The following is a 114,262-nucleotide window of genomic DNA, read 5'->3' on the forward strand; positions in this document are numbered from 1 at the left end:
AGCCCGGCACCCGCACCGGCATGCCGGCGGGGCGGGGCCATTGCCGTTACAGGAACTGGCTGATCAGGCTTTTCAGAGTGCCGATGTCGAACGGCTTGTCGCAGATGGCGGACACGCCGGCTTCTTCGACTGCGGCCAACCTTTGCTCGTCCTGTTCGCCGGACACCATCAGGATCGGCACCGAAACCAGCTGGCTGCTGGTGCGGATATGCTCGATCAGCTCGCGGCCATCCATCTCCGGCATGTTGTAGTCGGTGATGATCAGGTCGAAGTAATTGCCGGCCGCCAGCAGACCGACCGCACTGCGGCCGTTGTCGGCCTCGGTGATCTCGCAAAAACCGAAGCGTTCCAGCACGCTGCGCATGAAGCTGCGCGATACGGTGCTGTCGTCGACCAGCAGGATCTTCTTCGCGTACAGGTCCAGCGACTCCAGTTCGTTGCGGGTGTCTTCGACATTGAGGTAATCGAGCGAGCTGCTGATCGCCTTGTCCAGCTGCGCCGGGGTAAACGGCTTGGGCAGAATCGCCATCGCGCCGGCCTGGCGGATCGCATCCAGCTGTTGCGGCCGCGTTTCGCTGGAAACCAGCACGAACGGCATCTCGCGCACCCGCTCGTCGCCGCGCATCGCCATCACCAGCTCGGCACCGGTCATGTCCGGCAAGTACATCGCGCCGATTACGATGTCCGGCAATGGCGGCAGATGGATGCGCGCCAGCGCCTCGGCGCCACTTTCGACGCGATCGACCCGCTCGATGCCCAGTTCCTGCAGATGATGCTGGATGATCTGTCCTTGCGCCCGTGAAGGCTCCACCAGACAGACCGTCAGGTGACACATGTCGAAAAGCATAGTCGGTACCCGTTACACAGTGTGCCCCAGCATAGACGACCGCCGCCGGTGGCTGTCAATTGGTAATCCGCACATTATTGATGCATGACAGCCTGCTGCTCCAGCCACTGGCAGAAGGCATTGATGGCGGTATCGTCGATCGCGGCACGCGGTGCAATCCAGCAGTAATCCCGCACCGGCACAATCGGCAGCGACAGCGGTGCCACCAGCCGGCCGGCGTCGATTTCGCGCTGCGCCATCGGCAGCGGCCCCAGCACCACACCCAGCCCGTCCAGCGCCGCCTGCAGCGCCAGGGAAAAACGGTCGAAATGCAGCCGGCTGGCCGGTTTCAGCTCGGGCACCGCCGCCAGGGTCAGCCAGCGCTGCCAAGCCGTTGGCCGCGTGTCGGCGTACAGCAAGGTGTGCTGCGCCAGGTCGGCCGGGCTGGTGAGCGGTATCTTTTTCAATAGTGCGGGATGGCACAGCGGCAGCTCCCACTCTTCCAGGAACGGCTTGGCGAGGTGGCCGGGCCAGTCGCCGGGGCCGCGGCGGATGGCGATGTCGAACGGCGTGTCCAACCGGCTGATGTCGCGATCGGAAGTAACGATATGCAGGTCGATGTCCGGATGGCGGTCACGGAAATCGGCCAGTCGCGGCAGCAGCCAGTACATGGCAAAGGTCGGCGTCGAGTTGATCGACAGGCGGCGCTGGCGGTCCGGCTGCAACAGCTGCGAAGTGGCGTTGGCGATCAGGTCCAAGCCGTCCTGCACCTGCACCAGATAGCGCCAGCCGGTGTCGGTCAGCTTGACGCGGCCGCCGGTGCGCTCGAACAGCTGTACCCCCAGCCAGTCTTCCAGCTGCTTGATCTGCTTGCTCACAGCGCCATGGGTGACATGCAGTTCGTTGGCTGCGGCAGAAAAGCTTTCCAGCCTTGCTGCCGTCTCGAAAATACGCAATCCGTTAAGGGGAGGGTAGGCATTCATGGTGTGATTATATCTCACAGGCAATGTTGCGATTACTCGTTTGTGCTCACCCGAGGAACGGCGTAATCTTTCACCATCCCGACCGGCTGTCATTGTCACGATGCGGCCGGGTGGTTGCCGGCAGACATTCACCCGCTGTCGACAGACTAACTTGCACATAACCCCAGCAAAAAGGTCCCAAGCCATGCTAGAAGCTTACCGCCAACATGTCGCAGAACGCGCCGCACTGGGCATTCCACCACTGCCGCTGACCGCCAAACAAGTCGAAGAACTGGTTGAACTGCTGAAGAACCCGCCAGCAGGCGAAGAAGAGACACTGGTCGAGCTGATCACTCACCGCGTGCCGCCTGGTGTCGACGACGCCGCCAAGGTTAAAGCTTCGTTCCTGGCCGCCGTCGCCGAAGGCAGCGTGAAGTCGCCGCTGGTTTCGCGCGAAACCGCGACCAAACTGCTGGGCACCATGCTGGGCGGTTACAACGTCAAGCCGATGATCGACCTGCTGGGCGACGCTCAGGTTGGCGCCATCGCCGCCGAAGGCCTGAAAAAGACCCTGCTGGTATTCGACTTCTTCCACGACGTGCAAGTCCTGGCCGAAGGCGGCAACGCCAATGCCAAGGCCGTGCTGCAAAGCTGGGCCGATGCCGAATGGTTCACCAGCCGTCCGGAAGTGGCACAGAAAATCACCGTGACCGTGTTCAAGGTGCCAGGTGAAACCAACACCGACGACCTGTCGCCGGCACCGGATGCTTGGTCCCGCCCTGATATCCCGATGCACTACCTGGCAATGCTGAAGAATACCCGTCCGGATGCGGCGTTCACGCCGGAAGAAGACGGCAAGCGCGGCCCGATGCAGTTCATCGAAGACCTGAAGAAAAAAGGCAACCTGGTGGCCTACGTCGGCGACGTGGTCGGCACCGGTTCCTCGCGCAAATCCGCCACCAACTCGGTGGTGTGGGCCACCGGCCAAGACATCCCGTTCGTACCGAACAAGCGTTTCGGCGGCGTGACCCTCGGCGGCAAGATCGCACCGATCTTCTTCAACACCCAGGAAGACTCCGGCTCGTTGCCGATCGAAGTGGACGTGTCCAAGCTGGAAATGGGTGACGTGATCGACATCTACCCGTATGAAGGCAAGATCGAGAAAGACGGCCAGCTGGTCGAAAAATTCAGCCTGAAATCCGACGTACTGCTGGACGAAGTGCGCGCCGGCGGCCGTATCAACCTGATCATCGGTCGTGGCCTGACTGCCAAGGCGCGTGAAGCGCTGGGCCTGCCAGCCTCCACCGAATTCCGCCTGCCAAAAGACCCGGCCAATTCCGGCAAGGGCTTCTCGCTGGCACAGAAAATGGTTGGCCGCGCCTGTGGCCTGCCGGAAGGCCAGGGCGTGCGCCCGGGCACTTACTGCGAACCGAAGATGACCACCGTCGGCTCGCAGGACACCACCGGCCCGATGACCCGTGACGAGCTGAAAGACCTGGCTTGCCTCGGCTTCTCCGCTGACCTCGTGATGCAGTCGTTCTGCCATACCGCCGCCTATCCGAAGCCGGTGGACGTGAAGATGCACAAGGAGCTGCCAGCCTTTATCTCCACCCGTGGCGGCGTGGCGCTGCGTCCGGGCGACGGCGTGATCCACAGCTGGCTGAACCGCCTGCTGCTGCCGGATACCGTCGGCACCGGTGGCGACTCGCACACCCGCTTCCCGATCGGCATTTCCTTCCCGGCCGGTTCCGGTCTGGTTGCCTTTGCCGCCGCCACCGGCGTGATGCCGCTGGACATGCCGGAATCGGTGCTGGTGCGCTTCAAGGGCGAACTGCAACCGGGCGTGACCCTGCGTGACCTGGTCAACGCCATTCCGCTGTACGCAATCAAGCAGGGCCTGTTGACCGTGGCCAAGGCCGGCAAGAAGAACATCTTCTCCGGCAAGGTACTGGAGATCGAAGGCCTGCCGGATCTGAAAGTGGAACAGGCTTTCGAGCTGTCCGACGCTTCCGCCGAGCGCTCTGCCGCCGGCTGCACCGTGCACCTGAACAAGGCGCCGATCGTCGAGTACATGCAGTCCAACATCACCCTGATGAAGTACATGATCGCCGAAGGCTATCAGGACGCCCACACCCTGGAGCGCCGCATCAAGAAGATGGAAGAGTGGATCGCCAACGGCGAACTGCTGAAGGGTGATGCCGACGCCGAATACGCCGCCGTGATCGAAATCGATCTGGCCGACGTAAAAGAGCCGATCGTGGCCTGCCCGAACGATCCGGACGACGTGAAGTTCATGTCCGAAGTCGCCGGCACCCAGATCGATGAAGTGTTCATCGGCTCCTGCATGACCAACATTGGCCACTTCCGCGCCGCTTCCAAGCTGCTGGAAGGCAAGCGCGACCTGCCGGTCAAGCTGTGGGTTGCTCCGCCGACCAAGATGGATGCGCAACAGCTGACCAAGGAAGGTCACTACGGTGTGTTCGGTATGGCCGGTGCCCGCACCGAAATGCCGGGCTGCTCGCTGTGCATGGGCAACCAGGCGCAGGTGCGTGAAGGCGCGACCGTGATGTCGACCTCGACCCGTAACTTCCCGAACCGTCTGGGCAAGAACACCAACGTGTATCTCGGCTCGGCCGAACTGGCCGCGATCTGCTCCAAGCTGGGCAAGATCCCGACCGTCGAGGAGTACAAGGCCAACATCGGCATCATCAACGAGAGCGGCGCCGAGGTGTACCAGTACCTCAACTTCAACCAGATCCAGGATTACCAGGATGTGGCTGACACCGTAAAAGCCTAAGGCAGCAGCGGCCTCCGCCGCTTTGCCCGCAGCAAAAAGCCCCGCAATCGCGGGGCTTTTTTGTGGCCGGTAATTTGTGACCGGCGACTGGCGACAACTGGCAAAGGTTGGCCGCAACGGTGCCGGCTCAGAGTCGGCGCCTGTGGCCGTTCACCAGTACAGCTCAGCCGGGCCGGCGTGCAGCACTGCTCTGTGCCTGCCACACGCGAAGATACCTCTCCACCAGCGCATCCATCACCCGGTCGTCGCTGAATTTTTTCATCGCCCGCGACAGGCGTTCCGCCAGTTGCTCGTTATTGCAGGCGGAGGCCAGCGCCACGGTCAGGTACAGCTTTTCGCGACTGACCGGCACCGTGGACGCGCGCAGACCCTTGATGTTGAGGCTGGCAGCATAGGCGAGACCCGGCGCATCCTCATAGATCAGATAGTCGGCGCGCCCCAGGCTCAGCATCTGCAACGCGTTCTTGACGCTGCCGACCTGCTGCAGCTTGAGGCTGATCGCGGCAAACTGGTCGAAAGCCTGGCCGAAGCTGTTGTTGACCACGGTGATGCCCTCCTGGCCCAGCAGGTCTTCCCAGCGCTGGTATTGCAGCGGGTGCTGCTGTCGCGTCCAGATCAGGGTCTGCGTATCGCGGATCGCCGGTTGCAGGTAGCGCAGGTAGGTCAGTCGCGGCTGCGTCAGGAAGGCGCCGGCGATCAGGTCGATGCGGCCGTTGCGCGCACTCTCCTGCACCCGGCCCCACGGCCCGGCATAGCGCACCTCGATCGGAATGCCGATCTCGCGCGCCACCAGTTGCATCAGCTCGGCATTGGCGCCGATCAGCTTGCTGTCGTTTTTCGGGTCTTGCCACAGAAAGGGCGGGTACTCGGGATTGCCGGAGGCCACCAGCCGCGTACACGCCGCATTGGCAAGCGATGGCAGGCCCAGCAGCACCCCCAGCAGCAGGGCCGGCCAGCGCCGCGACTGGCATGACGAAAGGAAACCGTGCAACATGGATAGCTTTCCCTTCAGGAATATGACGTTTCCGCAAGTCTAGAGGCAGGCGCCGACGACTGGCAATAGGCTGCGATTGCAAATCGTACCGGCCAATACTGGCGCCAGCTTATAACATGAAACCATGGCCGTCGCGAAGCCGCGCCGTCCGCAATCCGTACCCGGAGTCCCCGATATGAACGACGAAGCCCTGCAACGCCTGCAAAAACTGGTTGACGGCCCGCGCGACGGCGCGCTGCTGCGCTTCGGCCTGGCCAATGAATACGCCCGTCTGGAGCAGTGGCCGCAGGCGATACGCGAGGCGAGGGCGGCGCTGGCCTTCCAGCACGACTATTCTGCGGCGTGGAAACTGCTGGGCAAGGTCTTGTTGGCCGGCGGCGAGCCGCAACAGGCGCTGCAGGCCTACCGTGACGGCATCGCGGTGGCCGAGCAGCGCGGCGACAAGCAGGCCGCAAAGGAAATGACGGTGTTTGCGCGGCGTATCGAGAAAACGTTGGCCGCAAGCGACGGTGCTAGCTGACGCTGTGGCGTAGCTGGCGCATCGCGCTGTCGATGCCTTCCACCGTCAGCGGATACATGCGCTCCTGCAACAGCTGCCGGATCAGGCCGATGGACTGGGTGTAGCCCCAGTGCGCCTGCGGCATCGGATTCAGCCACACCGCGTGCTTGAACTGCGCCAGCAGGCGGCGCAGCCACACCTCGCCGGACTCCTCGTTCATGTGCTCGACACTGCCGCCGGGGTAGACGATCTCGTACGGGCTCATGCTGGCATCGCCGACGAAGATCAGCTTGTAGTCGCTGCCAAAGGTGTGGATCAGGTCCCAGGTCGACAGCTTCTGTCCGTGGCGGCGGGCATTGTCTTGCCACACCCCTTCGTAGACGCAGTTGTGGAAGTAGTAATACTCCAGATGCTTGAACTCGCTGCGCACCGCCGAGAACAGCTCCTCGCAGGCGCGGATGTGGTCGTCCATCGAGCCGCCGACATCGAACAGCACCAGCAGCTTCACCGTATTATGCAGCTCCGGCACCATTTGCAGGTCAAGGAAACCGGCGTTGCGCGCGGTCGCGGCGATGGTGGCATCCAGATCCAGCACCTCGGCGGCGCCTTCGCGCGCGAACTGGCGCAGGCGGCGCAAGGCCACCTTGATGTTGCGCGTACCCAGCTCGACCTGGTCGTCAAAATTGCGGAACTCGCGCTGATCCCACACCTTGACCGCGCGCCGGTGGCGCGACGCCTGCTGCCCGATGCGGACACCTTCCGGGTGATAACCATAAGCACCGAACGGACTGGTACCGCCGGTGCCGATCCACTTGTTGCCGCCCTGATGCCGCTCCTTCTGCTCGGCAAGGCGCTCGCGCAGCGTCTGCATCAGCTTGTCCCAGCCCAGCGCCTCTAGCTGCCGCTTTTCCTCGTCGGAGAGGAATTTCTCCACCTGCTTGCGCAGCCAGTCTTCCGGGATCGCGGTCCGCAGGTCTTCCAGCTCCAGCGCCAGGCCATTGAAGCAGTGGCCGAACACCTGATCGAAGCGGTCGTAATACTTTTCGTCCTTGATCAGGATGGTGCGCGCCAGATAGTAGAACTCGTCGACACTGCCAAACGCCAGCTGTCGCGACAGCGCCTCCAGCAGGGTGAGGTGCTCTTTTAGCGACACCGGCAGCCCGGCCGCACGAAGGGCATTGAAGAAGGGAAGCAACATGACAATTCGCTCGTGACAAATGGAACACAACCGCATAGAGTATCAACTCTAAACAATCGTTTGACGGCAACCAGAATGGAGCTTATCACATGCAGCTTGCCGCACACACCGCCGTCACCCTTACCAATCACCTGAGCCAGTTGCGCGATGCGGCCAACCTTGTGCCGTACCCGTCGCTGGCACAGCGCCGCCAGTGGCTGGATGGCCTGGCCCGCCTGTTGCAGCAGCACCAGCACGAGCTGGCGGCCGCCATCAGCGCCGATTTCGGCCATCGCAGCGTGGTGGAAACCCGGCTGGCGGAGGTATTCCCGACGCTGGCCGGCATCCGCCACGCGCGGCGGCAGCTGGCCGCATGGCTGCGCCCGCAGCGGCGGCCGGTAGCACTGTGGTTCCAGCCCGCGCGGGCCCAGTTGCTGCCGCAGCCACTGGGCGTGGTCGGCATCATGGTGCCGTGGAATTACCCGCTGTTCCTGGCGCTGGGACCGCTGGTGGCGGCGCTGGCGGCCGGCAATCGGGCGCTGCTGAAGATGTCGGAGCTGACGCCACGCACCGGCGCGCTGCTGGCCACGCTGCTGAGCCGTTATCTCGGCGACGACGTGGTCCGTGTCGTGACTGGCGACGCCGGCGTGGCACGTGCCTTTGCCAGCCTGCCGTTCGACCATCTGCTGTTCACCGGCTCGACCAGGGTTGGCCGCGAGGTGATGCAGGCCGCGGCGGCCAACCTGGTGCCGGTGACGCTGGAGCTGGGCGGCAAGTCACCGGTGCTGATCGCTCCCGGCGCCGACCTGCAGCACGCCGCACGCCGCATCGTGGCCGGCAAACTACTGAACGCGGGGCAGACCTGCGTCGCGCCGGACTATGTGCTGGTGCCCTGCCAGCAACAGACTGCACTGATCACTGCGTTACGCGACGCGGCGACGCGCGTCTACCCGACCCTGGCCGACAACGCCGACTACAGCGCCATCATCAGCGCGCCGCACTATCAGCGCCTGCAAGCGCTGGCGGCACAGGCACAGGCGGGCGGGGCGGTGCTCACCACCATCAATCCCGCCAACGAAACGCCAGCCGTACTCGCCGCCGCCCGCAAGCTGCCGCTGACGCTGATCGAGCAGGTGCCGCCGGACAGCAGGGTGCTACAGGAGGAAATCTTCGGCCCGCTGCTACCCGTCATCGGCTACGACTCGCTGGAGCAGGCCGTCTCGCTGCTGCGGCAGCAGCCACGCCCCTTGGCGATGTATTTGTTCGATCACGACAAGGCGCGCGTCGAGCGGCTGTTGCGCGACACCATTGCCGGTGGCGTCACCGTCAACGACACCTTGTTGCACGTAGCCCAGGAGGCGCTACCGTTTGGCGGCGTCGGCGCCTCCGGCATGGGCCACTACCATGGCCACGAAGGCTTCCTGACCTTCTCCAAGCTGAAACCGGTGCTGTACCAGTCACGCCTGAGCGGCACCTGGCTGACCGCGCCGCCGTATGGCAATACCGTCAAGCTGCTGTTGCGCTGGATGATCGGCCGATGAAGCTCAGTCGACGCCAGTTACTCGGCTGCGGCCTCGCCGGCAGCGTGCTGTTAAGCGCCGGTGGCTACTGGCTGCGTCCCGCCGCGGCGCCGGGTTTCGTCGCCAGCGAGCAGGACCGGCAATGGCTGCAGCAGCTGGCCCCGGCGCTGCTGGGCGAGCGCGTCACCTGCGAGCCGGCCACCGTTGCGGCCAACGTGTTGCTGGCCATTGCCAGCCTGCCGCTACCGCTGCAGCAAGAGGTGCGCGAACTGTTCGATCTGTTGCAACAGCCGCTGGTACGGCGCTGGCTGGCCGGCATCCCCGCAGCCTGGCCGGACGCCAGCCCGCAACAGATCCGCGCGTTCCTGCAGCGCTGGCGGCACAGCCGTTTCGCCTTGCAGCGCAGCGCCTACCAGGCGCTGCACAATCTGGTGTATGCCGCCCATTACGGCGCCACCAGCCAGCAGCAGGCCATCGGCTACCGGCTGCCACCCGCCATTCAAGGATTTCTGCGATGAACAACACCTTGCCCGACCCGTGGCAGGAAGGGCTGGCCAGCGGCTGGCGGGTGCTCGATGCCAGTACGCTCGACCGCGATCTGGCGCTGGAATGCGACGTGGTCATCGTCGGCAGTGGTGCCGGTGGCGGCATCAGCGCGGAGGTGCTGAGCCAGGCCGGGCTGGACGTGGTGATCGTGGAAGAGGGCGCGCTGAAAAGCAGCCGCGATTTCCGTCTGCGCGAAAGCGATGCCTACCCGCAGCTGTACCAGGAGGCGGCCAACCGCCAGACCGCCGACAAGGGCATCACCATCCTGCAGGGGCGCACGGTCGGTGGCAGCACCACCGTCAACTGGACCAGTTCCTTCCGCACCCCGCCCGACACCCTGCGCTGGTGGCGCGAGCAGCACGGACTGCAGCCGCTGCAGGACGAGGCGCTGCATCCGTGGTTCGAACGCGCGGAACAGCGTCTCGGCATCCGTGACTGGGAAGTCTCCCCCAATGCCAACAACTCGGTACTGGCACAGGGCTGCGACAAGCTCGGCATCAAGGTTGGCCGCATCCGCCGCAATGTCAGCGGCTGCTGGAATCTGGGCTATTGCGGCACCGGCTGTCCGACCAATGCCAAGCAGTCGATGCTGGTCAGCACCCTGCCAGCCGCCCTACAGCGTGGTGCACGGCTGCTGACGCGGGTCGCGGTGACACGGGTACTGGCTGATCGGAATGGCAAGCGCGCACTGGGCATCAGCGGTGCGGCACTGGATGGCCCCGGCATTCGCCACACCGGCCGACAGGTGACCGTTCGTGCCCGCCACGTGGTACTCAGCGCCGGCGCCATCGGCACCCCGGCCATCCTGCTGCGCAGCCAGCTGCCGGATCCATACGGACTGGTCGGCAGGCGCACCGTCCTGCACCCGGTACTACTGTCCGGCGCCATCATGCCGCAGCGTATCGACGGCTATCACGGCGCGCCGCAAAGCGTGTACAGCGACCATTTTCTGCACACCCAGCCACTGGATGGGCCGCTTGGCTTCAAGCTGGAAGTGCCGCCGATTCATCCGCTGATCTTTGCCGCCACGCTGCCGGGGCTGGGAGATGAGCACGCGCGACTGATGCGGCAGTTGCCCTACCTGAATGTCACCCTGGCGCTGCTGCGCGACGGCTTCCACGCCGACAGCCAGGGCGGGCAGGTGCGGCTGCGCCGCGACGGCTCGCCGCAGCTGGACTATGTGCTGGGCGACGTGGAGTGGCAGGCCGCACGGAGGGCACTGCTGCAGATGGCGGAAATCCAGTTTGCCGCCGGCGCCCGCGCGGTGCTGCCGGTCCACGAGAACGCCGGACTGGCTCGCAGTTGGCCGCAGGCACAGCAGATGATCGCAGCGCTGCCGATGCAGCTGCTGCGCACCCGCGTGGTCAGCGCCCACGTGATGGGTGGCGCCGCGATGGCCGGCGACGAACGCCAGGGTGTGATCGACCACTTGGGGCAGCACTGGCAGGTTGCCGGGCTGAGCGTGATCGACGGCGCGATGTTCCCGACCAGCATCGGCGCCAACCCGCAACTGTCGATCTACGCACTGGCCCTGCGCGCCGCCACGACACTGGCCGCGCAGTTAGCCCGTTAGTGTTAAGCGGCGATACGCCAGCCAGGCCGGGCCTCTGCGCCACCGCCGGCAGCCCCGAGCGGCCGCCGGTGTGTGCCGGAAAAATCTTGGCAAAACGCATCGGCATCAATATAATCGCGGCCTGTTGTTGCCCTGCGCAACACAAAGGAAGCGTGGCCGAGTGGTTTAAGGCAGCGGTCTTGAAAACCGCCGAAGGTGTGAGCCTTCCGTGAGTTCGAATCTCACCGCTTCCGCCATGATTCAAAGATAAAGCCCTGAATTTTCAGGGCTTTTTTCTTTTTACTGGCCACCTGGTAGCCAAATCTGGTAGCCATTTTGTTTTGTGCGTTTTTGGTCCCAGACCCACGCTAAGTGAATCCTTGGGGCTGATCTCACTGTCCTGATTGCCGATTCAGTAGGGAAGTGCAGAGCAACCCGGCAACAGAAGTCTTCCGCGGAACTTAGCCCGGGCTAGAGGTCTTGCGGTGTTGCCATCAAGATTTTCCCCGCATAATGCTTCCCCGCTTGGTCTGGCCTCATTACCCAACACATTGGCCACGATATTTTATGCCGTTTACATGTCTCCCCTAGGGCGTGTCATCAATTCCCACCGAGTCTTGAAGAACAGGCCAAGCGTCTATAAATGATTGCCCATGAAAAGACGATACGCGCTGAGAGATGACCAATGGGAACGCATCAAGGACTTGTTGCCTGGACGGGTTGGCCACGTCGGTGTCACCGCACGTGATAACAGTCTGTTCGTGGACGCGGTGCTTTACTGCTACCGCGCCGGTATCCCCTGGCGTGATCTCCCTGCACGCTTCGGAGACTTTCGGGTCGTACATCTGCGCCACTCGCGCGGAGCAAGCGTGGCGTGTGGACCCGCCTATTTCTGGTGCTGGCGCAGGATGCAGACAACGAATACGCGATGATCGATGTCACCATCGTGCGTGCCCATCAGCGCAGTGCCGGTGCAAAAGGGGGGCTTGCGCCCAAGCCATCGGACGCCGCCGCGGCGGACTGAGCACCAAGATCCATGCCACGGTGGATGCGCTGAGCAACCCCACCGGCTTTTACCTCACGCCCGGGCAAGTCTCCGACCTGGAAGGTGCCGATGTCCTGCTCCGTGACACATCTGCCGATCTGGTGATTGCCGACAAGGCTTACGACGCGGCAGCTCGGGTGGTAGTCCCCCTCATTCGGGCCGGCAAGACGGTGGTCATTCCCTGTCTGCGGACTCGTGCCGTACAGCGTGACTATGACCGACATTTGTACAAGGCCTGCCATCTGATTGAGAACTACTTTGCCCGACTGAAGCAATACCGTGCCATCGCCACACGTTATGACAAGACAGCCATCAACTTCCTTGGGGCCATCCATCTGGCTGCCACCCTTATTTGGCTCAATTGATGACAGCCCTAGGGGAAGGGCGTTCACTGCCCTAGCAGGCTGTTAAAATACCAACAACAGGGTGCACGCCTACGCCTGCGATTCATGATCACCACCTGAAGCCTAGCCATTTTGCCGGCGTTCTGCGCCCAATCTGGCTGGACAAAAAAGAAACCGCCTCACGTGTTAAACAGCGCTGCCACGCGGTGATGGGGTCGGCATGGGCGCATGACTTTGTTTCCGGCAACCCACTAGATGTCGTGACCAAGCTACTTCCAGTTCAAAAACAAACCGTGCAACACCAACCTGCCATGCCCTGGATGACGTACTCGGCGCCACCCTGGTTGTCCGGCGCGTGCTAGTCTGCGGTTCGATCCGGCCACACCAGACACTTGGGAGGAGGTGGCTAATTCTTCTTCAACGGATCTGTAGTAGGTTTCTGTTTCAGTGCATTTGTTGCGGTTTTTCTTGGGGTGTTCAAACCGTTGCTGTCCTATGTTATTTTTGAATTTGTCGATGGTTTCCTTGGTGTTTTTTGTTGTAATCTATATTTCTTCTATTGCTGCGATTATTTTGTTGAATTCTTTTAAGTGTGTTTCTTTTTTGAATTCACTTTTTATTATTATTTCTAGAATTTGAGTTTCGCTAAGAAGATATTTGTTTGATAGTAATTTGAGTTTTTCCTTTGTTTCTTTTTTTATGGAAAGGCCCAGTTGGCTGATCTTTCCTGTCTCTCGTCTAATTTGTTGGCCCCATGATTTTTTTGCTGCAGCTAGAACTGCTTCGCAGAATCCAATTTGATTTCTGTTATCTACTATTAATAATTTTGCCCAATTGTCTTCTCTTGTTACGTGGGGTTGAACGAAATCTAGAAGCTTTTTTATTGCATTTTCTGCATGGTGAATTCTGTTTGGCTCTTGAGATGATGTCTCGGTTAACCAGTCCATGAGTTTTTTGATGTTTAAATAATCTTTAGTTATCCTCTCTTTGGTGGTTTTTGGAGAGGTTTTAGTTTGGAATGTATAGATATCAAGGATGCAATCTATTTTTTCTTTCATGCTTAACCCATTGGTATTTTGTATAAGGCTAGCAATTTTATAATTTGAACCGCTGCGTTCGCTTCTCCACCTGTTTTTCGGATTGTTACTGCCATAAAGTACATCGGCAATCAATTCGTAATACCATTCTTCGTTAATTGTCCAAGTGGTATCTTGGATGGTGGATGTCTGCAGGTCCAATAAAATTTGGTGGATGTTGTCTCCAGGTTTGTCGTGTTCCAGTAAATATATTGTTTTGTCTAAGGATAAACCGTCATTAAAGGCAAAAATGCCATCTACTTTATCCATGACAAATAAATCTCCTCCTTTTTGTAGCTGATCCCATGTATCCCAAATACAGAAAGCAATTCTCAGTCGTTTTTGTTTCCTTACCGTCTTAATGACAAGAAGATGCTGTGGGTGACGCTCAGGAATTCCATCGTAAAACTCGGCTGACATTGTAATTACCTCTAGAAGCAATATTGATGCTTTGTGGAAAAATTAGTGGTGTTTGAAGGCGTTTTTATGAAGCAATATGGCAGTTATATGTAATTTTTAGTGTAGTACTTTCGATGTAAAAAACACATAGATTTTCAATGGAAGTGTCGTATTTTTTAGCGGTAAGTGCCTTCATCACAACAAATTCATAGTGCGAAAGGGTTACTTTCATCAAAGTGGTCGAGGATGCGGTGTATCTGTTCACGACTTTGTAAGGTGCACGTCTGTCGTTGATCACTTTGGTGGGGACGTGATGGTGATGGGCTGGCGGAACATATGCTGAAGTTGTCTTGTTCGGTTAGTGGTATGCCTTGTGCCCACTAACTCGTTATGTCTTGGAAAAATTGACGTGGTTGCCCCATGCTTTGGATCAACAGCGCAGGGGCGCAATCATGAAAGTCATTCGTCTCAAGGCAGTAATGGAAACCACCGGTTTGGCACGCTCTACAATCTACAAATACATTTCGCTGGATTTGTTTCCAAAGCCTATTTCTCTAGGCGGTCGTAGCGTGGGTTGGCTGGATGCAGAAGTGCAGGCTTGGATCGTGAGCAAAGTGTACGTACGTGATGGCGTGAGTGAATAATGTAGCGAAACCATGGCTGATTCTGGCCATGGTTTTTTATCAGAGTACGGGTTTGCAATATTTACAGGGCTTGTGTCTAGATTTTTCGTTTATGCCCAGCGGAAATTTAATTGTTGGAGTTTCGGTATATAGTAGTATTAAGGTTTTGTTGGTTGTGGTTAGTTTTTAACAATAAAACAGTAACACTAAGAAATAACAGAAAGAGAGAAGAGAGATAAGCACAGCACCATAAGAGCGCTGGGCAGATTATCTCTAGTAGATCAGAGAGGGCCGAAGAGCCCTCTCAGGAATCGCCATCTAGGATAGACATGGCAGGGGTTTATCCCCATGCCAATGTTCAATAGCAGATGGGAAAAATTACATCACTGATTGACTTTATGTGTCTCACTAAGAGGTCAATCATGAAACGCCATCCACTTAACTCAAGCCTGCATCTCTATGAAGGGCGATTCTACAACGAAAAACCTATCCTGCATGATAAAGGGCCGTTCGTTGAAGAATATCTGGATTCTCTTGAATGGGTAATCGAAGCGGCTCTCAGTGACAATCCACGCGTCTTTGGTTTGCGCTTCGAGCTTCGTTTTCCAAATCGCATAGACTTAGATAGCAAAGTGTACACGAGTAAAGCTATCACTCGATTTATCGAGTCACTGAAAGCCAAGCTTGCTCATAACCGGCAGCAAGCGATGCGCACACGTCGCTACGTGCATGACACAGCGGTGCGTTACGTGTGGGCCTGTGAGCAGAACGACTCAGTAAACCCACACTGGCATGTGGCGATCTTGCTCAACTGGGATGCCTACAGGTCATTGGGGCGCTTTGAGCTTGGGCGCGACAACATGTACAACCGCCTAGTATCAGCCTGGGCTAGTGCACTGAAGATGACGGAGCATGAAGCGGTAGGGTTGGTTCACATACCGAACAACCCTGTATACGAGCTGCATCGTGATGATCAGGCTTCTATCGATGCTTTCTTCAAGCGTGTCAGTTATCTATGTAAGGCGGATACGAAGCAGTATGGCAATGGTAGGCATGGTTTCGGGAGTAGTCGTCGCTAGTGCTTGGTTGTGTCTATGGGCCACGGCTACGGTCGTGGTCTTTTTTACATGGTTGCTCCATCCGATGAGACATGATTTTTCATCGTCGGACATCATGGACGTAGGCGCTACTACCATAGGGTTGGAATTGCTGAGCGCGGCGGCACAGGCGGCGCTCACTTTCATGCGTGTTCTGTGTCAGCGGCATCCGCGCTTGCAGGTCATTGGACTGGATCATTTTCTGCCGGAGTGGGCTACGGCGCCTTCTACGCGTAGCTACATGACGTAGTTGCGTTGTTGCGTTTACAGGTGCGTCGCCAGGCTAGGGCATTTACAGCATGCCTAGGTATGGCCTGGATTGTTCGGTAACAAGTGCACCACCTTGTCGTCAGTCAGTATTGCATATGACTTTTCGTATGGAGACAACTGATGACAACAAAGATTTGTATGTGTTGCGGCCACGTCTTCGAGTCCCGCCCCCAAGTGCCCAACCAGTCTTACTGCTCTTCCCCTATTTGTCAGCGTGCACGGCGACAGCGCTGGCAACGAGACAGAATGCAGACCGATCCAGACTACCGGGACAATCAGTAATTCAGCCAGTGTGCATGGCTTAAACGCCCCCCCGGAATACTGGAGCTACTATCGCGACATCAATCCGAAGTGTAAAACAGCGTGCAAAAGTGGTCAGGGGTAGGGGTGATGACTTTGTCTCTCACTTTTCACTCCAATCTATTTTTTGGTATGGAGTACCTTGACAAAGGTTTGTTGTGATCCTATTGTTCAGCCCATGGCAACGGAGAACATCATGCGACTCACTCAACACGCACACCAGCGGATGACCCAGCGAGGCATCACCCGCTTGATGATCGACTTGGTTTTGGAATACGGCGAGGTCGAGCAGGACAAGGCCGTTCTGGACAAAAAGCATGCACAACAGCTGATCCAGGAACTGCAGGAAAAGCTGCGCACGGCCATGAAAATTCTGGACAAAGGCGGTTGCGTCGTCGTTGAGACGAACAACGCCGTCTTGACTACGTACAACCATCAGTCCAAGCACTGAAGGGGCCAGTCATGTACGAAAAACTGATTCACCAACTGGCCCAACTGTTGCGCGGAAACATGGTGCTGGATGAGTTCTACCCAGTCGCCTTTCAGCTCTTGGCTTGGGTGCGAGTGTCAAAGCTCGGACGTCTCACGAGGGAACTGGCCTTCAACCCCGCCGAGCCGCCTCGGGATGCCAAGCATCTGGTTTCCATCTTCACGCATATTGGTGACTCAGGGGTGTTAGGAAATGACAGTAGCGCGTTCGTCTACGTCAGCCCCGCCCTACAGCATCTGTCGCCCGCACAAGTACTGCAAGCGCTTGAAATACTGGCATCGTCAAATTTAGATCAGCCATGGGACTCGCAAAGCCTGACGGCCACGATGAGTAGTGGATTCGGTAAATGGTTTGCGGGTCTTCCCTCTGAAGTGACCAGCCTGATCACGGCACTCGCCCGAGTGGAACCATCCATGACGGTCTACATCCCCTTTGAGCAAGGCTTCCAGCTGACGGCCTCGATTCAGGAAAAAGGTGCGATGACATTTTCAGAAACGAAGATGGCATGGCCGCTTCCTTGGTTGATAAACCTTCTCTCCGATACCTCGGCCAACATTTGCGTGGGCGATAGTCTTGAGCGGCCGGGCTTCTTGGAGGATGGCCGCCTGACGCAATTTGATGTCAGCCTGGGGTTCCCCCCATTCGGAGTGAAGTACGACTCCCAGCTTACGGAACGTGATCTGTTTGGGCGTTTTCCCGAGCAGACTGGCTCGATCGCCGTTTTGGCTGTGCGTCACATTCTGGTGCGCACCAAAGAACGAGCGGTGATCGCTGTACCAAATGGGTTGTTGTTTAGCCCTGGCGCAGAGCGATCCCTCCGCGAAGATTTGCTGATTAAACGCCAGATTGAGGCGGTTATTGGCCTACCTGCGGCACTGCTACCCAACACCGCCCTTTCCTTCTCGTTGCTTGTATTGAACCGAAAAACGACCTGCGACCGAATCATGTTTGTGGACGGCACTCAGGAGACCTTGTTCAAAAAAGATGGGAAAGGGCGTGCGGTCCTGTCGGGTTGGGAACATATCGCAGCACCGGTACTGTCTGGCCACGAAGAATCCTTCGCGCGGATCGTGACTGTTGACGATGTGATCAAGAACGATGCGCAACTTCAAGTGACTCGGTACTGCAAGCGGCCCGAAGATGAAGCCATAGAAGCATTGTTGGCGAAGTATCCCAATCGGATACTCGCCGAACTTATCACGGTTCTACGTCCGCTTCCTACCTCTGGTGACGAAGGCACAGTTCCGGTGATGGAGGTGGGTCCCGCCGATTTTCCGGAGTTCGGGTACGCGCACATCCCTGGTAGAGAAATTCGGATCACAGAGGCCGCATTTGCAAAGGGTCAGAGACAGTTTCTGCGTCCTTTAGATATTGCTATCACGATCAAGGGAAGCGTGGGAAAGGTAGCAATCTTCCCCCCTGAAATCGATGTGGGTGAGAGCGCGGGATGGGTCGCAGGACAGTCCTGCCTAGTGCTTCGTGTAGATGACAAAGGTATCATCGATCCGCGTGTCCTTTTCAGTTTCCTGAAGTCGGAAATCGGCCAAGCTCAGCTGAGACAAATTGTCTCCGGCGCTTCGGTTCCGCTGATTCAGCTCAGGGAACTGGAAAAGATCAGGATTCCCGTTCCAGACCAACTTGAGCAAGAAAAGACGATCCAGGCCTTTGAAAAGATCGTTGAAATCGAGCGGCTGGTTGCGAACTTTCGTGACGAGCAACGCAAACTCAGCAATGCAATCTGGACAATTTAAAGAAGAAAAATATGGATCACTCAGTACACAATAAGATCGTCAGCTTCATCTGGTCAATCGCTGACGACTGCCTCAGGGATGTTTTTGTGCGCGGTAAGTACCGCGATGTCATCCTGCCGATGTTTGTCCTGCGCCGTCTGGATTGCTTGCTGGAGCCCAGCAAGGAAGCAGTGCTCGAAGAGGTGCGCTTCCAGCGCGAAGATGCGGAAATGGCCGACCTCGATCCGCATGGCCTGCGCGAGGCTTCTGGGTACGTGTTCTACAACACCTCCCGCTTCACACTGAAGTCCCTGCTGGGCAATCCGTCGCAGCTGGAAGCCAACCTGAAGAACTACCTCGATGGCTTCTCGGACAACGTGAAGGAAATCGTCGAGAAGTTCGATCTGCGCAACCAGATTCGCAAGATGGCGCAGTCCGACGTGCTTCACGACGTGATCGAGAAGTTCGTTTCCGAAGAGATCAACCTCAGCCCCAACGACCGCAAAGGCCCGGATGGGCGCACCCAACCGGGGCTGTCCAACCTGGGCATGGGCTACGTCTTCGAGGAACTGATCCGCAAGTTCAACGAAGAAAACAACGAAGAGGCCGGTGAGCATTTCACGCCCCGCGAAGTGATCAAGCTCATGACCAATCTGGTTTTCATCCCGGTCAAGGGTCAGCTCCCCAACCCGCTGACCATCTACGACCCGGCCTGCGGCAGCGGCGGCATGCTCACCGAGTCGCAGGACTTCATCACCGACCCCGAAGGCGAGATCAAGGCCAAGGTGGGCGTGTTCCTCTACGGCAAGGAAGTGAACCCGGAGACCTACGCCATCTGTAAATCCGACATGATGATCAAGGGCAACGACCCGGAAAACATCAAGTTCGGTTCCACGCTGGCGACCGACGATTTCTCGGGTACGCGCTTCGACTTCATGCTCACGAACCCGCCCTACGGCAAGAGCTGGAAGAGCGACCAGAAGAGCATCGTCGATGGCAAGGACGTGATCGACCATCGCTTCCAGGTCAATCTGTCCGACTACACCGAAGAAGACTTCGACTTCTACCCAGCTATCCCACGCTCCTCTGACGGTCAACTCCTGTTCATGATGGAGATGGTGGGAAAAATGAAGCGACGCAGCGACAGCCCGCTGGGCTCGCGTATCGCTTCTGTTCACAACGGCTCGGCCCTGTTCACCGGGGATGCAGGCAGCGGCGAGAGCAACATCCGTCGCCACATCATCGAGAACGACTACCTAGAAGCAATCATCCAGTTGCCGAACAACCTGTTCTACAACACCGGCATCACCACCTACGTTTGGGTTCTTTCCAACAATAAGGCAGAGAATCGCAAGGGCAAGGTGCAGCTGATCGACGCCAGCAACCTTTACCAGAAGCTGCGCAAAAACCTCGGAGAGAAGAACTGCGAATTCACCGACGAGCACATCCACCAGATCACCCAGCTGTACTTGGAAATACCGAGTGAAGGCATTTCCAAGGTCTTTAACAACCGCGATCTCGGCTACTACAAGGTCACGGTGGAACGCCCGCTGCGACTGGCTGCGCAATTCAGCACCGAGCGCATCGCCACCCTGCGCTTCACGTCGGGCATGCAGGACATCATGGAGTGGGTGTACGGCAAGTACGGCGACGAGGTTTACACCGACCTGAAGGCGCATGCCGAAGCCATCGAAGCACACCTTGAACGCGAAGAGATTGCCCTTTCACCCAAGAACCGCAAGGAACTGCGGTCCGAGGCGACATGGCGTGCGCAGTACGAAATCATGGTGGCTGCGCAGCAACTAGCCGAGAAGATCGGGCCTGAAGAATTTCTTGATTTCAACCGCTTTGAAGGCATCGTCGATGACTTCCTCAAAGCGCTGGGCCTGAAGCTGGCTGCACCTGCCCGCAAGCAAATCCTGAACGCGGTTAGCTGGCGCGACGAGCGGGCAGAGAAGGTCATCAAGAAAGTCCACAGGCTCAACGCCGCCAAGCTGAATGAGCTGTTGACCGAGCGGGGCACGACCCGCGACAAGCTGAGCGACTATGGCTACATGGCGACGCCAGTCGGCGAGTACATCGAGTATGAGCCGGACAGCGAACTGCGCGATACCGAGAACGTACCGCTAGCGCTGGATACCAGCCTGTCCGCATCCAGCGTGATTCACGACTATTTCATCCGCGAAGTGCGCCCACATGTGGACGAAGCTTGGATCGCCATTGACAAGACCGTGATCGGCTACGAGATCAGCTTCAACAAGTATTTTTACCAGCACAAGCCGCTACGCAGCCTGGAGGAAGTCACGGCGGAAATCCTGGCGCTGGAGGCGGAAACTGATGGCCAGCTGAAAGCATTGGTGAGCTTTGTGGGGAGTGCGAAGTAATGCTGTGCTACGAGAGCTACAAGCCGAGCGGTTTGGACTGGCTTGGAGATATTCCTTCCCATTGGGGGCTTAAAAAAAGCAAATTTCTCTGGCGAGAAAAGGAGGATAGATCACTGCTGGGAACCGAGGAATTACTTTCTGTTTCTCAGTATTCTGGGGTCGTTCCACGAGCTGAGGACTCCCGCAGCGAGTCCCTTGAAGATTACAAGCGGTGCAAACCGAATGACTTGGTGATCAACATCATGCTCGCGTGGATGAGTGGGCTCGGTGTAAGCAAATACTCGGGTATTGTCAGTCCGGCCTACTGCGTTTATCGCCAGCTGGAAGATCACAATCCGTGGTACTTCGATTACCTGTACCGCACTCCCCTGTATCTGGCGGAATTCGCTCGTCGATCAAAAGGTATCGTTCCGTCACGGTGGCGAATGTATACCGAAGATTTCGGGCAAATTTTGAGTTTGTTGCCTCCTCGTGAGGAGCAAGACCGTATCGTTGCTTTCCTCGACCAGAAAACCGACGAGATAGATGCCGCGATTGCGAAGAAAGAGCGGCTGATCGAACTTCTCCAAGAGCAGAAAAACATCCGGATTCATAAGGCTGTGTTGCGCGGACTCAATCCCAAAGTACCTCTGCGTGATAGCGGTGTTACATGGATTGGCGCAGTCCCGGCACATTGGAAAGTCATCCCGAATCGATTCATCTTTCGCGAGCAGAACGCACGGTCATTACGCGGTGAAGAGATACATCTGTCGATGAGCCAGCGGTATGGGTTGGTCCCAGCGAAAGAGTTGGATGTTCAAACTCTTCAGTCTGAGTCATACGACGGTGCCAAGCTTTGCCAGAAGGGTGATCTTGTTCAGAACCGTCTGAAGGCACATCTGGCAGTCTTTGCCGTTGCTCCATGCGATGGGCTGGTGAGCCCAGATTACTCGGTGTTCAGGTTACAGAAATCGGAAAGTCAGCCTGTTTACTTTGAGCGGCTTTTCAAAACGCCGAACTACCTCGGCGAGTTCAACCGTCGTGTTCGGGGCATCGTGGTTGGCTTTCTGCGACTGTACTCAGAGGACTTCAACGCAATTCCGGCGCTGGTGCCTTCATGCGACGAGCAGGCAGAGATCGTCAGATTTATCGAAACAACCAACAAAGACTTTGAAAAAATCCGGGCAAAGATTGATGCAGAAATCGTCATGTTGCGAGAGCTAAAGGCGATCACTGTGGCCTCCGCCGTCACAGGCAAAATAAAGGTCTAAGGGAGAAACATGGTCAGCCAAACCAACGAAGCAGCACTCGAAACGCACATCGAAAACGCCCTCGCCAAGGACGGTTACTACATTGGCAACTCGGCTGACTTCGACAGAGAGTTTGCCATCGACGGCAAACTCTTCTGGCAGTTTCTCGAAGTTACCCAGCCGAAGGAGCTAGCGAAACTAAAGGATCACCCGAACTGGCAGCGCCTGCTGCTGGAGCGTTTGAACAAGAAGATCAAGAGGGACAGCGTACTGGCTGTCCTGAAGAAGGGGCTGGACATCGACGATGCTCACTTCGATCTGCTCTATCGGCTGCCCTACAACGATCTGAACCCGGACGTCGTTGCCAACTTTGCAGCCAACATTTTCAGCGTCACCCGGCAGGTGCATTACAGTGAATCCGATACCTTCAAGTCGGTGGACATGGTGCTCTTCGTCAATGGCTTGGCGATTGCCACGCTGGAGCTAAAAAACCCCTGGACCGGCCAGAACGTCCACAACGCCATCAAGCAGTACCGTACTGACCGCGATCCGCGAGAGCCGCTGTTCGAATTTGGCCGCTCTCTGGTCCACTTTGCTGTGGATCCAGACGAGGCCTACATGTGTACCCAGCTGGTCGGAAATGACAGCAATTTCTTGCCCTTCAACAAGGGATTTAACTTCGGCAAGGGCAACCCGGTCAACCCGAAAGGCCACAAAACGGCCTACCTCTGGGAGGACATCCTGCCGCACCGCAGTCTGACCAACATCATCGAGCAGTTCGCTAAGTTCACGGTCGAAAAGGATAAAAAGACGGGCAAGGAGCGCAAGGCGCTGTTCTTCCCCCGCTATCACCAGCTGGATGTGGTGCGCGGCGTCCTGGCTGATTCCAAACAGAATGGCATCGGCCAGACCTACCTGATCCAGCATTCGGCAGGCTCAGGTAAGTCCAACTCGATCACATGGTTGGCCTACCAGCTGGTGGAGTTGTACGACACGGCGGGCACCGCCAACGTGTTCGATTCCGTGGTGGTCGTGACTGATCGCAGGGTGCTGGACACCCAGCTCAAGGACAACATCAAGCTCTTCTCTGAGACCAAGAATATCGTCGCCCACGCCGAGAGTGCCGCCGAACTGAAGGCGCATCTGGAGTTGGGCAAGAAGATCATCATCACCACGGTGCAAAAATTTCCGTTCATCGTGGATGGCATCGACGATCTGACAGACCGTAACTTCGCCGTCATCATCGACGAAGCCCATTCGTCGCAATCCGGCAGCGCATCCGACAAGCTGAACATGACGCTGGGGGCTGAAGACGAGGAAGTGCCGGAAGACCTCCAGGACAAGATTCTTGCGGCCATGAAGGGCCGCAAGATGAGCCATAACGCCAGCTACTTCGCCTTCACCGCCACCCCGAAACCGGCCACGCTGGAGAAATTCGGGCGGCAAGGCCCGGACGGGAAGTTCTACCCCTTCCATCTGTACTCCATGAAACAAGCCATCGAGGAGAAATTCATCCTCGACGTGCTGGAGAAGTACACGACCTACAAGAGCTACTACGAGGTCCAGAAATCAGTCGAAGAGAACCCGCTTTTCGACACCGCGAAGGCACAGAAGAAGCTCAAAGCTTTCGTCGAAGCCAGTCCCCGCACTATCGAGGTGAAGGCCAAGATCATGGTCGATCACTTCATGAGCAACGTCTGGCAGGCCAAGAAGCTCAAGGGCAAGGCGAAAGCGATGGTGGTCACGCGCAACATCGAATGCGCGATCCGCTACTTCTTCGCCATCCGCGCCGCCCTGCAGGAGGCCAACGCGCCATTCAAGGCGCTGGTGGCCTTCTCGGGCGAGAAAACCGTCGATGGCATCAAGTACACCGAGGACGGGATCAACGGTATTCCTGCCCGCGACTTGCCCGAAGAATTCGAGAAGGACGATTTCAAGATTCTGGTCGTTGCCAACAAGTACCTCACCGGCTTCGACGAGCCCATGCTGCACACCATGTACGTGGACAAGAAGCTGCAAGGGGTACTCGCGGTGCAGGCGCTGTCACGCCTGAACCGCTGCAACTGGAAGCTGGGCAAGACCGACACCTTCGTGCTCGACTTCTACAACACGGTGGACGACATCAAGGCCGCATTCGATCCGTTCTACACAGCGACGACCCTGAGCGAATCCACCGACGTTAACGTGCTGCACGACCTCAAGGATGTACTGGATAACTTCGGCATTTACGACTGGTCGGAGGCGACGACCTTCAACGAGAAGTTTTTCGCCAGTGCCGAGGCTGAGGAACTCCACCCGATCATCGATGCAGTAGTGGCTCGCTTCGATGCCGATCTTGACGACGAGCAACGGATCGACTTCAAGATCAAGGCCAAGCAGTTCGTGAAGATTTACGCTCAGGTGGCGGCCATCATCCCGTTCAACAACGTGAATTGGGAAATGCTGCACTGGTTCCTGAAGTTCCTGATCCCCAAGCTGAAGGTGAAAGACCCCGATCAGGACAAGCTGGACGAACTGCTGAACAGCGTTGACCTTTCCACCTACGGGTTGGAAAGGTCACGCCTTGAGACGAAGATTGGCCTGGATGCTTCGGAAACCGAACTTGAACCCCAGAACCCGAACGTCCGGGGCGGGCATTTCGGCGATGGCGACAAAGACCCGCTCGACGAGATCGTGCGTGCATTCAATGAGCGCCACTTCGCAGGCTGGGAAGCTACGCCTGAGGAGCAGCGGGTGAAGTTCATCAACATCGCCAAGCATGTGATGAACCACGCCGACTACAAGGCTCAGGTCGAAGACAACCCAGACAGCCAGAACCGACAACTGGCGCTGGAGCGCCTGATCCAACAAGCGATCAGCGTCGAGCGGCGGCGGGAACTGGATCTCTACAAGAGGTATGCGTCTGACCCGGATTTCAAGCGGGCGTTTGATGCGAGTATTTTCAGGATGCTTTCGTCGAAAGACATTGGCTCTCAACTCGGAAGGGGGGCCATGTGATGCCTGCCCATATTCTTAACGATTTGCGATGGTGAACCTATGGCCTTTCTCGACATACTGAACGACTCACTCACCAAGGAGCGAGGTGGAAGGCATGGCGGCAAGGGCCATGAATTTCAACGCTACTGGGCCCTTTGCCATCTCCTGCAAGTCGATCTCGAAAAGGACGACTACCTACTGCTGCTGGAGTTTATCGAGGATGTGGCAGTCCTGAATAGCGAATTCTCGCCCGGTCAAATGGAGCTATACCAATTAAAAAAGAAAGAGGGAAGCTCCACAAAATGGACAAAAACCACTCTGGCGAAACCGCCGAAGGAAGGAAAGTCCATACTGGCGAAGCTACATGACTCGAAATCTATCGCAAAAGATGAGACGGCAGCCATTGCTTTCGTAAGCAATGTGCCCGTCGATCTCACACTCAGCAGTGGCGACGATCCAACCGGACTGTCTGAGTTTTCTGCCAGTCAAATTGAATCAACGCTACTTGCCGATCTCAAATCATCGGTAGCAACGGAGTTAGGGTGCAACCTCGATGACATTGATTTTGACAACTTGAAATTCATCCGAAGCCCATTAGCAATGGATGACCTTGAAAGTCACGCAACAGGTAAGGTGGCAACTTTTCTTGCAAACAAGTTTCCTGATCAATCTCCTCGTGCAGATGTGTTGTGCAAGGCCATTTATAGCGAACTCAAAGTCAAAGCCACTTCTACGGAAGATGCCGCCACCTTCGTAGACCTGAAAAGAATTCGTGGAATCTCGAAGCAACAGTTTTCTGCGATGGTTGCGCTCACGTTATCGCGCAAATCCGACAGCGATGTAATTGATGGTTTTTTGTTTGGCCTCGCGCAGGAGAATGTTCCTTACATTCAACGTGAATCGATAAAGCGTGCAGCACGCCAGTTTGTGGTGGAAAAAGCAGGCAGGGGCAGCAGCCTGCTGTCACTGCTGCAAAAGCAGGTTGAGAAATCACTCCTGGGAATTCCCAATAATTTGGTCACATCTTGGGAGGTTGCCAATTGGATTGTTGAACAAGTACTCGCTCAGGCGGGAGGCACTGATTTCTCAATCCTCGACCGTGATTACATGATTGCCGCGACGCTCTACTGGATGAACCAATGAAACATCTGGCAAACACGATCCAACTCGTAAGAAATTTGAGGAAGGGCAAACATGACTCGTTTGCGATTCAAAAAACTCTGGCTCGTATCCGAAACAGCGCGAGCAGCACGGAACATCGAGTTTCATCAGAACAGGACGCTGCTAGTAGGCAGGAACCACACGGGGAAATCCACGGTGGTCAAGCATCTCTTCCGAACCTTGGGATGCCAGACAAGGGGGGCTAGCGATCGATGGGATAGCCTGGCCATCTCTGTTCTTGAGTTTGAGCTGGACGGTAAGCCGTACACGGCATACCGGAAAGCCAACGTTTACGCTTTGCGCGACGATGAGAGTTCGCGTGTTCGTGTGACGACTAGTTACCCTGAGTGGGCCGAAATCATGGCAGGACTATTTGATTTCCGCCTGATGCTTCCTACCCATCAGGAAACTCTGGCGCAAGCAACTCCACCTTATCTGTTTCTCCCGTACTACATGGATCAGGATGGGAGCTGGCTTCACCAATGGAATTCGTTTGACAAGCTGACACAGTTTGCGAGTTGGAAAAAGCCGCTTGCCGCTTACGTTACAGGGCAACGCCCTAATGGTTACTACCTTGCAAAATTCGAGGAATCGAAGGCCAAGGCGTCGCTGACTCAACTCAACCAAGAATTGGGTGTTGTTCAGTCAGCACTTTCGAGAGTTCGAAAAACCCTGCCACGTCCAGCCGTTCAGCTTGATACAGCAGCGTTCAAGCAGGAAATTAACGACCTGCTTCGCACTTCCACGCTTCTAAAAACTGAGCAGGAATCGTTGCGAAAGAAGGCCTTTGACTGCGCAGCCCAAAGAGAGTCCCTATCTAGCCAAATTTCGATGGCGCGTGACGCTCTTCGTGATCTTGAAGGAGATCTGAAGTACCTCACGGAATCCAAGACTGAGCTGGCAATCACTTGTCCAACCTGCGGGACAAATCACGAAAGTGGCTTCCCCGTTCGCTTGGAGCTGATTGATGACGCAGTCACACTACGGAAAGTCATAGCTGAGCTTGAAGTTGAGCATCGCAAATGTGAAGAAAAATTGGCCGATATTTATGGGAAGATAAATCGGATTAAGCGGAAAACGCTGGATATCGAGAAGACATTACAAACCAAAAAAGGGATGCTTCGCCTTCAAGACGTCGTGGACAGCCAAAGTTCTGAAGTAATCCGAGGTGCTTTTGCCAAGGACATTGACACCTTAAAGCGCCAGTTGTCTGATAAGGAAAAGATAGCTGCTGATGCCAAATTCAAGGTTGGTCAGTTTGATCTTCCTGAAAGAACAAAAGCCATCAACGACTTTTACTCAGAGCGCATGGAACTGTTCGCAAGTGAGCTTGGGGTGCATGATTTGCGGGAGGACGTAAAGAAGCGTCCTGACGCTGGCATCTCAGCCAGCGGCAGTGCGCTGCCAAGGTCACTTCTCGCTTACCAGTTTGCTGTACTCCACACAGCAAAGGAGAAGGGCGACGCAAAGCACTTTCCCGTCGTCATAGACTCCCCAAATCAGCAAGGGCAGGATGCTGATCACCTGCGCCAGATGCTCAGCTTCATCGTAAAGCGAACTCCGAATGATCAACAGCTGATATTGGCCGTCGAAGATAAGCCCAGCAACTTTAGTTTTGATGGTGGGTTGGTTGAATTAACTACGCCTTTTAGTCTGCTCGACCCCGGACAGTACGATCTTGCGTGCGATGAACTACGAGACATGGTTGTCGCTGTAGAAGCGGGGCTTGAACAACGTCTAGCAAGCAGTCGGGTTGGGGCGTTTGAGGACGACAACGAGCTTGTCTAGCGACAGTGGCGACATGGCGACACAAACGAAAAAGCCAACCCCGAACGAGGTTGGCTTTTTCAATTTTGGTGGCCCCCCGGGAGTCGAACCCGGCACCAACGGATTATGAGTCCTAGGTTCTAAAAAATTTGAGCCACATATCACCTCCTTGATACACGCCGAAGTCTGTCATGACGCACGGCAATCTTGATCTGCCCCGGCCCTTGGCCGGGGCTTTTTCATGGAGAAGGTGATATGTCACATCTGGTGGAATCGATGGCTTTTGTGGGCACTACGCCCTGGCACGGGCTGGGCAATCAACTGACCGAGCGGCAGCCGGTAGATGTGTGGCTGCATGAGGCGGGGATGAACTGGACGCTGGAATCATCCGAGGTGCTGTTCAATGTATCGAAAGATGGCATGCACATCCGCCTGCACCGTGATGCCAAGGTGCTGTTCCGTTCCGATACCTTGGCGCCGTTATCGGTGGTGTCGCCGCGTTACAAGGTAGTGCAGCCGCATGAGGTACTGCACTTCTACAACGACCTGGTGCATGCCGGGGGCTTCGAGCTGGAAACGGCGGGAGTGTTGAAGGGTGGCCGTAAGTTGTGGGCATTGGCGCGTACCGGCCAAGACACGCTGCTCAAGGGTGGCGACCGGGTCAAAGCCTACCTGTTGTTGGCCACCAGCTGCGACGGCACCTTGTGTACCACTGCACAGTTCACTTCGGTGCGCGTGGTGTGCAACAACACGCTGCAGATGGCGGTGGGCGAAACACGCGGTGCAGTGAAGGTGCCGCACTCGACGGTGTTTGATCCCCAGGCAGTGAAAGAGTCGCTGGGCATCGGCTTGTCGTCGTGGGATCACTTCATCGGCGACATCAAGGCGCTCAGCCGCCGGCCGGTGTCACCGGAGGAGGCCCGACAGTACTTTGCCGAGCTGCTTGATGAGCCGGCACAGGAAGAAAACGACGACACGGTGACCTCCCGCGCCATGCAGCAGCTGTCGCTACTGTACGGCGGTGGCGGTCTGGGTTCGCTGCTGTCCAGTAGTCGCAATACCGCCTGGGGGCTGGTCAATGCGGTGACCGAGTATGTCGATCATCGTCGCCGTGCCCGTAGTCAGGACTATCGTCTCGACTCGGCCTGGTTCGGCCAGGGCGCGCAGCTGAAAGACAAGGCGCTGCAACGCGCGCTGACCCTGCTGGACTGAGCGATGACCCGCGAACTGGACATTGCGCTGACCGCCGCCGGGCTGGTGATGGGACTGCGTGACTTCTGCGACAGCAAGCTGGCCTACGACGGCCAGGATGAACCCATTACCTTATTGTCGCACTGGGGTCGGGGCGCGTGGGAGCTGCCCGCCGAGCTGGCGCAGTACGCGCCGCTGCTGTTCCAGCTGCATACCGAACTGTCAGCGGTGCTGGAGAAGGATTTTCCGGGGATGTGGCACTACGAGGTGGTGGAGCAGCTGGGCTGGGCCATCGCCGACTGGATCGTTCAGCATGATGGTGAGGCACCAAGCCGGGCGTGGGTGGTGACGACGCTGGTGCAATTGGCCGGCCAGTTCTTCTCTCGCGCACCACCGGCGGACTGGTCCGCGTTACACGCGGTGTTGCTGCGCTACACCGCTGATCTCCCCACCGTGCTGCTGTCGGCCTGAGTCCCGTTGGCCGCGCGCGGGTGGGGCTTGCTACCGATCATTTCCTTGATCCTATCCGCCGTTGTTTCCCGTCCTGGTTGTTCATCTTCCTGCTGGTCGTTTGCCTGCTACGCGTTGTTTCTGATTTCCCCTTTCCTTTACTTGCACGCCCGGTCGGGGTTTCCCCGCCGGGCGTTATGCCGTTATGGAGGTTCATCATGCGTGAACGTTATGGCCAGGCACTGCGCCTGGCATCCACTTTGGAGCTCTCCCGCCAGCAATGGCTGGCATTACGTGGTCTGGGTATCGGCTCCTCCGATGCTGCGTCAGCAGTGGGCTTGTCACCGTACAAGAGCGCGCTGAGCTTGTGGCTGGAGAAGACCGGCCGCCGTGAGCCGGAAGACCTGTCCGAGAAACAGGCGGTGCTATGGGGCACGGTACTGGAACCGGTATTGGCCAACGTCTATGCCACACAGACCGGGCGCAAGGTGCGCCGTGTCAACGCGGTGCTGCAGCATGCCGAACACCGCCACATGTTAGCCAACCTGGACCGCGAGGTGCGTTGTCCGAAACTGGGGCAGGGCATTCTGGAGATCAAGACCGCCAGCTACCACAGTGCGCCGCAGTGGGAGGAGGGCATCCCGATTGCCTATCAGTGCCAGGTACTGCACCAGCTGGCGGTGACGGGTTTGCAATGGGCCGACGTGGCGGTGCTGATCGGTGGTCAGGATTTCCGTATCTACCGCGTCACGCGCGACGACGACAAGGTCAGCGACCTGATCGAACGGGAGCAGGATTTCTGGGCACTGGTGCGCTTCGATCAACCGCCACCACCGGATGGCTCCGACGATGCCGGCCAGGCACTGAACTGGCTGTTCCCGCGCGACAACGGCACCACCCTCGACCTGTCCGACTCCACCGACGGCAATGCGCTGTTCCACACCCTGCTGGCGTTGCGGGAACGCCGGGAAGCACTGGAACAGCAGGAGGCGCAAGCCAAGCAACAACTGCAGACGGTACTGGGCGATGCCACCGGCGCGCTGTTTGCCGAAGGGCGCATTAGCTGGAAGAAACCCAAGGACCGCGAGCAGACGGATCTGGAACGACTGACGGCCGACCATCCCGACTTGCTGCAGCAGTACCGCAAGCCGGTCAGCAGCAGTCGCCGCTTTGTCATTCACACCGAAAGGAACGCAACATGATCAAGGGACTCGCCATTACCCCGCCCGTCATCGGGCGTATCAGCATTGGCAAGCTGGTGCAGAAGGACAACAAGTGGCTGCCGGAGAAGGACGACAGCTTTACCCTCACTACCCAGGTACAGAACCGCGACGGCTGGCTGTTGCATCCGCTGCACCAAGCGCTGGTTGACCAGGCCAGCAACGGCAAGATCCGCGCCATTCCCGTGCGCCTGCTGTTCAATAGCAGCGAACTGAACCTGCGCGCCGAATACAGCGCCTTCGACCGCAGTAACGGTCGTCCGCTGTGTGTCGGCAACGGCGAAACCGCGCGTCGTAGCAGCAAAGAAGGAGTGGATGAGGTGAGCTGCGCCGAGCCGGATCGTTGCCCGTTTGGCCAGAGTGCCGGCTGCAAGCTGTACGGCCGTCTCAACGTACAGGTGGACGGGCAGCAGGATGCGCTCGGCACCTTCATCTTCCGCACCACCGGCTATAACTCGGTGCGTACCCTGGCCGCCCGGCTCAAGTACTTCGAAGCGCTCAGCGGCGGCCTGACCCACTACCTGCCGCTGCTGTTACGCCTGCGTGCCAAGACCACCACCCAGTCCTACCGTACCCCGGTGTACTTCGTCGACCTGACGTTGCGCGATGGTGACGATCTCGCCAAGGTGGTGGCGCAGGCCAAAGTGGAAGCGGAGCAGGCGCTGGAGGCGGGCATCGATAGCGTGCAACTGGAAGCCGTGGCCAAACAGCTGCTGCAGAACGGTCAATTTGAAGACACCGAGGAGGAGGTGCCGCAACTGCTGGAAGAGTTCTATCCGGACACCGAGGTCGAAGGCGAGGGCAGCAAGCCGGCCACGCCAACACGAACGACCCGACTGACACGGCAGCTGGGGAAAGCCAATCAAGCGTAGAAAACAGAACGGCGTGTTCAGCGGAATCCGTTTGAAGAAACCCGCTGTCGTTACTAAGTTGAAGGTATGTCCGGTTTCTCCTCGCTCTCCTGACGCTAGCTGCTGGTTTCATACTGGCTGGCCCTCGCTGTCCCCTACGGCGAGGGCTTTGTTTTGTCCACGATTTACGGCTGCGCCAGGCGTGTCGTCAGCTTCTCCACCACCTCGATCACCAGGGTGCGGTCGTGTTCACTGAGGTTCGCCAACAGTCGGCTCAGGTGCTGCGCCTGATCGCTGATGCGGGGACTGACTTCCGCCAGTAGCTCGGCGACGTCGCAATCCAGCAGGTTGGCCAGTTCAACCAGGCGGCCCACGGTTGGCATCACCACGCCGCGTTCCAGCCGCGACACGGCTTCAGAACCAATCTCCAGCTGCTCCGCCAGTTCCTCTTGTGTCATCTGCTTAGCCAGGCGCAGGCGGGCTATCGCCTTGCCGATCACCTTGGCCAGTGCTTTTTCATCTACATGCGGCATCGTTATCTCCATGTCCACTCAAATAGTGGATGGTCAACCGATTGACATGAAGGACTTATAGGGTTGAAACTCACCCTAAATGGTTGTTATTGATTTATTGCGTATGAGGGCCGCCAGTCTGGGCTGATGGGCCGTCAATGTTGAGATGAGGTGTTCCGCAGCGAGTGGCTGACGGGATCCTTCACGATAAGGGAGTGTGTTATGAAAAAAGTATGTGTCGTGGCCGCCTTGGGCCTGTTCGTTGCCGCTAGCGCCCATGCCGGTAGCGGGGTAGGCGCCTGCCTGTCGCCGAAGAGCAAGGTGGCAAGCGATGGCAGACTGCAGTTCCAAAAACCGGTCTACCTCTATGCCGCACCGGATCGCCAGGCGAACAAGCAACTGCTGACGTTGTTCTCGTCGCTCACCGTCACCGCGGTGGCAAAAGGAGGCTGGGTGCGTTTGGCGACGGTGCCCGACTACAGCCAGGCAGATCCGAGTGCCACGGCGGGCAAGGTCGTTGGCTGGGCGCTGGTGAGCGACTTCTCCGCCCAGGCACCGCGCAACTGCGCCTGATGCGTCAGCCGCGTGCGATGACGGTCCCTCTGCGGATTCATGTCCTGATGTGCCACGCATGAGTCGCGTATCCGCTTTCCTTCCGCACGGCCTGTCAAACCGGTGGGGCTTTGCCGCCCCGCCTTTCATCGTCTGAGGTCTTCCCATGCAAGAACGTACCCTCAAGCAGTTACTGATTTGCTTCGCCATCTTCCTGCTGCTCACCGTGATGGCGGTGTTCTCGTCATCGATCTACCTCGGCTTCTTTGGCTATGTCGCCATGCTGATCGTCGGTACCGCGACCACCAGCATTGGCGTGGTGATTGGCGATGCCATTCGCCGTGTTGCTAAACCCGATCTGGTGTTTGCTGCCGATGGGTTTGATCTGCTGCGCAAGAAAGTGTTCTGGCTGCTTGGCCCGCAGGCTATTGGCTGGTTCGTTGGCTACATCGCCTTCAAGGGCGTGATGGGCAAGTTGGGCTTTTATCTCTAGGCCGCAGGATAACCAGTAGAAAGCAATGCCATGAACAAGACCATGCTGCTGGGGCTAGCAGTGATCCTGACTGCGTGCTCTGGCGCTGAGTACAGCGATGAGACCAAGAACGGCTTCCTGCGCAGTTGTACCGCCAGTGGTCGCAGTACCCCGTTGTTCTGTAGCTGTGCGTTGGATGAACTGCAGAAGGAATACAACGAGCAGGAATTCCTTGCGATGGATAACGAAATGAAAGCGACGCAACGGTTGCCGGCGCGATTGCTGCAAAGCATGGTGCCCATCAACCAGAAGTGCAAAAAGTCGTAACGCCCACTCATTCCCGACCCCCACGCCACCTGTACGCAGGTGGCGTTTTTTATGCCGGCTTGCCGGTGGAAGGAAACCCTATGCACCAACCCAACCATGCCGTCCTGCCGGCGCAGCTACCCGATGAACTGATCCAGCTGTTGCAAGGCGCCGGTATTCGTCTGACGCTGGACGAACTGCAGCAGCTGCGTGATCGCCTCCACGCGGTGGTCAACTACCAGGCTACCATCGGTGTGATGGGCAAGACCGGTGCCGGCAAGTCCAGCCTGTGTAATGCGCTGTTTGGCCGTGAAGTGGCCGAAGTCAGCGCGGTAGAAGCCTGCACCCGCAGTCCGCAGGAAATCGATTGGTCGATCCGGAATGGCAAAGGTCTGTCGTTGATCGACATGCCCGGTGTCGGCGAAAGCGGCACCCGCCATCAGGAATACACCGCCCTGTACCGTCGCCTGCTGCCCGAGATGGATCTGGTGCTGTGGGTGATCAAGGGAGATGACCGGGCCTTGAGTATCGACGAGCAGTTCTACCAACAGGTGCTGCTGCCGGTGCTGTGGGACAGTGCCATCCCGGTGGTGATGGTGGTCAGCCAGGTGGACAAGATCGAGCCCTGTCGCGAATGGGACTGGGTGAAAAACCTGCCTGGACCATTTCAGCACCGGAACATCGATGCCAAGGTAGAGCAGGTCTGCCGCGTGTTCAAACTGCCACGCAGCCAGGTCTGTGCCATCGCCGCAGAGGAGGGTTATGGTCTGGTCGAGCTGGTAGAGAAGATCGTCACCGTTCTGCCCAACGAAAAAAAGTGGAGCTTTACCCGCGAGGCCCGGCAGGAAACGGTGTCGGAGTGTGCCTGGCGCTCGTCCAGCCAGGGCCTATGGGAAACCTTGACCTCGGCCGTGAAGGTGATTGTCAAGGAAGGCTGGGACTACCTCAGCAGCAAGCTGTCCACCCTGGCGGGCAAGCTGTTTAGCTGGTGGTAGGGCATAAAATCACCCCGGGTGGTCGGGGTGATTTTTTTTTGAATAAATGGTTGAGGTGAAGCCAAAGTAATCTTGCCGTCACCATCAGGATTGCCTGCAAGAACCTGGGAAGAGCAATGTGAGTTGCTTGGGGTATGTGTGTCTGCTCAGTTAGCGGGGGCGGTACGAGTTTTTTCTGCAAAAATCTAGAAAACAGTTCTGCTTGAGAGTTGATGCCCAGGATGACTTTTACCCACTACCGCAAGCATTGCTTTTTCGATGGACACCGGCCTCTGGCCCCTGAAAGGGGTTGATGCCGGCATTGTCGCCCCGCTGGCTGTCAACGCTCTTCCAGGCTCCCGCCGGCGCCGGCAAGGTCTACGCTTTAAGCAGTCGGCACGCGCCGCAGCCCCCCGGGAGAACCATGATGCTCAGCAAGAATACGATCTGCCTGTGGTACGACGGCGACGCCTTGGACGCCGCCAGTTTCTATGCCCGCACCGTCCCCGACAGCGCCATCGGCGCCGTGCACCATGCGCCGGGCGACTACCCCGCCGGCAAGCAGGGCGACGTGCTGATGGTGGAGTTCACCGTGGCCGGCATCCCCTGCCTAGGCCTGAATGGCGGCCCAGGCATGCAGCACAGCGAGGCATTCTCGTTCCAGATTGCTACCGACGACCAGGCCGAAACCGACCGCCTGTGGCACGCGATCATCGACAACGGCGGCCAGGAAAGCGCCTGCGGTTGGTGCCGCGACCGCTGGGGCCTGTCCTGGCAGATCACCCCGCGCGCGCTGATCGCGGCGGTGACCGACCCAGACCCGGCAGCTGCCAAGCGCGCCTTCGAGGCGATGATGGACATGACGCGGATCGACATCGCCGCGATAGAGGCGGCGCGGCTGGGCCGCTAGCCGACAATGTTGGCCGCAAGGTCGGCGCCAGCATGCAAATCACCCGGCCACTCGGCGAGGTGATTTGCATGCTCATCACTGCCTTGCCTTGAAGTCCCGAACCATCTCCTTCGTCACATCGCTGGCATAGCAAAGCGGGGATTCTCCACCGGGTCGGCTGTAAGCGCTCCTTCTGCCACATGAACGGCCATTGCTTGTCGTGTTGTATGGACAGGGGCAATTGCCATAGTAGCTGTCGATCGACTCCTGAATGATGGCCTGCTTGATCTGCTCATCTGACATCGCTTTCTTCGCATGAACCGGCGGCGGCGCCATCAGCATGACCAGCAGCACAATCCATAACTTGATACTTCTCATAACTCGTCCTGAGCCTTCGTTTTTGCTGTATGTGACATGGTAATATAATTCCATTGTCAATGTATTGAGGGGGCGTCATGAGCTTCGTCCTCGCTACCACTGAAAACATCGTGCGCTGGTATCAATGCAATCACGACACCTTCATCGTCCATGAGGGCCGGTGTCACTGGTGCGGGGCTATCCAGCGTGCGAGGTATGTGGGGAGGCCCTCCGCCAGGAAGATCAGGATAACGGAGGGCTAAGCAGCTATCACCACTACCAATTTGAGAAGGTAATGCGTGGATAACGTGACTAAATCAACTCAACGACAAAACCAAGACTACTCAACCGGCCCAGATAGACCAGTCATCGTGCAGGTAGAAATTGAGGACACACTGAACAATTAGGAGCGGTTCATCTGATGCCCCAAACCTCGTCAACATTCAGGCAAATGCCTGCCGGCATCTGGATACTCGGCTTCGTTAGCATGCTGATGGATGTCTCCTCTGAAATGATCCATAGCCTGCTGCCCCTATTCATGGTGGGAACATTGGGCGTCAGTGTCTTCATGGTGGGACTGATAGAAGGTCTGGCCGAATCCACTGCGCTGATCATCAAGTTTTTCTCTGGCGCACTTAGTGACTATCTGGGCAAGCGTAAAGCACTCGCCGTATGTGGTTACACCCTGGGCGCTCTGACCAAGCCACTCTTTGCGATCGCTTCAGCAACCGAAATCATACTCACAGCTCGATTGCTGGACCGAGTTGGCAAGGGCATACGTGGAGCGCCACGGGATGCGTTGGTGGCGGATATTGCACCACCATCGATGAGGGGGGCAGCGTTTGGGCTTCGCCAGTCGCTGGATACGGTCGGGGCCTTCCTCGGTCCGCTGCTGGCGGTTGGGCTGATGCTGCTATGGGCTAATGATTTCCGTGCCGTATTCTGGGTCGCCGTCATTCCCGGACTACTTGCGGTGGCACTATTGCTGTTCGGAGTGCACGAACCAAAGCCGCACCTCGGCAAGAAACGTACTGTCCCGGTTCGTAAAGAGAGCCTAAGTCGTTTGAATGGCGATTACTGGTGGGTAGTCGGAATCGGTGCTGTGTTTACGCTGGCAAGATTTAGCGAAGCATTTCTAGTGCTACGAGCGCAACAGGGGGGCATCCCGGTTGCCCTGATACCACTGGTGATGGTAGCGATGAATCTGGTGTACGCGGTTTCCGCGTATCCGTTTGGCCGGCTGTCGGATAGCATGAGCCACTCGATGCTCTTGTCGCTAGGGTTGGTCGTGCTGATTGCGGCCGATTTGGTATTGGCCATCAACGATCATTGGTTGAACGTCGTCCTTGGTGTCGCCTTGTGGGGCATCCACATGGGGATGACTCAAGGCTTGCTTGCCACCATGGTGGCTAATACAGCGCCTTCAGATCTCCGCGGCACCGCCTACGGCTTCTTCAATTTCATTGCTGGCCTCGCCATGCTGGCGGCCAGTGTGGTCGCCGGTCTCCTATGGGACAACTTGGGAGCCTCATTCACTTTCTATACAGGAGCTGGCTTTTCTGTACTGGCATTGGGCGGTCTCGTACTGAAAGCCCGGCGGTCAACCCAGGCTCGAATGACGTCCTGAACCACTCTAGGTTAGTTGGAACATCGTGGCAGTTCCAGGAGCACCGGAAGACCTAAGGTTTTATGAGGGTGCCTGCCACCCGCGCCCTGGCGGGTTGAGATATCTTGCCCATTGATTGAGCTGTGGCACCAGCAGGTTGGCCGCCAGTACCGCAAAGCACAGTCCATCAGCGTAAAGACCAAACTCGCGGACTAGCTCAGTGATCATCCCGATCAGGACACCAAAGAAGATACGGCCCAGCCGGCAATCCGGGCTGGTAACCGGATCCGTGGCGATAAAGAAGGCGGCAAACAGGTAACCGCCAAGGGTCAGGCTGTGCAGGCTTTCCGGGAGCGTATGGCCTGCCAGCATGCAAAGCAGTACCGAACTGCCCATCATGGCCAACGGGATTTCCAGTCGGCTGACACGCAACAGCCCCAGAATCACTCCGCCTGCCAAATAACCTGCCCAAGAGAGGTAGGGAGCAGGTGCGTCGAGTAATTCCGTGGCCAGGGGCGTCGCACTGCTAAGTGCATCCAACTGCAGCGGCGGTACGATCTGCAGTTGTTGCTGCAACACCGCCGAGAAATCAAGATAGGCACTCCACGGGCTATGAAAATTCGGTGCCGGATACAGAAACTGGAAGAAGCAGATCGCAACAACGCCCAGCCCCGCCATCACCGGATTCAGGCGATTCTTTCCCAGTCCGCCGCTGCCATGCTTGACCAGTCCGAGCGCAACCACGGTTGCCAGCAACATCAGCCATGCTGGCACCAGCAAGGGGAGCGCGCGTGACATCAAGCAGCCACAGAGCAACCAGCTCATGTCGCCTAGCCCGTGAGAAAGCGATTGTCCACGCACGCGTAGGCAGATGGCCTCCACAAGCAATGCAAACAGGACGCACCAAGCAGTCTGCAACCAGACTACCGGGCCAAATTGCCAGGCATGCAACAACGTGCCAGGAATCAGCGCGATCACCACGGCAAGCATGATGCCCGGTACGGTCTTCGGCTGCAGTTTCATGCCCGTACCCCTAACCAAATAGTGCGCTTGGCGTGGCGAAAACTGTCACGTAACGGCAGGCTGCTTGGACATACTTGGCTGCAGGCACCACATTCGATACAAGCTGTCAGTTTTTCCTGCTGCAGCAACGCACGGTTTTCTTGTTCGTAGGCGCTTAGCAACTGTAGTGGCCGTAGCGCCATCGGGCAGACGTCAACACAGCGGTTACAACGGATGCAGGGACGTGTCGCGGCACGGGGAGGAAATAGGGACTCGGAGCGGGCCAGCAGACCGCTCGTGGTTTTGCTGACCACCGCGGCAGAATTGGCCAGCACTCGCCCCATCATCGGACCGCCAACCTGAATGTCACCGGTGCCATGGGGCTGTGCTGCAGCCAACAGGGTAGAAATTGGAAGCCCGATGGGCACTTCAATATTGCCCGGGCTTGTTACCGCGCCACTCAGGGTAACGATGCGGCTGACTAGCGGCTCGCCGTGCAGTAGTGCACGCCCCAATGCATACACCGTCGCGACATTGAGAACGAGGACGCCGACCTCTGCCGGTAACCGGCCAGGGGCCAGTGTGCGGCCAGTTAGGCTTTTTACCAGCAAGGGTTGGCCGCCGGCCGGGTATCGTAGTGGCAGGGCATGGACTTCGATACGACGATCGGTGCTGACTAAAGCTTGCTGCAAGGCGGTCATCGCCTGCGGTTTGTTGGGCTCAATGCCGATACGCACTTGAGTGATGCCGTACACCTTGGCCAATAGCGCGGCAGCAGCCACGATGTCGGCGGCACGCTCTTGCATCAGCCGGTCATCACAGGTGAGAAACGGCTCGCATTCGGCACCGTTGATCAACAGCATGTCGAGAGGATGCGCCGTGCCGGCCAGTTTTATCCCGGTGGGGAAACCCGCGCCACCCAGGCCAACCAATCCCATTTGCAGCGCGAACTCGGCCAGGGCAGGCACCGTGAGGGGGTGAGGGGGAAAACGAGGTGGCGCCCAACGCTCTTGTCCATCTGCCGCAATGTGAACGGCAGGCAGGGGCTGGTCACCATCGGCAGGGTGACAGGCATCGATTGCGACCACGGTGCCGGAAGTGGAGGCGTGCGCCCAGACGATCGCTGTGCCCCCGTGTCCAATCACTTCCCCCTTGAGCACTCGCTGCCCGATGCGGACGCAAGGCTCTGCAAGGCTACGGCCATGCTGCAGCGGTACCGCCACAACCTGATCGGCAAGCGGCAGCGTACGGATGGGAAGTTGATTGGACAGTTGCTTGTGCCCGACCAGTTTGATTCCGCCACGCCAGGCTGTATTCGCGGTACTACGGCTGAAAAAGGATGATAACTGGTGCCAGTTGGCGGGAAGCATACCCCGGGCAAACCGGAGTGGGGTGGCAAGCAGCATGGCTAGTCATCATGGCAGGTTGAGTTTGCTCCCGAGCCTAAGCAAGCGAGCATTTTGTGGAGTGCCGATTCTAGTCTTAACAACAATTCAAATACAAATCGTTATCATTGTTGAAATAAATTTCAATTCAATGTCATCTAACAATGTAGGGAAACCGCAACAAGAAGCGGGTGCTAAGTCTTTGTGTAAATGAGCCTAACTAGCCCATTGGAGCCACAGCAGTTTGCCTCTGATGTTCCCGACTGGTCTGTCCGAACCCAAGTGGACAAAGGGAAAAGACCGCTTACTTACAGGTGCCTGTCGAAGAGGTGACGTGAATCTCTTGACCGCTTTGGTCGACGATCTGCCTCTGCACACATTGATGAGGCGGTAGGTTGGCCTTAGCTGTCATTAAGCTACTTACCGCAGCTTCAGCAGCTATCGGCATTTAAGCCGCTTTATCTGTATGACCACCTAGGGTGGGGCAGACCACCTCTTCGCCACAGGGGACGTGGCTGACCATAAGTTGCCTAACAGCCCAGGAATAGTTCACCTAAAAGGTGGACAGCGTAAAGTCAGTTGCGTTTTCCTCTGAAAGCCCAAGTACCTGCGAGCCCGGTGAAGCCGGCGACAAAAGCAACCAGTACCCAGAAGCCATGTGGGTGATCCGCTAGCGGAATACCGCCCACATTCATCCCGAAGAAGCCGGCCACAATGTTGATCGGTAGTGCAAGCACCGTCACCATCGTCAGGGTGAACAGGGTCTTGTTGGTCTGTTCGTTTAGTTGGGCGGCTAGTTCTTCCTGCAGTAGCTTGATGCGCTCGACCAAGGAGGTGAGGTCATTCAGGACCAGCGAAAACTCTTCTGTTGATTCCCGTAGGTCCTGAACATCTTGTTCTTGCAGCCAGTCCGGTGGGCGGTTCAGCAGCCGAAACAGGGCGCTTGGCTCCGGAGCTAGCAGGCGTTGCAAACGCACCAGGGTGCGGCGCATAGAGGCCAGTTCAGCACGGTTGTCATGTCCACGTTGGGCCAGCAGCTTGTCCTCGATGTCATCGATCTCCCCGGTAGTGTTTCGCACGATGCGGCTGAGGATATCGGCCTGATCCTGTAACAGGTGTACCAGCAATGCCAGAGACGAATGAAACTGCTCGCCTCGTTTGACTGCGGCGCGTAGTTGATCAACAGAACGTAGTGGCTTGGCTCGTGCGGTAATCAAAATCTGCTGGTGGACGTAAACCAGCATGCTGGAGACATCGGTCGAGACTAGATTGAAATTGAATGCGACATCATTGATTACTGCCAGCAGCGCATGATCGATATGTTCGATGCGCGTCGAACTGGAGCCATCGCGTAGCATGTTGAAGAAGTCATCAGGCAGCGCTAGGTGAGTGCGCATCCAGCGTTCACAGGGGGCGTGGGCAAGATTGAAATGCAGCCACAGGAAACCCTGTCGTTGATCCTGCTGCAACCAGTTTACAACTGAGCCAGAGTCGATTTCTCTGCCAGTCTGGCGTACGTCGAAGTGAAACCCGCAGATCAACCCAATTTCATCCGCTCCATAGCTTGCTTGCCGGGTATTCAGGTTCATAGCGATGACTTTATTGGCGCAACAGTTGCAGGAGTGACGGTCAAGGACCGGCTTGCCGGTACTCAAAGTACAGCCTGTGCATTACAGAATAAAAAAAGCCCGCCAAAGCGGGCCAGACGCAACAAAGACAGAGAGGAGATACAGCGCGCACATTCTGCCATCAGAAATTGAAGTCTTTATTACAGGTTCAAAAGTAGTAATGGAGCTGCCTTCGGTGTTGCGGGCGTTGTCTGGCTTGGTGCTTATTTGCTGTTGCCAGGGATCTGCTGCGGCATAGCTTTGCATGGTGGTCAATCGGCTTTGCCCGCCATGCTGGCCAGTGCTGCTAATTTCTGGTCCAGCTTGTACGGGGTACGCTGGTGATCCTGGGCATTTTCCACTCGACGGATGGCACCTCGAACCAGCATGGCACCGCCCCAGCGCAGCGGCTCTGGCGGGAACTGAGCCAGTGGCCCCTGCACGAGTCTGCTACGCGTCCAAGGATTGTCTTGCTCCAATAACAGGGATGACAAAATCTTGCCGCCAAGATGGCACTGCACCACGCCGTTGCCGGAGTAGCCAAAGCCATAAAGCACGCGCTGATGTCCTGGGAGCTTGCCAAAGAACGGAAATCCCGTTGCCGAGCGATCCGAGGCACCCGTCCAGCTCTGTGTGATAGGTGCTGCGGACAGTGCTGGGAAGAAGCGGCCGAGCACCTGCTGCAGTTGGCCGCAATAGGCACTTGGCCGATCAAAGTAAGCATGCATCTGATTGCCAAAGGCAATGCGGTTGCCGCCTTTGCCCAGCATCAATCGGCCATCGGGCGTGCTACGCCAGTAGTGGACGAACGTGCGCAGGTCACACACAGCCTGGCCTCGGGCCAATCCCAGTTGTTCGACGATGTCCGGTTGGGGTTCGGTAATGATCATGTCGGATGACACCAACAGCACGCTGTTGGCAAAGACTGGAAATTGCCTTGCCATGTCGGCATTCAGGGCCAGTACTACTTGATCGGCTTGCACTTGCCCGGTCGCGGTGTGAACGAACACTTGCCGGTCTTCCTGCAGCCTGGTCATGGCACTATGTTCATAGACCTCCACGCCCAGGGTACGCGCCACGCGGAGCAGGCCGCGCACCAGCTTGCCGGGCTGCAAGCTGCCGGCGGCTTCGCTGTAGGCACCATCATGCATCAGAGCACTGCCGGCGAGCGCCTGTGTTGCGGCCGTATCCAGCGGCTGCCAGCGATTGCGGCCAACCTTGTCCAGTGCGCTCAGAACACTGGACAGTGTGCCGCGCTGCGCTGGATTGCTGGCGGCATAGAGCGCGCCGCCCAGCCGGATCTCGGCATCAATACCGTGTTGCTGGCAGAAGCCGGCGATGTCGAACACCGCCTGCTCCGACGCGCTCACCAGCCGCAGTGCCTCTGCTTCTCCGTACAGCCGCCGTAGTGACAGGTACTTGGTAGACCAGGTCAGCATGCAGCCACCGTTGCGACCGGAGGCGCCACTGCCGCAGCGGGCTTTTTCCAGCACCACGATATGCCAGTCCGGTCGCGCCTGTTTGCACATGATCGCGGTCCACAAGCCGGTAAAACCGCCGCCGATGATGCAGATATCGGCGGCAAGCTTCCCGTGCAGTGGTGGCAGTGGCGGGTTGGCATCAACTGCCAGTGCTGCGGCCAACCAGTAGGGTTTCTGACTCACGGACGTTCACCTGCGGCTAGCCTAGCTTCGATCTGCATCAGGACGGCTGGCAGCTCCGCAATGGTATCGACAACGTAGTGCGCCCCTGCCGTAGTGAGCTGCGCTTCGGCGGGCGCTCGGTATTCGGCCTGATGGGCGGGTGACAGTGCCGACCATTTCTCCGCCGTCAGACCGACCGCATTGCCGCTGGCCGACAGGCCTACGGTCCACATGCCGGCACGCAGTCCTTCTGCAATGCCCGGTGCAGTGTCGTCTACTTTCACACAGTGGCGCACATCGCTCACTGCTAGTTCAATTACGTTGTCCAGCGCCATCCATGGGCCGGGCCGGCCACCGGCCGCCAGATCATCGGTGGCAACAGTGTGGTCTGGTGCATAGCCTGCCGCTGCGGCCAATGGCAGCAGCCTGTCCATGACGACGCGCGGGTAACCGGAGCAGCTACCAATTTTGAGACCACGCTGCCGCAGCAGATTGACGGTATCAATGGCCCCTGGAATCGGTGCCGAATATTCACCCACACGGGCAACCTGCAGCGGCATGAACTGCTGATACAGCCTATCCACGTCGGTATCGTTCATGGCACGACCAAAGCGTGCTTGCCAGCGCTCTGCCACGCCGGGCAAGCGGCCAAGCGCCTGGATGTGATCCCACTTGGCTAGTCCCATGGGGACGCGGGCCTCGGCCATGCTCACTGTGATGCCAATCTCGGCAAATACGTCGATCAGCACTTGAGTGGGGGCGAACGAACCGAAGTCCACCACGGTCCCGGCCCAATCGAAAATCACGGCTTCCAGATGTTGATAGCGTTGCATGTAGTGACTCCTTACTGTGTCCAGCCAAGCTGGCGGATGGTGGTGGTGATGGTGTGGCAGGCTTGTTCGATCTCTGCGCTGTCGATGGCGCCGATGCAGCCGACGCGGAAGGTTTCCTGGCTGGTGAGCTTGCCCGGATAAAGTACAAAGCCCTGTTCTCGCACCGCCTCGTAGAAGGCTTTGAACTGATAGCCTAGGTGGGCTGGGGCATGGAATGTCAGGATGATGGGCGCTTGCAGTTCGGTGGGCAGGAACAGTAGCAGGCCCGCCTCACCCAGCCGCTGTTGCAGCAGAGTGGCGTTGGCCGCATAACGGGCCAAGCGCGCCGACTGGCCACCTTCGGCCAGGTATTGGTCTAGTGCGACTCGTAGCGCTGCTACTACATGGGTGGGCGGAGTGAAGCGCCACTGGCCGGTCGCCTGCATGTACTCGTACTGTGCCAGCAGATCCAGCGCCAGCGAATGGCTATTGCCGCGGCTGGCCAGCAAGCTATCCTGATTAGCGATGACGAAACCCATGCCGGGTACGCCTTCCAGGCATTTGTTGCTACTGGCGATCAGCGCATCGATGTGCAGCGCGGCCACGTCGATGGGCAGTGCTCCGAAGCTGGACATGGCATCGACGATTAACTTCCGGCCAGTGGCGTGCACCACGGCGGCGATGTCGGCTAGCGGGTTGAGTATGCCGGTGCTGGTCTCGCAGTGGATGAGACCAACGTGGCTGATCGTCGGATCATCTTGCAGCAGCATGGCCAAGGTGTCGGCAGAGGGAGGAGTATCGTCTGCCGTTTCATAGACGCTGTAGTCGCGGTCCAGATACTGTGCGATTTGGGCCATGCGCTTGCCGTAGGCGCCATTGACCAGCACCAGCAGTTTGCCGGTACGCGGCACCAGGTTGGCAATCGCCGCTTCTACTGCATAGGTTCCAGAGCCTTGCAGCGGTATGCAGGCATGGCTGTGGCGGCCATTGGCAATGGTTAGTAGATCATGGCAGACACTGCGGGTCAGCTCATTAAAGCGACTGTCCCAGGAGCCCCAGTCGGTGAGCATGGCGGCTTTGGTGGCTAGTGCCGTGGTGAGTGGGCCGGGAGTAAGCAGAATTGGTTCTCGCATGATAATTCCAGTTATCTAGATGTCTTTGGAGATTCAAATAAACCGGGCGTACGGCCCGGCAGGGTAGGAATTAGTGTTTGTTTGGTTGGCGCCAGCGTTGGCTTTGTGCCAGCAGCCAGTGCGACAGCAGCGCGAACAGCAAGCAAACGGTCGCGGAACTGGCCACGATCAAGGTCGCCATGGCCGCCGCTGCCGCGGTGTCACCCGCGTCATCCATGTTCAGCACTGCTACCGCGGCAAGCACGGTGTCCGGGGTGTAGAGAAAGATCACCGCCGACACGGTTGTCATGGCTGACACAAAGAAATAACGGGCGATTTCCAGTACCGCTGGTAGGCAGGCGGGCAGGGTGACACGCCATAACGTCGTCCAAAGCGGTACTTTCAGCGAGGCGGCTACGGGCTCAAAATCCGGGTCCAGTTGGGCCAGCGCAGTCCGGGCGGTCATGTGGGCAGTGGTGTAGAAGTGAGCCACCGAGCACAGCACCAGTATGCTCAGGCTGCCGTACAGACCATGCAGTGGATTGCCGTCGCTGTTGAAGAAAAAGATGTAACCCAAACCCAGCACCAAGCCGGGCACTGCCATCGGCAGCATGGCGATGGCGTGTAGCAACTGACCACCCGTTGGAATGGAGCGCAGTTTGCAACTACTCCACGCGCCCAGAAAAACTACACAGGTACCGAGCAGAGCCGTTCCCAGAGCCATTTTCAGACTGTTGCCAAATGCTAGCCAACCACCGCCATCGACGCTGTCAAAGTCGAAGTGCGTCAAGGTGAATTGCAGCTGGTAGGGCCATAGCTGGATAAAGGCGGCGGCGATGGCTGTACCCAACAGTAGCAGCAGGGCACCGCCCACCACGCTGCAGAATGACAGTGCAACCAGGCGCACAGGCCAGCTATGCACCATCTGCAGGGGCTGCGCCCTAGCGGAAACCAGTGTTTGCTGACGGCGCTGTAACTTGCGATCCAGCATGAAAGACAGCATGGCCGGCAACAGCAACAGCAGACCGATGACTGCACCTTGCGGGAAGTTCTGCTGGCCAATCACCTGTTTGTAGGCTTCAACGGCCAGTACCGGATACTGGCCACCAATCACCTTGGCGACCCCAAAGTCCGTGATGGTTAGTGTAAAGACGACCAGTGCCGCAGATACCACGCCGTACCGTGTGGCTGGCAGAGTAATGGTGAGAAACTGGCGCAAGCGGCCGGCACCCATGGTGCGCGCAGCCTCATATAGCCGGGCATCACCTACAGCCAGTGCGGTGAGTAAAATCATCAAAGCATGCGGAAAGGTATAGAACGCCTCACCCAGTACGATGCCAGCAAAACCATAGATGCTGCCATCCGGGAACCACGTCTTCAGTAAGCCCTGATTGCCAAACAGATAAACTAGAGAAATGCCGGGCAACAGCGAGGGGGCCAGCAATGGCAGCAGCGCCAGCAGGCGGAACAGGCCGCGGAGTGGTAGTGCGACACGTGTCAGCGCTGCGGCATAGCCGTAAGCCAGCGGCACGACCAATAGTGTGCTGGCTATCGCCACCTGTACGCTGCCACTTGTCGCGCGCAGCAAACCTGGCTGAGCCAGCGTATGGCTGATCTGTGTCAGGCCGGCAAAGCGACCATCACTGTCAGTCAGCGCTTTGCCCAGTATGGCTGCCAGCGGTAGCACCACTGCCACTACCAGCAAGGTCAGCAATAGCCAAAGCAGCAGGCCTCCCAGTTTTTCATCCATGCCGCTGGCGATGCGGCGTTCGCGTTTCAGGCTGATCATGCTGCGTCCTTGCCGCTAAACACTCGGCAACGCGCCAAGTTGAGCGATACCGGTACCCGGTGTTGCGGGCTGACATCCAGTTGGGTCAGTTGTGCGTGAGTGAGGTCGGCCTGCAGGTTGACTGCTCCCCAGGCGGGCACATGTAGACTGATGCGGTATACCGGTCCCAGCAGCTCCAGTTTGTGGATTTCTGCCAGGACGGCATCCGGCGTGGCTGGCCACTGGGGGTGAAGCATGATGTCTTCGGGTCGGACGAACAGGGTGGCGGTTTGTCCTGTTTCCAGGCCGTGCGGTGGTGACAGCGGCAGAACATGTTCGCCCAGCTGCACGCTACTGCTATCGCGGGTGATGGCTGGCAACCAGTTCCCCTGGCCGACAAAACTGGCAACAAAGCGGCTGGCGGGCTCGCGATAGACATCGAACGGGCTGCCGCTCTGTTCGATGCGACCCCCATTCATCACCACCACGCGGTCAGCCATGGTGAGGGCCTCTTCCTGGTCGTGTGTCACCATGATGGTGGTAATGCCAAGCTTTTGCTGCAAGGCGCGGATCTCGCGGCGCAGGTGCTCACGCACGCGTGCATCCAGTGCGGAAAGCGGCTCATCCAGCAATAACAGGCCTGGAGAAGTCGCCAGTGCCCGTGCAAGTGCCACGCGCTGCTGTTGCCCGCCAGACAGTTGGGCGGGGAATTTGTCGGCAATACCATCCAAGTTGATCAGGGCTAGCAGTTCACTGACACGACGGTGCTTGTCTTCACGTCGGCCGCGAAGGCCATAGGCAATGTTGTCTGCCACATTCAAATTCGGAAAGAGAGCATAAGACTGGAACACGATGCCGTAATCGCGCTTAGCCGGTGGTAGCAGAGTGATGTCGCGAGCATCCACCTGAATGGTGCCGGCATCCGGGAGATCCAGGCCGGCAATCTGGCGTAGCAGTGTGGTCTTGCCACAGCCGGAAGGTCCCAGCAAACAGACAAATTCCCCCTTGTGTACGGTCAGGTCCAGTGCATCCAGTACGGTTTGCTGGCCAAAGCGCTTGCTGATGCCGGCAAGCTGAAGGTATGGCCGGGCTTGGTGGGCGCTACTGCCTGGTTGCGGCTTGTGCAGGAGAAAAGCAGGGTCTAGCTTCATGAGAGGGCTTTCAGAACGTTGGCCGCAATGGCCTGGTAATGCTGTAGTGGTGGTGTCGGCAGGGCGGGGGTCTTGGCAATATCGTCGTAATGCCGTAGCGCAATTGCTGCATTGGCATGTGGGCGGCAGGCAAACCGCTGAACTTCACTGGCGGACATCGGACCACCTTGCAGTACCAGCGACTGGCGGGAGGCGTTCGACAGGCTGGTGAGGTAATCGCGGCGGGTGGCGCACAAATAGCGTTTGGCTGCAACGTGCAGGGCAATCGGCATCAGTACTTCATCGTCAAACAGCGTACCAAGAACCTGAACGGCTACCGCTTCGTGGTGATCGTCCAGTCCATTGGTAATGTCGTCATCGCGCTGACCGGTGACAATGTGGCCAACATCATGTAATAGCGCGGCTGTGATCAAGGCATCGCTTGCGCCCGCCTGCTCGGCAGCCAGTGCACTTTGTAGAGCGTGCTCCAGCTGACTGACGGCTTCTCCACCGTAAAGGGAGTGACCCTGGGTGGCCAGCTGCGTAAACAGGTCGTCCAGGGTATGAAATGCTGGATAAATCACGGGCAGGCTCCGTTGACGGGCTAACCCGTCGCATCTGTGGTCTGCATGACAGGTCCTGTACCGAGGGGGGCACAGGACCACACGGCTTACTTCGGTTCAGACTGTGGTGTCATCGTGGCGCTCAATGTAGGCAATTGCGCCTTGGATGGGGTGAGCGGCCAGACATCGCAATACAGGGCATAGCCTCGTTCAGGCTTGCTTTGTGGATGGGGAGTTAGAGGGAGAGAGCTGGCCAGCTTCAACGCCAGGTCGAATAGCGCCTGCGTCTGACCCTGTTTCAATTCGATTTCGACCTCATTGACCTTCAGTGTTTGCCCTTGCCCCTCAATCGTGCCGTGGTCTAGGCTGACTTCCAACGAGTTGCCATGCCCGTCTTGTAGCGTCCAGCATTGTCGTCGGATGGTCGTTGTGAACAACGGGGCCAGCACCGATGCGATATGGTGCTGGGTCAGGAACCGACGTGCTTTCCGGTCTGTGATCTGGTCGAGCTCCAGCACCGGACCGCTCACGGCCTTCTCCAACTCCAGGCGTTGATGCAGACCTGCGCCGGCTTGTTCGGCAAACTTCAGCGTCTGCAACCAATGGCCGTCAACTTGCCGCAGTCGTAGCCCCATGCCCTGCTGCATCAGCGCCAGAGAAGGGGTGTCGTAGTACACGCTATACAGTGTTGTTGTCGGTGCAGTACCCGGCACATGACTTGCCATCAGGCGCCGGAAGGCGGCGTTGTGGCTAGGCAGCAGACTGAACTTCAGTTCGGTTTCAAGCGCCATGACAGAGCTTTCTACTAGGGTGAAGACGAATGTTACTCTGGATCTTAGGTCAGATGATCTCGTCGAGCTGAGCGGTTAGTCAGCTGGTGGTGCAACAAGGGACAACAGGGGAAAAGCCATGAGTAGTGCGAAGCAAACTAAGCGCCACGGTACGCTCAGCTGTAGAGGGATGAATGGTGACAGAGGCTGACAAGAAGTATGCTCGAATTCTTGCGTGAAGCTGTCATTGCACAGTTTTTCGCTTACTGCCGGCCTGGCGGCTTTGGCCGCCGACCTGCTGCCAACGTGCCGCATTGCAGGCAGGTCGGCAGCCAAAGCTGCCTCTTATCCCATTAATGAAAAATAGCTGTTTACGCACCGGAAACAGCCAAAACAGCCATTGGAGTATCTGAAAAACTTGGGGCGACTCACCCACCAAGCAACCCTAAGGCCTCTGTGCGGATAAGTGTCAGTGTTTGGCGCACAAAGGCCAACTGCGCGGCGGCATCATCGATTTCCTGCTGTAAGCGCGAGGGTAGATCCTGCTCTGGTAGCGGGGTTTCGCTCATTTCGCGCCAGGGAATCCATGGGTTCGGGCCTTCGTTATCGAAGCGAAATGGTGGGGCGTAGTAATCCACTTCCTCTTCCAGCCCATAGGCACAGACTTGTGCCTGAGTGTCACCCAGGCAGAGAAGACGGGTGAGCAGGGCGCGAAACGGCAGATCCCCCTGGCCGGAGCGGCAGGCCAAGTGGCCGTTGCCGGCGCCCTCGGCCACGATGCGCGCGTCTTTGATGTGCACTTCGGTGACGTGGGCGGCCATGGTATTCAGCGCCGTCAGCGGGGCTTCATTGGCGTTGATCATGTTGGCAAAGTCGAACAGGATCGATAGTTGCGGCCAGTCACTATTGATTACCAGCGCCACCAGCTCGTGGCTGCTTAGGTCCTCGTGCTGTTCGATGGTGAACCGCAGGCCACTGTCACTATAGCGGGCTTTCATGTACTGGATGTCAGCTGCTACTTGCTGTAATACCTGTTGCAGATGGCCTTCATAACGCGGATAAAATCGCACCGAGCTGGCGCCGGTATGGCGTGCAATGTGCACAGCCTCGTCGATGGTTGCCGCGTCGGAGGCACTGGTTTCGATATGCAATGCCAGACCCAGTACGGCAGCCCGCGCCCCGAAAGCCTGCAGCTCTGCCGGGCTGGCATGGCGCAAGGCGGCGGCTTCGCCATCCAGTACGTGGATTTTCACGCCGGCCAGCTGCTGCCGGTGCGCAATATCCAGCAGGTCGGTAGGCAGAATTTTGCCGCATCGCATGTTGAAGTGATAGGCGTAGGCATGCAGGAATAGCGGGATGCTGTCGATGCGCTGCACCACCCTGGCGGCGTTTGCCATGGTTAACATGCTGTGTTCTCCGTGAAAGGGTGTCGATTAGGGTAGGGGGCTTGCTGCTCCAGAATGGGGTAGGCTGTTGCACAGATGTGCGAGTGGATTCGTTTTAGATCGCGCAGTACATCCAGGTGCAGCGAGCTGGACAGAATGCTTTCCGGGCGGCCATCGCGCAGACGCAGCAAATGGTTGTCGGCTCCTTCGCGCTCCAGATCGCGCACGATGACCTTGTCGTCCAGAATACGCTCGGCGGTTTTGACACAGCTCGAAACAAATGCGGCTTGGGCGCGCTGAAAGCTTTCCAGCACCTGTTCGTGCAGCGCCTGCAACTCGGTGGCACCTTCGGCAGAAAAGCACAGCTTGCTCTTGATCTTCTTGCTGGCCAGCTCCATCAGGTTTTTGTCCACAATGTCGCCGATATGCTCCATATTGATGACAAATGACATGATCGACATGGCGCGACGTGCCTCCGCTGGCTCCAGCCCTTCTCGAGTGACCTCGGTAACGTACAGCTTGATCGCCTCGTGCAGGCTATCCACCGCATCGTCACGGCGCATGACGTCGCTTACCGCACGACGATCGCCTTGCAGCAGGGTGGGCAGGCTGCGCCGCAGCATATCGCCTACGACATCGCCCATGTGTAGGGCTTCGCGGGTGGCGCAGGCCAGCGCCAGTGATGGCGAGGCAATGGCGGATGGGTCCAGGTAGCGTGGCGCATCCGGACTTTCGGCTTCGCGGTTGTCTGGCAGCAGGCGCTCCAGTGTTGAGGCCAACGGGTCCAGCAGACCGATAAACAGCAGGGCAATCGCCAGGTTCAGCAGGGTATGAACATAGGCGATGAGCTGCCCGGCATCATTGCTGCTTGCTTGCAATAGCGACGCCAGCACGGTGACAAATGGCAGCAGCAGCAGGCAGATGCCGCCGCGCAGCAGCAGGTTGCCAGTGGGCAGACGCTTGCGTAGGTTGTCCTCGCCTTTGGTGCCCTCGATATACGGGTTTAACGCACTGCCGATATTGGCGCCCAGCACCATGGCCAGGGCACTGTCCAGCGGCATGGCGTGACTGCCAGCCAGCGACATCACCAGTAGTACCACTGGCGTGCTGGAGTGCGCGGCCCAAGTGAGGACTGCGGCGATGGCGGCGGTGAGCAGCGGCTGGCCGGACAGTAGGCCCAGAATGCTGCGTACGGCCGGGGCGCTTTCCGCTTGGTGCATGGTGCTCACCAGCAGCGCTAGCGCCAGCAACATCAGGCCAATGCCGATCAGTGCGCGGCCAACGTTGCCGTGTTGCGAGCCCTTGCCGCGTTCGAACATGGCCATGCCGATGATCAGGCAGGCTGGGGACAGCCAGCTCAAGTCAAGCGAAAACGCCTGCACGATCAGCGTGGAGCCGACATTGGCGCCCAGCATGATGGCCAGTCCGGTGACTGGAGTCATCAGTTTGCGACCGGCAAAGGCCGAGGCGATCAGACCGGTAGCGGTGCTGCTTTGCAGGACCGCAGTAACCCCCATGCCGGCAAAGAACGCCTTGAACCGGTTGCTGAGACTGCCTGCTATCACTTGACGCAGCCCGGCACCCCAGGCGCGCATGATGCCCGATTCCACCATGTGCAGCCCCCAAGTCAGCAGGGCGACACCGCCGGCAAGATGCAATAACACTGTAAACATGCGTACCTCGCTTACGCCTTGCCGGCGCTGCGATGGCCCCGCCACGGCGGGGCCGGGTTCAGGCCTGCTGCGCCGCGTGCTGCCAGCGCAGTACTTGCCAGCCGCGCTCACCGGCAATGCGGTGCAGCGTGGCGTCTGGGTTGATGGCATGACGATGCGTCACAGCTTCCAGCAGCGGCACGTCATTCAGCGAGTCGCTGTAACCATAGCTGTCATGCAGCGATTCGTTCTCTTGGCGCAGCCAGTCGTGCAGTCGGGTTACCTTGCCTTCGCGGTAGCTCAGTACGCCGTGGGTATCGCCGCTGTAACAGCCGTTGTGAGTCTCTAGCTGGATGCCGATGGAGTCGGCCACGCCCAGCCGGCGGGCGATGGCGCTGACCAGGTGCTCACCGGTGGCCGAGATCACCAGCAGGCGATCCTGTCGGGTGCGGTGCCACTCCAGCCGTTGCAGTGCCTGCGGGAAAATGCGTGGCAGGATCACCTGCTCCACAAACAGCGTCAGCCAGCCCTGCACGGTATCCAGGCTCAGGCCACGCAGCGGAATCAGCGCGAAACGCATGTATTCGTGCATGTCTACCCGGCCGTCGCGGTAGGCCTGCAGCAGCTCCGCCTCGCGCGGCAGCATCTCGGCCGGTGCCAGACCGCGTTCCACCAGGTAATGCAGCCACAGATTGGCACTGTCGCCGTCGACCAGGGTGTCGTCCATATCGAAAATTCCCAGTGCCATCTCAGTGCACCTCCCGCATTTGTTGTTGATCGATCATCAGGTTTACTGCAGTGCCGGCGGCCAACAGGTCTTCCGCGCGACGGTTCAGTTGGTCTACCTGCAGGGTGATGCCTTGAGCCTGCACCTGGTAGCGAATGACATTGCCCAGCAGTTGGTGCTGGCGAATGGTGGCCGGCAGCGGGGCCCCCAGGTGCGCTGGGCAGGCTTGCTCCGGGGTGAAGATCTGGATGGCCTCCGGCCGGATGGCCAGATGCCCCCGAACGTCCAGGCCCAGCAGGTGGCGGGCGTCGTTTGGTGCCAGCAAGTTGTAGCTGCCCATGAAGCGCGCCACGAATTCGGTGGCGGGGCGGGTGTAGATCATCTCGGCAGTGCCTTCCTGCACGATGCGGCCCTGATCCATCACGAAGATGCGATCGGACATGGTCAGCGCTTCTTCCTGATCATGGGTAACAAACACCGTGGTCAGGCCCAGGCGTTGCTGGATGTCGCGGATCTGCTCGCGCAGCGACTTGCGGATGCGCGCATCCAGTGCCGACAGAGGTTCATCCAGCAGCAGGATGCGCGGCTCCACCACCAGTGCACGTGCCAGTGCCACGCGCTGCCGTTGGCCGCCAGACAGTTCGTGCGGGTAGTGCTGCTCCTTGCCGCCTAGCGCCACCAGCTTGATCACTTCGGCCACCTTGCGGGCAATCTCGCTGCCCGGCAGCTTTTGCAGCTTCAGGCCGAAGGCGATGTTCTGCTCCACCGTCATGTTGGGGAACAGCGCGTAGCTCTGGAACACCATGCCGATGCCGCGTTTTTGCGGCGCAGCACGGGTAATGTCCTCGCCACCGACACGAATGCAGCCGGCATCGATGTCGGTGAGTCCGGCCAGACTGCGTAGCAGCGTGGACTTGCCGCAGCCGCTAGGCCCCAGCAGGGTGACGAACTCGCCTTTCTGCAGCGAGAAATTGATGTCCTGGAAAATGGTGGCGGCGCCGTATTTCTTGGCCAGTCCGCTAGCTTCGACGTAACTCATGGCATGTCATCCTATTTGCTGAAACGGGCGGTGAGCCACGTCAGGAACAATGTGAACAGGAAGTAGCTCATGACGATGGCACTAGTGAAGTGGCCGCTCGTCTGACGCATGTTGTAGAGGTAGACCTGCAGGGTTTCGTAGTGGGAACCTGCCAGCAGGTTGGCGAATACGAAGTCGCCCAGCAGGAAGGAAAACGCTAGGAACAGCGAGGCCATCAGCCCCTTGCGCAGGTTGGGCAGAATCACCAGCATGAAGGCCACGGGAGTGCTGGCACCCAGCAAATGGGCGGCATCCATCAGGTCGCGCACATTGATGCTGCTAAGGCTGTTGGCCAGCGAGCGGTACATGAACGGCAGGGCGATGGTGAAATAGCAGCCCACCAGGATCCATGGCGTGCCGGTGATGTTCAGCGGGCCATCGGCATAGATGTTCAACAAGCCCACCGAGGTCACCACTGGTGGCACCGCGAACGGAATCAGGATCAGTGCGTTCATCAGCTTGTCCAAGGCCGGGAAGCGGTAAAACACCACGAACACGGCGGGTACAATGATCAGCGTGCTCAGCAGCAGGGTGCCCAGACACACCGCCAGTGAGCGACCGAAGGCAGCCAGGAAGGCGCTGTCCTGCCACAGTTGCAGATACCAGGCCAGCGACAGGTCATCCGGCAGGATGGTGGCGCCCCAGTGTTCAGACAGCGAATACAGCAAGGTGGCGAGCACCGGCACGGTCAGCAGAAGAATCAGCATGGCGACAACACTGCGGTGATAGATGTCAGCGCGCATGGCGGGCTCCTTTCTTCAGCAGCCACTGGTTGACGGCAGTGACCAGTAGCAACATCAGCATCAGCAAGACCGACAGCGCGGCGGCCATGTTCGGCTCCAGAAAGATGTCGCCGGAAACCAGGCTGGCAATGCGCACCGTGATCAGGTTGAAGTTACCCTGTGTCAGCGCATAGGCACTGGCATAGGCGCCGATGGCATTGGCAAACAGCAGGATGAAGGTGCCGAGGATGGCCGGGGCCAGCACTGGCAGGCCGACGTGGTACCAGTACTGCCAGAGCTTGGCGCCCAGGAGCGAGGCGGCGGCCTGCCAGTCGTCGTCCAACGAATCAAATGCCGGATACAGCAGCAACACACCCAGCGGAATCTGGAAGTAGGTGTAGATCAGGATCACGCCATTGCTGGAGTAGAGGCGGAAGTCCTCAATCAGGCCCCACTGGCGTAGCAGCAGGGTCAGCGCGCCATTGGTGCCCACCAGAATGATGAAGGCGAAGGCGAGGGGTACGCCGGTGAGGTTGCTGGTCATATTGGTAATGGATACGACCAGTCGGCGCAGCCGGCCGGAAACCCGGCGCAACGAGGCGGCCCCCAGTAGCGAAATCACCAGCCCAATCACGCTGGACCACACGGAAATGCGCAGGCTGTTGTCAAAGGCCTGGCGATAGAACGGTGACGACAGAATGTCGCTGTAGTTGGCCAGCGACAGGCCCTGCTCGGTGTGCACGCTGTTGAGCAGCACCCACACCATTGGCGCCAGGCAGAACAGGATCAGCATGACGAAGAAAGGGAGCAGCAGCAGGGCAGCCGGCCAGTGTCGCAGCCGGCCACGAGGCAGCCGTGGCACTGCCGTTTGGCCGGCAAAGGGTAGCGAAGTGGTTTTCATGACAAAAGTAGCTCCGGTTTGTGCGGTTTGGCGTGGTCCAGACCCAGCAGGTCAGCGATAAGGCCGCACAGCTGGGTCTGGTGCACACGGACGTCCGGCAATTTGCTGAAACGCTGGCCGATCACGAACAGTGGTACCTGCCGCTCTTCCGGTAGCAGACCGCCGTGGCTGCCATCGTGGTTCATGCCGTGATCACTAGTGACCAATACTTGATAGCCTGCGGCCAACCATCCGGGCAGGTACTCGGCCAGCCGCTTGTCAAAGCGGCGTGCCGAATTGCGGTACTGCGCACTGCCGTAGCCGTGGCGATGTCCGGCCACGTCGGTCTCCATTGGGTGTACCAATAGCAAGTCTGGGTGGTGTTTCAATCGCAGTGCTTCGGCGTCCAGCAGTAAGTGGTCATCCGGGTAGTCGTCTCCGTGGTAAAACACGCCATGCTGGATTGGTAGCTGACTGTCGTCGGTGAAGCGGTCGCGCACGGCAACGTACGGTGCCCGGTTGTACAGTTCTGCTATCCAGTGATAGGCCGCCGCCGCGGTGGTCAGGCCAGCATCGCGAGCCAGGTGGAAAATGCTTTGCTGGCTGGAGGCCGGGCCGGCGTAGTTGTGCACGATGCCGCTGTGCACGGGGGGCACACCACTGAGAATGCATTCGTACAACGGGCGCGACAGCGATGGCAGTTCGCACCGTAGCTGATAGAGACCGGCCTGACCCGCCTCGCACAAGCCCTGCAGGTAGCCCATGCCGTCATGGGCTGCCTGCCAGGCCAGGCCGTCGATCAATACCAGGATGACCTTGCTGGACATGGCCGCTCCTTACTGCATGTTCACCATGACTATTTCCTGCCACTGGCGCGGCAGCTTCTTGGTCGAGTCTTCCCAAGCGGCGAAGTCGCGGATCGGTTTGGCCGACCGATACTGGCTGGCTGGCAGCAGCTTGGCCTGCACGTCGGCCGGGATCGCCAGCTTGCTGCGGATCGGTCGGGCATAGCCGCGTGCCAGGTTGATCTGGCCGGCATCGCTCAGTACATATTCACGTACCAGCTTGGCCGCATTTGGGTGCTTGGCGTACTTGTTGATGATGGTGGTATAGCCGGTAGTCACCGAGCCATCGGTCGGGATGCTCACCGTAAAGCGCTTACTGTCGATGCGGTCGCGGTAGCTCAGCGAGGTGAAGTCCCACAGGATGCCTACCTCGATCTCGCCCTTTTCCAGATTGGCCAAGCTCGGGTCGATCAGTGACAGGCGGCCCTGCTTGGCCAGCTGGCTGAACAGCTCCAGCGCCGGCTTCAGGTTTTTCTCGTCACCGCCGCGAGCCAGTGCTGCAGCCAGTACGGCGCTGTTGGCGCGCGCGGACACCCCCACTGCACCCAGCGTGACCTTGTACTTGCCTTTTAGTAGGTCGGCCCAGGACTTGGGTGGTGCTTTCACCAGCTGGTTGTTGGTGATGAAGGAAATGGTCCCGGTATAGGCCAGTACCCAGTGGCCGTCCTTGTCCTTGGCCCAGGCCGGGATCTCGCTCCAGGTGCTGGGCTTGTATGGTTGGGTCAGCCCTTTTTGCTGAGCAATCGGACCAAAAGTGTGGCCTACATCGCCGATATCCGCGGTGGCATTTGTCTTCTCCGCCTCGAACTTGGCCAGTTCTTCTGCCGAGCTCAGGTCGGTATCACGGTGACTCAGGCCATATTTCTGGGTAATCTGCGCCCAGGTGTCTTTCCAGTTGGCCCAGTCGTCGGGCATGCCCACGCTATAAACAGCACCTTCCTTTTTAGCGGCTTGGATCAGGGAAGGGAGGTTTTCCGCATTGGCCTGTGCCACGCTAAGGCAAAGCCCCCCGGATACGACGCTAACCAGCAAATTTTTCATGATCTTTCCTTTGGTCTAGTCCAGATTTAAGCTGCAGGGGAACCTTAGTTCAGTGGCTTTCCAGCTGTCAATCTCGCCTCATGTTTTTTTGATGGTATTGGTCACGGATTTGTTGTGATTTTGTTTGTTAACTCACTGATTTATATTGATAAAGAATTATGTGCGACTGTGTGGTTTTTCATGTAGATTTGCTGCGTGAATAGACGTTGTGTTGCCTTGGGTGTGTCTTTGAAATTTCACGATCTTGTGATAAATTTGTCATCAATTTGAAAACTGGAGTAGTCCAATTGATCGCGTTTGAACGTAATACCACTCTGGCCACACAAATCAGGCAGTCGCTGGAGATGCAGATTGATAGCAAACTACTGGTAGCGGGCACCAAGCTGCCATCTGAGCGAGAGCTTTCCGAACTGTTCGATACCACGCGGACGACAGTCAAGGAGGCGCTGCTGGCGATGGAGGCTGAAGGGCGTATCTACTGTGAAGACCGCCGCGGTTGGTTTGTCGCGCCCCCCCGGCTGATATACAACCCGCTGTACCGCTCTCCCTTTCACCAGATCGTTACCGAACAGAAACGGCAGTTGGAAACACTCGTGATGTCATCGCGAACCATCGTGGCGACACCGGCACTGTGCCAAGAGCTGGCTTTGCCAACCCTGTCGCGGATAACCGAGGTCACGCGGCTGCGCAAGCTGGATGGGCGCGTGGTACTACTGGCTAGGCACTACCTGAAGCCTGAGCGCTTTCCCGGTATTTTGGAGCACGATCTGAGCCAGTCGTTGACCACTCTTTACGAGCAGCATTATGGCGTACGTTATGGACGCTCCCGTTTCGAGATCAACCCCACGGCGGCTTGGGGCGAGGTGGCGCAGGCGCTGATGTTGACCGAGGGGAGTCCGATCCTGCTGATTTCCTGTGTCAACTACGACCAGCACGGCGAGATTATCGATTGCGACTATGAATACTGGCGTCACGACGCGGTACGGATCTTGGTTGATAGCCAAGAGTTAGAGCGGATGAGGGCAAATGCGTTGATTTGACAAATGCGCCACTGTACGGACTCTAAGAAGAGGGCTGTCTAGGGTGGTTTCGTGCCTGAAAGCATTCCGCATGGATGTTCCAGAGGAGAGAAAATGCAGAGGTGGGACGAAAAGAGAGTCGTTTTACCCTTTGGGGGCGAGCAACTCCTATCATTAAGCCACAGAGCGACCGAAGGAGGCACCTACAGGGCTGATTGGAATGGTTGTTCAGCTAGCAGCTATGCTCATTGCCCCCAATGAAGCAGCCATTGCAATGGCTGCTTTTTGTCGTTCACGAAGGGCGATTCCCGCGCACCTTCAACCTGCTCCCTGCGGGCGAACTGTCAGTTTTGGCCTACGACAGGTCTCCGGCACTTCTACAAAACTGGGGGCGATTCAACCAGCGGTAACAGGTCAGCCATAAAAGCGCGTAATACCGTAGGTTGAGGTGCTCCCCGTCGAGTAATCGCTGTAAATGGCCAGTGAGAGCAAAAGCGTGCAGGATCAATCTGACGCATATCACCAGCCTCCACCCAACGGGTTGCGTAGTGGATTGGTAAAAACCCGATATAGGCCCCGGAGAGAATCAGCATTGCTTGTGCCTCGATATTGGCAACGGTGGCGGCAGCCTTGCTGACGCGTAATTGCTTTAAGTCCTGCTGCTGGAGGTAGCCGCGGGCTACGATGTGGCTAGTGGCAATATGGTTGAACAGTTGCGTCTCAGTATCCGATGTCTTGAATAGCGGGCTGTAACGGCTGCAGAACAGGCCATCCTGCTCCTGGTACAGCTGGATGTAGGACAACCCGGCGACCCGCAACGGAAAGTGACCAACTGCGATATGCAGGCGGCCATCCAGTACCCGCTCTTCCAGCTCGGCAGGGGTGCCAATATAGACATCCAGATGCACGTCGTGGCCGCGAGCCACGAACTGGCGTAGTGCGCGCGCCAGCGGTGAATCGGCATCGCTGATGGTGTTGTCGATGATGCCCAGGTACAGCTTGCCCGAGATGTGCTGCTTCAGTGCGCTGGTGTCCATGCAGAAGGCATCCACCGCCATCAGCAGACGCTGGGTGGCTTCGTAGGTGACCATGCCGTGTTCGGTGAGGCGAAAACCGCCACGCCCGCGCTCGCACAGGGTGACACCCAGTCGCGTTTCCAGGTTGGTCATCTGTTCACTGATACTGGACTGGCTGAGATTCAGCGCGGCCTGTGCCGCAGAAAAACCACCACATTTCACGATGGTCATGAACACTCGCAGCAGCTTCAGATCCACGTCTTGCAGTTGTTTCATCTGCTTCTTTCCTTTGCCGATGGGTTGTTTTTCGTGCTGCATCGCAGAACGCCGATGGCATCAAGTGCCGTGCTGTATAGCTGGCGACAGCCATGTGTCAAACCAACAATTTTTACATCGGGAATGTCGATGTGAGTATCTGATATTTATTATTTTTTCGAAGCAAATCTCTGCGCATAGTCATGGAACACCGGGCGCCATGCAAGTCCCGGCTTGTACCAGTACATCACATGCGGAGAGAGACTTATGTCGAAAAACAGTTATGAAGAAGGTCGCCTGAATCTGCCGTTTGTCGGCCACTGCACCTTCGCCAAAGCCCCGGTCTGCCTGGACTGGGAACGCATCGACGCCGACGTGGCCGTCCTGGGCGCCCCCAATGATATGGGCACCCAGTGGCGTTCCGGCGCCCGCTTCGGCCCGCGCGGCATCCGCGAGGCCTCCACGCTGTTCTCCTTCGGCCATGCCGGCGCCTACGACTTTGAAGACGACGTGATGTACCTCACCCGCGAAGACGTGCGCATGGTGGACGTGGGCGATGCCGACATCGTGCACACCGACATGGCCAGCAGCAACGCCAATATCGAGCTGGCGGTGCGCAAGATCCTGGCCGCCGGCGCCATGCCGGTGGTGCTGGGCGGCGACCATTCCATTCACGCGCCGGTGATCAAGGCGTTTGAGGGCCAGGGCCCGATCCACATCCTGCACATCGATGCCCACCTCGATTTCGTCGACGAGCGCCACGGCGTGCGCTACGGCCACGGCAGCCCGCTGCGCCGCGCCTCGGAGATGGACCACATTGTCGGCATGACCCAGCTGGGCATCCGCAACGTGTCGTCCTCCAACCGCGACGACTACGCCGCTGCCCGCGCTGCCGGCTCCACCGTGCTGTCGGTGCGGCAGGTGCGCGCGCTGGGTGCCGAAGGCGTGCTGGCGCAGATTCCGGATGCGGCCAACTACTACATCACCATCGACATCGACGGCTTCGACCCGTCCATCGCCCCGGGCACCGGCACCCCCAGCCACGGCGGCTTCCAGTACTACGAGGTGCTGGAAATCATCCAGGGCCTGGCCCAGCGCAGCCAGGGCCGCATCGTCGGCATGGATCTGGTAGAAGTGGCCCCGGCCTACGACCCGACCGGCGTGACTTCCATCCTGGCTGCCCAGCTGCTGATGAACAGCATCGGCTTCATTTTCCACGCCCGCGCCGAAGCACGCCGCGGCTGAACTGCACCTGACGCGCCAGCCTCGCGTAGATGAGGCGGCGTTGAGAAAGAGGAGAACAACATGGATCAAGTCGTACAGCAGTATCTGGCGCAATACGGCGTTTCCGCCGCCACGCGCGCGTTTCTGGCCAAGCCGCAAAAGATGTTCATCGGCGGCCAGTGGCTGGACGCCAGCGACGGCGGCAGCTTCAACGTCACCGAGCCATCCACCGAGGGCCGGATCACCAGCGTGCCGTCCGCCACCGTGGCCGACCTGGACCGCGCCGTGGCTGCCGCCCGCGCGCAGTTCGACGGCGGCGAATGGCGCCAGCTCAAGCCGCTGGCACGCGAACGCCTGCTGCAGCGGCTGGCCGACCTGATGGAGGAGCACGGCACCGAGCTGGCCGAGCTGGAAGCCATCGACATGGGTAAGTCGGTGGGCTTTGCCCGCGATATCGATGTGCAGGGCTCGGTGGACACCATCCGCTACTTTGCCGGCTGGGCCAGCAAGCTGCATGGCCGCACCGTGGAGCCGTCGTCGCTGCCCGGCAACTACCTGGCCTACACCCGCAAGGAGCCGCTGGGCGTGGTGGCCGCCATCGTGCCGTGGAACTTCCCGCTGCAGACCATGGTGTGGAAGCTGGCCGCCGCGCTGGCGGTGGGTTGCACCATGGTGATCAAGCCGGCCGAGCTGACCTCGCTGTCCACGCTGCGTTTTGCCGAACTGGTGCAGCAAGCTGGTATTCCGGATGGCGTGGTGAACATCGTTACCGGCCGTGGCAGCGTGATCGGCGCCGCCATGAGCAGCCATCCGGGCATCGACAAGCTCACCTTTACCGGCTCCACGCCGGTTGGCCGCAAGGTAGGCGCCGCCGCGGTGGAGCAGCTCAAGCATGTGACGCTGGAGCTGGGCGGCAAGTCGCCGGTGCTCGTGCTGGCCGATGCCGACCTGAAAGCCGCGGCCAGCGCGGTGGTGAACGGCGTGTTCTTCAACTCCGGCCAGGTGTGCGATGCCGGCACCCGCGTCTACGTGGCGCGCAGCGTGTACCAGCCGTTCCTGGACGAAGTGGTGGCGCTGACCCGCGAACTGAAGATCGCCCCCGGGCTGGACCCGGACTGCTACATCGGCCCGCTGGTGTCCGCACAGCAGAAAGACAGCGTGCTGTCCTACATCGCCAGCGGCATCGAGGAGGGCGCCGAGCTGCTGTGCGGCGGCCAGGCGCTGCCGGGGCCTGGCCATTTCGTGGAGCCGACCATCTTTGCCCACTGCCGCCAGGATATGCGCATCGTGCAGGAGGAAATCTTCGGCCCGGTGCTGGTGACCCTGCCGTTCGACGAGCTGGACGAGGCGGTGGCGCTGGCCAACGACAACCAGTACGGCCTGGCGGCGGCGATCTACTCCAACGACCTGGGCCTGGTGCACAGCCTGATTCCACGCCTGGATGCCGGCATGGTGTACGTCAACGCCCACGGCACCATCGACCCGGCGCTGCCCTTCGGCGGGGTGAAGGGTTCCGGCTTCGGCAAGGACCTGGGGCCGGAGCAGCTGGAGCACCTGATGATCAGCAAGGCGGTGTGGATCACGCTGCCCTGACACGGGCAGAGGGCGGCTGTCCATCACGGATCTGCCACGCCCGCCGGCATGGACGATGATGAAAGTAGGAGGAGCGCGGTGCTGCCACGTCAAGCACGCCGCAGCAGGGCTGGCCGCGGCAGGGTGCCGCGCCGGTCCGCTCCGCCAGCACGCATCTCCAGTCGCCGGGGCAAGGTTGGCCGCAAGCCGTAACGGGGTGCCGCCGCCCGCCCTTCGCCGTGACGCCGCCGCCTTTGGGGCCGCTGGCGTCAGCTGCCGCCGCGCCCGCCATCGAGCGGGCCGGGCCGGCACCATGAGATATGCGAGGAGATACCATGAAATCGAACGCGCAAAAAACCGAGCAGGCCGCCGCACCGGGCGGTCTGGAAATCGAAGGTCATTCCATTGACTTCATCCCGGACCATGAACGAACCGACAAGCTGTCCACGCAAGGTCCGTTCTGGTTCGTCGGCAACTTCACCTTCTTTACCATGACCATCGGTTTTGTCGGCCCCAGCGTGGGACTCAGCGCGCTGTGGACCACCATCGCCGGCACACTGGGCATCATGTTCGGCACCCTGTTCATGGCGTTTCACGGCTCGCAGGGGCCGCACCTGGGCCTGCCGCAAATGATCCAGTCGCGGGCGCAGTTCGGCTACCGCGGCGTGGTGCTGGTGCTGCTGGCGACGCTGTTCGTGTTCGCCGGCTTCAACATCGTCAACCTGGTGCTGATGATGCAGGGGCTCAACACCCTGTTCCAGTGGGGGCCGATGCAGGTCGGGCTGGCGGTGACCGTGCCGGCGACCATCCTCGCCATCCTCGGCCACGACTGGATGCACAAGACCTTCAAATGGTCGCTGTTCCTGTCGTTGCCGCTGTACGGCATCGTCACGCTGGCGGTGCTGATGGGCTGGATCCACGACGCACCGCCGCTGGCCAACGCTCCCGTTGCGGCGCCGCTGGGCTTTACCTGGATCGGCTTCATCGCCCAGTTTGCCGCCGGTGCCAGCTACAACATCGCCTACGCGCCGTATGTGTCGGATTACTCGCGCTATCTGCCGAAGAACACCCACAGCGGCAAGCTGATCGCCGCGGTATTCCTCGGCGCGTCGCTGTCCGGGGCGTGGATGATCGCGGTCGGCGGCTGGCTGGGTGAACACCTGCATGCCACCGATGTGCTGGTGGCGCTCAACAGCGTGGGCGCCAGCGTGGCACCGCAGCTGGGTAGCGTGGTGGTGGCCATCACCATCCTGGCCTTTCTGCCAGTGATCGCGATGAACATCTACAGCGCCAAGCTCACCGCCATTACCGGGGTGGACTCCTTCAAGAAGGTGAAGCCGACGCCGAAGGTCCGCATCTGGGCGATCCTGTTCGTGGTGTTCCTGCAGCTGGGCGTGGCGATGAGCATCTATACCTCCGGCTCCGGCCTGTCGGTGCTCAACATCTACCTGATCGTGATGCTGTACTTCCTGGTGCCGTGGACGGCGGTGAACCTTACCGACTACTTCTTCGTGCGCAAGGGCCGCTATGCGATTCCGCACTTCTTCCTGCCGCACGACAACATCTACGGCCATTGGGGCCGCCGCGGCCTGCTGGCCTACCTGATCGGCTTCCTGGCCATGATTCCATTCTTCGCCATCTTCAACGGTCCGCAGGAAGTGTTCGTCGGCCCGCTGGCGCGAATGATCGGCAGCGTGGACATGGCCTGGCTGGTGGGGCTGATCGTGTCCGGCGTTGCCTACTACCTGCTGTGCCTGTCGCTGGACCTGGACAAGGAAGAGACGCTGATCAAGCACATCGAAAAGACCTCCCCGCAATACACCACCGGTGAAGGTTGGTAAGCCCGTACCGACCCGCAAAACAAGGCGACAAGTATCATGGAAAAAATTTTCGACTACATCATCATCGGGGCCGGTTCCGCCGGCTGCGTGCTGGCCAATCGCCTGACCGAGGACCCCAACGTCAGTGTGCTGGTGCTGGAGTATGGCGGCAGCGACAAGAGTGTGATCATCCAGATGCCCAGCGCATTCTCGATCCCGATGAACACCAAGCGCTTTAACTGGCACTTCGAAACCGAGCCGGAGCCGCACCTGGGCGGCCGTCGCCTGCACTGCCCACGTGGCAAGGTGCTGGGTGGCTCGTCGTCAATCAACGGCCTGGTCTACATCCGCGGCAACGCGCTGGATTTTGATGAGTGGGAGTCGCTGGGGGCCAAGAACTGGGGCTACCGCCACTGTTTGCCGTACTTCAAGCGTGCCGAGAACTACAAATTCGGCGGCGACGACTACCGTGGTGGTGATGGCCCGTTGGCCACCAACAATGGCAACAATATGGCCAACCCGCTGTACGGTGCCTGGGTGGAAGCAGGGGCGGAGGCCGGCTACATCAAGACCGACGACTGCAACGGCTATATGCAGGAAGGTTTCGGCGCCATGCACATGACGGTGAAGAACGGCGTGCGCTGGTCCACCGCCAACGCTTACCTGCGCCCAGCGATGCAGCGCCCCAATCTGACGGTGGTGACCCACGCCATGACGCGGCGCATCCTGCTAGAGGGCAAGCGCGCAGTGGGGGTGGAGTTCGATCAGGGCGGCAGGACCCATACCGTACGTTGCCGGCGCGAAGTACTGGTATCGTCCGGCCCGATTGGCTCGCCGCATCTGCTGCAGCGTTCCGGCATCGGCCCGGCAGCGGTGTTGCGCCAAGCCGGCATCGAGGTAAAGCACGACCTGCCAGGGGTGGGCGAAAACCTGCAGGATCACTCGGAGATCTACATCCAGTACACCTGCAAGCAGCCGATTACCCTCAACGGCAAGATGAGCCTGTGGGGCAAGGCGATGATCGGCCTGCGCTGGCTGCTGTTCAAAGATGGTCTGGGGGCCAGCAACCACTTCGAGGCCGGTGGCTTCATCCGTTCCGACAAGGGGCTGCGCTGGCCGGACATCCAGTTCCACTTCCTGCCGGCGGCAATGCGCTACGACGGCGATAAACCATTCAAGGGCCATGGCTTCATGGTGCTGACCGGCCCCAACAAGCCCAAGAGCCGTGGCTATGTACGCGCCCGCAGCGCCGACCCGTACCAGCACCCGGAGATCCGCTTCAATTACCTGGAAAGCGAAGAGGACCGCGAAGGCTTCCGCCGCTGCGTGCGGCTGACGCGCGAGATACTGGCGCAGCCGGCGATGGACAGCTACCGTGGCGAGGAGCTGGCGCCAGGGCCGCAGGTACAGACCGATGCCGAGATCGATGCCTTCGTGCGTGCCAACATGGAAAGCACGATGCATCCTTGTGGCTCCTGCCGCATGGGCGAGGACGACATGGCGGTAGTGGACTCTGAACTGCGCGTGCACGGTATTGCGCGCCTGCGGGTGATCGACTCTTCGGTGTTCCCCACCGAGCCAAACGGCAACCTCAACGCCCCTACCATCATGCTGGCCGAACGTGCCGCCGATCTGGTGCGCGGTCTGGTGTCGCTGCAGAGCGATGATGTGCCGGTGGGGCAGGTGAGCGACTGGGAAACCCGGCAGCGTAGCGGCAGGCCGATGCGCCAGCACATCGTCTGAAATTGTTTTCCCCTGTGACTAGCCAACCTTGCCACGGTGTGCGCATCGGTCGGTAGGTTGGCTGCTTTTCTTACTTCAGTAGCGTAGAGTTGATTGTCAGCATGGGATGCCGGCTGGTGCAATAACATCATGATTCAGACATTGATTGTCTTTTTGCACAAATTAGATAAAGGTCGGCTTATCGTAAAATCGCCTCTGGTTTGCTTAAAAACTTTAAGGGTGGCCTCCAATTTGGAAGCCACCTTTTTTTAATTGGACTGCCCCAGCTCTTGTAGGCAATCCAGTATGAAGGAGCATGATTCTGGTCACACTTAGAGTTTGCTGAGGCCTGGAGAGTGATAAGGATGACCGTGCTGTAATGCCACTGAGCCATACGGCAGGATCAGGAGTCATCACGCTGGACAATCTACCAGGAGAGAGCCCCACGAATCGGTAGCGGTTTTCGCTACCGATTCGCTGTTACTTGAGGGTCGAGAAAGTCTGCCCAAGATTGCATCATGGGGCGGCGCTCCTCCAGTAGATCGGTCCGGTGATAGGCGGCTTCCACTTTGTTTTCAATGGCGTGCGCCAAGGCACGTTCAGCAAGATCCTTGCGGTGGCCACTTTCACTGGCCCAGTCGCGAAAGCTAGATCGAAAACCATGTGCCGTGGCTGCTCTTCCTTCTGTGTCGCTTTGAGCTTGTTCGCGGCGCAAAAATGAAGTCAAGATCATGTCTGAAGGAATTTTCCCTGCAGGGCTAGGGAAGACGAGCTCTTCGTGTAGGCCCTGCTGTGACTGGAGGATCAAGACGGCTTGGTCGCTAAGCGGCACTCGGTGCTGGATACCAGCTTTCATTCTGTTAGCGGGAATTGTCCAGACTTTATTTGCAAGATCGAACTCCCCCCATTGAGCTGCACGTGCCTCTCCGGATCGCGTGGCAGTTAAAATCAAAAACATCAGGAGTGGTCTGGTTGTTTCCCCTCGTGGATAGTTCCTTACCCTGTCAGATACAAAACGTCGTATATCTCGCCATGGCATCGCAGGTTGGTGAGCGTGTGATGCTTTTTGGGGTGGGAGTAATCTGCTTACAACGTCTATGGGGTTTGCCTGCACGAAACCATGTGCCCATGCCCAAGCCATAACGGCATGGCAGCGTTGCTTGATACGTGAGGCTGTTTCGGGTGTATCTAGCCAAATGGGGCGTAAAGCATCGGCAAAATGACTCGGTTTCAGTATGTCAACGGTCAGGCTGCCAAGTTTGGGAAAGATGTGGGCCCTGAGAGTATTTATCCATTGCTGTCCATGCTTCAAGTTCTTCCAGCTGGGAAGTAGTTCCTCATAGACTCGGTACGCGGCTTGCTCAAACGTTGGGGTACAAGTAGCTACTTCCTTCGTCTCCAGAGGATCGATGTTCTTGGCAATGAGCTCTCTTGCCTCTGTACCGAGCTGTGTGGCTTGGGCAATGCTGACTGCTGGGTAGCTACCAAGCCCAAGAGACCTACGCTTGCCAGTGATTGGGCTGACATAACGTAGCTTCCATTGCCCGTGCCCTTTTGTCTTGAGTGGGTGCAGGGTGAGACCAGTTATTCCGCCATGTGACAACGCTGCATCTGTAGGCTTAAGCGACTGTGCTTTTCGATCTGTAAGTGTTGCCATGGTAGCCAATCTGGTAGCCATTATGATGTGGCTTTCATGGTATACCCATGGAACTCAATAGACAACAAAACACCTTAACACCATGATTTTCAATAACTTTAATAGACAACAAAGGATGCTTATGGACTTAAATCAAGCGGACACCGCTTCCGCCAGCATTCCGTAAAAAAGCCCTGAATCTTCAGGGCTTTTTTTATTGCCAGTTCAAAACACTCCACTTCGCGCTGCCCATCAGCAAGTGGCTTCGTTTCAAGGCTTCACCAACCGTGGCGGCGCCCCGAGTGCCAGCTGGGTCTCACGCTGTGGTGTAACCAGAGCAAGGTGGGTCATCACGTCGCGGCCCAGCACCAGCCGGACATCGGTGCTCTGGCGCAGCCCCACTTTTTCCGTAATGGCCGGTTTCAACGGCAGGCTGGCACTCAGCCTAGCGGCCACGCCCGCATAACCGGGGCGATACTCGACTACCGTCACCGGTTGACGGAACGGCTTGTTATTGGTGAGCCGCGCCGCCGGATAGCCTTGCGCCAGCAGCGCCTGGCTCACGCGTCGGGCCATGCCGGTAATACCGTTGCCGTTGGATACCTCGTACAGGGCCGCGCGGGCCGATGGTGGCGTAGTCTTCGGCAGCGCTGGCGGCGCTGCGGCCAACATGGTTGGCACCTCCGGCTCTATCATTTTCTGAGGTTCGGCTGGTGCCAGCTGGGGTGGCTGGGATGGTGTGATAACGGGTGCCGGTTCCGCTACCAGCGGCGGGGTGGCTGGCTGGGACGGTGATGGAGCTGGAGCTGTCGGTTCAACAGCGACCGGCGGGCTGGCAGGGGCCAGCACAGGCGCTGCCACCGTGGTTTCTGTTACTGGCTGGGCTACTGACGGCGCGGCGACATTGCTGGCGGTGTTTGCCGGCGGAGTCGCTGTGGCCGGGGCGAATGCCTGCTGCACCAGCTCGGTCTTGGTTTTCTGTGCCAATGCCAGATTGAGGTTGGTCGTGATCTTGGCATCGCCTGGCTTCAGGCTCGCTGCCTTCTCCAGCGCGGCGGCAGCCTCGACTGGGCGGCCTTGCAGGTAGTAAGCATAACCAAGGTTGTTGTAGAAGTGCGCGGTATCCGGCGCGGCTGCCAGTGCTAACTGGAACTCCATAATCGCCAGCTCGAACTGATGCTGACCGGCGTAGAGGCTGCCGAGTGCGTTGTGTGCCTCGGTATAGTGTTTGTCCAGCGCCAGCGCTTGCTGGAAGGCCGGAATGGCGAGGTCGCTCCGGTTCTGGCCTTGGTAGTAGCGACCAAGCTGATAGTAGGCTGCCGGGCTTTCATTGGCATGGCGCACTTTCAGCAGCGGCTGGAAGCCCCACGCCTGTTTCGGCGGCACCGATTCGCAGCTTTGCAGCAGGGGGACACAGCACAGCAGCGACAACAGCAGCGGAGTGTTTTTCATGGCGTTTTCTCCCATGACATGCTCGATGACGGCTTGTACCAAGCCCGGCTAACCACCACCGCCGAACGATGGCAGCAGCACGCGGTAGATCTGGATGAATGCCGGCCCCAGCAATACCAGCAGCAGGGCAGGGAAGATGCAGAAAATCAGCGGAAACAGCAGCTTCAGCGGAATCTTGGCGGCGGCTTCTTCTGCACGCAGGCGGCGCTTGGTGCGCAGGTCATCGGCATGCACGCGCAGCGATTCGCCGATGCTGGTACCGAAGCGGTCAGCCTGAATCAGCATCGCCACCAGAGTGTCCACCTCCTGCACCCCGGTACGCATCGCCAGGTTGCGCAGCGCGCGATCCTTGCTGCTGCCGGCGCGCAGTTCCAGGTTCACCAGATGCAGTTCGTCGGCAAGAATAGTGCTCTTGATGCGGATTTCCTCGCCGACTTTCAGCAGCGCCGCGTCCAGTCCCAGGCCGGCCTCGACACAGACCAGCAGCAGGTCGATGGCATCGGGAAAGTTGTTGAAGATTTCCTGCTGCCGCTGCTCGATGCGCCGCGCCAGGATGATGTTGGGCAGGTAGTAGCCTACCGCGGCGGCAAACAGCATCGAGATCAGGAAGTTGTTGCCTTCCATGTGCCCGCCGGTGAGACCGATGTACAGGAACAGCACGCCGGGAAACACCAGCGCCAACAAAGTCTTGGCGCCGAAGTACAGCGGTATCGCCGAGGTGCCGCGGTAGCCGGCATTCATGAAGCGGATGCGGATTGGCGAGCTTTCCCAGCCGTCAGAGGGCACCGACAGCCTCGCCAGCGGCGTGGCGATCTTGATGGCCTTGGCCACCCAGGCCGAGGCATTGTCAGTGTCCAGCGGCGTATCCGCCTGCACCACCTTTTCCAGACGGGCCTTTACCCGGTTGGGGGCGACCTGCATCGAGATGGTCAGCGCAACGCCAAACACCACTAGAAAGATAATCGCCAGGTAGATCCATTGTGAGGTATTCATGACTGTTTCCTCGCCATGACAAGTAGGGGTGCAGTCAGACCTTGATCTTGATGATCTGCCGCATCCAGAAAATCCCGGCGACCATCATGCAGCCGATCAGCGCGACCATCATGAAACCACTGGGGTCTTCCCATAACACCTTCATGAAGCCCGGATTGATCAGCTGGATCACACCACCCACCGCAAACGGCAGCAGGGTCAGGATCCACGCCGACAATTTGCCCTCGGCCGACAGCACCCGGATGGTGCCGTACAGTTTCAGCCGCGCCCGGATCAGCGCACTGATATTGCCAAGCAGCTCGGCCAGATTGCCGCCGGTTTCGCGCTGGATCAGTACCGCGATCACCATATAGCGCAGGTCGGTACTGGGGATGCGCGTCGCCAGATTCATCAGCGCCTCCTGCATCGAGAAGCCGTAGTTGACCTCGTCGAAGGCGATGCGGAATTCGCCGGCGACCGGATCGGACATTTCGTCCCCGATCATCTTCAGCGATTGCGGCAAGGCATGGCCGGAGCGCAAGGCCCGGCACATCAGGTCCAGCGCATCCGGTAATTGCGCCTCGAACTGCACCAGCCGCTTGTGGCGGGCGTTCATGACGAGCATCCACGGGATGCAGGCGCCCCCCAGGGCGATCAGCAGCGACAACAGCAGCGGCAGCGGAAAAAAGCGGCTGGCAATGAATGCGGCCAACCCTAGCGCCAGACTGAAGCCGAGAAACACCCCGACATTTAACTTCAGCCCGGACTGCACCAGAATGCGGTCCAGCTTGTGCACACGGGGGAACGCCAGCAGGAAGCGCTGTATCATTTTGGAGTCGCTAAGCAGCCGTTCTTTCATCAGCTGCATCGCTTCGCCATGATGCGCACCGGCAGACATCGCCTGCAGGCGGCGTTCGATGCGACTGGCCTCAGGACCTTTGTACGAGTTCCAGGTCAGGAAGGCGCCTTCCAGCAGGAAGACCACCGCGACAAAGATCAGCAGGATGAGGATGGCAAAGGTCGTGTCCATGATGGCACCTACTCGAATCGTTTGCTGGGGTCGAACAGCGCGTCCGAAATCTCCACGCCGTGCGTTTTCAGGCGCTCGATAAACTTCGGCCGCACACCGGTGGCGCAGAAGTAGCCCTGTACCGCACCATCTACGCCGACGCCACTTTGCACGAACTGGAAGATCTCCTGCATGGTGATCACGTCACCCTCGGTACCGGTAATCTCCTGGATGCTGGTAACTTTGCGCTTGCCATCGGTAAGACGCGCCACCTGGATCACCACACTCAGCGCCGAGCTGATCTGCTGGCGGATCACCTTGGGCGGCAGGTTCATCCCGGCCATACCCACCATGTTTTCCATGCGCGTGATGGCGTCGCGCGGGGTGTTGGCGTGGATGGTGGCCATCGAGCCTTCGTGACCGGTGTTCATCGCCTGCAGCATGTCGACGGCCTCGGCGCCGCGCACCTCGCCAAGGATGATGCGGTCCGGCCGCATGCGCAGGCTGTTGCGCACCAGTGCCCGTTGCGACACTTCGCCGCGGCCCTCGATATTGGGCGGCCGCGTTTCCAGCCGGATGATGTGCGGCTGTTGCAGCTGCAGTTCGGCGGCATCTTCAATGGTGATGATGCGCTCCGTATCGGGAATGAAACCGGACAGGATGTTGAGCAGGGTGGTCTTGCCGCTACCGGTACCTCCGGAAATCAGCATGTTGATCTTGGCCTTGGCCAGCCCCTTGATCACGGTGCCCATGTCCGGCGTCAGGCTTTTCAGCTCGATGATGTCGTTCAGGCGTAGCGGGGTGGCAGCAAAACGGCGGATCGACAGCATCGGCCCGTCAATCGCCAGCGGCGGGATGATGGCGTTGACGCGGGAGCCATCCGGCAGGCGGGCATCGACCATCGGGCTGGACTCATCGACACGCCGGCCGACGCGCGACACAATCTTGTCGATGATCTTCATCAGGTGCGCATCATCAGTAAAGCGCACATCGGTCTGTTCAAGCTTGCCGCGGCGTTCGACATAGACCTGCTGGAAGGTGTTGACCAGGATATCGGAGATGGTCGGGTCCGCCAGCAGCGGCTCCAGTGGGCCGAGGCCAAGCATTTCGTGCTGGATGTCCTTGACCAGGCTGCGTCGCTCATTGTCGTTGAGCGCCGCGTTTTCTTCGGCCAGCAGCCGTTCCACCAGTATCTTGAGCTCGTCTTTCAGGCGCTCGGGAGCGAGACTTTCCATCACCCCCAGATCAACCCGCTCCAGCAGTTTCTGGTGAATACGGGATTTCAGATCGTGGTAGGACTCGTAATTGGCGGACGTGGCCGACTTGACGATGGCCTGCAAGGTTTCGGAGCTGGGCTGGATGGATTCGAGCCGATCGCGCAATGACATGATAGCTACCCCTTTGCCGATGATCAGTCTGCTCAGGCCCCGAAGTGGCGGGTTATCAGGCTGATGCGTTAGTTGCCGAGAGATTTGTCGTTAACAAGCATTCCATTCAATTCAAGGTGCCAAACGTTAATCGGGTGTTTGCGAAGCTGATGTCGGTCCCAGCACACCACTACTACGCACTGGCGGGATGCCACCCTGAATGTGCTGCAGCAGGTTGCCCCACCACGAGGTTTCGCCATTGCCGCCTTGCACCAGCTCTCGTCCCAGCTCTTGCAGGGTGCGTGCCACCGGGTTGTTGGGCGACAGCTTGCTGATTGGAATCCCCTGGTTCACCGATGTCGCTACCGCCTTGAAGCTGTTGGGGATGGTCTTGTACACCGTCATCCCCAGTGTGCGCTCGACATCTTCCAGACGGATGTCGCCGCCTTTTTCATAGCGGTTGACCAGCAGCTTGATCTTTTCTTGCGAGTAACCCAGCGAGCGCAGCACGTCCAGCAGCCGGCGGGCATCGCGAATGAAGGGCAGCGTGATCTGCAGCACCGGGAACACCACGTCGGCGTGATCCAGCGCCTTGATGCTGACCGGATCCAGCGCGCGGCCAACGTCCAGGATAATCACGTCATAGTGATTGCGCGCCAGGTTGATCAGGGTATCGATGTGGCTGGGACTAACCTCCATCGCCTGCACCGGGTCTTCCGGCGCCGACAGGATGCCCAGGTTGGGCAGCACGTTCAGCAGGCTGGAGGCGAGGAACGAAGCATCCATGCGCATGATCTGGCGTGACACCTCAGCCAGGTTGGTCGATGGCTTGTGGTCGGAAATGAACAGCGAAGCATCGCCAAACTGCAGGTTGACGTCGATCAGGATCACGTTCTTGCCTTCCTGCGACGCCAGGTTGTAAGCAAGATTGGTCGACAGAAAAGTCGAACCGCTGCCACCCTTGCAAGGGATAAAGGCAAACACCTTGCCCTTCTGGCGCGAGGTATTCTGCAGGTTGCGCTTTTCTTCGACCCGTGCCAGCGCCACATGCAGCGCATCGCGGCCGACCGGGGAGGGTAGCACCTCGCGCACGCCGGCACGCATCGCCCGCAACAGCACCTCCGGCGTCTGGCTACTGGACAGCAGAATCAGGGTGATGTCGGGGTGGCGCAGGTTCAGCTGCGCCAACGGCGAAAAATCCGCCAAGGCTTCGTCGGTTGCACTTTCCAGAATGATGATGTCGGGGCGCAACTGGTCGGCAACCGGTGCCAGCATCTCAGCCCCACCTGTGAACACCTTGACATCCCGACTGCTGTCCGTTTCGACAAAGCGGCGCAGCTCATCCAGGTTCTTGGTGTTGTGCGAAATAATCGAGATTCTCATGATTGCGCCTCAACTAAAAAAGGTTGCGCCCGCAGGCCTTGATTGACAAAGGTAGTCAACCATCAGGGCGAACAGTCAGGGTTGGCATCGGCGCCGGTGCCGGTGGCAAGGCTTTCCCGGGTCAGCGTGGTACTGAATGCCGGTATCCGCCACGACTCATTAATGAACGGGAAGACGTAATGAAAAGCCGGGGCATTGGGCGAGATGGACACCGTCACGCTCTGGCAATTTGCCGCACCGGTACAACCGCTCGGTTCGTAACTGACCACGATGTCATTGACGTTTGTAATCGGCAGAAACTTCTGCATCGATGTTTTGACGCGAGCGGCATTCATGTCACAAACCACTGCCAAGCGAGCACCGCGCCGCGTCGCCTCCACCGCCGAATTCCAGGTAAACATCAGCCGGCCAAACTCCATGATGCCGATAAGCAGGGAAAACAGGATCATGGCGACCAGTGCAAACTCCACTGCCGCCACGCCACGCTGCGTCTGCCTGCGGGACTGCCGCAACTGCCGGAATGAGGTTTTCATAGGTTTGCCTTCATTACAGTGCGGATCTGGCCAAAGGTAATGGTGGACAAATCCGCGGTAACAAATGGAACCAGCGAAACAAACTGGTAATTACTGACCGTTACCGACACCAGGTTGACGACAGGGGTAGCACCCTGGGCAAGGTGATCTGCACAACGCTGCCAGTCACAAATCGTCACTGTGGCGTCATCCAGTTCCGGCGCCAGCAACGGGCCGCTACAGCTGGTGTTGCCATGCCGCACCAGACAGGTTGCCTCGGTATCCTTGGTCCCCGGCTGCTGTGCCGACAGATAGCGGGCGGCATCACGCGTAGCCTTGGTCACCGTGTTGAACTGGTAAAACGCCCGACCGAATTCCGTGATACCGAACACGATAAAGATCAGCGGCATCAGCAGGATCGCCATTTCGACGGCGGCAACACCCTGTTGGCGAGAGCGTGGTTGCATGGCCATCTCCTATCTCGCCAACGCAGGTACTTTGGGACCGACACCACCACCGGCCCCCGGCAGCCCCAGCGTGGCACACGGGTTGCCCGGCACATCAGCCTGCCCACGATACTCAACAAAGGTGTCGCTACCCGGTCCCGGCATCGGCTGCAACAACAGCACACAGGCAAACTTCTGGATCGGCACCGTCTGCGACCCTGTCCAGCTGCCGCAGTTGACGATCGGCATCAGCGCCAGTCGTCGGTCGGCCCCATTGGTATCCAGTTGTGTCGAGGTTGCACTGCGCGGATTCCCGATCAGGGTGATACCGGCTGCGGTGTCCCCCTGGTAAACGGTATTGGCAACCCTCGATGCCAGAAAATTGGGGGTGGAGCCGGAGGTGCCGTTGTAGGCGTTGAACTGGCTGACCCAGGAGGTCGCGGTATAGGCAAAACCGGTGAAATCCGGCGGTGCCGTGCTAACGCTTTCACTACCCTGATACAGGCCAAAACGGGTATTCCACGCCTGGGCAATGGACTGCTGCATACCGGTCTGTCCGACTGAATTGGAGATATTCAAGTTGCACTGCCCGGAGCCGGTCAGCAGCGCGGACAGCTCACTGGCACCGCCGGCAGGGGGCGAGTAGTCGATAAGGTTGAAGCTACCGGTAAAGCCGCCTCCAGCAGTGAAACGACTGCCATACCATTTGCCGACACAGAAACCGTAGCTGTCAGGCGCGGTGCCATCCGGGCAGCTGGCGGGTGGTGTCTGCTGGCACAGCCCCACCGGAATGGCGCAGTTGGTCTGCGATGGCGACAGGGCGGCCACCGCATGTGCAGTCACCGTTTGCGCGCCAGCCCCCATTACCTGCATGAACCAAGGCATGATGCCGGTCTGTGGCAGCGTGCACTTGGCATACTTCATGTTCGGGATGCTGGCTGTCGCGACGCCATTCTTGGGAAAATAGGTGCCGGTCAGGTGGTCACTGAAGGTGACATCGCTATTGACCAGGATCGAGACCGCGTCATCCTGAAAGTTGACACTGTTCCGTTGCCCGACGGTGATGCCGGCACTTTCCGCGCGGTTGAGCGACTCGACATCGCCTTTCAGCTCTGCCGCCGCAGCTAGGGCGCAGGCATCCGCAGCGTTGCTCAGCTCGGTCTTGGTGATGAACAGTCGCCCCAGATCAGCGACCAGCCCCAGGAAGCCGACCAGAACAACGATACATAGCCCGACGATGATGGCTACCGCGCCTTTCTGATATCGCCGGCCCGGTAGCTTGCCAGTGCGTTTCATAGAGCCACCTCATGCATCTGATCCTGAAACAAGGCAGGGATTATTTGCCGCCGCCCAGCACATCAATGGTGAGGATGCCAGCCGTGGAAGGTGGCTTCTGGAACGACTCGTGGTAGCGATCCATGCCGTCCTTCGCCGCCTTGCCGTCGATGCCGGTTACGGGATCCATGTCCTGCGAGGCCTCCGGATTAATGGTCTGCTGCGCCTTGGCCATGTTGACGGCCTCGCCGAAGCGGCTATCCAGATACGGTGTCGACGAGCAGGCCGTCAGCAGTGATGCCAGCAAGACAGCGCGGGTAACCATCACCAATTTGTAAGTTCGCATGACTTGGCCTCCTTATTTCACTTCAAAGCCGGATGGCGCTTGAGGGGCTTGCGGTTGCACAGGCGGGGGAGCACCTTCGCCGGAACTGGTGCCTGCGTCCGATGGCGGTTTGCCCTCCATCTTCCCGCCGAGGAAGAACTCAGCCCGATTTGGCGGGGTGTAGTTGTCGGTCGGCAAGGCATAGTTTGGTGGCAGCGGTTTCACCAGCCGCGGGGTCACCACGAAGATCAGCTCGGTCTTGTCGGTCTGGAAGCTGCTGCTACGGAACAGGGCACCCAGGATCGGGATTTCACCCAGCAGCGGGAAGGCACTGATATTGGTGGTGACGTTGTTCTTGATCAGGCCGCCGATGGCGAAGCTCTGGCCATCGCGCAGTTGCACGGTGGTCGCGGCGCGACGGGTGGTGAACGACGGCAGGATGGCGGTGCCATTGAGGCCTGTGATATTGACACCACTGGCGTTCAGCTCGGATACCTCTGGCGCTACCTTCAGGTTGATCCTGCCGCCATCCAGCACGGTCGGGGTAAAGCGCAGGGCGACGCCAAATTCTTTTTCTTCCAAGGTAATAGTCTGGCCACCGTTACTGCTGTTCTGCGCCACCGGGATGAAGATCTTGCCACCGGCGAGGAAGCTCCCTTCCTGACCACTGATCGCCATCACGGTCGGCTCGGCCAGCACCTTGACCAGACCATCATCGTGCTGGCCATCGATCTCAAAACTGCGCCGATTGGACGTGCCGCCATTGTTACCACCCAACAGTAGCCCGATAGCATTGGAGGCGTTGCCGGACAGGAAATTGGTATCCCAGTTAAAGTTCCAGCCGCCATGATTCAGCACCCCGGCCAGGTTGATACCGACCTGATCCAGCAGCTTCTTCGAGATTTCCGCCACTTTGACTTCCAGCATCACCTGCTGCGGCGCATCCACCGACAGCATGTTGATGACTTTGGATTGGCCGGCATAGGCTGCGGCCAACGTCAAGGCCTTGTCGACCCGAGTGGAATCCGCCACGGTGCCAGTCAGCACCAGCGAATCGGAGGCGGCACTCACCTTGATACGGCTGTTTTCTCCGGCCAGCATGTCGTTGAGCGAGCTTTGCAGCGAGGCTGTATCCACCCCGACGGTGACATCGACCAGCATGCACTGGCCGGTACGGCTCAGCAGGATGATATTGGTCGACCCGACACTCTTGCCCAGCAGGTAGATTTCGCTCGGGCTCAGCAGGATCACATCCAGACCGGCCACCCCCGCGTTGGCCTTGCCTTCTGGCGCTTTCTTGTCGTCACCCTCCGCGCCTTCCTTGGGCTGTGCCGCTTGTGTGCCAGCCGGATTGCCCAGCAGGATGCGGCTGACCGGTGAAGTCGTCTTCAGGCGGAATGACTTGCCGACGGTGACATTGACCATCGGTGCCGATTCGATGGTATTGCACGGTGTTGTGGCCGCCGGTTTCGGGGTAACGGTTGCCGCTTTCGGTGCGATCGTGGCGGCCTGGACTGAGGCGCTCCACATCATCATGCAGCTGGTGGCGATTGCCAGCGCACCAAGATTCAGGCGGGGCAAGCGTGCTTCGACAGGTTTCTTTTTCATTATGACTTTACTCCCTAACGAATTGGGCTGGATGTCTGACAGTTAGAAACACTCGATATGTCGAGACGTGCCGCTGACGATTTCTACACAGTTTTGGGTTGCCGCGATCGGAGCTGACTGGGCAGGCCGTTTCACGATGACTTTCTTCACCACCCGCTTGGCTACCGGCTTGCTGGCCGCAACAGGCTTGGCCACCGGAACCGGCTCGTCCTTGCCGCGCAGGAGGATTTGTTTGGTAATACCGGAGGTTTCTACCGGCTTTGGGTCAACCTGATTGCGCAACACCAGGGACAAAGTGCCGACACTGCGTGCCAGATCCAGCTTTTCCGCCTGATCCGGGGTTACTTCCAGAGTCACGGCGTTGACCACCTTGGGTTTGGTATCGTCGCGACTGGCTTCCTGCGCCACCGCCAGCACCAGGATGTGCTCCAGCACGATCTTGGAAATGCTCAGGTCGACCTTGTCCTTGGTATTGGCTTTGGCGTCTTCGGTGGTATTGACGAGAATATCGACATAGTTGCCGGGCAAGGCAAAGCCGGCCACACCGATCACGTCGTTAACCCGTACCGTCATCGCGCGCTTGCCTTCCATCACCACCGCCGACAAGCCGCCCTTGGTGCCCAGCGGCGCCAGTTTCGACTCCAGAATCGCCTCGCCGCGCAGCACGCTGGTTTTCAGCACCCGCCCGTCCAGCGTCTGCGGATCGACAATCGCGCCTTCGGGAATGCTGCCGCTCGGCCAATCCACCAGCCGCAACATCTCCGGCGTCAGCTTGGAACCAAGATCGACATCCACCGCCGCGATAACCACTTTCTGGGCGGAGACATTGGTCTGCTTGTTGATCCATTGCGATGCCATCACCACGGCCACCAGGCCGACGATGACAGACACCACGATCATTGCTATGGCTCTTGGGTTTTTCACTGCCTTCTCCCCACACTTGATTTAAAGCTCAAGCCAGGTCGCGACCGCAACCTATCCCTTGGTGTAGTAGTTTTCCCATGCCCACGTCAGCAGCTCCTCGCTCAGCTCCGGCTTGATGCCCTGGTAAAAGGCAAAATCGCGGACCTGTTCCAGCAAATCGCGTGGAATACAGGCGAGAAGCGGCTTGTCGTGCTTGCCGTGCAATTCATCAATCACAAACCGCAGTCCCTCGTTGCTAAAGGGAATGCCCAGGCGGGCACAGTTCTGCTCGAAAATCGCGCGGTATTCTTCTTCCTCAAGCTTGCCGATGTAAATCTTGTAACCAAGCCGGCGCAGAAATGCCTCGTCGGCCAGCGTGCTTGGCGGAATGTTGCTGGAGAAAATCACAATGACATCGAACGGCACCATGAATTTGGTACCGGTATGCAGCGCCAGATAGTCCACGCGGCGATCGAGCGGCACAATCCAGCGATTCATCAGCATTTGTGGCGAGACCAGCTGCCGCCCCAGATCGTCAATGATCAGCAAGCCGTTGTTGGCCTTGACCTGTGGGGGGGCCTGGTAGAAGCGGGTGCTCTCATCGAAATCCAGATCCAGCATCGACAGGGTCAATTCGCCGCCGGTGATCACCACCGGACGTTCGCACTCGATCCAGCGCGCATCGTGCAGCGGCCCCTTGTCCAGTGAGCTGCCACTGTAATTGGTGGCCACCGGGCGGTGCACCAGCGGGTCGAACAGCTGGATTACCTCACTGTCCACCAGCACGGCATAAGGAATGGCGCAGTTGCCGGTCAGCAGGGTGGCCAGGTGTTCCGAAACAAAAGTCTTGCCGCTGCCGGGCGGGCCGTATACCAGGATGGCACGGCCGGAGTTCATCGCGGCGCCAAGCTGGTTCATGGTGTTCTGGCGCAGGACAAAGCCCTTGAACCCTTCGGCAACCAGCTCTTTGGTGACTTTCATGTTGGCCACCGACTGTCGGCGCACCGCGTCGTTATAGGCTTGGAGTGTCACCGGGGCAGGGCCGGCGTAATGGCTTTTCTGCAGATAGGTCTGGGTACGGTTGCGGCCAACATCGGTCAGCGTGTAAGCAATGGTGGCTTCCGTTTCATTGCGGCCGGATACCTCGCACAGCTGTTCGCTACGCATGAAGGCCAGCAGCGGTTCCAGCACACCGAGCGGCAGCTTGGTCAGGTTGACCAGATCGACCAGCCGGATCTGGCCATGAAAGAAGAGTGTCTTGCAGAGCAGCTCCACCAGAAACAGGAAATCCAGTCCGGTTTCTTTCACGGTCTGCGGGGCACGGGGCAAAAGATCACGAGGTGGAGTACTGCCCTGCAATTCCAAGCCATCTGGATTGAACATTTCCATCCTCCTCGTCAACATAAAAACCGAACCGGGTATTTATGCAATGAGATATAGCCCAGCGAAAACCATTAACCAAGAATAATTTTTCGATAATCAATCAATAACAAACAAGCATAACAAAACAGCGCCAGCGTTAGCAGGCGCATTGATCCGGCAATGAAATGCATTTCAAAAATCACAACCAGCTAAATCAGATTCCTTGCCAAATAAGATAACCAGCCGTACCTATGGCAATAGCCATGGCATAAGGTAGCGTCCCCACCGAATTGACTACCGAAGGGTTAGCCAACAGCTTATCGCCCGCGATTTTGGCCGCGCCTGGAAGCATCATGAATATGCTGTTTCTCAGCATTTGACGTACCATTTTCAATTTCAGCGAGAACGTCAGCGACAACACACCACCGGCCAACAAAGTACATAACACGACACCAAAGATCGCTGGCGAACCGGTAAAGCAGCCAACCAGTGCCATTAGCTTGACATCTCCCGCCCCCATGACGCGCAAGAGATAAAGCGGCAGGAATAATCCGAATCCAAACACCAGCCCCTTGATGGCTGAAACAATTCCCTCACCATCCAGCTGAAAAGCCTGTGCCAACAAGCCGACGGCAATACCGGCAAGAACTAGCTTGTTTGGAATCTTTCTGGTTTCCATATCGGTAAAAACAGCGGCGAGGAGAAATCCCGCAAGCAGACCCAACCTCGCCCCGAACAGAAGACCGATTCCAATGGCAGCTATCCAGGCCAGCCAGATGAAAATCATAGTCAATTATTTCCCCTTGGAGAATAACCAACGTCAAGCCAGGGCAGCGGCCAGTTCGGCTGCAATGTTATTGAACACCAGTTCCAGGTTGTCACCGACAGCACCAACCGAAGCAATAATTACCACGGCGATCAGGGCGGCAATCAAGCCATATTCAATGGCTGTTACACCATCTTCTTCCTGGATGAAACGTTTGAATGTCAATGCAAGCTTATCCATTTCCAATACCTCCGTGGAAATTGAACCTGTGGCAGCAACGACTGCCGTCCATTTTGCGCCAACCAGACATGACGCATGCCTTGTTCAAGCATCCCAAACAGACCACGCATAGCAACCTTCTACCGGGATACTCAAAACAAATACTACGCTGTACATTAAATTACGACCAACGACAGCTTAAACACTATGTTAGTACACCAGAGTCAGTGGACAAGGTAAATTTCAATTTGCGTATTCGTTAATAACCTACAACCCTTATCAAGTAATTGCTAAATGCATTATTTATTAAGAAATATAATGCATATGTAATTAAAACTAACAGCGAGTCTGCAATTTACAGAACACCTGCCACTACAGCTTCGACCTGGTCGGCTACGTTCAAGAACAGGGCCTGAACATTCGTCCCGACTCCTGTAACAGCGCCAACTATGACAATAGCGATAAGCGCTCCCAGCAGGGCGTACTCCATGGCTGTCACGCCATCCTCATTCAGCAAAAACAAACGCAAGTGACGGCTATACTTGTTCATGATCAGCCCCTAGTGAGCACCGGTTCATATAAATTCATTCAATAAGCAATGCCATACATACGGCTTTAGATCACCGTCACCACAAAGTCAAACAATTGCAAATTGTATGACATCGCCTATAGTGCACCTCGGAGTATAGAAAAAAGCATTTGTTAGTCTTTGCGTAAAGCCAATAGGGGGAATTTAAATCATGCCCTACACAAGAGCCGGACTAACACCTTCTACCGCCATTTTCATTATTGTGTTTACAATAATGCTGCTGTTCCCCAAGTTTGAAGACCCCGATTTCTACTGGCACCTGAAAACTGGCGAGTTGATAGTCACCACGGCACAGCTGCCATGGCATGACGTTTTCACTTATACCAATTCCGGCAATGCTTGGGTGCTTTCCGAATGGCTGAGTCAGGTCATTTTCTATTTTCTGTATCAGCAGGCTGGCCTGAACGGCATTGCAGCCATTACCGCACTTGTCTACGCCCTGTGCTGGTTTATCACCTACAAAACCTGCCAGGAACAGCTTCAAAATGAAGGTAAAGCGATTATCGTGGTGATGCTTTTCTGTGCCACGATGGGTGCCATTGCACCTCGTCCGCATATTTTTACATTTCTGTTTTTTGCAATCCTGTTGCATCAACTGTTCATGTTCAAATACCGGGCATCGGATCGCGGCCTGATTTTCATTCCACTAATGATGGCGATCTGGGCCAATGCACATGGTGGTTTTTTTATCGGTCTGGTTTTACTGGCGGCTTTTCTTGTTGCGGAGTGGAGCCATCATCTTCTGGTGGACAACGTTGGCCGCATTGAAACCAAGCGGCTAAAAAAATTAAGCCTCATTGCCACAGCAGGATTTCTGGCCACCGCCATCAACCCGCATGGCTGGCAATACTGGTTATACCCCTATCACGCAATCGTTTCTTCTGGCGATACCCAGTTCATCAGCGAGTGGCAATCCCCCAGCTTTCACAAGCCATTCTTTCAATACTTCCTGGCAGTCGTATTTCTGTTTTTCATGAACATGATTTACGCAAAGAGAAAACCGGATGTAACCGAGCTTGGCATTTCTCTGGTTTTCATTGGCGGGGCATTCTTTTCTGTTCGCAATATCCCGCTGGCCGCACTAACCATGGCGCCATTTTTTTCTGTCTTCTGTCAGGAGTTATCACTCGCCCGGATATTCAAGAAGCCGAATTACACGCCAAAATCCGGCCTGTCAGCCATTGCCCACCGTATTATGGTAGCCGGCAACAGACAGGTAGGCGGCAGTGCTCCACTGGCAAACTGGTTGCTTTTGATCGCGTCGCTGTTTTCAATCCTGCTGCTTTACCCAAGCAGAAAAGAGTACAACAGCATGGCGGTATCACGAATTCTGCCAGTTGCAGCAACTGACTTTGTCATCAAGCACAACATCAGCGGCAATATGTTCAACACCTATCATTACGGTGGCTACCTGATTTACCGGCTCTATCCCCGGCAGCGAGTTTTCATCTACGGTAGAACCGATATCTATCCGAAGCCGTTCATTACCGAATACCGGGAGATGTACCGTGGCGGCAGCGACTGGAAGCAATATTTCTACAAGCACAATATTGACTACGTGCTGTGTGAAAACCTGTCGCCGCTACGGCAGCTACTGCTGAACAACGGTGATTTCAAACTGGTCTTTGATGATGGCAAGCATTCAGTACTGCTGAAAGACACTGCCAAGTACCTGCAGCTGATCAAGCGGTACGCTCCGGGTTTGCAGAAGCATGTAAAGGGAAGCATTGCACTTTCATCAAGCAATGAAAGCGAGGGGTGATTCATGTTGACCGATCAGAGAACCGCCGATGCCTTTGCACACTCCTGGAACAACTTGCCAGCCGGCTCCGTTTACACCCGCGACCAGTTTACGGACTGGATGAGTCCGCTCACCGCGGCCGATGTCGCCGGGCGCCAGGTGCTGGAACTGGGATGCGGCAACGGCAGCCAAATGCTGCACCTGCTGGACTGGAAGCCGGCTTTTGTCGAAGGGGTGGATCTGGGCGATGCCATTCTTTCCGCCTGCAAGAATCTGGCGGGCAGGGCAGAGGAAAACTGGAAAATCACGAAAAGTGACATGACCGCCTTTTGCGGAGCGGGCTATGACCTGGTCTACTCCATCGGGGTGCTGCATCACCTGGACTGCCCCAAGGAAGGCTTCGACGCGGTGATCCGCAATGTAAAACCCGGCGGCCGCTTTCATTGCTGGGTATACGCGGAAGAGGGCAACAGCGTAATCATCAAACTGGTCGACCCCTTACGCAAGATAACGTCGCACCTGCCGTGGTGGCTGACCAAGTACGGCGTGGCGACCCCGCTGGCGGTGCCGTTTTTCCTTTATGCAAAGACAGTCGCGGCTCTGGCCGGTATCAGCGGCGTAGAAAAGCTGCCGCTATACCAATACTGCCGCTGGATCAGCAACCGCGACTTCCGGTTTTTCAGACATGTCGCCTTTGATCAGCTGGTCACCCCGCAAACTGTCTATATCAATAAGGCGACGATCGAGGCCTGGCTGGCCGGCCATGCCGATATCGATCAGCACAGCACCTACATCATCATGAGAAATGGCAACTCCTGGAAGTTTGGTGGCAAGCGCAAGGAGGCATAGCGATGCAGATCGCCGAGAAGTTCATGACCATGCTGCGTTGCCCGCTTTCTGGTGCACCGTTGCAGCAAAGCGACCATGGGCTGGCCAGCCACGACGGCAGCCTGCACTACCAAATCAGCCCGTCTGGCGTGCCGCTGTTTGCGGAACACTTCTGCACTGATGACGCCAAGCGGCAGCAAGCCCATTTCGAGAAAATTGCCGGCATCTATATCAACAATCTTGCCTACCCGCATACGCAGGAGTATGCGGCCTACCTTGACCGCGCCTTTCTCGACATCGCCGCCGAGGCAAAGCTGGGCAGTACCGCCGAGATCTGCTGCGGCAGTGGCGAGGCGTTCCGCCTGCTGGGCAACAAGGTCGGCACCGGACTGGGCATCGATATCTCGCTGTCGATGCTGGAGGCCGCCAAAGCCAGCCTGCTGGATGCCGAGCAGTATTGTTTTGTACAAGGCGACGCCACCCGCTTGCCGCTGGCAGACAGCCTGTTTGACAGTGTTTTCATCATCGGCGGTATTCACCACGTCAACGACCGAAAACAGCTGTTTCGCGAGGTATTCCGGATATTGAAACCGGGTGGCCGTTTCTATTGGCGCGAACCGGTCAGTGATTTTTTCCTTTGGCGCTGGCTGCGCGCGCTGATTTACCGCCTGTCGCCATCGCTGGACGATAAAACCGAGCGACCGCTGCTGTACCGGGAAACGGTACCGCCGCTTGAAAATGCCGGCTTTGTACTCAAGGCCTGGCAAACCTACGGCTTTTTGGGTTATTGCCTGCTGATGAACAGCGATGTCCTAGTCTTCAACAGGGCTTTCCGCTACATCCCCGGCATACGCCTGCTTACAAGGTTGGCCGCAAGGCTGGATCACACCATCACCAGCCTGAAGCCGTTCCGGCGCTATGGATTGATCGTTATCGGCATGGCTGAAAAACCGGGATGAACACAGCAAAAATGCGGTTATTCATTTATTACATGATCATGGTTGCCATGACCGTTGCGGCCAACCTTCTGCTCAAATCCGGGGCAGAAAAATCCGGCAATAGCCTGATTGAGCTGTTCAATATCAGGATCTTGTTCGGCTTTGTTTTTTTCGGGTTGGCGGCGTGCTTTTACATTCTGGTGCTGACCAAATTACCGTTGAATGTCGCGCAATCCTTTGCCGCCATCCAGTTTGTTGCCGTAATCATGGCGGCGCACTTTTTTCTGGGCGAGCCAATTGATGCTACCAGGGCATTGGGCATCACCCTGATTTTCTGCGGGATATTACTGGTCGGGAAATCCAGTTTCTGAGCAGCCATGCTGCGGTTTATTGCTTGTGCCATCCTGGAATGGGGAGGTGCTCATGATTTCCGTTATCGTGCCGGTGTATAACGAGGCCGACAATCTGGTCGCGCTTTACGAGCAGGCGGTGGTTGTACTGCGAAGGCTGGAGCAGCCGTGGGAGCTGATCTTCATCAACGATGGCAGCACGGACGGCAGCCAGGAGCGGCTGGAAGAACTGGCCGCAAGAGACCAGAGCGTAAAGGTCATCAAATTCTGCCGTAATTTTGGCCAGACCGCGGCGATGATGGCGGGGGTCGATTACGCGGAGGGTCATATCATCATCCCGATGGATGGTGACATGCAGAACGACCCCGAAGATATTCCACGACTGCTAGACAAGTTGGAGCAGGGGTTTGATGTCGTGTCCGGCTGGCGGCAAGACCGCAAGGACAGCCCGATCAAGCGCAATCTTGTCAGCCGCGTCGCCAACCGCATGATTTCGTCGATTTCCGGCGTGCACCTTCATGACTATGGTTGCTCGCTGAAGGCGTACCGGAAAGACGTGATCAAGGGCGTGCGCCTGTACGGCGAGATGCACCGTTTCATCCCGATTTACGCCAGCTGGTTTGGCGCCCGCATTGCCGAAATCCCGGTGCTGCACCACCCGCGGCAGAATGGCGTTTCAAAGTATGGCCTGGGCCGCATCGTCAAGGTGATCCTCGACCTGATGGTGGTGAACTTCCTGTCCAAATACGCCGGCAAGCCGATGTATCTTTTCGGCGCCGCCGGCCTGTTCATCCTGCTGATCAGTCTGCTCACCGGCGGCTGGGCGGTGTACCTGAAACTGGTGGAAGGGGTGTCCTTCATCTCGACCCCGCTGCCGCTGCTGGTGGTGATGACCGGGGTGACCGGCTTCATGTGCATCCTGATGGGGCTGCTGGCGGAGTTGCTGATCCGCACCTATTACGAGGCGCAGGGCAAGAGCGTGTATCTGGTTGGCAAGACGCTCAATATCAAGACGCGATGCGCAACGAGGGCGGCCAGATGTGTGGAATCGTCGGATTTGTAGGCGCCGGCACGCGACACGACCTGGAGCGGATGAGCAACGAAATCATCCATCGCGGGCCGGACGGGGTCGGCTATTGGACGGACCCGGCGCAGGGCGTCTATCTCGGGCACCGCCGGCTGGCGATTCTCGATCTGGCCGGCGGCCAGCAACCGATGTGGACCGCCGATGGCGCTCTTGGCGTGGTGTTCAATGGCGAGATCTACAATTATCGCGAGCTGCGCACCGAGCTGGAGCAGGCCGGTCACGTGTTCCTGACCGATCATTCGGATACGGAAGTGTTGCTGCACGGCTACCGCGAGTGGGGCGAGGCGCTGACCGGGCGCCTGAACGGCATGTGGGCGTTCGCGCTGTATGACCGCCGCCAGGCGCGGTTATTCTGCAGCCGAGACCGTTTCGGCAAGAAGCCGTTCTACTACACGCTGCAGCAGGGCAGCTTTGTCTTTGCCTCCGAACTGACCGCCTTGCTGTGCCACCCGTCGGTGACGGCCACCGTTTCCCGCGCGGCGATCCGCAAATACATTGCCTACGGTTACCTGCCGGCCCCCAACACGCCATACCACGCCATCCACAAACTGCCGGCCGGCTGCTCGCTGGTCTTTACCCTCGACAGCGGCAGCTTGCGCCTTTCCCGTTACTGGTCCTTCGTGCTGGAGCCGGCGGAGGCACGCCCGGCCGGGATTGAAAAGCAATGGCAAGAGGAGCTATTAGAAAAGCTTGATAAAGCCGTGGCCTGCCGCTTGGTCGCCGATGTGCCGCTCGGCGTGTTTCTCAGCGGCGGCATCGACTCTTCCGCCGTCGCCGCGCTGGCGGCCCGACACAGCGGGGCAGGGCAACTGCAGACCTTCAACATCGGCTTCGATGTCGCCGGCTTTGACGAATCCGCGCACGCGCGGCGCGTCGCCACCTTGCTGAATACCCACCATCACGAGGCCATCCTGTCGCTGGACGTCGCGCGCAGCCTGCTGCCCGCCATCACCGGCAAGCTGGACGAGCCGATGGCCGATAGCTCGCTACTGCCCACCAGCCTGCTGTGCCAGCACGCGCGGCGCCATGTCACCGTTGCCTTGGGCGGTGACGGCGCCGACGAGCTGTTTGCCGGTTATGCGCCATTCCGTGCGCTGCGCTGGGCCAGTTATTACCAGAAGCTGGTGCCCGGCCCGCTACACACCGCGATCCGCCTGCTGGCCAATCGCCTGCCGGTCGGCGATGGCTACATGAGCCTGGACTTCAAGCTCAAGCGGACATTGCAGGGGCTCAGCCATCCGCCCCGTCTGTGGCACCCGAGCTGGATGTGCCCGCTGGACGATGCCGCACTCGCCGAGTGCTTCCTGGGGCCGGTCGATCCGGAAGAGGTGTTCTCGGAGGCCATCGCGGCGTGGGAGCGCTGCAGCCAGCCCAATCTGGTCGACCGCAGCCTGCAGTTCTTCACCGACATCTACCTGCAGGACGACATTCTCGCCAAGGTCGATCGCGCCAGCATGATGCATTCACTGGAAGTGCGCTCCCCCTTTCTGGACATTAATGTCGTTGATCTGGCAAGGAAGATTCCTTCGGAATACAAGCTACGTCACGGCGAGACGAAATACATCCTGAAAAAGGCGCTGGCACGGATCCTGCCGCAGGACATCCTGCAGCGGCCGAAGCAGGGCTTTGCGGTGCCGATAGCCAAGTGGTTGCGCGACGATGCGCTGCAGCTGGACGAATCCAGTGCCTCGGCCGGGCTGAACGGCGCATTCATTGCAAAAACCGTTGCCGATTACCGGCAGCACAACAGCAACCGGCACCACTTCCTGTGGGGGCAATGGACGCTGGTGCAGGTGATGCAACGTCATGCCGCGCTGGCCAGCACGCCCAGCACGGCCGAAACCGTACACGCCCTCTAGTTATCTGCGGGCTGGAGGCTACACGCCAAACCTGCTGCGCAGGCATCGCCTTACCCTGACATGGTGGTCTAGCGGCGCGGCAAGACACGGTGCAATAAAAAAGCCCTGATCTGCTCGATCAGGGCTTCGCCTTGCGGCCAACGCTATTCCGCGTTCGCCAGCAGCATCTCGCTGGCGTGTTGCCGCGTGGTGCTGGTGATATCCTCGCCGCCCAGCATCCGCGCCAGTTCGTCGATGCGCTGCACCTGATCCAGCGGCTGGATACGGCTGACGGTGCGGCCATCGACGCCGGACTTGCTGACCTGCCAGTGCTGGCTGGCGCAGGACGCCACCTGCGGCAGGTGCGTCACGCACAGCACCTGATAGCGTTCGCCCAGCTGCCGCAACAGCTTGCCAACCACCTCGGCGACGCGGCCGCCGATACCGACGTCCACTTCGTCGAAAATCAGCGTCGGCACACTGGCGACCTGGCTGATCACTACCTGCATCGCCAGGCTGATACGCGACAGCTCACCACCGGATGCCACCTTGGCCAGCGGCCGCAGGGTGCTGCCCTGGTTGGCCGCCACCAGATACTCGACGGCTTCCAGTCCGTTGGCGGTCGGCTCCGCCGCGGCGGACAGCTCGATGGCAAAGCGCGCGCCCTCCATTGCCAGCCGCTGCATCTCGGTGCTGATGCGGGACGACAGCTCGTTGGCGGCCTGGCGGCGTTTGCCGGACAGCGCCTCGGCGTGGGCACGGTAGCGTGCCAGCGCCGCCGATTCGGCGACGGCCAGCGCTTCCTGATCGGTCGATGCCTCCAGTGCGGCCAACTGTTGCTGCCAGTCGCCGAGTTTTTTCGGCAGTTCTTCCGGCGTGCAGCGGTACTTGCGGGCGATGCGCATCAGCACGTCGAGGCGTGCCTCGACATCCAGCAGCTGCTTGGGGTCGTCGTCAAAATCGCTGCCGTAGCTGCGCAGGCTGTACACCACCTCGCGCAATTCGGCATCGACCGAATCCAGCAGTGCCAGCGACTCCGCCAGTCGTGTATCCAGCGCCGACAGCCGCCCAAGGCGGTTCTGCACCTGCGACAGCAGCGACAGGCAGTTGCCGTCCATGTCGGACAGCACGTCCACCGCCAGCTGCGCGGTTTGCGCCAGCTCGGCGGCATTGGCCAGCCGCGAGTGCTGCTGGTTGAGCTGCGGCCACTCGTCGGCCTGCAGGTTCAGTTCGCTCAGTTCGTTGATCTGCCAGGTCAGGCGCTCGCGCTCGACTTCCGATTCGCGCGACAGCCGCTCGGCGTCCTCGCGCTGGCGTCGCGCCTGCTGCCAGTCCTGCCATGCCTCGCGCACGTCGCGCGCCAGCTGCGTGCTGCCGGCGTAGGCGTCGAGCAGCGCGCGCTGGGTGTCGGCGCGCATCAGCGACTGGTGCGCGTGCTGGCCGTGGATGTCGACCAGATACTCGCCGATGGCCTTGAGCTGGCTTTGCGTCGCCTGCTGGCCATTGATGAAACTGCGCGAGCGGCCATTGCGATCCACCAGGCGGCGGATCAGCAGGTCGTCCTCGTCGCCGCTCAGCTCGTTGTCCTGCAGCCAGGCGCGCAGGTCCGGGCTGTTGTGGATGGAAAACTGCGCGGCGATTTCGGCACGCTCGGCGCCGTCGCGGATCTGGCCGGCATCGGCACGGTCGCCCATCAAAAGGCCCAGGGCATCGAGGATGATGGATTTGCCGGCGCCGGTTTCACCGGTGAGCACGGTAAAACCGGCATGAAAATCGAGATCGAGCTGATCGACGATGACAAAGTCGCGAACATTCAGTGACAGCAGCATGGTCTTGTGATTTCTCAGAGCAGACGCTCGCCCCAGTGAAGCTTGTGGCGCAGCATGTCGTAGTAGTTGTAGCCAATCGGGTGCAGGATTTTCAGCGTGTTGCGGTAGCTACGCACGATGACCCGGTCCATTTCCATCAGGTCGCAGTGCGACTGACCGTCAAAATGCACGCGCGTATCCAGCCCGCGCGTGAGCATGAAGGCCACTTCGCAGTTGTCGCTGACCGCGATCGGCCGGTTGCTGAGCGACTGCGGGCAGATCGGCACCAGCGCCATCGCGCGCAAGGTCGGATGCAGAATCGGCCCGCCGGAGGCCAGCGAGTAGGCGGTGGAGCCGGTCGGGGTGCTGATGATCAGGCCGTCGGAGCGCTGGCTGTAGACAAACTGGTTGTCGACGAACACTTCAAACTCGATCATCGAGCCGAGCGCGCCGCGGCTGATCACCACGTCGTTGAGCGCCAGTGCGCTGGTGATCTCCGCCTCTTCGCGGATCACCGACGCCTGCAGCAGGATGCGCTCTTCCGGCACGAACTGGCCTTCCAGTATCTGGTCGATGGCGGCCAGCATTTCGTGTAGCGGAATGTCGGTCATGAAGCCGAGCCGCCCCTGGTTGATGCCGACCAGCGGCACGCGGTAGGCGGCCAGCACGCGGGCGATCGACAGCATGGTGCCGTCGCCGCCGAGCACGATCACCAGATCGGCAAGCTTGCCCAGATCATCGCGTTCGACCGCAGGGTAGGCCGGCGTGTTGTCGTCCGCCGGCGGCATGCTTTCCGCGTCGATCAGCACCCGCACGCCGCGCTGGGTCAGGTGGGCAGCCAGGGTCAGCAGCGATTCGATGATGTGCGGTTTGCTGTGTCGGGCAACCAGGCCGATCACACTGAACAGGTTCTTGGTCATGATGGATGCGTAATGCTTTCGTTGCCGGTAATCGGCAAGGCTTTCAGGTAGAAGCGGATCAACTCCGCCAGCGAATTGACGCCCAGCTTGTTGAACAGGTTGGCGCGGTGCGCCTCGATGGTGCGCGGCGAGACGTCCAGTTCCTTGGCGATTTCCTTGCTGGACAGGCCGTCGGCCACCAGTCGCAGGATCACCATCTCGCGCTCGGTGACTTTTTCCAGCTGCTGCTTGACCTCGGCGGTTTCCGCCTCGTGCTGTTGCAGCTGGATGCTGTTGCGGATCGCCTTGCGCAGGCTTTCCAGCAGCCGGTTGCGGTCGATCGGCTTGGTGATGAAGTCGACCGCCCCGCCACGGAAGGCCCGGGTGCACTGCTCCAGGTCACCATGGCCGGTAATAAAAATGATCGGCAGCTTGTTTTCCTTGATGCTGAGGATGTCTTGCAGCGCGAGGCCGTTGATGTCCGGCATGCGGATATCCAGCACCAGGCAACCGATATCGCCCGGCGCGTAGGCCTGCAGGAAGGACGTGGCGCTGTCGAAGGTCAGCACGTGCAGACCCTGGGTGCCGATGAGAATGGCGAGCGCGTCGCGCACCCCCGGATCGTCATCGACCACATACACGGATGGCGTCATCGATGCCATTATTGCTGCTCCTCTTTTGCGTCGGGATGGCTGTTTTTGATTACCGGCACGGTCAGCGAAAACTCCGCGCCGCCGGTCTCCAGATTGCGTGCGGCAAGACGACCACCAATGCTTTCGATGATGGTCTGGCTGATGGTCAGCCCCAGCCCCATGCCCTCGCTCTTTGAACTGTAAAACGGGTCAAATACGTGCGGCAGGATATTTTCCGGTATGCCGGTGCCGTTGTCACGGATTCCCAGCCGGATGTGGCGGCCGCGGCGTTCGCTATAGGCAAAGATCCGCATCGGCTCGTCGCTGCGGTTTTTCTCGGTCATGGCGTCGACGGCATTCTTGATCAGGTTGATGATCACCTGTTCCAGCTGGATGCTGTCCGCCATCACCTGCGGCAAGCCTTCCGCCAGATCGGTGGTGACGATCACCTCGCGCGCGGCCAGCTCGTTCTTGGTCAGGTCCAGCGCGCTGCGCAACGCGTCGTTGATGTTGAGCGGCGCCACTTCCGGCTGTTTGCGGCTGGCCAGCTCGCGCAGGCGGCGGATGATCTGGCCGGCCCGATTGGCCTGCCGCACCGAGGAGACCAGCGAAATGCGCAGCAGTACCGGATCCGGGCTGGCGTCGTCCATCATCGCCAGGCAGGCTTCGTTGTAACTCATGATCGCCGACAGCGGCTGGTTGATCTCGTGCGCCACGCCGGACGACATTTCACCCAGCGTATTGATGCGGGCAACGCGCGCCAGCTCGTCCTGATGCTTTTTCAGCTGCATCTCGCTGGCTTTCAGCGCGGCGACCATGTCCTGGCGCAGCTTGCCGACATGGCGGAAACTGAGCAGGTAGCGCACCGCAACGTTGGCCGCATCGTTCAGCGGAATGAATTCGCCCTCGATCTCGCTCTCCTGGCCATGGGCGTCGATCAGGATGCTGCCCGGCGGCAGCATCGCCCGCACTTTTTTCTCGATCAGGCGCGGCAACACATGGACGCGGCGCTGGTTGCGCGGATAGCAGATGCCGAAGTCGACGCCATCCAGCAGCTTGCCCTGCAAGGCAGCATCGCCGGTCAGCGCCATGGCGCGGGCATTGGCGTACAGCACCTGGTTGCGCACCGACAGCAGCAGCACGGCCTCGTCCATTGTCTGCAAGGCGAGATGCTCCAGCACCGCCAGCGGCTGCGGCGCGGCAACAGGCGGCAAGGCTGGCTCAGGCACTGAGGCAGAGGGGCGGAACAGCCGGCGGGACAGCATGCCGCTGCCCAGCAAGGCACCGCCAAACAACAGCCATGGCAGCCACCCCGCGGCAGGCAGGCTAAGTTGCAGCACGTAGGGCAGCGCCGAATCCGGCACCAGCAGTGTTTGTCGCAGCGTTTGCAGCGCCGAGAACGGTACATCCGCCGCGGGCACGCTGGCCAATTGCGGCATGTCCGGCGCGGCGCTGATCGACAACTGCAGCGGGCTATTGTCCGGCAACGGCAGCAGCTGACTAATGTCGACAAAGACCACCGCCACGCCGCTCACTTGGCTTAGCCGCTGCGCCGTGGTATCCGGCAGCACACCGCCGGTGTAGGCGGCCTTGACGAAGGCCAGTCCCGGCGCGCCGTCGCGATAGGTAAACGGTTTGCTGGCCTGCATTTCACCACTACTAATGGCAGTCTTGATCGCGGCCGCGAAAAAGCGGTCAGCGGCCAGATCCAGCCCTTGCAGATATTCAAGGCGGCCACCGGGACGATCCGGGGACAGGTTGGCCAGCGGAATGTAGTGACTGCGTGCGGGGGCAGGGAACCAGGCACTGCTGTCCGTCCAGGTCTCGCTGCTCTGGTCGCGATATTCGCGGATCAGGAACAACGCGCGACGGCGATAGCTCTGCTGCACTTCGAAGGCGTCGCGACTGCCGGTATCAACCTTGTACTGAAAGCCGGCGGCCACCACGAAAGCGGGCAGTTCCGTGGCTGGGGACTGCGGTGCGGCCGCGCCCGCCGGTGTCAGCTGCTGCAGCAGTAGGGCGGTGTAATCCAGCTGCCGGCGCAGCAGCGTCTGGTTCAGTTGCACGGCCTGATCAAATGTTTGCTGGCGATAACCGGCCAGCTGTGCCGCCAGTACGTAGATCAACAGCAAGCAAAGCGCCCAGAACAGCCACTTCGCCCCCCCGTATTGTCGTACCGCCTGCAGAAACGTTTTTGTTGTGATCAAGTCCGGACTTTCAATGGCTAATCGGCCAGGCCGCGCTGTTGCAGCGTTTCCAGCACCCGTTCGCCTTTCATCACCTTGCCGGCAACGACGGCGCGGCAGTAGGGCGCATAAGGATTCAGCTCATAATAACGGTGATGCTCGGTTTCGGCAGGGTAAAAGGTGGCGGCCGGTTGTGACTGCGTCACGATTTGCGCGCCGGGCGGCAAGGTTGGCCGCAACTCGTCCATGATGCGCGCCAGCGCGGCTTCCTGCTCCGGAAAGTGCCAGAACACCGCCGAGCGGTATTGCGTGCCGACATCGTGGCCTTGCCGGTTCGGCGTTGTCGGGTCATGGGTGGCGAAAAAAAGCCGCAGCAGGTTTTCATAGCTGACGACTTCGTCATCAAACTCGATTTCGACCGCCTCGGCATGGCCGGTGCGGCCGCTGCACACCTGCTCGTAGCCGGGATTGGCGACCGCTCCACCGGTATAACCCGGCGTCACCGACTTGACGCCCGGCACTTGGCGGAAAACCGCCTCGGTGCACCAGAAGCAGCCACCGGCGAATGTTGCCTTGTTCAACATGATATAGCCCTCATTCCGGCATGACCCGTGTTGTCGTTTCAGGGGAGTGTAGATAAATTATCTGCCAGCAAGCGGAAAAAGCCATCACTATCAACAGTTGTAAGATAATTTACATTTGCCGCTTTCCCGGTGACGCCCCACCAGTCCACCGGTGTCGCGCCCAGCGTCAGTTCGCTGTTTTGCTCCACCGCCACATGCACCTTGCGCCCGGAGAACAGCCCTGGCTGCAGCACATAGGCAATCACGGTCGGATCATGCAGCGGCGCGCCGTTGGCGCCGTAACGCTGTACATCGAAGCGTTCCAGCGTGGTCATGATGTCGGCGGCCAGATTGCCGGCGCGGTTGGGCAGGGCACGCAGCAGCCCAATGCGCGCCGGTGACGCGGTCGCCTTGTGGGTGACATCCAGCGGCAGCATGGTGATGGCGGCACCGCAAGCCAGCACCGTGGCCGCCGCGTCCGGATCGACATAGATATTGAATTCTGCCGACGGCGTGATGTTGCCACCTTCAAAGTAGGCACCACCCATCAGCACGATCTCCCGGATACGGCCAACGATGTCCGGCGCCCGCACGATCGCCATCGCCAGATTGGTCAAAGGTCCCAGCATGCACAACATAACGCTGCCGGCCTCGCGTTCGCGCAGGGTGCGGATGATGAAATCGACGCCGTGCTCCGGCTGCAACGACATAGCCGGCTCATGCAGCGGCACGCCGTCCAGCCCGGTCCTACCGTGCACGTGTTCGGCGGTGACCAGCGGGCGCAGAAGAGGGCGCTCGCAACCGGCATAGACCGGCACTTCCGGCCGGCCGGCCCACTCGCAGATGATACGGGCATTTTTTGCCGTCAGTTCCAGCGGCACATTGCCTGCCACCACCGAAATTCCGACAACTTCGAGCTGGGCCGAGCCTAAAGCTGTCAAAATAGCGACCGCATCATCCTGGCCAGGATCGGTATCAATAATTATCGCGGTCTTGCTCATGATGAATGGCTTGCCTTCAATGCAAAGGCGCCAAGGTTTACCACGCCCCGTTTAAAAGTCAATAGTTGGCCACAAGGCGGAGCCTTCTCAGTTTTGGTGAAAATAGTATGAAGATCGTATTGGCCCCGATGGAAGGGCTTGTAGATGACGTGATGCGGGATGTGCTGACCGAGATTGGCGGCATCGACTGGTGTGTTACCGAGTTCATTCGCGTCACCAACTCCTTGCTGCCGGTAAAGACTTTTCACCGTCTGGCCCCCGAACTGCTACAGCAGTCAAAGACACGTGCCGGTACACCGGTGCGACTGCAATTGCTCGGCTCCGATCCGGTCTGCCTGGCCGACAACGCGGCAAGGGCGGCGGAGCTGGGCGCGCCGGTTATCGACCTGAATTTTGGCTGTCCGGCACCGACCGTCAACCGTCATCGCGGCGGCGCGGTGTTGCTGAAAGAGCCGCAAACACTCTACGAGATCATTAGCGCAGTCCGCGCCACGGTACCCGCCAACATCCCAATCACCGCAAAAATGCGGCTAGGTTATGAAGATACCAGCCTGACACTGGACTGCGCCCGTGCCATCAACGCCGCCGGCGCTGCGGAACTGACCGTCCATGCCCGCACCAAGGTAGAAGGCTACAAACCGCCGGCACACTGGGAGTGGTTTGCCAGGATCAAGGAAGTGATCGACATCCCGCTGATTGCCAATGGCGAAGTCTGGACCCTGGAGGACTACTGCAATATTCGCGCAGTCAGCCAGTGCGAAACTATCATGATCGGCCGGGGCCTGATTGCTGCCCCCGATTTTGCCAAGCGCATCAAGCACCTGCAGCAAACTGGCAGCCAGCTGCCACCGGAGCCGTGGGCGGAGGTACTGGCGCATGTCGACAACCTGTTCATGCAATGTCAGCTGCGTGCCGGCGATAGCAGCTACGCCGTCAGCAGGGTCAAGCAATGGCTTAACCAGCTGAAACGCACCTATATCGAAGCCAGTGATTTCTTCAATGAAATCAGGTCAATACGCGAACCGGAACAACTAAAAACCAGGCTGAACGCCGCCCGTTGAGCACTAGGTATTTTTACGAATAGCCATTACACCGATGGTAGCCTTATCATTAATCATGCTTTCTGATATGGAATGGCGTTCCTCATCTGAAGCGTAACGGAGACCAAATCCGTGCTTCCAAAACCTCCTGCCATCGGTGACTGATGCTGGAGGTTCTTTTTTTGCCTAGCGTTTAGGCATCCTGACACGTGATTACCGACCGCGGCCACAAACCGCAGCCAGATTGCTCTGGGCGCCTCACATCGACTGGTTTTTTGATCCTGGCAAGCAACTGCACCGGCAAACCCAGCTTGACGCGACCTAGATTTTGTGAGCGAATCTTTTTTTAGAAAGTGTTCATATCGCTCTAATCGCCCTGAGGATGAATGTGTCGAACGGAATTGATTACAGCAGCCAACATGGAGTACGAGAAAACCCAAGCCAAAAAGGACTTCTGGGCGGATTTTCGCAAAAAGATCGCCCAGCTGGTCGTGGGCGGTCTGGTGATCACGACGATGGCGTTTAGCCCGGTAAATACCGAAAAAGCCCCCCAAGGGGTTTAGCCGTTCGTGTCGCATAATGGGCGGTTATGTCCATAGGCCATTGTTCTAAAATCACGCATTTGTCACATGCGAAACAGAAAATTCCCCGTTGCATATTTCCAACACAGCCCTGATGAACTCATCAGGGTTGTTTGCTTTGGCGAGGCCGAAACATTAGCCGCAAAGCTGTTCGTCGACGTGGAGCAGGTGACACGCTGGCGCGAGGGCGCGGAGGCGGTGCCGTTCGCGGTGTTCGCGTGGCTACGTGAGGAGGGCGCAAAGGCGCTCACCGAGGCGTGGGCACCGTTCGACGGCTTCACCCTAGACAGGGGCAGGCTCGTTTCGCGGCAGTACCGTGCGGCGATCAGCATCGAGGACGTGATGATGCTGCGCGAGTACCGGCTGATGCCGGCACTACTGGAAAAGCAGGCCGACACCATCGAGCGGCTGATGAAGGAGCGGGATTTCTACAAGGCGCAGTGCCACCGAGAAGCCAAGTTCGGGATGATGGTCAATCGCCTGTTCAAGTAGCGATTCGGCACGCTTCAAAGGCAAAGGCTGTCGCCGCAAAAAGCGCGGCGAGTGCCAAAATGGCACAAAAGACGGGTATTACCAGTCACCCGTCTGACTTCAAGGTCAAAACCAACTGCCAAACCCAAGGCGGTTGCTGTCACTTCACCTGGTCCATCTTCAACAGCACTTCACAAAGCCGCTGAACCTTGTCGCTATCCGGAATGCGTGGAATCCGGAAGACACGAATGCCGGCCTCTTTAATCACGGCGTCGCGCTGGCGGTCGGCCTCCTTCTTGTTTTCGTGGCTTCGGTCATCCAGCTCGATGAGCGCAACGATGCTGAAATCGTTCCGAACGATGAGGAAATCTGCAACCTTCTGACGCATCGTGGCGAAGCGACGGAAGTCCGACTTGCTATCACCACCACTGACAAACAAGAACGCGCTGAAGGCCACCTGAGGGAGCACGATGTAGTGGCCATTCAGGTTTTTGGCCAATGACCAGTAGCAGCTCGCTTCACGAGCGGTCAATGGTGGTTTGCTATGGAAAACGGACAGCGGCGAATGTGGCTGTGCCGAGGGCTCATAAACGGGGAAGTCCATCATGTCGACAGTGTGACGAGCCGCTGGAAACGGAGTCACGCGAGCAGACGATGCAGAGGCGGGGCGGGCAGAAAAGGGCGAAGTGGCCTTCTTCGACTTTTCCTTCCTCAGCGCAGTGAGGAAAAAGTAAAGCATCAGGCCCAGCGCAATCAGAAATAGAAGTTCCATGCAAAAAGAATAACAAACGGCGCAACTGGCAAGCAAAAAAACCTGCGCCACACGACCGGCCCCCACGCTGCGCATGGGGAGCCGGTCGGGGTGGCGTTAGAGCTTCTTCACCTCAACAACGAGCAGCAGCTGGGTTTTCGCGTTGCTGGCCTTGGTCGTTCTCATGAAGTCCGGCAGGAAGCTGAATCCGGTGCTGGAATTCGTGTCCTTGCTTTCCTCCAAGCCGGCCAGAACGACGATGTCGCCCGACTCAACACCGACAGAAGTAGAAAGCTCCCGCTTGAGCAGGGTCGGGGAGTCGATGTTGCTGGTTTGGGTCTTCTGGAAGTTGGAGAGCTGCTGCATCACTTCGACCTCGATGCGGTCGCGCATGATGGTCGGCTTAAGCGAGAAGATCACACCGGACTGGCGATAGGTCACGCTTTGAATCGGGTTGCCCTGCTTGTCGACCTGTATCGAGTCCAGTACCGGCACATCGGAACCAACGGTGAACTTGCCGAGGGCGCCATTCTTGATTCTGAGCGTGGGTTGCGTGACCAGCGAGAAACGGGAGTCGCCTTCAAGGGCGGACAGCACGGCCTCGATGGAGGAGTTCTTGAAGGTCACGAAGTTGTCCAGGACGCCACCACCAGCGAGGGACACGGACAGTTTGCCGGCAAAGGCGCTGAACGCGGTTTTGAAGCTGAATCCCTCATCCCTTTCTTCCGAGTACTCGATCACGGCGGCGCGGGCGATGACCTCCAGCGGCTTGGTGTCGTACTGCGCAATCAGGGCAAGGGCGGTTTTCAGGCGCTTGTCGGTGGCGCTGACGATGACGTAGTCAGGGTCTTCGTAGCTGGTGCGCAGGAAGGCGTTAACGAGGCGCTGGAGCTGCGGCACAGGACGATGGAGCGGCTGGTAGAGGTGGAACGGCTCCGCATCAGCAGGAAGCGCTACCGATGGGGCGGCGGCGGTGCCAGGTGGCAGCGGGGTGCCATCGGCCTGTTTGAGCTGTTGGGTGGTCGGCAACAGCCAGTTGATGCCGTTGCGGCGCTCGACCTTGATGCCGGAGTCCAGCAGCAGGCGATCAAGCAGGGGGCGCACGGCAGGGCGGTCGATGTTGGCAACGTTGACGGTGATTCGGCGGGCGTCATCGATCAGGGACGGGTCAATGATGTAGTCCTCCTTCAAGATCGCCTTGAAGGTGGCTTCGGAAAACTGCATCAGCGGGACTTTATCGAAGTTGAGCGCGAGGCTCTCAGCGGTAGCCGGCAGAGCAAGGCAGAGCATCAGGGCGGCGAGTAGGCGGGTCATGGTTTCGGTGCCTCGGGAGTGGCGTTGCTGCTGTACCAGACACCGGCAATGGATACGCGGGTTTCGCCTGGCATTTCTTTCAGGAACTGCACCGGCAGGATGGCGCCGTTCGAAAGGGTGGCGACCATGCGGCCATCTTGGTTGAAGGTGCCGAGCAGACGCACGGTGGAAAGGGTTTCAGCCGGCTGGGCGGCGACGCCCGATTGCATTGCGGGATTGTCTGACTTGACGATGAGCCTGCCGTAGTAGTGCGTGACAAAGCCGCCGATCAGCAGGCCGGCCAGAGCGGAGACAAGGGCGACACGGGCATACATGGCGAAACGCTCCAGTTTTGAGAGGTAGCGCCCCTTGAGGTGCCAAGGGGTCAGCATGGTGGCGACACCGGCGACGTTGGAATTGCCGAGCACCTGGTTGGTGTCATACGCGCGGTAGAGATCATGGCCGCGGTACATCCAGCGGTCGGAAATCGGGCTAAGTTCCGACATGCCGTAGCGAATGATTGCGATGTGGACTTTGGGCGGGCGCAGCTTGATGTCGAACTGCTTAAAGAGCCAGGTGAAAAACGGGATGCTGAGGCGGTCAAGGCGCTTGCAGATTCCCCACATCTCGAACAGGGCAGAGCGGGTCTGCTTGTCGATCAGGTCTTCATGCTGGGCCAGCATGAGGATGTCCCAACCGTATTTGCGGGAGTGGCGCAGCCAATCGTTGATCGCATCACGCTGGGCTTTCTTGTCCTTGTCGTTCCAGTCGCGGGCATTGAGGAACGAGGCGACTTCATCGAGGCACAGCAGGCCGTTGTTTTCGTCGGTGTAGCCATCGAGGTAGCCGATTGAGCCATCCTCTCGATAGAACAGCTTGGCGTTGCCCAGTGGCAGGTTGAGCAGGTCACGATGCGTGGGGTAGTCCGGCAGGCGGTACACATCGACGTTCCTGGCATCGATGCGCAGCATGTTGTCCAGGTACAGGTCGAGGTTGGTAGCGATGCGGCGACCTTCGACCAGGTATTCCCGAATGCGGCCAACCGAGGCAAGGGTTTTGCCTTGGCCTCGCTTGCCTGTGAGCAGAATGCCGGTGCTCATTTAGGAAGGCTCGCCCAATAAACAGCCTTCTTGTGGCGGAAGATATAAACGGCAAGCTCGGCGGTGAAGATAGCCGAAATGCAGGCCTCAGCGTTCGACGGCCAGAGGATGCCCATGCCCATGAGGATCCACTCGTTGGTGATGAACATCACCAGCCCAGCCACCAAACCCTTGATGGACAGGTACAGGGCAAGGGACAGCGAGGTAATCACGGTAATTGCAAAAATGGTCATGCCGATCTGCTTCGTGACACGACTGGAAAGCCAGACCAGCAAATTGCTGAATAGCGCGGTCAAAAACTGTGCGAGGAAAGGCATTGGGATTACTCCTTGGAGCTTTCAGTGAACAGACGGAACAGATACAGGCCGGTGAACAGATAAAACAGGTAGCCCATGACTTCGGCTAAACGGCTGACGTAGGGGCAAAAGTTCCACTCGAAAGTCACGCCGAGGACGGAGACGGGGATGGGGCGGCAGGCGGCAAAGTTGCGGGGGATGGGAACCCACGAAAAGCCGATGCTATCGAGCTGTCCAAACTGCTCGGTGATTTTGTTCATCAAGCCATCTTCAGCGGTCTTGGCATCGGCCTGGCTCTTGCCGAGTGCCTCCCCCAGCTTGCCATCGGCGCCAGCGAAGCCAGAGTCATTGATCGACACGGGGCCACCTGAGGCATCGCCGGTACCGGTGGAACCAGTGCCGGTACCTGTACCAGAACCATCGCCGGTGGTGCCACCGGTACCGCTGCCATCGCCACCAGTTGAACCGCCAGTACTGCCACCGGTAGAGCCGCCTGTGCTGCCACCGGTGCCACCGGTAGAACCGGTAGTGGTGTTCTTGCAGTGGCCATCGATGCAGCCCCACTGGCCGCCATTAACGCTGCCGTAGAAATCGACAGTGATCTTGTCGGAGGGCGGAGGAATGCCGAGGTTGGCCGGCACGGAAACGGTGTAGACGCCGGTTTCATCGACGGCGGCGGGAACGGAGAAACTGCCGGCCTCTGATGTGCCGGATAGCTGGGTCGGGGTCATTTCCAGCGTTGAGTTGGTCGAAGGGCAGGTCATCGACATTTTTTCGAAGCTGGTGGTCAGGTCGCAGCCGGTGCGGGAAATAGTGTTTGTAGCCTTGCCGTCGCAGGCAGGGTTTTGCGGATCGGGGACGAACTTGCCGGCCTTGTAGACGAATTCGCACTCGACGTCCTTCTTTTTGACGGCACTGGCGTCGGACAAGGTGCAGGTAGGAGCAAGGCCGGTATAACCGGTGGCGCACGCCGGCATGGTGGTCGTGCCGTAGTTAACAATCGTCAAATAGGAAATAGAGCTGGAGGAGACACACCCTGAACCGTTGTATGTCCTGCCAATTGACTGACATGCTTTTTGATAAGCCGTTGTGGCTTCACTTGTACCTGTCCGGTAATAGAAAAGTGTAGAGCTGCCCGAAGCCCTCGCACTTGACCATGTAGCCGTAGTCGGTTCGCCTGAAGAGGTAGCTGGTGGCGTAGTGGGATCAGTCCAACCTGGGGGCGTGACGGTCGGTTTGCCATCGAGTTTGAACGAGACGCCACCACCAGAGGTGGAACCAGCAGGGGCCGGCGGCTGGACATCATCAAACTTGAAAAGCATCAGGCCACCGTGGGCGGAAACGGCAGCGCCAAAGGCCCACACCAAGGGGGGAATGGCAAAGGCCTTCAGGGGGAAAAGCGCGTGGAATGCCAGGGCAACGGCAAGGGCAAAAGCTCTCGTGGTGGTCATGTCTCCGCCTTGTCAGGTCAAGTCGTAAAACAGGGGGCGGAACACTCACCGTGTCGCACCCCCTGCACTTCAAAGTCAAAAGCAAAGGCCTACCGCGCTTCGCTTGGTGGATCCCCACAAAGCCGTGCAAGGAAAAAGCCCCTTGCACGACTTCATGGGGATCTCGGGTTAAATCTTGGCGGTAAAGCGCTTGAACAGCTTGATGACGAGCGTCATGCCGACGATGACGCCAATCACCGGGAAAATCAGGTCGAACATGTCGGAGGCGTCGGACTGCGCGGCGGTAACGGTGGTGGCAACCGACGCCGGCAGGGCGGCAAAAGCCGAGGCGGAAGCGCCCAGCAGCAGGGCAGGAACGGCGAAAAACTTCTGTTTCATGAATTTCATGTGAATCTCCTTAGAGCGTTTCAAAAAATCGCCGGAAAGCCAGAATGGTCAATCCGGACACAAAACCAGCACCCCAACAGGCAAAGAGGTAGCCGATCAATTCAGCAGCATCAGCGGGCGCCATTAGCGTTTCATCCCCGAAGAAAAACCCAGCGCCCAGAGAACGACGCAGGCAGCAATAAAAACGATGTCTTGAATCTGGTAATCGCCAAGCATTGAGTTCTCCTAATCCGTGGCGTAAACAGGCTGGCTGCGCTGGGATGGCGGAGCAGGGAAGGCAGTGATTACCGCCGAGTCCTGGAAGTAGCTGAACGCATCATCAGAAGGGATGTCCGGCGCGTGGTTGTAATCGCCAACGGCCTTTAGTGACATGCGGCGCTGATGCGACCAATACCAATCTGGCGGCGACTCGATGGGCTTGATCTCGACCACCTTGATGATGGTGGTGAAGGGCTTCACGTTCGGCAGCGGTTCGGAAATGTCCATGCCGTAGTCACGCAACGTTTTGAGGTGGCGGTAGAAGGTGCGGCGCGAGAGCAGGGCGGAGACGTTTTCCCCTCGCAGGTACGCCGAGGCGGTCATGCGAACAGCAGGGGGCAGGGTTTCCAGCTCCATGCGGCTGATGTCTTCTTTCACGCGGCCAAGCAGTGGCTGCACTTCGTCGTTAAACAGTTGGATGAGTTTGGGCATAGTGATTTCCCCCAGGAAACGGCAGTGGTTGTCACGCAGCAGAAGGCGCTTTGCTTCCAACTCGAAGCGCAGAATTCCGTGACTTTGGGCGTATTGATAAACGGGGTCTTGCTCGATCTGTTCTTTAGTGCGGCCGTGGCGGTGGACCAGCATTTCATCGGCCTTGAGGTACGCTTTCAGGTACTTGCGGCCAGCCTTGCGGCCCCATGCGACGGTTGTGTCATGGGCGCGGGTACGCTTTACGTGGCTAACCGATTGCGTGGCGAGCCAGTCGATAGACGCCTGTGCGTTGGCTTGTGAGCCGGTGGCGAAGTTTTGTGTCAGATGGACTTCAGAGACGCTGGCGCCAGTCCAGTCAACGAGGAGGCCATGCTTGTTATCGTGCTCACTCGGGTTGGACTTGTAGTACGGGTCGCCAGCTGAAAACGGCGGCAAGCCGTAGGTGGCAAGGATTTCGTTGATCTTCTGGACAGTGCCATCAAAGTCCAAGTTGAAGAGATTGTCAGGGCGGCAGAAACGCCCGACGTTGCCTTCAAATTCAACCTTGGAGCCATCGCAGCGGATGACGTACAGCGAGTCATAGGAGCCGGTTATGAAGCGGCGGGAAACCGATTCGTAAACCGGAATCGGGTTCCCATCTTCATCTTGCGGCCAGTTGCCATTTTCATCGCGCTGGAACTTGTAAACGATGCCATCTTCAACAACCGGCAGGCGTTCACGGTAGGTTCCATCCGCAAGGTAGCCGACCGGATGGGTCTGCTGGATGCGGATAAAGTCGACGAAAATGCCTGACATGCTTAGGCCTCGACAGCGTTCAGAATGTTCAGCACAGGGCGGCGGGTGATCTGCTCACCGGTATCCTCGTCGGTGTAGCGGTACGGCTTGCCACGGTAGCCAGAGATTTCGACAAGGCATTCGGTTTCGTCACCGGTTTTGCCAAGACGGGCGCTAGAGCGGACTTCGACAACGCCTGGCTGGCTGTAGGCGTCAGCGGCCGGCAGCAGGAATTCCGTATAGAAATACTTTTCGTATTTGCGGACTTGGCCGATGCGGCCGGAAATGGTGGTCTGGTGGTTTGTGGACATGGTGGCGTTCCTCAATGGGCTTGGTTTCAGGTAGCTTTGGCCGTTGGTCTTAACGGAGCCAACTCCTGCTGATGTAGAATTGAACTGTTGACCAATCTACGCACATGCGTAGAAAGTAAATGCAGGATAAGTACGCAGCTGCGTAGAATCAAGGAAAAAGTCATGAAGCTGTCAAGCGACTACTTGCGGGATGCGCTAGAAAAACTTGGTGAAATGCCAGGCTTTAAGAAGGCTGAGACCCTAAAAATCAGCCCTCAGGCGCTGAGCGGCTACAAAAACGGCGAAAGGATCATGGACGACTACGCATGTATCGTCGTGGCCGAATACCTGGGCATTGATCCGCTGGAAATCATTGCGGCGGCGAACATGGAACGCGAGAAAAGCCAAGCCAGACGGGACTTTTGGCAGGATTTTCGCAAAAAGATCGCCCAGCTGGTCGTGGGCGGTCTGGTGATCACGACGATGGCGTTTAGCCCGGTAAATACCGAAAAAGCCCCCCAAGGGGTTTAGCCGTTCGTGTCGCATAATGTTTATTATGTCAAATTACGCATCAGAATTCGGCACTACCACACCTCTCTTCGCTGCTTTTTTCGCTTTTTTGTTCAAATATTTTGTCCGTGTCATTTTCAACACAAGCGGAATGGGCAGAATGCGTAAAGAGATTCAAAATCTACTGCACCAGTGCAGACATCGGGCCGGGGGCCGGATCGACTGATCCGGCATTTTCATTTCGGACTACCCGAGGACGAGCTGGCGGCAGAACTTGACGTGACCGTCAGCACCGTGCAGGCGTGGAAAGCTGGCAAAGCGCCGGTACCGGTCTTGTGCGTGAAATACCTGGAGTTGCTGGACAGCAACGAGCTTCGATGCACCTGCGTCAGGAACGGCACCCGTGCCGAGGGCTCGCGGCTGATCGTGCCGGCCGGCTACCAAGTCGGCATTGAGTACGCGGAAATCGAACGGCTGGCCGACTACCGCCGCCTGTTCCTCCTACGCACCATGCAAATAAATAGTGGCGCGACGGCCCACGTGGCGATCAAGAGCCGACACCACCACTGTTGATCTGGACAGTTTGGGGTCTTTGCGGGTTTCGTAGTCAATCAATCGTTCTACCGCAGCATTGTCACCAAAGCAGGCAGTCCGTAGTTTGCGGCAACTCGGTGTGACCTTGTAGTCTGGCACGCTGCTGGCGCCCTGCTCCGGCTTGCTGCTCGCAAAAAATATGCTCAGCGGACTACGTTATCTAAGCAGAACCACAAAATGAAAGAAGCCGACATTTCTGCCGGCTTCTGGGGTGGTTGAATGGTACAACGTCGCTTTACTACTACAACATAACTACCTTTCACTGCACCAGACACTAACGAAGGTGAGAGCATTGCCGGCACGATGCCGGAGCTTTAACACGTACAACATCACGTTTACGGTTGGAGGAAAACGCTTTAACAAAGATCAGTGCAAACATCACATACATCAACAAGGTTATCAGCGATACCATCTAGCCCTCCTCCTTCCCAGTGTCTGACTTTTTTATAGTTCATCACCCGGTAATCGCCAAGAAATTATTCCGTCTCTTCCGCGACATCCGAATCGAGCAGCAGATGTGACGGCAAGTGCTTGCTGGTCTTGGCGCCCAGCTTGCGCAGTTTTTCGGCGCGCCCCAGCAGATTGCCGCTGCCGGTACTGAGCTGCTTCATCGCGGTGCCGTAGCTGTCCTGCACGGTGCCAATCTGCTTGCCCAGCTTCTCCAGCGTGTCCACCAGCCCGGCCAGCTTGTCGAACATGGCGCCGGATTGTCGCGCGATTTCCTGCGCGTTCTGGTTCTGGTGCTCGTAGCGCCAGATGCTGGCCACGGTGCGCAGTGTCGCCAGCAAGGTGCTGGGGCCGACGATCATGATGCGCCGCTCGAAGGCTTCGTTGAACAGCCCCATGTCGTGCTGCACCGCCAGCAAATAGGCCGGCTCCACCGGCACGAACATGAACACGAAATCGAGCGTGTTGAGCTTGTACAGATCCTGGTAGCGCTTCTCGGACAGGCTGCGGATATGCGCCCGCAAGGCGGCGATGTGCGCCTTCAGCTCGCTGTCGCGTACCGCTTCGTCGCTGCTGGCGCTGTAACGCACATAGGCATTCAGCGACACCTTGGAGTCGACCACCAGCTGCTTGCCTTCCGGCAGGTCGATTACCACGTCCGGCTGATAGCGCTTCTGGCCACCCTCGCCCGTTTCCACCGTATCCGACACCTGCACGCGGTATTCACGGTCGCGGGTCAGACCGGAGGTTTCCAGCACTCGCTCCAGGATCATCTCGCCCCAGTTGCCCTGCGTCTTGTTGTTACTACCAGTCAGCGCCTGGGTCAGCGCCACCGCGTCGTGGTTGAGGCGCGTATTCAGCTCCTGCAGCCGGCGCAACTCCTGTTCCAGCGTCAGTCGCTCCTTGGAATCCTTGTCGTAGGTATCCTGCACCAGCTTGCCGAAGTGCTGGATGCGTTCGCCCAGCGGCCCCAGCAACAGGCCGAGGTTTTCGCGGTTCTGTTCGGTGAAGCGCTTCGATTTTTCTTCCAGGATGTCGGTGGCCAGTGCCTTGAACTGGTTGGACAGCGCCTCGCGCGCCTCTTGCAGCAGCTGCAGCTTCTCCGCCGACTGGCGCTGTTCCTGTTGCAACAGGGTCAGCAGCTCCTGTTCACGCGCCCCCAACCGGGCCAGGTCGTTCTGCTGCGTCTGCCACGCCGCGCGCAACTGCTGCAACTCCTGCTGCAACACTGGCAGCTGCCGGCCCTGCTCTTCGCGTGCGGCCAACCTTTCGCCCTGCTCGCGCAGCTGCAGCTGTTGTTGTTGCAGCTGCCCTTCCAGCTCCGGCAGGCGCTGCGCGCGATTGGCGAGCACCGCCAGTTTTTGCTGCGCCTCGGACAACAGCTGTCGCAGGCTGTCCAGCTGCTGCTGCAACGCGGTCGTGCGCGCCTGGCTGTCATCGAGTTGCCACTGCAACGCCTCGCCCCGCGCCAATGCCGCGGCCAGTTGTGCCGCGGTTTCGCCCAGCCCGCGCTGGTAGGCAGTCTCGGCGCGGTGCTTGCCGACCAGCCAGGTGGCGGCGATGCCGGCACCGGCGCCGGTCAGCAGCGCCATCAGTAGTTCGATCATGGAGTCCTCCGGATTGCGGTCAACCCTGCGTTCAGCCGGGCTGGCGCCAGTGCTGGATGTAGATTTGCAATTCCTTGCGCCCCTGCCACTCGTTGGCCGCCAGCTGGTATACCGCGTTGATGGTCTGCGGTAGCCACTCCACCTGGTTGAACAGCATGCCGTCGCACTGCACGCCGTCTTTTTCCAGGCGCAGCTTCAGGTGCTTGTCGCCAACCACGCGCTGACTGACGATGTGGAAGTCGTCGTGGAAGGTCGGCGCGGCGAAGCCCTGGCCCCACACTTCTGCGGCCAACGTTTCCGCTACCGCCAGCGACAGCTCGCGGCCGCTGAGCGGGCCGTCGGTTTCCAGCGTGCGGGTCAGCGTGTTGCTGTCCAGCAGCTGGCGCGCCACGTCCTCGAAGGCGGCGACGAACTCGTCGAAACGGGCCGCGGCAATGGTCAGCCCCGCCGCCATCGCGTGGCCGCCGAACTTGAGGATCAGCTGCGGGTGGCGCTTGTACACCAGATCCAGCGCGTCGCGCAGGTGGAAGCCGGGAATGGAGCGGCCGGAGCCCTTGATTTCGCCCTCGTCACCCGGCGCGAACACGATGGCCGGGCGGTGATACTTTTCCTTCAGCCGCGAGGCAACGATGCCGACCACGCCTTGGTGCCAGTCGTCGCGATACAGTGACAGGGTATAGCGCTGCTCGGCGTCGATGCCGGACAGCACCGCCAGCGCCTCGTCCTGCATGCCGTGCTCGATGCTGCGCCGCTCGCGGTTGAGCTTGTCCAGCTCCTGCGCCAGCGTCAGCGCCTGTGTTTCGTCGCCCGCCAGCAGGCAGGCGATACCGAGGCTCATGTCGTCCAGCCGTCCGGCGGCGTTCAGCCGCGGCCCGACGGTGAAGCCGAGGTCGAAGGCGTTGGCCTTGTGCGCGGCGCGGCCGGCGACGCGGAACAGCGCGGCGATACCCGGCGCCATGCGCCCGGCGCGCATGCGGCGCAGGCCGTTGTCGACCAGGATGCGGTTGTTGCGGTCCAGCTTCACCACGTCGGCCACGGTACCCAGCGCCACCAGGTCAAGCAGCTCGCCCAGATTCGGCTCCGGCTGCTGCCGGAACGCGCCACGGGCACGCAGCTCGGCGCGCAGCGCCATCAGCACGTAAAACATCACGCCGACGCCGGCCAGATTCTTGGACGGAAATTCGCAACCTGGCTGGTTGGGGTTAACGATCAGCGCCGCGGGCAAGGTATCGCCGGGCAGGTGGTGATCGGTAACCAGCACCTCGATACCGCGCGCGTTGGCCGCCTCGACACCGGCGACGCTGGCGATGCCGTTATCGACGGTGACGATGATGTCCGGCCGGCTCTGCGCCGCCAGCTCGACGATTTCCGGCGTCAGGCCGTAACCGTACTCGAAGCGGTTGGGCACGATGAAATCGATCACCGCGCCCAGCGCCGCCAGCCCCTTGATCGCCACCGCACAGGCGGTGGCCCCGTCGGCGTCGTAGTCGGCGACCACCAGCAGTCTCTGCCGGGCGGCGATGGCGTCGGCCAAGCGCGCGGCCATCGGTTGGATGTTTTTCAGGCTGTGATACGGCACTAGCTCCTTGAGGCCGTAATCCACTTCGGCGGCGTCGGCGATGCCGCGAGCGGCGTACAGCCGAGCCATCAACGGCGCGATGCCTTGCTGGTGCAGTTGCCGGGCGAGATCGGCCGGGACCTGGCGGGTAACGATACGGGTCATTGCGGATACAGTTTGCTGAGTGGCAGCGGACGGCGCCACAGTTTCCAGAGATCCAGCCGCGTGGTGCGGCTGTGCAGGCCGGCGCTGCCGTGACAGCACAGCTGCACTTCGCTGAGCCGGCCCTGCTGCAGTGCGGCCAACGTTGGTGCAAACCAGTCGCGCTCCAGCTGCAGCAACCCCTCGCGCCAGCCCCACACGTCGCGGAACTGCGCGGCGCCCTCGGCGGCGTCGAGGTGGATCAGCACGTCGCCGCCCCCTTCCGACAGTGTAAAGGCGTAGCTCGGGCTGTCGCCGCCGACACCGGCCTGCTGCGCCAGCTGCTGCCACAGCGGGTCATGGCTGTGTACCGCCGGATAGGCACTGGCCAGCGGCTGCGGCTGGCTGGCCTCGCCCCAGAACCACAGGCTGTTCACCGTCGGTTCGCCGCGCGCCTCGCGCGCCTCGTTGACCGGGTGGGTGTACAGCAGCATCTGCAGCTCATTGAGAAAGCGGCTCCAGCGCATGCCGTTTGCGCCCTTGGGCAAGTGATGGTTGATGTCTTCGCCGATCACGTCCGGCAAGGCCGAAAACTCGGCGCCGCTGGCTTGCGGCAAGGCGACGAACCAGCGCGCAGGGGTCGGCGCATGGAACACCAGGCCGTCCTCGGCGAAAAAGGTGTTCAGGCTGGCCAACAACGCCGCGGCCTCGTCCTGCGCCAGATTCATGATACCGATGTCGCCCAGCAGCGCACGGTCGCGATCGACGCGCAGGTTGACCGGATCGGCAATCAGCCAGCTGGCCGCCGATGGCAGGCCGGCGGCGTGGGCAAGGTTGGCCGCAAGCGCCGGCTGCGGCAGGCCGAAGGTGCGGCACAGCATCTCGCTGGTGCTCAGCGGCTCGCTGCGCCACTGGCCGCGGCCCAGCAACGTCGAGAGCGCCGGCAGCGACAGGTCCTTGCACAGCTCGGGGCCAGCGTCACTGTCCAGCCAGGTCAGGCCGGGAACAAACAGGGTGTATTTCATGGCGGGTGTAGCGTCGGGTGGGTGACATGCGATGACAGGCAGTCATCGACACAGGCCGGCATTGTAGCGGTTTGCAGCCGACGCTGACCAATTGCCGCGGAGCTTGAACTTATTTAGGGGCAAAACAGTCTGTGCAGACGGCCCCGCTTTTTCTGCGCGTAGCAAAGGTGGGATCTGTCGTAAATCTGGCGATGACATGGGACTAGTTTGTTGATTCTTAAACATTATTTGTTTGCCTGTGTACATTTTTTTGCTAACCTGCCTCCTTTGTATTTTTATCAATAGCTGTTGATTAAGCAGCTTGTTCGATAAACGTGCTTGTCCCGGACACCATCCGGGCCATACAAGACGAAGAGATCCATGAACTACCAGACACTGCTGCAATTCCGTCAACAAGGCCTCCAGCGCCTGATGAAACATCGCTTCAGCTGGCTGATCGGCGTGGCCACCCTGCCCTTTCTCGGCGTACTGACCGCCGTTGCCGTCGCCCCGGGCGCGGCACAACAGGCACCACTTGAAGTGCGCGAAGTCAGCCAGTCGCTGGCACTGCCGGCACTGCCGGGCGGCGAGTCCGACGGCTCGCGCTACTGGCGCGAAGAGCGCATCCAGCGCGGCGACACCATTGCCCGCCTGCTGAACCGTCTCGGCGTCGGCAGCGACGAAGCCAACCGCTTCATCCATACCGCGCCGGTTTCGCGCGACGTGCTGAAACTGCGCGCCGGCGCCACGTTGTCGGTACAGATCAACGACCAGGGCGAACTGTTCGGCCTGCGCTTCCTCAACGATGACGAAAACGGCGAAAAAGTGCTGGTCGTGATCGAGAAACAGGGCGAACAGTGGCAGGCCAGCGCCGAGCCGCCGCGTACCGAGGTGATCCAGGCGGTGCGCTCCGTGGAGATCCGCACCAGCCTCAGCGGTGCGCTGGCGCAGGCCGGCGTGCCGGTTGAGGTGCGTACCCAGTTGGGCGAGATCTTCTCCGACCAGCTGGACACCACCCGTTTGCAGCCGGGTGACCGCGTCAACCTGGTCTACGAAACGCTGCTGTACAAAGGCTCGCCGATTGCCAACGGCAACGTGCTGGCCGCCGAGGTCCAGTCCGGCGGCAAGACCTGGCAGGCGTTCTACTTCGCCCATGACAGCGAATCCGGCGCCTACTACGATGCCGCCGGCCAGTCGCTACGCAAGGGCTTCAGCAACCAGCCGGTCAGCAATGCCCGCATCAGCTCCGGCTTTGGCATGCGTTTCCACCCGGTGCTGCGCAGCCTGCGCATGCACGAAGGCATCGACTATGCCGCCGGCAGCGGTACGCCAATCATGGCCACCTCTGACGGCGTAGTCGACACCATCGCCAGCCAGAGCGGCTACGGCAACGTGGTGATCCTGAAACACAACGCCAAGCTGTCGACGCTGTACGCGCACATGAGCCGCTTCGAGCCTAAGCTGAAACGCGGCAGCAAGGTGTCCGCCGGCCAGGTGATCGGCTATGTCGGCAGCACCGGCCGCTCCACCGGCCCGCACCTGCACATGGAAGTGCGCGTCAACGGCCAGGCGGTCGATCCGTCGACCACCGCACTGCCGGTGCCGGGGCTGAGCACGCAGCAACGCTTGGCCTTCCGCCAGCAGAGCGTTAAGCTGGCGGCTAATTTGAAGCTGCTCAGGGAGATTCCGGTCAGCGTTGCCCAGCTGGAGTAAACGCCCCGCGCAATCCGCTAACCCTGACAGCACCACTGTCAGGGTTTTTTCATGTCTGCGTACTTTATCGGTTTGATGTCCGGCACCAGCCTCGACGGCGTGGATGCAGTACTGGTTGATTTTTCCGGCCCGCGCTTCCGCGTCTGCGGCGAGGCCTTCGTCGACTATCCGGCGGCGCTGCGCGAGGACATCCTTGCGCTGCAGACCCCGGCACACAACGAGCTGGACCGCAGCGCCCGGCTGGCCAACCTGCTGGCGCAGCGCTACGCGCAAGTGGTGCAGCAGTTGCTGGTCAATTGCCAGCTCGACGCCAGCGCCGTGAGTGCCATCGCCTGCCACGGCCAGACCATCCGCCACGCACCGGAGCGCGGCTACACGCTGCAGCTGGGCAACCTGGCACTGCTGGCCGAGCTGACCGGCATCGACGTGATCGGCGACCTGCGCAGCCGCGATGTCGCCGCCGGCGGCCAGGGTGCGCCGCTGGTGCCCGCCTTCCACGCCCACGCCTTTCATGATCCGAGCGTGAGCCGCCTGATCGTCAACATCGGCGGCATCGCCAACCTGACCTACCTCGGCAGCGACGGTGTGGTCTCCGGCTTCGACAGCGGCCCCGGCAACATGCTGCTCGATGCCTGGATCAAGCTGCACTGCGGCCAACCTTATGACGCCGACGGCGCGTGGTCGGCGTCCGGCAGCGTGCATCCGCGCCTGCTGCAACAGCTGCTGGCCACCGCCTACTTTGACGCGCCGCCGCCGAAGAGCACCGGCCGCGACCTGTTCGACCTCGCCTGGCTGCAAGCCCAGCTGCACGCACTGGGCGAGCCGCTGCGCCCGGCCGACGTGCAGGCCACCCTGGCCGAGCTGGTGGCGCACAGCATCGTCAACGCCGCACAACAGTTCCTGCCCGCCGTCAGCGCGGTCTACCTGTGCGGCGGTGGTGCGCGCAACCGCGACCTGCGCCAGCGGCTGCAGCAACGTTGGCCGCAGGTCGGCTGGCACCTGACCGACGAGCTGGGGCTGCCGCTGCAGCAGGTAGAAGCCACCGCCTTTGCCTGGTTGGGCTACTGCTTCAGCCAGCGCCAGGGCGCCAACCTGCCGGCGGTGACCGGCGCCAGCGGCCGGCGCGTGCTGGGGGCGCTGTATCCGGCCTGACAAATTCCCGCGCCAGCGCGCGGTTTTTGTGCGGTTTGCCGATATAATCAGCCACCACCCTAATCAAACAGAATATTCAATGCGCCTCTTCAAGCGTAAAGCCGTTGTCCGCAACACCGACCCGCTGCCGCCACGGCTCTCGAGCCTGCTGCGCGAAGCGTGGTGGTTGCTGATGGCCGTGACCGCCGTTTATCTCGTTCTGACGCTGGCGTCCTTCTCTCCTGCCGATTCCTCCTGGTCACACAGCTCGGCCGATGCACAGGTGCGCAACTATGGCGGCGCCTTTGGCGCCTGGCTGTCCGACATCCTGCTCTATCTGTTCGGCTACTCGGCGTGGCTGAGCGTGGCGTTCTGCCTCGCCGCCATCGCCTGGGGCTATCGCCAGCTGGGTGACGGCATTCGCCGCCCGGGGCCGATGGCGTGGGCGGCCTCGTTCGGTTTCTTGCTGTTCATTCTTTGCTCCGCCAGCCTCGAAGCGCTGATCTGGCGTGACGAAACGCTGAACCTGCCGCTGGTCGCCGGCGGGCTGTTTGGCCAGTTCCTCGGCGATGTTGCCGCGCGCGTGTTCGGTCTGACCGGCGGCGGCCTGCTGTTGCTGGTGAGCGGCGCCATCGGTTTCTCACTGTTTACCGGCGTGTCGTGGCTGAACATGATGGAACGCATCGGCGCCACCATCGAGGATGGCGTACTGAAGGCCTGGCAAGCGTGGCAGGCACGCCAGGACCGCGAAATCGGCCGCGAGATCGCACAGCAGCGCGAAGAAAAAGTCGTCACTGAAAAGAAGAAGATCGAGGACAAGCCACCGGTGCGCATCGAGGCACCG

Annotated in this window: 105 protein-coding genes, 1 tRNA gene and 1 pseudogene (2 of these 107 running past the window's edge); 47 read left to right on the top strand and 60 right to left on the bottom strand. The window is 59.0% G+C overall.

All coding sequences use genetic code 11. The annotated features are described in order from the left end of the window. Window position 1: a 1-nt sliver of a hypothetical protein gene (locus PQU89_RS04630; protein ID WP_272764822.1), read on the top strand. It extends 758 nt beyond the left edge of the window; a 1-nt sliver of its 759-nt coding sequence is all that appears in the window; the start codon falls outside the window, past its left edge; only part of the stop codon is in view: it crosses the left edge, with 1 base visible at window position 1. Window positions 2-46: 45 nt separating this feature from the next. Here PQU89_RS04630 and PQU89_RS04635 read toward each other — a convergent pair whose 3' ends face one another. Together PQU89_RS04635 and gcvA are read right to left on the bottom strand one after the other, a co-directional pair. Then, window positions 47-847, bottom strand: a complete 801-nt coding sequence (locus tag PQU89_RS04635; RefSeq protein WP_272764823.1) for a response regulator — start codon at window positions 845-847, stop codon at window positions 47-49. Window positions 848-921: 74 nt separating this feature from the next. Continuing rightward, window positions 922-1,809: a transcriptional regulator GcvA gene (gcvA, locus tag PQU89_RS04640; RefSeq protein WP_272764824.1), complete on the bottom strand. Its 888-nt coding sequence runs from the start codon at window positions 1,807-1,809 to the stop codon at window positions 922-924. 184 nt (window positions 1,810-1,993) lie between these two features. Here gcvA and acnB point away from each other — a divergent pair, with 184 nt between their 5' ends. Next, window positions 1,994-4,585 carry a bifunctional aconitate hydratase 2/2-methylisocitrate dehydratase gene (gene acnB / locus PQU89_RS04645; protein WP_272764825.1) on the top strand — a complete coding sequence of 864 codons (2,592 nt, stop codon included), beginning with the start codon at window positions 1,994-1,996 and terminating at the stop codon, window positions 4,583-4,585. Between the two features lie 163 nt (window positions 4,586-4,748). On the opposite strand, the gene PQU89_RS04650 is transcribed toward acnB, so the two are convergent. Next, window positions 4,749-5,579 carry a substrate-binding periplasmic protein gene (locus PQU89_RS04650; RefSeq protein WP_272764826.1) on the bottom strand — a complete coding sequence of 277 codons (831 nt, stop codon included), beginning with the start codon at window positions 5,577-5,579 and terminating at the stop codon, window positions 4,749-4,751. Window positions 5,580-5,754: 175 nt separating this feature from the next. Between PQU89_RS04650 and PQU89_RS04655 the strand changes: the two genes are divergently transcribed. Beyond that, entirely contained in the window at window positions 5,755-6,099 is a 345-nt protein-coding gene (locus PQU89_RS04655) for a hypothetical protein (RefSeq protein WP_272764827.1), read from the top strand. On the opposite strand, the gene PQU89_RS04660 is transcribed toward PQU89_RS04655, so the two are convergent. Next, window positions 6,092-7,276, bottom strand: a complete 1,185-nt coding sequence (locus PQU89_RS04660; RefSeq protein WP_272764828.1) for a vWA domain-containing protein — start codon at window positions 7,274-7,276, stop codon at window positions 6,092-6,094. The genes PQU89_RS04655 and PQU89_RS04660 overlap by 8 nt on opposite strands. 89 nt (window positions 7,277-7,365) lie before the next feature. Between PQU89_RS04660 and PQU89_RS04665 the strand changes: the two genes are divergently transcribed. The 6 genes and pseudogenes from PQU89_RS04665 (at window position 7,366) to PQU89_RS17145 (ending at window position 12,624) form a co-directional block, all read left to right on the top strand. After that, complete coding sequence (locus tag PQU89_RS04665) at window positions 7,366-8,796, top strand: coniferyl aldehyde dehydrogenase (RefSeq protein WP_272764829.1); 1,431 nt, start codon at window positions 7,366-7,368, stop codon at window positions 8,794-8,796. Further along, entirely contained in the window at window positions 8,793-9,293 is a 501-nt protein-coding gene (locus tag PQU89_RS04670; protein ID WP_272764830.1) for a hypothetical protein, read from the top strand. Before PQU89_RS04665 ends, PQU89_RS04670 begins: the two co-directional genes overlap by 4 nt. Beyond that, window positions 9,290-10,894 (top strand): GMC family oxidoreductase, encoded by a 1,605-nt coding sequence (locus tag PQU89_RS04675; RefSeq protein ID WP_272764831.1) that lies wholly within the window; start codon window positions 9,290-9,292, stop codon window positions 10,892-10,894. The genes PQU89_RS04670 and PQU89_RS04675 overlap by 4 nt, the downstream gene beginning before the upstream one ends. A 146-nt stretch (window positions 10,895-11,040) precedes the next feature. After that, a tRNA-Ser gene (locus tag PQU89_RS04680) sits at window positions 11,041-11,130 on the top strand. 396 nt (window positions 11,131-11,526) lie between these two features. Next, a pseudogene (locus PQU89_RS04685) lies at window positions 11,527-12,283 on the top strand (IS5 family transposase). 95 nt (window positions 12,284-12,378) lie between these two features. Beyond that, entirely contained in the window at window positions 12,379-12,624 is a 246-nt protein-coding gene (locus PQU89_RS17145) for a phage integrase central domain-containing protein (RefSeq protein ID WP_373322780.1), read from the top strand. A gap of 183 nt (window positions 12,625-12,807) precedes the next feature. On the opposite strand, the gene PQU89_RS04690 is transcribed toward PQU89_RS17145, so the two are convergent. After that, entirely contained in the window at window positions 12,808-13,758 is a 951-nt protein-coding gene (locus PQU89_RS04690) for a hypothetical protein (RefSeq protein ID WP_272764832.1), read from the bottom strand. Between the two features lie 431 nt (window positions 13,759-14,189). On the opposite strand from PQU89_RS04690, the gene PQU89_RS04695 reads away from it, so the two are divergent. The 13 genes from PQU89_RS04695 to PQU89_RS04755 all read left to right on the top strand — a co-directional run bounded on the left by PQU89_RS04695 (window position 14,190) and on the right by PQU89_RS04755 (window position 31,497). Continuing rightward, window positions 14,190-14,381, top strand: a complete 192-nt coding sequence (locus tag PQU89_RS04695; protein ID WP_272764833.1) for an AlpA family transcriptional regulator — start codon at window positions 14,190-14,192, stop codon at window positions 14,379-14,381. Between the two features lie 401 nt (window positions 14,382-14,782). Next, on the top strand, window positions 14,783-15,439 hold the full coding sequence (locus PQU89_RS04700) for an inovirus Gp2 family protein (RefSeq protein ID WP_272764834.1): 657 nt from the start codon (window positions 14,783-14,785) through the stop codon (window positions 15,437-15,439). 784 nt (window positions 15,440-16,223) lie between these two features. Then, window positions 16,224-16,478, top strand: a complete 255-nt coding sequence (locus PQU89_RS04705; protein ID WP_272764835.1) for a DUF4258 domain-containing protein — start codon at window positions 16,224-16,226, stop codon at window positions 16,476-16,478. A gap of 11 nt (window positions 16,479-16,489) precedes the next feature. Next, the gene (locus PQU89_RS04710; protein ID WP_272764836.1) at window positions 16,490-18,268 is read left to right on the top strand and encodes an N-6 DNA methylase; all 1,779 of its coding nucleotides are present in this window, start codon (window positions 16,490-16,492) and stop codon (window positions 18,266-18,268) included. Window positions 18,269-18,279: 11 nt separating this feature from the next. After that, window positions 18,280-20,631, top strand: a complete 2,352-nt coding sequence (locus tag PQU89_RS04715; protein WP_272764837.1) for a type I restriction-modification system subunit M — start codon at window positions 18,280-18,282, stop codon at window positions 20,629-20,631. Further along, entirely contained in the window at window positions 20,631-21,881 is a 1,251-nt protein-coding gene (locus tag PQU89_RS04720; RefSeq protein ID WP_272764838.1) for a restriction endonuclease subunit S, read from the top strand. The genes PQU89_RS04715 and PQU89_RS04720 overlap by 1 nt, the downstream gene beginning before the upstream one ends. A gap of 9 nt (window positions 21,882-21,890) precedes the next feature. Continuing rightward, window positions 21,891-24,857: a type I restriction endonuclease subunit R gene (locus PQU89_RS04725; protein WP_272764839.1), complete on the top strand. Its 2,967-nt coding sequence runs from the start codon at window positions 21,891-21,893 to the stop codon at window positions 24,855-24,857. 39 nt (window positions 24,858-24,896) lie between these two features. Then, window positions 24,897-25,979, top strand: a complete 1,083-nt coding sequence (locus PQU89_RS04730) for a DUF4297 domain-containing protein (protein WP_272764840.1) — start codon at window positions 24,897-24,899, stop codon at window positions 25,977-25,979. A gap of 51 nt (window positions 25,980-26,030) precedes the next feature. Further along, complete coding sequence (locus PQU89_RS04735) at window positions 26,031-27,785, top strand: coiled-coil domain-containing protein (protein ID WP_272764841.1); 1,755 nt, start codon at window positions 26,031-26,033, stop codon at window positions 27,783-27,785. A gap of 234 nt (window positions 27,786-28,019) precedes the next feature. Further along, the gene (locus PQU89_RS04740; RefSeq protein WP_272764842.1) at window positions 28,020-28,976 is read left to right on the top strand and encodes a DUF932 domain-containing protein; all 957 of its coding nucleotides are present in this window, start codon (window positions 28,020-28,022) and stop codon (window positions 28,974-28,976) included. Window positions 28,977-28,979: 3 nt separating this feature from the next. Next, a complete protein-coding gene (locus PQU89_RS04745; RefSeq protein ID WP_272764843.1) occupies window positions 28,980-29,426 on the top strand; it encodes a hypothetical protein in 447 nt (148 codons plus the stop codon). A gap of 197 nt (window positions 29,427-29,623) precedes the next feature. Next, window positions 29,624-30,607 (top strand): YqaJ viral recombinase family nuclease, encoded by a 984-nt coding sequence (locus PQU89_RS04750; RefSeq protein WP_272764844.1) that lies wholly within the window; start codon window positions 29,624-29,626, stop codon window positions 30,605-30,607. Then, a complete protein-coding gene (locus PQU89_RS04755; RefSeq protein ID WP_272764845.1) occupies window positions 30,604-31,497 on the top strand; it encodes a recombination directionality factor in 894 nt (297 codons plus the stop codon). The genes PQU89_RS04750 and PQU89_RS04755 overlap by 4 nt, the downstream gene beginning before the upstream one ends. A 164-nt stretch (window positions 31,498-31,661) precedes the next feature. Here PQU89_RS04755 and PQU89_RS04760 read toward each other — a convergent pair whose 3' ends face one another. Next, window positions 31,662-32,009, bottom strand: coding sequence for a helix-turn-helix domain-containing protein (locus PQU89_RS04760; RefSeq protein WP_272764846.1), 348 nt, complete (start codon window positions 32,007-32,009; stop codon window positions 31,662-31,664). A 201-nt stretch (window positions 32,010-32,210) separates the two neighbouring features. Between PQU89_RS04760 and PQU89_RS04765 the strand changes: the two genes are divergently transcribed. The 5 genes from PQU89_RS04765 to PQU89_RS04785 all read left to right on the top strand — a co-directional run bounded on the left by PQU89_RS04765 (window position 32,211) and on the right by PQU89_RS04785 (window position 35,202). Further along, window positions 32,211-32,561 (top strand): hypothetical protein, encoded by a 351-nt coding sequence (locus tag PQU89_RS04765; RefSeq protein WP_272764847.1) that lies wholly within the window; start codon window positions 32,211-32,213, stop codon window positions 32,559-32,561. Between the two features lie 145 nt (window positions 32,562-32,706). Further along, the gene (locus PQU89_RS04770) at window positions 32,707-33,033 is read left to right on the top strand and encodes a hypothetical protein (protein ID WP_272764848.1); all 327 of its coding nucleotides are present in this window, start codon (window positions 32,707-32,709) and stop codon (window positions 33,031-33,033) included. A gap of 30 nt (window positions 33,034-33,063) precedes the next feature. After that, window positions 33,064-33,339: a hypothetical protein gene (locus PQU89_RS04775; protein ID WP_272764849.1), complete on the top strand. Its 276-nt coding sequence runs from the start codon at window positions 33,064-33,066 to the stop codon at window positions 33,337-33,339. An 80-nt stretch (window positions 33,340-33,419) separates the two neighbouring features. Further along, entirely contained in the window at window positions 33,420-34,313 is an 894-nt protein-coding gene (locus tag PQU89_RS04780) for a GTPase family protein (RefSeq protein ID WP_272764850.1), read from the top strand. A 403-nt stretch (window positions 34,314-34,716) separates the two neighbouring features. Beyond that, the gene (locus PQU89_RS04785) at window positions 34,717-35,202 is read left to right on the top strand and encodes a VOC family protein (RefSeq protein WP_272764851.1); all 486 of its coding nucleotides are present in this window, start codon (window positions 34,717-34,719) and stop codon (window positions 35,200-35,202) included. Window positions 35,203-35,277: 75 nt separating this feature from the next. On the opposite strand, the gene PQU89_RS04790 is transcribed toward PQU89_RS04785, so the two are convergent. Further along, a complete protein-coding gene (locus PQU89_RS04790) occupies window positions 35,278-35,559 on the bottom strand; it encodes a hypothetical protein (RefSeq protein WP_272764852.1) in 282 nt (93 codons plus the stop codon). Between the two features lie 400 nt (window positions 35,560-35,959). On the opposite strand from PQU89_RS04790, the gene PQU89_RS04795 reads away from it, so the two are divergent. Beyond that, window positions 35,960-37,165, top strand: coding sequence for an MFS transporter (locus PQU89_RS04795; protein ID WP_272764853.1), 1,206 nt, complete (start codon window positions 35,960-35,962; stop codon window positions 37,163-37,165). Window positions 37,166-37,225: 60 nt separating this feature from the next. Here the strand turns inward: PQU89_RS04795 and PQU89_RS04800 are convergent, their stop codons facing one another. The 19 genes from PQU89_RS04800 to PQU89_RS04890 all read right to left on the bottom strand — a co-directional run bounded on the left by PQU89_RS04800 (window position 37,226) and on the right by PQU89_RS04890 (window position 57,140). After that, window positions 37,226-38,167, bottom strand: a complete 942-nt coding sequence (locus PQU89_RS04800; protein ID WP_272764854.1) for an RnfABCDGE type electron transport complex subunit D — start codon at window positions 38,165-38,167, stop codon at window positions 37,226-37,228. Beyond that, window positions 38,164-39,552, bottom strand: coding sequence for an electron transport complex subunit RsxC (gene rsxC / locus PQU89_RS04805; protein ID WP_272764855.1), 1,389 nt, complete (start codon window positions 39,550-39,552; stop codon window positions 38,164-38,166). The genes PQU89_RS04800 and rsxC overlap by 4 nt, the downstream gene beginning before the upstream one ends. A 554-nt stretch (window positions 39,553-40,106) precedes the next feature. Further along, window positions 40,107-41,120, bottom strand: coding sequence for a transporter (locus tag PQU89_RS04810; protein ID WP_272764856.1), 1,014 nt, complete (start codon window positions 41,118-41,120; stop codon window positions 40,107-40,109). Window positions 41,121-41,201: 81 nt separating this feature from the next. Next, window positions 41,202-41,405, bottom strand: a complete 204-nt coding sequence (locus tag PQU89_RS04815) for a hypothetical protein (protein ID WP_272764857.1) — start codon at window positions 41,403-41,405, stop codon at window positions 41,202-41,204. Between the two features lie 5 nt (window positions 41,406-41,410). Further along, window positions 41,411-42,802 (bottom strand): FAD-dependent oxidoreductase, encoded by a 1,392-nt coding sequence (locus PQU89_RS04820; RefSeq protein WP_272764858.1) that lies wholly within the window; start codon window positions 42,800-42,802, stop codon window positions 41,411-41,413. Further along, window positions 42,799-43,614 (bottom strand): phosphonoacetaldehyde hydrolase, encoded by an 816-nt coding sequence (gene phnX / locus PQU89_RS04825; protein WP_272764859.1) that lies wholly within the window; start codon window positions 43,612-43,614, stop codon window positions 42,799-42,801. Before phnX ends, PQU89_RS04820 begins: the two co-directional genes overlap by 4 nt. An 11-nt stretch (window positions 43,615-43,625) precedes the next feature. Then, complete coding sequence (locus PQU89_RS04830) at window positions 43,626-44,726, bottom strand: 2-aminoethylphosphonate--pyruvate transaminase (protein ID WP_272764860.1); 1,101 nt, start codon at window positions 44,724-44,726, stop codon at window positions 43,626-43,628. Window positions 44,727-44,796: 70 nt separating this feature from the next. After that, the gene (locus PQU89_RS04835) at window positions 44,797-46,494 is read right to left on the bottom strand and encodes a putative 2-aminoethylphosphonate ABC transporter permease subunit (protein WP_272764861.1); all 1,698 of its coding nucleotides are present in this window, start codon (window positions 46,492-46,494) and stop codon (window positions 44,797-44,799) included. Next, window positions 46,491-47,624 (bottom strand): putative 2-aminoethylphosphonate ABC transporter ATP-binding protein, encoded by a 1,134-nt coding sequence (locus tag PQU89_RS04840; protein ID WP_272764862.1) that lies wholly within the window; start codon window positions 47,622-47,624, stop codon window positions 46,491-46,493. Before PQU89_RS04840 ends, PQU89_RS04835 begins: the two co-directional genes overlap by 4 nt. Next, window positions 47,621-48,187, bottom strand: a complete 567-nt coding sequence (locus PQU89_RS04845; RefSeq protein WP_272764863.1) for a phosphonate degradation HD-domain oxygenase — start codon at window positions 48,185-48,187, stop codon at window positions 47,621-47,623. The genes PQU89_RS04840 and PQU89_RS04845 overlap by 4 nt, the downstream gene beginning before the upstream one ends. A gap of 86 nt (window positions 48,188-48,273) precedes the next feature. Next, window positions 48,274-48,957 (bottom strand): CYTH domain-containing protein, encoded by a 684-nt coding sequence (locus tag PQU89_RS04850; protein WP_272764864.1) that lies wholly within the window; start codon window positions 48,955-48,957, stop codon window positions 48,274-48,276. A 407-nt stretch (window positions 48,958-49,364) separates the two neighbouring features. Continuing rightward, a complete protein-coding gene (locus tag PQU89_RS04855) occupies window positions 49,365-50,342 on the bottom strand; it encodes a sugar phosphate isomerase/epimerase family protein (RefSeq protein WP_272764865.1) in 978 nt (325 codons plus the stop codon). Next, the gene (locus PQU89_RS04860; RefSeq protein ID WP_272764866.1) at window positions 50,336-52,105 is read right to left on the bottom strand and encodes a Na/Pi cotransporter family protein; all 1,770 of its coding nucleotides are present in this window, start codon (window positions 52,103-52,105) and stop codon (window positions 50,336-50,338) included. Before PQU89_RS04860 ends, PQU89_RS04855 begins: the two co-directional genes overlap by 7 nt. Then, window positions 52,053-52,721 carry an HAD family hydrolase gene (locus PQU89_RS04865; protein ID WP_272764867.1) on the bottom strand — a complete coding sequence of 223 codons (669 nt, stop codon included), beginning with the start codon at window positions 52,719-52,721 and terminating at the stop codon, window positions 52,053-52,055. Before PQU89_RS04865 ends, PQU89_RS04860 begins: the two co-directional genes overlap by 53 nt. 1 nt (window position 52,722) lies before the next feature. Further along, window positions 52,723-53,739 (bottom strand): ABC transporter ATP-binding protein, encoded by a 1,017-nt coding sequence (locus PQU89_RS04870; RefSeq protein ID WP_272764868.1) that lies wholly within the window; start codon window positions 53,737-53,739, stop codon window positions 52,723-52,725. A gap of 11 nt (window positions 53,740-53,750) precedes the next feature. Beyond that, window positions 53,751-54,521 carry an ABC transporter permease gene (locus PQU89_RS04875; RefSeq protein ID WP_272764869.1) on the bottom strand — a complete coding sequence of 257 codons (771 nt, stop codon included), beginning with the start codon at window positions 54,519-54,521 and terminating at the stop codon, window positions 53,751-53,753. Continuing rightward, the gene (locus tag PQU89_RS04880; RefSeq protein ID WP_272764870.1) at window positions 54,511-55,401 is read right to left on the bottom strand and encodes an ABC transporter permease; all 891 of its coding nucleotides are present in this window, start codon (window positions 55,399-55,401) and stop codon (window positions 54,511-54,513) included. Before PQU89_RS04880 ends, PQU89_RS04875 begins: the two co-directional genes overlap by 11 nt. After that, window positions 55,398-56,207: an alkaline phosphatase family protein gene (locus PQU89_RS04885; RefSeq protein ID WP_272764871.1), complete on the bottom strand. Its 810-nt coding sequence runs from the start codon at window positions 56,205-56,207 to the stop codon at window positions 55,398-55,400. Before PQU89_RS04885 ends, PQU89_RS04880 begins: the two co-directional genes overlap by 4 nt. A 9-nt stretch (window positions 56,208-56,216) precedes the next feature. Continuing rightward, window positions 56,217-57,140, bottom strand: coding sequence for an ABC transporter substrate-binding protein (locus PQU89_RS04890; protein ID WP_272764872.1), 924 nt, complete (start codon window positions 57,138-57,140; stop codon window positions 56,217-56,219). A gap of 413 nt (window positions 57,141-57,553) precedes the next feature. Here PQU89_RS04890 and PQU89_RS04895 point away from each other — a divergent pair, with 413 nt between their 5' ends. Beyond that, a complete protein-coding gene (locus PQU89_RS04895) occupies window positions 57,554-58,306 on the top strand; it encodes a UTRA domain-containing protein (RefSeq protein WP_272764873.1) in 753 nt (250 codons plus the stop codon). 356 nt (window positions 58,307-58,662) lie between these two features. On the opposite strand, the gene PQU89_RS04900 is transcribed toward PQU89_RS04895, so the two are convergent. Further along, a complete protein-coding gene (locus PQU89_RS04900; RefSeq protein ID WP_272764874.1) occupies window positions 58,663-59,577 on the bottom strand; it encodes a LysR family transcriptional regulator in 915 nt (304 codons plus the stop codon). Window positions 59,578-59,823: 246 nt separating this feature from the next. On the opposite strand from PQU89_RS04900, the gene speB reads away from it, so the two are divergent. From speB to betA, 4 genes are all read left to right on the top strand, one after another. Continuing rightward, on the top strand, window positions 59,824-60,801 hold the full coding sequence (gene speB, locus PQU89_RS04905) for an agmatinase (RefSeq protein ID WP_272764875.1): 978 nt from the start codon (window positions 59,824-59,826) through the stop codon (window positions 60,799-60,801). 60 nt (window positions 60,802-60,861) lie between these two features. Then, window positions 60,862-62,373: an aldehyde dehydrogenase family protein gene (locus tag PQU89_RS04910; protein WP_272764876.1), complete on the top strand. Its 1,512-nt coding sequence runs from the start codon at window positions 60,862-60,864 to the stop codon at window positions 62,371-62,373. A 314-nt stretch (window positions 62,374-62,687) separates the two neighbouring features. Further along, window positions 62,688-64,193 (top strand): purine-cytosine permease family protein, encoded by a 1,506-nt coding sequence (locus PQU89_RS04915; RefSeq protein WP_272764877.1) that lies wholly within the window; start codon window positions 62,688-62,690, stop codon window positions 64,191-64,193. A 36-nt stretch (window positions 64,194-64,229) separates the two neighbouring features. Continuing rightward, window positions 64,230-65,915 carry a choline dehydrogenase gene (gene betA / locus PQU89_RS04920; protein WP_272764878.1) on the top strand — a complete coding sequence of 562 codons (1,686 nt, stop codon included), beginning with the start codon at window positions 64,230-64,232 and terminating at the stop codon, window positions 65,913-65,915. A 445-nt stretch (window positions 65,916-66,360) separates the two neighbouring features. Here the strand turns inward: betA and PQU89_RS04925 are convergent, their stop codons facing one another. From PQU89_RS04925 to PQU89_RS05000, 16 genes are all read right to left on the bottom strand, one after another. Further along, window positions 66,361-67,551, bottom strand: coding sequence for a tyrosine-type recombinase/integrase (locus tag PQU89_RS04925; RefSeq protein WP_272764879.1), 1,191 nt, complete (start codon window positions 67,549-67,551; stop codon window positions 66,361-66,363). 249 nt (window positions 67,552-67,800) lie between these two features. Then, window positions 67,801-69,024, bottom strand: coding sequence for a tetratricopeptide repeat protein (locus tag PQU89_RS04930; protein ID WP_272764880.1), 1,224 nt, complete (start codon window positions 69,022-69,024; stop codon window positions 67,801-67,803). Window positions 69,025-69,030: 6 nt separating this feature from the next. Further along, a complete protein-coding gene (locus tag PQU89_RS04935; protein WP_047965358.1) occupies window positions 69,031-69,975 on the bottom strand; it encodes a type II secretion system F family protein in 945 nt (314 codons plus the stop codon). A 34-nt stretch (window positions 69,976-70,009) separates the two neighbouring features. After that, the gene (locus tag PQU89_RS04940; RefSeq protein ID WP_272764881.1) at window positions 70,010-70,984 is read right to left on the bottom strand and encodes a type II secretion system F family protein; all 975 of its coding nucleotides are present in this window, start codon (window positions 70,982-70,984) and stop codon (window positions 70,010-70,012) included. 8 nt (window positions 70,985-70,992) lie between these two features. Beyond that, window positions 70,993-72,351, bottom strand: a complete 1,359-nt coding sequence (locus tag PQU89_RS04945) for a TadA family conjugal transfer-associated ATPase (protein ID WP_272764882.1) — start codon at window positions 72,349-72,351, stop codon at window positions 70,993-70,995. Window positions 72,352-72,477: 126 nt separating this feature from the next. Further along, entirely contained in the window at window positions 72,478-73,713 is a 1,236-nt protein-coding gene (locus PQU89_RS04950) for a CpaE/TadZ family protein (RefSeq protein ID WP_272764883.1), read from the bottom strand. Between the two features lie 62 nt (window positions 73,714-73,775). Further along, window positions 73,776-74,246, bottom strand: a complete 471-nt coding sequence (locus tag PQU89_RS04955; protein WP_272764884.1) for a TadE/TadG family type IV pilus assembly protein — start codon at window positions 74,244-74,246, stop codon at window positions 73,776-73,778. Continuing rightward, window positions 74,243-74,692, bottom strand: a complete 450-nt coding sequence (locus PQU89_RS04960; RefSeq protein WP_272764885.1) for a TadE/TadG family type IV pilus assembly protein — start codon at window positions 74,690-74,692, stop codon at window positions 74,243-74,245. The genes PQU89_RS04955 and PQU89_RS04960 overlap by 4 nt, the downstream gene beginning before the upstream one ends. 9 nt (window positions 74,693-74,701) lie before the next feature. After that, the gene (locus PQU89_RS04965; RefSeq protein ID WP_272764886.1) at window positions 74,702-75,967 is read right to left on the bottom strand and encodes a pilus assembly protein TadG-related protein; all 1,266 of its coding nucleotides are present in this window, start codon (window positions 75,965-75,967) and stop codon (window positions 74,702-74,704) included. A gap of 40 nt (window positions 75,968-76,007) precedes the next feature. Next, window positions 76,008-76,292: a hypothetical protein gene (locus PQU89_RS04970; protein ID WP_272764887.1), complete on the bottom strand. Its 285-nt coding sequence runs from the start codon at window positions 76,290-76,292 to the stop codon at window positions 76,008-76,010. Window positions 76,293-76,304: 12 nt separating this feature from the next. Further along, window positions 76,305-77,879: a type II and III secretion system protein family protein gene (locus tag PQU89_RS04975; RefSeq protein ID WP_272764888.1), complete on the bottom strand. Its 1,575-nt coding sequence runs from the start codon at window positions 77,877-77,879 to the stop codon at window positions 76,305-76,307. A 42-nt stretch (window positions 77,880-77,921) separates the two neighbouring features. Continuing rightward, window positions 77,922-78,779 carry a Flp pilus assembly protein CpaB gene (gene cpaB, locus PQU89_RS04980; protein ID WP_272764889.1) on the bottom strand — a complete coding sequence of 286 codons (858 nt, stop codon included), beginning with the start codon at window positions 78,777-78,779 and terminating at the stop codon, window positions 77,922-77,924. A gap of 75 nt (window positions 78,780-78,854) precedes the next feature. Then, window positions 78,855-80,171 carry a DUF8689 domain-containing protein gene (locus tag PQU89_RS04985; protein ID WP_272764890.1) on the bottom strand — a complete coding sequence of 439 codons (1,317 nt, stop codon included), beginning with the start codon at window positions 80,169-80,171 and terminating at the stop codon, window positions 78,855-78,857. A 187-nt stretch (window positions 80,172-80,358) separates the two neighbouring features. Then, complete coding sequence (locus tag PQU89_RS04990; protein ID WP_272765001.1) at window positions 80,359-80,931, bottom strand: A24 family peptidase; 573 nt, start codon at window positions 80,929-80,931, stop codon at window positions 80,359-80,361. Window positions 80,932-80,964: 33 nt separating this feature from the next. Continuing rightward, window positions 80,965-81,150, bottom strand: coding sequence for a Flp family type IVb pilin (locus PQU89_RS04995; protein ID WP_272757330.1), 186 nt, complete (start codon window positions 81,148-81,150; stop codon window positions 80,965-80,967). 334 nt (window positions 81,151-81,484) lie between these two features. Continuing rightward, complete coding sequence (locus PQU89_RS05000) at window positions 81,485-81,679, bottom strand: Flp family type IVb pilin (protein ID WP_272764891.1); 195 nt, start codon at window positions 81,677-81,679, stop codon at window positions 81,485-81,487. Between the two features lie 253 nt (window positions 81,680-81,932). On the opposite strand from PQU89_RS05000, the gene PQU89_RS05005 reads away from it, so the two are divergent. Genes PQU89_RS05005 through asnB form a run of 6 tightly spaced genes read left to right on the top strand, consistent with a single transcriptional unit; the run spans window position 81,933 to window position 88,521 of the window. Beyond that, window positions 81,933-83,480 (top strand): hypothetical protein, encoded by a 1,548-nt coding sequence (locus PQU89_RS05005; RefSeq protein ID WP_272764892.1) that lies wholly within the window; start codon window positions 81,933-81,935, stop codon window positions 83,478-83,480. Between the two features lie 3 nt (window positions 83,481-83,483). Continuing rightward, on the top strand, window positions 83,484-84,308 hold the full coding sequence (locus PQU89_RS05010; protein WP_272764893.1) for a class I SAM-dependent methyltransferase: 825 nt from the start codon (window positions 83,484-83,486) through the stop codon (window positions 84,306-84,308). Between the two features lie 2 nt (window positions 84,309-84,310). After that, on the top strand, window positions 84,311-85,246 hold the full coding sequence (locus PQU89_RS05015) for a class I SAM-dependent methyltransferase (RefSeq protein WP_272764894.1): 936 nt from the start codon (window positions 84,311-84,313) through the stop codon (window positions 85,244-85,246). Beyond that, window positions 85,243-85,596, top strand: a complete 354-nt coding sequence (locus PQU89_RS05020) for an EamA family transporter (RefSeq protein ID WP_272764895.1) — start codon at window positions 85,243-85,245, stop codon at window positions 85,594-85,596. The genes PQU89_RS05015 and PQU89_RS05020 overlap by 4 nt, the downstream gene beginning before the upstream one ends. Before the next feature lie 52 nt (window positions 85,597-85,648). Further along, entirely contained in the window at window positions 85,649-86,638 is a 990-nt protein-coding gene (locus PQU89_RS05025) for a glycosyltransferase family 2 protein (RefSeq protein ID WP_272764896.1), read from the top strand. Window positions 86,639-86,667: 29 nt separating this feature from the next. Beyond that, on the top strand, window positions 86,668-88,521 hold the full coding sequence (gene asnB / locus PQU89_RS05030; RefSeq protein WP_272764897.1) for an asparagine synthase (glutamine-hydrolyzing): 1,854 nt from the start codon (window positions 86,668-86,670) through the stop codon (window positions 88,519-88,521). Window positions 88,522-88,664: 143 nt separating this feature from the next. On the opposite strand, the gene recN is transcribed toward asnB, so the two are convergent. The 6 genes from recN to PQU89_RS05060 form a co-directional block, all read right to left on the bottom strand. Then, the gene (gene recN / locus PQU89_RS05035; RefSeq protein ID WP_255908788.1) at window positions 88,665-90,329 is read right to left on the bottom strand and encodes a DNA repair protein RecN; all 1,665 of its coding nucleotides are present in this window, start codon (window positions 90,327-90,329) and stop codon (window positions 88,665-88,667) included. 14 nt (window positions 90,330-90,343) lie between these two features. After that, window positions 90,344-91,228, bottom strand: coding sequence for an NAD kinase (locus PQU89_RS05040; RefSeq protein ID WP_120809824.1), 885 nt, complete (start codon window positions 91,226-91,228; stop codon window positions 90,344-90,346). Further along, a complete protein-coding gene (locus tag PQU89_RS05045) occupies window positions 91,225-91,860 on the bottom strand; it encodes a response regulator transcription factor (protein WP_272764898.1) in 636 nt (211 codons plus the stop codon). Before PQU89_RS05045 ends, PQU89_RS05040 begins: the two co-directional genes overlap by 4 nt. An 8-nt stretch (window positions 91,861-91,868) precedes the next feature. Continuing rightward, entirely contained in the window at window positions 91,869-93,971 is a 2,103-nt protein-coding gene (locus PQU89_RS05050; RefSeq protein WP_272764899.1) for an ATP-binding protein, read from the bottom strand. A gap of 92 nt (window positions 93,972-94,063) precedes the next feature. Next, the gene (gene msrA / locus PQU89_RS05055) at window positions 94,064-94,609 is read right to left on the bottom strand and encodes a peptide-methionine (S)-S-oxide reductase MsrA (protein WP_272764900.1); all 546 of its coding nucleotides are present in this window, start codon (window positions 94,607-94,609) and stop codon (window positions 94,064-94,066) included. A 38-nt stretch (window positions 94,610-94,647) separates the two neighbouring features. Continuing rightward, complete coding sequence (locus PQU89_RS05060) at window positions 94,648-95,589, bottom strand: nucleoside hydrolase (protein ID WP_272764901.1); 942 nt, start codon at window positions 95,587-95,589, stop codon at window positions 94,648-94,650. 107 nt (window positions 95,590-95,696) lie between these two features. Between PQU89_RS05060 and PQU89_RS05065 the strand changes: the two genes are divergently transcribed. From PQU89_RS05065 to PQU89_RS05075, 3 genes are all read left to right on the top strand, one after another. Next, complete coding sequence (locus PQU89_RS05065; protein ID WP_373322781.1) at window positions 95,697-96,650, top strand: tRNA dihydrouridine synthase; 954 nt, start codon at window positions 95,697-95,699, stop codon at window positions 96,648-96,650. Between the two features lie 398 nt (window positions 96,651-97,048). Next, window positions 97,049-97,192 (top strand): hypothetical protein, encoded by a 144-nt coding sequence (locus PQU89_RS05070; RefSeq protein ID WP_272764902.1) that lies wholly within the window; start codon window positions 97,049-97,051, stop codon window positions 97,190-97,192. Window positions 97,193-97,258: 66 nt separating this feature from the next. Then, the gene (locus PQU89_RS05075; protein WP_272764903.1) at window positions 97,259-97,702 is read left to right on the top strand and encodes a hypothetical protein; all 444 of its coding nucleotides are present in this window, start codon (window positions 97,259-97,261) and stop codon (window positions 97,700-97,702) included. Between the two features lie 139 nt (window positions 97,703-97,841). Here PQU89_RS05075 and PQU89_RS05080 read toward each other — a convergent pair whose 3' ends face one another. The 8 genes from PQU89_RS05080 to PQU89_RS05115 form a co-directional block, all read right to left on the bottom strand. Further along, on the bottom strand, window positions 97,842-98,528 hold the full coding sequence (locus PQU89_RS05080; protein ID WP_272764904.1) for a DUF2726 domain-containing protein: 687 nt from the start codon (window positions 98,526-98,528) through the stop codon (window positions 97,842-97,844). 21 nt (window positions 98,529-98,549) lie between these two features. After that, the gene (locus PQU89_RS05085; protein WP_272764905.1) at window positions 98,550-99,746 is read right to left on the bottom strand and encodes a type II secretion system protein GspD; all 1,197 of its coding nucleotides are present in this window, start codon (window positions 99,744-99,746) and stop codon (window positions 98,550-98,552) included. Continuing rightward, window positions 99,743-100,825: a zonular occludens toxin domain-containing protein gene (locus tag PQU89_RS05090; protein WP_272764906.1), complete on the bottom strand. Its 1,083-nt coding sequence runs from the start codon at window positions 100,823-100,825 to the stop codon at window positions 99,743-99,745. Before PQU89_RS05090 ends, PQU89_RS05085 begins: the two co-directional genes overlap by 4 nt. Continuing rightward, window positions 100,822-101,142 (bottom strand): DUF5455 family protein, encoded by a 321-nt coding sequence (locus PQU89_RS05095; RefSeq protein WP_272764907.1) that lies wholly within the window; start codon window positions 101,140-101,142, stop codon window positions 100,822-100,824. Before PQU89_RS05095 ends, PQU89_RS05090 begins: the two co-directional genes overlap by 4 nt. A gap of 5 nt (window positions 101,143-101,147) precedes the next feature. Next, window positions 101,148-102,572: a hypothetical protein gene (locus tag PQU89_RS05100; protein ID WP_272764908.1), complete on the bottom strand. Its 1,425-nt coding sequence runs from the start codon at window positions 102,570-102,572 to the stop codon at window positions 101,148-101,150. A gap of 168 nt (window positions 102,573-102,740) precedes the next feature. Next, entirely contained in the window at window positions 102,741-102,959 is a 219-nt protein-coding gene (locus PQU89_RS05105) for a major coat protein (RefSeq protein ID WP_272764909.1), read from the bottom strand. A 225-nt stretch (window positions 102,960-103,184) separates the two neighbouring features. Beyond that, a complete protein-coding gene (locus PQU89_RS05110) occupies window positions 103,185-104,444 on the bottom strand; it encodes a phage/plasmid replication protein, II/X family (RefSeq protein WP_272764910.1) in 1,260 nt (419 codons plus the stop codon). Between the two features lie 2 nt (window positions 104,445-104,446). Beyond that, on the bottom strand, window positions 104,447-104,734 hold the full coding sequence (locus PQU89_RS05115) for a hypothetical protein (RefSeq protein ID WP_272764911.1): 288 nt from the start codon (window positions 104,732-104,734) through the stop codon (window positions 104,447-104,449). A gap of 162 nt (window positions 104,735-104,896) precedes the next feature. Here PQU89_RS05115 and PQU89_RS05120 point away from each other — a divergent pair, with 162 nt between their 5' ends. Further along, window positions 104,897-105,244, top strand: coding sequence for a hypothetical protein (locus tag PQU89_RS05120; protein ID WP_272764912.1), 348 nt, complete (start codon window positions 104,897-104,899; stop codon window positions 105,242-105,244). A 258-nt stretch (window positions 105,245-105,502) separates the two neighbouring features. Beyond that, window positions 105,503-105,796 (top strand): hypothetical protein, encoded by a 294-nt coding sequence (locus tag PQU89_RS05125; protein ID WP_272764913.1) that lies wholly within the window; start codon window positions 105,503-105,505, stop codon window positions 105,794-105,796. 497 nt (window positions 105,797-106,293) lie between these two features. Here PQU89_RS05125 and PQU89_RS05130 read toward each other — a convergent pair whose 3' ends face one another. The 3 genes from PQU89_RS05130 to PQU89_RS05140 are packed head-to-tail and all read right to left on the bottom strand — an operon-like array spanning window position 106,294 to window position 110,595. Continuing rightward, the gene (locus PQU89_RS05130) at window positions 106,294-107,871 is read right to left on the bottom strand and encodes a DNA recombination protein RmuC (protein WP_272764914.1); all 1,578 of its coding nucleotides are present in this window, start codon (window positions 107,869-107,871) and stop codon (window positions 106,294-106,296) included. A 31-nt stretch (window positions 107,872-107,902) separates the two neighbouring features. Continuing rightward, window positions 107,903-109,594 (bottom strand): single-stranded-DNA-specific exonuclease RecJ, encoded by a 1,692-nt coding sequence (gene recJ / locus PQU89_RS05135; protein ID WP_272764915.1) that lies wholly within the window; start codon window positions 109,592-109,594, stop codon window positions 107,903-107,905. Next, on the bottom strand, window positions 109,591-110,595 hold the full coding sequence (locus tag PQU89_RS05140) for a hypothetical protein (protein ID WP_272764916.1): 1,005 nt from the start codon (window positions 110,593-110,595) through the stop codon (window positions 109,591-109,593). The genes recJ and PQU89_RS05140 overlap by 4 nt, the downstream gene beginning before the upstream one ends. 360 nt (window positions 110,596-110,955) lie before the next feature. On the opposite strand from PQU89_RS05140, the gene PQU89_RS05145 reads away from it, so the two are divergent. From PQU89_RS05145 to PQU89_RS05155, 3 genes are all read left to right on the top strand, one after another. Beyond that, complete coding sequence (locus PQU89_RS05145; protein ID WP_272764917.1) at window positions 110,956-112,287, top strand: M23 family metallopeptidase; 1,332 nt, start codon at window positions 110,956-110,958, stop codon at window positions 112,285-112,287. Between the two features lie 51 nt (window positions 112,288-112,338). Beyond that, the gene (locus tag PQU89_RS05150) at window positions 112,339-113,439 is read left to right on the top strand and encodes an anhydro-N-acetylmuramic acid kinase (RefSeq protein WP_272764918.1); all 1,101 of its coding nucleotides are present in this window, start codon (window positions 112,339-112,341) and stop codon (window positions 113,437-113,439) included. A gap of 79 nt (window positions 113,440-113,518) precedes the next feature. Next, window positions 113,519-114,262 carry the beginning of a DNA translocase FtsK gene (locus tag PQU89_RS05155; protein ID WP_272764919.1) on the top strand. 1,554 nt of this gene lie beyond the right edge of the window, so 744 of the gene's 2,298 nt are visible here — the first part of the coding sequence; the start codon lies at window positions 113,519-113,521; its stop codon lies beyond the right edge, outside the window.

The sequence above is a fragment of the Vogesella indigofera genome (assembly GCF_028548395.1).
GTDB classification, from domain to species: Bacteria; Pseudomonadota; Gammaproteobacteria; order Burkholderiales; family Chromobacteriaceae; genus Vogesella; species Vogesella indigofera_A.

What these genes read in the sequence shown, in the direction of transcription:
- PQU89_RS04690 (WP_272764832.1), bottom strand. Translation starts at nt 13,758, where the DNA reads ATGTCAGCCGAGTTTTACGATGGAATTCCTGAGCGTCACCCACAGCAT.
- PQU89_RS04765 (WP_272764847.1), top strand. Translation starts at nt 32,211, where the DNA reads ATGAAAAAAGTATGTGTCGTGGCCGCCTTGGGCCTGTTCGTTGCCGCT.
- phnX (WP_272764859.1), bottom strand. Translation starts at nt 43,614, where the DNA reads ATGCAACGCTATCAACATCTGGAAGCCGTGATTTTCGATTGGGCCGGG.
- gcvA (WP_272764824.1), bottom strand. Translation starts at nt 1,809, where the DNA reads ATGAATGCCTACCCTCCCCTTAACGGATTGCGTATTTTCGAGACGGCA.
- PQU89_RS05000 (WP_272764891.1), bottom strand. Translation starts at nt 81,679, where the DNA reads ATGAACAAGTATAGCCGTCACTTGCGTTTGTTTTTGCTGAATGAGGAT.
- PQU89_RS04760 (WP_272764846.1), bottom strand. Translation starts at nt 32,009, where the DNA reads ATGCCGCATGTAGATGAAAAAGCACTGGCCAAGGTGATCGGCAAGGCG.
- PQU89_RS05150 (WP_272764918.1), top strand. Translation starts at nt 112,339, where the DNA reads ATGTCTGCGTACTTTATCGGTTTGATGTCCGGCACCAGCCTCGACGGC.
- PQU89_RS05005 (WP_272764892.1), top strand. Translation starts at nt 81,933, where the DNA reads ATGCTGCTGTTCCCCAAGTTTGAAGACCCCGATTTCTACTGGCACCTG.
- PQU89_RS04835 (WP_272764861.1), bottom strand. Translation starts at nt 46,494, where the DNA reads ATGATCAGCCTGAAACGCGAACGCCGCATCGCCAGCGGCATGGATGAA.
- PQU89_RS04855 (WP_272764865.1), bottom strand. Translation starts at nt 50,342, where the DNA reads ATGTTAACCATGGCAAACGCCGCCAGGGTGGTGCAGCGCATCGACAGC.
- PQU89_RS04810 (WP_272764856.1), bottom strand. Translation starts at nt 41,120, where the DNA reads ATGAACCTGAATACCCGGCAAGCAAGCTATGGAGCGGATGAAATTGGG.
- PQU89_RS04910 (WP_272764876.1), top strand. Translation starts at nt 60,862, where the DNA reads ATGGATCAAGTCGTACAGCAGTATCTGGCGCAATACGGCGTTTCCGCC.
- PQU89_RS04830 (WP_272764860.1), bottom strand. Translation starts at nt 44,726, where the DNA reads ATGCGAGAACCAATTCTGCTTACTCCCGGCCCACTCACCACGGCACTA.
- PQU89_RS04745 (WP_272764843.1), top strand. Translation starts at nt 28,980, where the DNA reads ATGACCCGCGAACTGGACATTGCGCTGACCGCCGCCGGGCTGGTGATG.
- PQU89_RS04955 (WP_272764884.1), bottom strand. Translation starts at nt 74,246, where the DNA reads ATGAAAACCTCATTCCGGCAGTTGCGGCAGTCCCGCAGGCAGACGCAG.
- PQU89_RS05100 (WP_272764908.1), bottom strand. Translation starts at nt 102,572, where the DNA reads ATGACCACCACGAGAGCTTTTGCCCTTGCCGTTGCCCTGGCATTCCAC.
- PQU89_RS04915 (WP_272764877.1), top strand. Translation starts at nt 62,688, where the DNA reads ATGAAATCGAACGCGCAAAAAACCGAGCAGGCCGCCGCACCGGGCGGT.
- PQU89_RS04985 (WP_272764890.1), bottom strand. Translation starts at nt 80,171, where the DNA reads ATGGAAATGTTCAATCCAGATGGCTTGGAATTGCAGGGCAGTACTCCA.
- PQU89_RS04815 (WP_272764857.1), bottom strand. Translation starts at nt 41,405, where the DNA reads ATGCAAAGCTATGCCGCAGCAGATCCCTGGCAACAGCAAATAAGCACC.
- PQU89_RS05085 (WP_272764905.1), bottom strand. Translation starts at nt 99,746, where the DNA reads ATGACCCGCCTACTCGCCGCCCTGATGCTCTGCCTTGCTCTGCCGGCT.
- PQU89_RS05095 (WP_272764907.1), bottom strand. Translation starts at nt 101,142, where the DNA reads ATGCCTTTCCTCGCACAGTTTTTGACCGCGCTATTCAGCAATTTGCTG.
- PQU89_RS04650 (WP_272764826.1), bottom strand. Translation starts at nt 5,579, where the DNA reads ATGTTGCACGGTTTCCTTTCGTCATGCCAGTCGCGGCGCTGGCCGGCC.
- msrA (WP_272764900.1), bottom strand. Translation starts at nt 94,609, where the DNA reads ATGTTGAACAAGGCAACATTCGCCGGTGGCTGCTTCTGGTGCACCGAG.
- PQU89_RS04655 (WP_272764827.1), top strand. Translation starts at nt 5,755, where the DNA reads ATGAACGACGAAGCCCTGCAACGCCTGCAAAAACTGGTTGACGGCCCG.
- PQU89_RS05075 (WP_272764903.1), top strand. Translation starts at nt 97,259, where the DNA reads ATGCGAAACAGAAAATTCCCCGTTGCATATTTCCAACACAGCCCTGAT.
- PQU89_RS05115 (WP_272764911.1), bottom strand. Translation starts at nt 104,734, where the DNA reads ATGTCCACAAACCACCAGACCACCATTTCCGGCCGCATCGGCCAAGTC.
- PQU89_RS04735 (WP_272764841.1), top strand. Translation starts at nt 26,031, where the DNA reads ATGACTCGTTTGCGATTCAAAAAACTCTGGCTCGTATCCGAAACAGCG.
- PQU89_RS04660 (WP_272764828.1), bottom strand. Translation starts at nt 7,276, where the DNA reads ATGTTGCTTCCCTTCTTCAATGCCCTTCGTGCGGCCGGGCTGCCGGTG.
- PQU89_RS04780 (WP_272764850.1), top strand. Translation starts at nt 33,420, where the DNA reads ATGCACCAACCCAACCATGCCGTCCTGCCGGCGCAGCTACCCGATGAA.
- PQU89_RS04740 (WP_272764842.1), top strand. Translation starts at nt 28,020, where the DNA reads ATGTCACATCTGGTGGAATCGATGGCTTTTGTGGGCACTACGCCCTGG.
- PQU89_RS04890 (WP_272764872.1), bottom strand. Translation starts at nt 57,140, where the DNA reads ATGCCCGACGACTGGGCCAACTGGAAAGACACCTGGGCGCAGATTACC.
- recJ (WP_272764915.1), bottom strand. Translation starts at nt 109,594, where the DNA reads ATGACCCGTATCGTTACCCGCCAGGTCCCGGCCGATCTCGCCCGGCAA.
- PQU89_RS04925 (WP_272764879.1), bottom strand. Translation starts at nt 67,551, where the DNA reads ATGGCAACACTTACAGATCGAAAAGCACAGTCGCTTAAGCCTACAGAT.
- PQU89_RS04840 (WP_272764862.1), bottom strand. Translation starts at nt 47,624, where the DNA reads ATGAAGCTAGACCCTGCTTTTCTCCTGCACAAGCCGCAACCAGGCAGT.
- PQU89_RS05105 (WP_272764909.1), bottom strand. Translation starts at nt 102,959, where the DNA reads ATGAAATTCATGAAACAGAAGTTTTTCGCCGTTCCTGCCCTGCTGCTG.
- PQU89_RS04670 (WP_272764830.1), top strand. Translation starts at nt 8,793, where the DNA reads ATGAAGCTCAGTCGACGCCAGTTACTCGGCTGCGGCCTCGCCGGCAGC.
- PQU89_RS05070 (WP_272764902.1), top strand. Translation starts at nt 97,049, where the DNA reads ATGGAGTACGAGAAAACCCAAGCCAAAAAGGACTTCTGGGCGGATTTT.
- PQU89_RS05025 (WP_272764896.1), top strand. Translation starts at nt 85,649, where the DNA reads ATGATTTCCGTTATCGTGCCGGTGTATAACGAGGCCGACAATCTGGTC.
- PQU89_RS04975 (WP_272764888.1), bottom strand. Translation starts at nt 77,879, where the DNA reads ATGAAAAAGAAACCTGTCGAAGCACGCTTGCCCCGCCTGAATCTTGGT.
- cpaB (WP_272764889.1), bottom strand. Translation starts at nt 78,779, where the DNA reads ATGATCGTGGTGTCTGTCATCGTCGGCCTGGTGGCCGTGGTGATGGCA.
- PQU89_RS05015 (WP_272764894.1), top strand. Translation starts at nt 84,311, where the DNA reads ATGCAGATCGCCGAGAAGTTCATGACCATGCTGCGTTGCCCGCTTTCT.
- recN (WP_255908788.1), bottom strand. Translation starts at nt 90,329, where the DNA reads ATGCTGCTGTCACTGAATGTTCGCGACTTTGTCATCGTCGATCAGCTC.
- PQU89_RS04965 (WP_272764886.1), bottom strand. Translation starts at nt 75,967, where the DNA reads ATGAAACGCACTGGCAAGCTACCGGGCCGGCGATATCAGAAAGGCGCG.
- PQU89_RS04675 (WP_272764831.1), top strand. Translation starts at nt 9,290, where the DNA reads ATGAACAACACCTTGCCCGACCCGTGGCAGGAAGGGCTGGCCAGCGGC.
- PQU89_RS04700 (WP_272764834.1), top strand. Translation starts at nt 14,783, where the DNA reads ATGAAACGCCATCCACTTAACTCAAGCCTGCATCTCTATGAAGGGCGA.
- PQU89_RS04775 (WP_272764849.1), top strand. Translation starts at nt 33,064, where the DNA reads ATGAACAAGACCATGCTGCTGGGGCTAGCAGTGATCCTGACTGCGTGC.
- PQU89_RS04710 (WP_272764836.1), top strand. Translation starts at nt 16,490, where the DNA reads ATGTACGAAAAACTGATTCACCAACTGGCCCAACTGTTGCGCGGAAAC.
- asnB (WP_272764897.1), top strand. Translation starts at nt 86,668, where the DNA reads ATGAGCAACGAAATCATCCATCGCGGGCCGGACGGGGTCGGCTATTGG.
- PQU89_RS04970 (WP_272764887.1), bottom strand. Translation starts at nt 76,292, where the DNA reads ATGCGAACTTACAAATTGGTGATGGTTACCCGCGCTGTCTTGCTGGCA.
- PQU89_RS04950 (WP_272764883.1), bottom strand. Translation starts at nt 73,713, where the DNA reads ATGAGAATCTCGATTATTTCGCACAACACCAAGAACCTGGATGAGCTG.
- PQU89_RS04755 (WP_272764845.1), top strand. Translation starts at nt 30,604, where the DNA reads ATGATCAAGGGACTCGCCATTACCCCGCCCGTCATCGGGCGTATCAGC.
- PQU89_RS04940 (WP_272764881.1), bottom strand. Translation starts at nt 70,984, where the DNA reads ATGGACACGACCTTTGCCATCCTCATCCTGCTGATCTTTGTCGCGGTG.
- PQU89_RS04635 (WP_272764823.1), bottom strand. Translation starts at nt 847, where the DNA reads ATGCTTTTCGACATGTGTCACCTGACGGTCTGTCTGGTGGAGCCTTCA.
- PQU89_RS04715 (WP_272764837.1), top strand. Translation starts at nt 18,280, where the DNA reads ATGGATCACTCAGTACACAATAAGATCGTCAGCTTCATCTGGTCAATC.
- PQU89_RS04900 (WP_272764874.1), bottom strand. Translation starts at nt 59,577, where the DNA reads ATGAAACAACTGCAAGACGTGGATCTGAAGCTGCTGCGAGTGTTCATG.
- PQU89_RS05080 (WP_272764904.1), bottom strand. Translation starts at nt 98,528, where the DNA reads ATGCGCAGCGTGGGGGCCGGTCGTGTGGCGCAGGTTTTTTTGCTTGCC.
- PQU89_RS04870 (WP_272764868.1), bottom strand. Translation starts at nt 53,739, where the DNA reads ATGAGTTACGTCGAAGCTAGCGGACTGGCCAAGAAATACGGCGCCGCC.
- PQU89_RS04695 (WP_272764833.1), top strand. Translation starts at nt 14,190, where the DNA reads ATGAAAGTCATTCGTCTCAAGGCAGTAATGGAAACCACCGGTTTGGCA.
- PQU89_RS05020 (WP_272764895.1), top strand. Translation starts at nt 85,243, where the DNA reads ATGAACACAGCAAAAATGCGGTTATTCATTTATTACATGATCATGGTT.
- acnB (WP_272764825.1), top strand. Translation starts at nt 1,994, where the DNA reads ATGCTAGAAGCTTACCGCCAACATGTCGCAGAACGCGCCGCACTGGGC.
- PQU89_RS04730 (WP_272764840.1), top strand. Translation starts at nt 24,897, where the DNA reads ATGGCCTTTCTCGACATACTGAACGACTCACTCACCAAGGAGCGAGGT.
- PQU89_RS05060 (WP_272764901.1), bottom strand. Translation starts at nt 95,589, where the DNA reads ATGAGCAAGACCGCGATAATTATTGATACCGATCCTGGCCAGGATGAT.
- PQU89_RS04880 (WP_272764870.1), bottom strand. Translation starts at nt 55,401, where the DNA reads ATGAAAACCACTTCGCTACCCTTTGCCGGCCAAACGGCAGTGCCACGG.
- PQU89_RS05145 (WP_272764917.1), top strand. Translation starts at nt 110,956, where the DNA reads ATGAACTACCAGACACTGCTGCAATTCCGTCAACAAGGCCTCCAGCGC.
- PQU89_RS04795 (WP_272764853.1), top strand. Translation starts at nt 35,960, where the DNA reads ATGCCCCAAACCTCGTCAACATTCAGGCAAATGCCTGCCGGCATCTGG.
- PQU89_RS05120 (WP_272764912.1), top strand. Translation starts at nt 104,897, where the DNA reads ATGAAGCTGTCAAGCGACTACTTGCGGGATGCGCTAGAAAAACTTGGT.
- PQU89_RS04750 (WP_272764844.1), top strand. Translation starts at nt 29,624, where the DNA reads ATGCGTGAACGTTATGGCCAGGCACTGCGCCTGGCATCCACTTTGGAG.
- PQU89_RS04790 (WP_272764852.1), bottom strand. Translation starts at nt 35,559, where the DNA reads ATGAGAAGTATCAAGTTATGGATTGTGCTGCTGGTCATGCTGATGGCG.
- PQU89_RS04720 (WP_272764838.1), top strand. Translation starts at nt 20,631, where the DNA reads ATGCTGTGCTACGAGAGCTACAAGCCGAGCGGTTTGGACTGGCTTGGA.
- PQU89_RS05090 (WP_272764906.1), bottom strand. Translation starts at nt 100,825, where the DNA reads ATGAGCACCGGCATTCTGCTCACAGGCAAGCGAGGCCAAGGCAAAACC.
- PQU89_RS05130 (WP_272764914.1), bottom strand. Translation starts at nt 107,871, where the DNA reads ATGATCGAACTACTGATGGCGCTGCTGACCGGCGCCGGTGCCGGCATC.
- speB (WP_272764875.1), top strand. Translation starts at nt 59,824, where the DNA reads ATGTCGAAAAACAGTTATGAAGAAGGTCGCCTGAATCTGCCGTTTGTC.
- PQU89_RS05140 (WP_272764916.1), bottom strand. Translation starts at nt 110,595, where the DNA reads ATGAAATACACCCTGTTTGTTCCCGGCCTGACCTGGCTGGACAGTGAC.
- PQU89_RS04865 (WP_272764867.1), bottom strand. Translation starts at nt 52,721, where the DNA reads ATGGCACTGGGAATTTTCGATATGGACGACACCCTGGTCGACGGCGAC.
- PQU89_RS05065 (WP_373322781.1), top strand. Translation starts at nt 95,697, where the DNA reads ATGAAGATCGTATTGGCCCCGATGGAAGGGCTTGTAGATGACGTGATG.
- PQU89_RS05010 (WP_272764893.1), top strand. Translation starts at nt 83,484, where the DNA reads ATGTTGACCGATCAGAGAACCGCCGATGCCTTTGCACACTCCTGGAAC.
- PQU89_RS04945 (WP_272764882.1), bottom strand. Translation starts at nt 72,351, where the DNA reads ATGTCATTGCGCGATCGGCTCGAATCCATCCAGCCCAGCTCCGAAACC.
- PQU89_RS04665 (WP_272764829.1), top strand. Translation starts at nt 7,366, where the DNA reads ATGCAGCTTGCCGCACACACCGCCGTCACCCTTACCAATCACCTGAGC.
- PQU89_RS04935 (WP_047965358.1), bottom strand. Translation starts at nt 69,975, where the DNA reads ATGAATACCTCACAATGGATCTACCTGGCGATTATCTTTCTAGTGGTG.
- PQU89_RS04885 (WP_272764871.1), bottom strand. Translation starts at nt 56,207, where the DNA reads ATGTCCAGCAAGGTCATCCTGGTATTGATCGACGGCCTGGCCTGGCAG.
- betA (WP_272764878.1), top strand. Translation starts at nt 64,230, where the DNA reads ATGGAAAAAATTTTCGACTACATCATCATCGGGGCCGGTTCCGCCGGC.
- PQU89_RS05045 (WP_272764898.1), bottom strand. Translation starts at nt 91,860, where the DNA reads ATGACGCCATCCGTGTATGTGGTCGATGACGATCCGGGGGTGCGCGAC.
- PQU89_RS05110 (WP_272764910.1), bottom strand. Translation starts at nt 104,444, where the DNA reads ATGTCAGGCATTTTCGTCGACTTTATCCGCATCCAGCAGACCCATCCG.
- PQU89_RS04705 (WP_272764835.1), top strand. Translation starts at nt 16,224, where the DNA reads ATGCGACTCACTCAACACGCACACCAGCGGATGACCCAGCGAGGCATC.
- PQU89_RS04960 (WP_272764885.1), bottom strand. Translation starts at nt 74,692, where the DNA reads ATGCAACCACGCTCTCGCCAACAGGGTGTTGCCGCCGTCGAAATGGCG.
- rsxC (WP_272764855.1), bottom strand. Translation starts at nt 39,552, where the DNA reads ATGCTGCTTGCCACCCCACTCCGGTTTGCCCGGGGTATGCTTCCCGCC.
- PQU89_RS04770 (WP_272764848.1), top strand. Translation starts at nt 32,707, where the DNA reads ATGCAAGAACGTACCCTCAAGCAGTTACTGATTTGCTTCGCCATCTTC.
- PQU89_RS04725 (WP_272764839.1), top strand. Translation starts at nt 21,891, where the DNA reads ATGGTCAGCCAAACCAACGAAGCAGCACTCGAAACGCACATCGAAAAC.
- PQU89_RS04850 (WP_272764864.1), bottom strand. Translation starts at nt 48,957, where the DNA reads ATGGCGCTTGAAACCGAACTGAAGTTCAGTCTGCTGCCTAGCCACAAC.
- PQU89_RS04990 (WP_272765001.1), bottom strand. Translation starts at nt 80,931, where the DNA reads ATGATTTTCATCTGGCTGGCCTGGATAGCTGCCATTGGAATCGGTCTT.
- PQU89_RS04995 (WP_272757330.1), bottom strand. Translation starts at nt 81,150, where the DNA reads ATGGATAAGCTTGCATTGACATTCAAACGTTTCATCCAGGAAGAAGAT.
- PQU89_RS04800 (WP_272764854.1), bottom strand. Translation starts at nt 38,167, where the DNA reads ATGAAACTGCAGCCGAAGACCGTACCGGGCATCATGCTTGCCGTGGTG.
- PQU89_RS04875 (WP_272764869.1), bottom strand. Translation starts at nt 54,521, where the DNA reads ATGCGCGCTGACATCTATCACCGCAGTGTTGTCGCCATGCTGATTCTT.
- PQU89_RS05040 (WP_120809824.1), bottom strand. Translation starts at nt 91,228, where the DNA reads ATGACCAAGAACCTGTTCAGTGTGATCGGCCTGGTTGCCCGACACAGC.
- PQU89_RS04785 (WP_272764851.1), top strand. Translation starts at nt 34,717, where the DNA reads ATGATGCTCAGCAAGAATACGATCTGCCTGTGGTACGACGGCGACGCC.